The sequence below is a fragment of the Rhizobium sp. BE258 genome (assembly GCF_031457345.1).
Taxonomy (GTDB): domain Bacteria; phylum Pseudomonadota; class Alphaproteobacteria; order Rhizobiales; family Rhizobiaceae; genus Rhizobium.
In genome coordinates, this window is record NZ_JAVDWL010000005.1 from 339,152 (window position 1) to 454,494 (window position 115,343).

General features: G+C 59.9%; 105 protein-coding genes, 1 tRNA gene and 1 pseudogene (2 of these 107 running past the window's edge). 56 read left to right on the plus strand and 51 right to left on the minus strand.

All coding sequences use genetic code 11. From position 1 onward, the window contains the following. From J2X43_RS19920 to J2X43_RS19950, 7 genes are all read right to left on the minus strand, one after another. Positions 1–873, minus strand: partial view of an ABC transporter permease gene (locus J2X43_RS19920; protein ID WP_112517845.1) — the 5' portion only. Its footprint begins 63 nt before the window's first position; the window shows 873 of its 936 coding nt (coding positions 1–873); it begins with the start codon at positions 871–873; the stop codon falls past the left edge of the window. Then, positions 870–1,937 carry an ABC transporter permease gene (locus J2X43_RS19925; protein ID WP_112385927.1) on the minus strand — a complete coding sequence of 356 codons (1,068 nt, stop codon included), beginning with the start codon at positions 1,935–1,937 and terminating at the stop codon, positions 870–872. The genes J2X43_RS19920 and J2X43_RS19925 overlap by 4 nt, the downstream gene beginning before the upstream one ends. 18 nt (positions 1,938–1,955) lie before the next feature. Further along, complete coding sequence (locus tag J2X43_RS19930) at positions 1,956–3,599, minus strand: ABC transporter substrate-binding protein (RefSeq protein WP_310296511.1); 1,644 nt, start codon at positions 3,597–3,599, stop codon at positions 1,956–1,958. 47 nt (positions 3,600–3,646) lie between these two features. Beyond that, positions 3,647–4,705, minus strand: coding sequence for a dipeptidase (locus J2X43_RS19935; RefSeq protein ID WP_310296513.1), 1,059 nt, complete (start codon positions 4,703–4,705; stop codon positions 3,647–3,649). Between the two features lie 156 nt (positions 4,706–4,861). Beyond that, positions 4,862–5,887, minus strand: coding sequence for an ABC transporter permease (locus J2X43_RS19940; protein WP_112385930.1), 1,026 nt, complete (start codon positions 5,885–5,887; stop codon positions 4,862–4,864). A 34-nt stretch (positions 5,888–5,921) separates the two neighbouring features. Continuing rightward, entirely contained in the window at positions 5,922–7,463 is a 1,542-nt protein-coding gene (locus J2X43_RS19945; RefSeq protein WP_310296516.1) for a sugar ABC transporter ATP-binding protein, read from the minus strand. A gap of 66 nt (positions 7,464–7,529) precedes the next feature. After that, the gene (locus J2X43_RS19950; RefSeq protein ID WP_112540410.1) at positions 7,530–8,459 is read right to left on the minus strand and encodes a sugar ABC transporter substrate-binding protein; all 930 of its coding nucleotides are present in this window, start codon (positions 8,457–8,459) and stop codon (positions 7,530–7,532) included. Positions 8,460–8,783: 324 nt separating this feature from the next. On the opposite strand from J2X43_RS19950, the gene J2X43_RS19955 reads away from it, so the two are divergent. Next, positions 8,784–9,293, plus strand: coding sequence for a DUF1993 domain-containing protein (locus J2X43_RS19955; protein ID WP_310296518.1), 510 nt, complete (start codon positions 8,784–8,786; stop codon positions 9,291–9,293). A gap of 5 nt (positions 9,294–9,298) precedes the next feature. Here the strand turns inward: J2X43_RS19955 and J2X43_RS19960 are convergent, their stop codons facing one another. From J2X43_RS19960 to J2X43_RS19975, 4 genes are all read right to left on the minus strand, one after another. Further along, positions 9,299–10,819 (minus strand): alkaline phosphatase family protein, encoded by a 1,521-nt coding sequence (locus tag J2X43_RS19960; RefSeq protein ID WP_405049623.1) that lies wholly within the window; start codon positions 10,817–10,819, stop codon positions 9,299–9,301. Positions 10,820–10,827: 8 nt separating this feature from the next. Continuing rightward, the gene (gene galE / locus J2X43_RS19965; protein WP_112385935.1) at positions 10,828–11,811 is read right to left on the minus strand and encodes a UDP-glucose 4-epimerase GalE; all 984 of its coding nucleotides are present in this window, start codon (positions 11,809–11,811) and stop codon (positions 10,828–10,830) included. Between the two features lie 240 nt (positions 11,812–12,051). Continuing rightward, entirely contained in the window at positions 12,052–13,788 is a 1,737-nt protein-coding gene (locus tag J2X43_RS19970; protein WP_310296521.1) for an EAL domain-containing protein, read from the minus strand. Between the two features lie 263 nt (positions 13,789–14,051). After that, positions 14,052–14,141 (minus strand) — tRNA-Ser (locus tag J2X43_RS19975). Between the two features lie 301 nt (positions 14,142–14,442). Between J2X43_RS19975 and rplU the strand changes: the two genes are divergently transcribed. The 4 genes from rplU to J2X43_RS19995 all read left to right on the plus strand — a co-directional run bounded on the left by rplU (position 14,443) and on the right by J2X43_RS19995 (position 16,432). After that, complete coding sequence (rplU, locus tag J2X43_RS19980) at positions 14,443–14,760, plus strand: 50S ribosomal protein L21 (protein ID WP_112385937.1); 318 nt, start codon at positions 14,443–14,445, stop codon at positions 14,758–14,760. 37 nt (positions 14,761–14,797) lie between these two features. Continuing rightward, positions 14,798–15,067, plus strand: coding sequence for a 50S ribosomal protein L27 (rpmA, locus tag J2X43_RS19985; protein WP_112385938.1), 270 nt, complete (start codon positions 14,798–14,800; stop codon positions 15,065–15,067). Between the two features lie 124 nt (positions 15,068–15,191). Continuing rightward, the gene (locus J2X43_RS19990; protein WP_112385939.1) at positions 15,192–15,848 is read left to right on the plus strand and encodes a GNAT family N-acetyltransferase; all 657 of its coding nucleotides are present in this window, start codon (positions 15,192–15,194) and stop codon (positions 15,846–15,848) included. A gap of 35 nt (positions 15,849–15,883) precedes the next feature. Then, on the plus strand, positions 15,884–16,432 hold the full coding sequence (locus J2X43_RS19995) for a GNAT family N-acetyltransferase (RefSeq protein ID WP_405049626.1): 549 nt from the start codon (positions 15,884–15,886) through the stop codon (positions 16,430–16,432). Positions 16,433–16,473: 41 nt separating this feature from the next. Here J2X43_RS19995 and J2X43_RS20000 read toward each other — a convergent pair whose 3' ends face one another. Further along, on the minus strand, positions 16,474–17,337 hold the full coding sequence (locus tag J2X43_RS20000; RefSeq protein ID WP_310296524.1) for an endonuclease/exonuclease/phosphatase family protein: 864 nt from the start codon (positions 17,335–17,337) through the stop codon (positions 16,474–16,476). 83 nt (positions 17,338–17,420) lie between these two features. On the opposite strand from J2X43_RS20000, the gene obgE reads away from it, so the two are divergent. Genes obgE through J2X43_RS20020 form a run of 4 tightly spaced genes read left to right on the plus strand, consistent with a single transcriptional unit; the run spans position 17,421 to position 21,557 of the window. Then, entirely contained in the window at positions 17,421–18,503 is a 1,083-nt protein-coding gene (gene obgE, locus J2X43_RS20005; protein ID WP_112385941.1) for a GTPase ObgE, read from the plus strand. Beyond that, positions 18,490–19,659 carry a glutamate 5-kinase gene (proB, locus tag J2X43_RS20010; RefSeq protein ID WP_310296526.1) on the plus strand — a complete coding sequence of 390 codons (1,170 nt, stop codon included), beginning with the start codon at positions 18,490–18,492 and terminating at the stop codon, positions 19,657–19,659. The genes obgE and proB overlap by 14 nt, the downstream gene beginning before the upstream one ends. Further along, positions 19,652–20,935 carry a glutamate-5-semialdehyde dehydrogenase gene (locus J2X43_RS20015; RefSeq protein ID WP_310296528.1) on the plus strand — a complete coding sequence of 428 codons (1,284 nt, stop codon included), beginning with the start codon at positions 19,652–19,654 and terminating at the stop codon, positions 20,933–20,935. Before proB ends, J2X43_RS20015 begins: the two co-directional genes overlap by 8 nt. A gap of 37 nt (positions 20,936–20,972) precedes the next feature. After that, positions 20,973–21,557, plus strand: a complete 585-nt coding sequence (locus J2X43_RS20020; RefSeq protein WP_310296530.1) for a nicotinate-nucleotide adenylyltransferase — start codon at positions 20,973–20,975, stop codon at positions 21,555–21,557. 266 nt (positions 21,558–21,823) lie between these two features. Here the strand turns inward: J2X43_RS20020 and J2X43_RS20025 are convergent, their stop codons facing one another. Then, positions 21,824–22,609, minus strand: a complete 786-nt coding sequence (locus J2X43_RS20025; protein WP_310296532.1) for a class I SAM-dependent methyltransferase — start codon at positions 22,607–22,609, stop codon at positions 21,824–21,826. Between the two features lie 312 nt (positions 22,610–22,921). Here J2X43_RS20025 and modA point away from each other — a divergent pair, with 312 nt between their 5' ends. The 3 genes from modA to modC all read left to right on the plus strand — a co-directional run bounded on the left by modA (position 22,922) and on the right by modC (position 25,569). Then, positions 22,922–23,713, plus strand: coding sequence for a molybdate ABC transporter substrate-binding protein (gene modA, locus J2X43_RS20030; protein WP_112517857.1), 792 nt, complete (start codon positions 22,922–22,924; stop codon positions 23,711–23,713). A gap of 90 nt (positions 23,714–23,803) precedes the next feature. After that, the gene (modB, locus tag J2X43_RS20035) at positions 23,804–24,505 is read left to right on the plus strand and encodes a molybdate ABC transporter permease subunit (protein ID WP_310296535.1); all 702 of its coding nucleotides are present in this window, start codon (positions 23,804–23,806) and stop codon (positions 24,503–24,505) included. Further along, positions 24,502–25,569, plus strand: a complete 1,068-nt coding sequence (modC, locus tag J2X43_RS20040) for a molybdenum ABC transporter ATP-binding protein (protein ID WP_310296537.1) — start codon at positions 24,502–24,504, stop codon at positions 25,567–25,569. Before modB ends, modC begins: the two co-directional genes overlap by 4 nt. Here the strand turns inward: modC and J2X43_RS20045 are convergent, their stop codons facing one another. Beyond that, positions 25,570–25,947: a winged helix-turn-helix domain-containing protein gene (locus J2X43_RS20045; protein ID WP_310296539.1), complete on the minus strand. Its 378-nt coding sequence runs from the start codon at positions 25,945–25,947 to the stop codon at positions 25,570–25,572. It lies immediately after the preceding gene. 199 nt (positions 25,948–26,146) lie between these two features. Between J2X43_RS20045 and rsfS the strand changes: the two genes are divergently transcribed. The 6 genes from rsfS (at position 26,147) to J2X43_RS20075 (ending at position 31,869) form a co-directional block, all read left to right on the plus strand. After that, positions 26,147–26,593, plus strand: coding sequence for a ribosome silencing factor (rsfS, locus tag J2X43_RS20050; RefSeq protein ID WP_112385950.1), 447 nt, complete (start codon positions 26,147–26,149; stop codon positions 26,591–26,593). A 118-nt stretch (positions 26,594–26,711) separates the two neighbouring features. Further along, positions 26,712–27,194, plus strand: coding sequence for a 23S rRNA (pseudouridine(1915)-N(3))-methyltransferase RlmH (rlmH, locus tag J2X43_RS20055; RefSeq protein WP_310296541.1), 483 nt, complete (start codon positions 26,712–26,714; stop codon positions 27,192–27,194). A gap of 129 nt (positions 27,195–27,323) precedes the next feature. Next, positions 27,324–28,739: a murein hydrolase activator EnvC family protein gene (locus tag J2X43_RS20060; RefSeq protein WP_405049627.1), complete on the plus strand. Its 1,416-nt coding sequence runs from the start codon at positions 27,324–27,326 to the stop codon at positions 28,737–28,739. Continuing rightward, entirely contained in the window at positions 28,729–30,051 is a 1,323-nt protein-coding gene (locus J2X43_RS20065; RefSeq protein ID WP_112385952.1) for a S41 family peptidase, read from the plus strand. The genes J2X43_RS20060 and J2X43_RS20065 overlap by 11 nt, the downstream gene beginning before the upstream one ends. Before the next feature lie 79 nt (positions 30,052–30,130). After that, entirely contained in the window at positions 30,131–31,327 is a 1,197-nt protein-coding gene (locus tag J2X43_RS20070; RefSeq protein ID WP_310296546.1) for a divergent polysaccharide deacetylase family protein, read from the plus strand. 8 nt (positions 31,328–31,335) lie between these two features. Next, entirely contained in the window at positions 31,336–31,869 is a 534-nt protein-coding gene (locus J2X43_RS20075) for an RNA pyrophosphohydrolase (RefSeq protein ID WP_310296548.1), read from the plus strand. A gap of 605 nt (positions 31,870–32,474) precedes the next feature. Here J2X43_RS20075 and bfr read toward each other — a convergent pair. From bfr to J2X43_RS20105, 5 genes are all read right to left on the minus strand, one after another. Beyond that, a complete protein-coding gene (bfr, locus tag J2X43_RS20085) occupies positions 32,475–32,966 on the minus strand; it encodes a bacterioferritin (protein ID WP_148194370.1) in 492 nt (163 codons plus the stop codon). Then, a complete protein-coding gene (locus J2X43_RS20090; RefSeq protein WP_310296551.1) occupies positions 32,932–33,324 on the minus strand; it encodes a (2Fe-2S)-binding protein in 393 nt (130 codons plus the stop codon). Before J2X43_RS20090 ends, bfr begins: the two co-directional genes overlap by 35 nt. Positions 33,325–33,415: 91 nt before the next feature. Continuing rightward, the gene (locus J2X43_RS20095; protein WP_310296554.1) at positions 33,416–36,871 is read right to left on the minus strand and encodes an error-prone DNA polymerase; all 3,456 of its coding nucleotides are present in this window, start codon (positions 36,869–36,871) and stop codon (positions 33,416–33,418) included. Then, positions 36,868–38,406 carry a DNA polymerase Y family protein gene (locus J2X43_RS20100; protein WP_310296715.1) on the minus strand — a complete coding sequence of 513 codons (1,539 nt, stop codon included), beginning with the start codon at positions 38,404–38,406 and terminating at the stop codon, positions 36,868–36,870. Before J2X43_RS20100 ends, J2X43_RS20095 begins: the two co-directional genes overlap by 4 nt. Next, positions 38,318–39,253, minus strand: coding sequence for a hypothetical protein (locus J2X43_RS20105; protein ID WP_310296555.1), 936 nt, complete (start codon positions 39,251–39,253; stop codon positions 38,318–38,320). The genes J2X43_RS20100 and J2X43_RS20105 overlap by 89 nt, the downstream gene beginning before the upstream one ends. Positions 39,254–39,417: 164 nt before the next feature. Between J2X43_RS20105 and J2X43_RS20110 the strand changes: the two genes are divergently transcribed. After that, entirely contained in the window at positions 39,418–39,855 is a 438-nt protein-coding gene (locus J2X43_RS20110) for a metallopeptidase family protein (RefSeq protein ID WP_112385959.1), read from the plus strand. A 3-nt stretch (positions 39,856–39,858) separates the two neighbouring features. Here J2X43_RS20110 and J2X43_RS20115 read toward each other — a convergent pair whose 3' ends face one another. Together J2X43_RS20115 and J2X43_RS20120 are read right to left on the minus strand one after the other, a co-directional pair. Beyond that, positions 39,859–40,065, minus strand: coding sequence for a DUF1737 domain-containing protein (locus J2X43_RS20115; protein ID WP_112517868.1), 207 nt, complete (start codon positions 40,063–40,065; stop codon positions 39,859–39,861). A gap of 1 nt (position 40,066) precedes the next feature. Then, the gene (locus J2X43_RS20120) at positions 40,067–40,969 is read right to left on the minus strand and encodes a CoA ester lyase (RefSeq protein ID WP_310296557.1); all 903 of its coding nucleotides are present in this window, start codon (positions 40,967–40,969) and stop codon (positions 40,067–40,069) included. 111 nt (positions 40,970–41,080) lie between these two features. On the opposite strand from J2X43_RS20120, the gene J2X43_RS20125 reads away from it, so the two are divergent. From J2X43_RS20125 to leuD, 3 genes are all read left to right on the plus strand, one after another. Then, complete coding sequence (locus J2X43_RS20125; protein WP_112385962.1) at positions 41,081–41,314, plus strand: hypothetical protein; 234 nt, start codon at positions 41,081–41,083, stop codon at positions 41,312–41,314. Positions 41,315–41,440: 126 nt separating this feature from the next. Further along, positions 41,441–41,860: a glyoxalase/bleomycin resistance/extradiol dioxygenase family protein gene (locus J2X43_RS20130; RefSeq protein WP_310296560.1), complete on the plus strand. Its 420-nt coding sequence runs from the start codon at positions 41,441–41,443 to the stop codon at positions 41,858–41,860. A 135-nt stretch (positions 41,861–41,995) separates the two neighbouring features. Then, complete coding sequence (gene leuD, locus J2X43_RS20135; protein ID WP_310296562.1) at positions 41,996–42,604, plus strand: 3-isopropylmalate dehydratase small subunit; 609 nt, start codon at positions 41,996–41,998, stop codon at positions 42,602–42,604. 58 nt (positions 42,605–42,662) lie between these two features. Here the strand turns inward: leuD and J2X43_RS20140 are convergent, their stop codons facing one another. Then, complete coding sequence (locus J2X43_RS20140; RefSeq protein ID WP_310296565.1) at positions 42,663–43,595, minus strand: pyridoxal-phosphate dependent enzyme; 933 nt, start codon at positions 43,593–43,595, stop codon at positions 42,663–42,665. A 176-nt stretch (positions 43,596–43,771) separates the two neighbouring features. Between J2X43_RS20140 and leuB the strand changes: the two genes are divergently transcribed. The 3 genes from leuB to lpxE all read left to right on the plus strand — a co-directional run bounded on the left by leuB (position 43,772) and on the right by lpxE (position 46,566). After that, on the plus strand, positions 43,772–44,884 hold the full coding sequence (leuB, locus tag J2X43_RS20145; protein ID WP_112385966.1) for a 3-isopropylmalate dehydrogenase: 1,113 nt from the start codon (positions 43,772–43,774) through the stop codon (positions 44,882–44,884). Positions 44,885–44,997: 113 nt separating this feature from the next. After that, complete coding sequence (locus tag J2X43_RS20150) at positions 44,998–45,756, plus strand: phosphatase PAP2 family protein (RefSeq protein WP_310296568.1); 759 nt, start codon at positions 44,998–45,000, stop codon at positions 45,754–45,756. Between the two features lie 81 nt (positions 45,757–45,837). Continuing rightward, positions 45,838–46,566: a lipid A 1-phosphatase LpxE gene (gene lpxE / locus J2X43_RS20155; protein WP_112517874.1), complete on the plus strand. Its 729-nt coding sequence runs from the start codon at positions 45,838–45,840 to the stop codon at positions 46,564–46,566. Positions 46,567–46,618: 52 nt separating this feature from the next. On the opposite strand, the gene J2X43_RS20160 is transcribed toward lpxE, so the two are convergent. From J2X43_RS20160 to J2X43_RS20180, 5 genes are all read right to left on the minus strand, one after another. Further along, positions 46,619–48,502: an MFS transporter gene (locus tag J2X43_RS20160; RefSeq protein ID WP_310296571.1), complete on the minus strand. Its 1,884-nt coding sequence runs from the start codon at positions 48,500–48,502 to the stop codon at positions 46,619–46,621. A gap of 181 nt (positions 48,503–48,683) precedes the next feature. Further along, complete coding sequence (locus J2X43_RS20165; protein ID WP_310296573.1) at positions 48,684–49,895, minus strand: ABC transporter permease; 1,212 nt, start codon at positions 49,893–49,895, stop codon at positions 48,684–48,686. After that, positions 49,892–50,581 carry an ATP-binding cassette domain-containing protein gene (locus J2X43_RS20170; protein WP_310296575.1) on the minus strand — a complete coding sequence of 230 codons (690 nt, stop codon included), beginning with the start codon at positions 50,579–50,581 and terminating at the stop codon, positions 49,892–49,894. The genes J2X43_RS20165 and J2X43_RS20170 overlap by 4 nt, the downstream gene beginning before the upstream one ends. Continuing rightward, positions 50,581–51,033 (minus strand): hypothetical protein, encoded by a 453-nt coding sequence (locus tag J2X43_RS20175; protein WP_112540501.1) that lies wholly within the window; start codon positions 51,031–51,033, stop codon positions 50,581–50,583. Before J2X43_RS20175 ends, J2X43_RS20170 begins: the two co-directional genes overlap by 1 nt. Before the next feature lie 78 nt (positions 51,034–51,111). After that, the gene (locus J2X43_RS20180; RefSeq protein WP_310296577.1) at positions 51,112–52,866 is read right to left on the minus strand and encodes an alkaline phosphatase; all 1,755 of its coding nucleotides are present in this window, start codon (positions 52,864–52,866) and stop codon (positions 51,112–51,114) included. Between the two features lie 117 nt (positions 52,867–52,983). Between J2X43_RS20180 and J2X43_RS20185 the strand changes: the two are divergent. The 3 genes and pseudogenes from J2X43_RS20185 to J2X43_RS20195 form a co-directional block, all read left to right on the plus strand. Further along, positions 52,984–53,167 (plus strand): annotated as a pseudogene (locus J2X43_RS20185) (hypothetical protein); the annotation flags it as partial. Positions 53,168–53,277: 110 nt separating this feature from the next. Next, on the plus strand, positions 53,278–54,312 hold the full coding sequence (locus tag J2X43_RS20190) for an aspartate-semialdehyde dehydrogenase (RefSeq protein ID WP_112385973.1): 1,035 nt from the start codon (positions 53,278–53,280) through the stop codon (positions 54,310–54,312). A 190-nt stretch (positions 54,313–54,502) separates the two neighbouring features. Then, complete coding sequence (locus J2X43_RS20195; RefSeq protein ID WP_310296579.1) at positions 54,503–55,327, plus strand: lytic murein transglycosylase; 825 nt, start codon at positions 54,503–54,505, stop codon at positions 55,325–55,327. Positions 55,328–55,374: 47 nt separating this feature from the next. On the opposite strand, the gene J2X43_RS20200 is transcribed toward J2X43_RS20195, so the two are convergent. The 3 genes from J2X43_RS20200 to pdxY all read right to left on the minus strand — a co-directional run bounded on the left by J2X43_RS20200 (position 55,375) and on the right by pdxY (position 58,641). Beyond that, positions 55,375–56,967 carry a diguanylate cyclase gene (locus J2X43_RS20200; protein ID WP_310296581.1) on the minus strand — a complete coding sequence of 531 codons (1,593 nt, stop codon included), beginning with the start codon at positions 56,965–56,967 and terminating at the stop codon, positions 55,375–55,377. 91 nt (positions 56,968–57,058) lie between these two features. Continuing rightward, on the minus strand, positions 57,059–57,700 hold the full coding sequence (locus J2X43_RS20205) for a carbonic anhydrase (protein WP_310296584.1): 642 nt from the start codon (positions 57,698–57,700) through the stop codon (positions 57,059–57,061). A 62-nt stretch (positions 57,701–57,762) separates the two neighbouring features. Continuing rightward, a complete protein-coding gene (gene pdxY, locus J2X43_RS20210) occupies positions 57,763–58,641 on the minus strand; it encodes a pyridoxal kinase PdxY (protein ID WP_310296586.1) in 879 nt (292 codons plus the stop codon). Between the two features lie 275 nt (positions 58,642–58,916). Between pdxY and J2X43_RS20215 the strand changes: the two genes are divergently transcribed. Next, the gene (locus tag J2X43_RS20215; protein WP_310296588.1) at positions 58,917–63,695 is read left to right on the plus strand and encodes an NAD-glutamate dehydrogenase; all 4,779 of its coding nucleotides are present in this window, start codon (positions 58,917–58,919) and stop codon (positions 63,693–63,695) included. 31 nt (positions 63,696–63,726) lie between these two features. Continuing rightward, positions 63,727–65,127, plus strand: coding sequence for an MFS transporter (locus J2X43_RS20220; RefSeq protein ID WP_310296590.1), 1,401 nt, complete (start codon positions 63,727–63,729; stop codon positions 65,125–65,127). Positions 65,128–65,176: 49 nt separating this feature from the next. Here J2X43_RS20220 and purH read toward each other — a convergent pair whose 3' ends face one another. The 4 genes from purH to htpX all read right to left on the minus strand — a co-directional run bounded on the left by purH (position 65,177) and on the right by htpX (position 71,011). Beyond that, positions 65,177–66,793 (minus strand): bifunctional phosphoribosylaminoimidazolecarboxamide formyltransferase/IMP cyclohydrolase, encoded by a 1,617-nt coding sequence (gene purH / locus J2X43_RS20225; RefSeq protein WP_310296592.1) that lies wholly within the window; start codon positions 66,791–66,793, stop codon positions 65,177–65,179. A gap of 97 nt (positions 66,794–66,890) precedes the next feature. Next, complete coding sequence (locus tag J2X43_RS20230) at positions 66,891–68,564, minus strand: heparinase II/III family protein (protein ID WP_310296593.1); 1,674 nt, start codon at positions 68,562–68,564, stop codon at positions 66,891–66,893. 111 nt (positions 68,565–68,675) lie between these two features. Then, positions 68,676–70,058 carry a transcription antitermination factor NusB gene (locus tag J2X43_RS20235; RefSeq protein WP_310296595.1) on the minus strand — a complete coding sequence of 461 codons (1,383 nt, stop codon included), beginning with the start codon at positions 70,056–70,058 and terminating at the stop codon, positions 68,676–68,678. Next, positions 70,049–71,011, minus strand: a complete 963-nt coding sequence (htpX, locus tag J2X43_RS20240) for a zinc metalloprotease HtpX (RefSeq protein ID WP_310296597.1) — start codon at positions 71,009–71,011, stop codon at positions 70,049–70,051. Before htpX ends, J2X43_RS20235 begins: the two co-directional genes overlap by 10 nt. Before the next feature lie 110 nt (positions 71,012–71,121). On the opposite strand from htpX, the gene J2X43_RS20245 reads away from it, so the two are divergent. After that, the gene (locus tag J2X43_RS20245) at positions 71,122–71,343 is read left to right on the plus strand and encodes a DUF1674 domain-containing protein (RefSeq protein ID WP_112385984.1); all 222 of its coding nucleotides are present in this window, start codon (positions 71,122–71,124) and stop codon (positions 71,341–71,343) included. A 48-nt stretch (positions 71,344–71,391) separates the two neighbouring features. Continuing rightward, positions 71,392–71,838 (plus strand): thermonuclease family protein, encoded by a 447-nt coding sequence (locus J2X43_RS20250; protein WP_310296599.1) that lies wholly within the window; start codon positions 71,392–71,394, stop codon positions 71,836–71,838. A gap of 37 nt (positions 71,839–71,875) precedes the next feature. Here the strand turns inward: J2X43_RS20250 and acs are convergent, their stop codons facing one another. Continuing rightward, positions 71,876–73,831 (minus strand): acetate--CoA ligase, encoded by a 1,956-nt coding sequence (acs, locus tag J2X43_RS20255; protein WP_310296601.1) that lies wholly within the window; start codon positions 73,829–73,831, stop codon positions 71,876–71,878. 232 nt (positions 73,832–74,063) lie between these two features. Between acs and J2X43_RS20260 the strand changes: the two genes are divergently transcribed. Further along, positions 74,064–74,765: a DUF1013 domain-containing protein gene (locus J2X43_RS20260; protein WP_112385987.1), complete on the plus strand. Its 702-nt coding sequence runs from the start codon at positions 74,064–74,066 to the stop codon at positions 74,763–74,765. 72 nt (positions 74,766–74,837) lie between these two features. Here the strand turns inward: J2X43_RS20260 and J2X43_RS20265 are convergent, their stop codons facing one another. From J2X43_RS20265 to J2X43_RS20275, 3 genes are all read right to left on the minus strand, one after another. After that, positions 74,838–75,746: a flagellin gene (locus J2X43_RS20265; RefSeq protein ID WP_112385988.1), complete on the minus strand. Its 909-nt coding sequence runs from the start codon at positions 75,744–75,746 to the stop codon at positions 74,838–74,840. Between the two features lie 177 nt (positions 75,747–75,923). Beyond that, the gene (locus J2X43_RS20270) at positions 75,924–77,834 is read right to left on the minus strand and encodes a propionyl-CoA synthetase (protein ID WP_310296605.1); all 1,911 of its coding nucleotides are present in this window, start codon (positions 77,832–77,834) and stop codon (positions 75,924–75,926) included. A gap of 81 nt (positions 77,835–77,915) precedes the next feature. Next, the gene (locus J2X43_RS20275) at positions 77,916–78,575 is read right to left on the minus strand and encodes a YggS family pyridoxal phosphate-dependent enzyme (protein ID WP_310296607.1); all 660 of its coding nucleotides are present in this window, start codon (positions 78,573–78,575) and stop codon (positions 77,916–77,918) included. Positions 78,576–78,776: 201 nt separating this feature from the next. On the opposite strand from J2X43_RS20275, the gene leuS reads away from it, so the two are divergent. The 3 genes from leuS to holA are packed head-to-tail and all read left to right on the plus strand — an operon-like array spanning position 78,777 to position 82,966. Continuing rightward, positions 78,777–81,407, plus strand: a complete 2,631-nt coding sequence (gene leuS / locus J2X43_RS20280; protein WP_310296608.1) for a leucine--tRNA ligase — start codon at positions 78,777–78,779, stop codon at positions 81,405–81,407. Beyond that, positions 81,397–81,918, plus strand: a complete 522-nt coding sequence (lptE, locus tag J2X43_RS20285; RefSeq protein WP_112517894.1) for an LPS assembly lipoprotein LptE — start codon at positions 81,397–81,399, stop codon at positions 81,916–81,918. The genes leuS and lptE overlap by 11 nt, the downstream gene beginning before the upstream one ends. 10 nt (positions 81,919–81,928) lie before the next feature. Then, positions 81,929–82,966 (plus strand): DNA polymerase III subunit delta, encoded by a 1,038-nt coding sequence (holA, locus tag J2X43_RS20290; protein ID WP_310296610.1) that lies wholly within the window; start codon positions 81,929–81,931, stop codon positions 82,964–82,966. Here the strand turns inward: holA and J2X43_RS20295 are convergent, their stop codons facing one another. From J2X43_RS20295 to hemE, 8 genes are all read right to left on the minus strand, one after another. Continuing rightward, positions 82,967–83,851: a ParB/RepB/Spo0J family partition protein gene (locus J2X43_RS20295; RefSeq protein ID WP_112385994.1), complete on the minus strand. Its 885-nt coding sequence runs from the start codon at positions 83,849–83,851 to the stop codon at positions 82,967–82,969. 22 nt (positions 83,852–83,873) lie between these two features. Next, positions 83,874–84,668 (minus strand): ParA family protein, encoded by a 795-nt coding sequence (locus tag J2X43_RS20300; protein ID WP_112385995.1) that lies wholly within the window; start codon positions 84,666–84,668, stop codon positions 83,874–83,876. Positions 84,669–84,688: 20 nt separating this feature from the next. Continuing rightward, entirely contained in the window at positions 84,689–85,306 is a 618-nt protein-coding gene (gene rsmG, locus J2X43_RS20305) for a 16S rRNA (guanine(527)-N(7))-methyltransferase RsmG (protein ID WP_310296613.1), read from the minus strand. Positions 85,307–85,328: 22 nt separating this feature from the next. After that, entirely contained in the window at positions 85,329–87,188 is a 1,860-nt protein-coding gene (gene mnmG, locus J2X43_RS20310; RefSeq protein WP_310296616.1) for a tRNA uridine-5-carboxymethylaminomethyl(34) synthesis enzyme MnmG, read from the minus strand. 74 nt (positions 87,189–87,262) lie between these two features. Then, positions 87,263–88,573 carry a tRNA uridine-5-carboxymethylaminomethyl(34) synthesis GTPase MnmE gene (mnmE, locus tag J2X43_RS20315; protein ID WP_310296618.1) on the minus strand — a complete coding sequence of 437 codons (1,311 nt, stop codon included), beginning with the start codon at positions 88,571–88,573 and terminating at the stop codon, positions 87,263–87,265. 81 nt (positions 88,574–88,654) lie between these two features. Beyond that, positions 88,655–89,920, minus strand: a complete 1,266-nt coding sequence (rho, locus tag J2X43_RS20320; protein ID WP_112385999.1) for a transcription termination factor Rho — start codon at positions 89,918–89,920, stop codon at positions 88,655–88,657. A gap of 195 nt (positions 89,921–90,115) precedes the next feature. Further along, a complete protein-coding gene (hemJ, locus tag J2X43_RS20325) occupies positions 90,116–90,652 on the minus strand; it encodes a protoporphyrinogen oxidase HemJ (RefSeq protein ID WP_112386000.1) in 537 nt (178 codons plus the stop codon). Between the two features lie 2 nt (positions 90,653–90,654). Next, complete coding sequence (gene hemE / locus J2X43_RS20330; RefSeq protein ID WP_310296621.1) at positions 90,655–91,689, minus strand: uroporphyrinogen decarboxylase; 1,035 nt, start codon at positions 91,687–91,689, stop codon at positions 90,655–90,657. A gap of 402 nt (positions 91,690–92,091) precedes the next feature. On the opposite strand from hemE, the gene J2X43_RS20335 reads away from it, so the two are divergent. From J2X43_RS20335 to dnaQ, 5 genes are read left to right on the plus strand one after another with little or no spacing between them, the layout of a single operon-like run. Continuing rightward, positions 92,092–92,913, plus strand: coding sequence for a pyruvate, water dikinase regulatory protein (locus J2X43_RS20335; RefSeq protein WP_310296622.1), 822 nt, complete (start codon positions 92,092–92,094; stop codon positions 92,911–92,913). A 35-nt stretch (positions 92,914–92,948) separates the two neighbouring features. After that, positions 92,949–93,548 (plus strand): Maf-like protein, encoded by a 600-nt coding sequence (locus J2X43_RS20340; protein ID WP_310296624.1) that lies wholly within the window; start codon positions 92,949–92,951, stop codon positions 93,546–93,548. After that, positions 93,541–94,398 (plus strand): shikimate dehydrogenase, encoded by an 858-nt coding sequence (locus J2X43_RS20345; RefSeq protein WP_310296626.1) that lies wholly within the window; start codon positions 93,541–93,543, stop codon positions 94,396–94,398. Before J2X43_RS20340 ends, J2X43_RS20345 begins: the two co-directional genes overlap by 8 nt. Next, positions 94,398–95,009 carry a dephospho-CoA kinase gene (gene coaE / locus J2X43_RS20350; protein ID WP_310296719.1) on the plus strand — a complete coding sequence of 204 codons (612 nt, stop codon included), beginning with the start codon at positions 94,398–94,400 and terminating at the stop codon, positions 95,007–95,009. The genes J2X43_RS20345 and coaE overlap by 1 nt, the downstream gene beginning before the upstream one ends. Next, positions 95,002–95,715 (plus strand): DNA polymerase III subunit epsilon, encoded by a 714-nt coding sequence (gene dnaQ, locus J2X43_RS20355; protein WP_310296628.1) that lies wholly within the window; start codon positions 95,002–95,004, stop codon positions 95,713–95,715. Before coaE ends, dnaQ begins: the two co-directional genes overlap by 8 nt. Before the next feature lie 51 nt (positions 95,716–95,766). Here dnaQ and secB read toward each other — a convergent pair whose 3' ends face one another. Continuing rightward, positions 95,767–96,243 carry a protein-export chaperone SecB gene (secB, locus tag J2X43_RS20360; RefSeq protein WP_112386007.1) on the minus strand — a complete coding sequence of 159 codons (477 nt, stop codon included), beginning with the start codon at positions 96,241–96,243 and terminating at the stop codon, positions 95,767–95,769. A gap of 84 nt (positions 96,244–96,327) precedes the next feature. Then, positions 96,328–96,843 carry an FxsA family protein gene (locus J2X43_RS20365; protein ID WP_112540335.1) on the minus strand — a complete coding sequence of 172 codons (516 nt, stop codon included), beginning with the start codon at positions 96,841–96,843 and terminating at the stop codon, positions 96,328–96,330. A gap of 102 nt (positions 96,844–96,945) precedes the next feature. Between J2X43_RS20365 and J2X43_RS20370 the strand changes: the two genes are divergently transcribed. The 5 genes from J2X43_RS20370 (at position 96,946) to gyrB (ending at position 102,267) form a co-directional block, all read left to right on the plus strand. After that, complete coding sequence (locus J2X43_RS20370) at positions 96,946–97,650, plus strand: Tim44/TimA family putative adaptor protein (protein WP_310296631.1); 705 nt, start codon at positions 96,946–96,948, stop codon at positions 97,648–97,650. Next, positions 97,643–98,761 carry a murein transglycosylase A gene (locus J2X43_RS20375; protein ID WP_310296633.1) on the plus strand — a complete coding sequence of 373 codons (1,119 nt, stop codon included), beginning with the start codon at positions 97,643–97,645 and terminating at the stop codon, positions 98,759–98,761. The genes J2X43_RS20370 and J2X43_RS20375 overlap by 8 nt, the downstream gene beginning before the upstream one ends. Continuing rightward, positions 98,761–99,324, plus strand: a complete 564-nt coding sequence (locus J2X43_RS20380) for a Smr/MutS family protein (RefSeq protein WP_112517908.1) — start codon at positions 98,761–98,763, stop codon at positions 99,322–99,324. The genes J2X43_RS20375 and J2X43_RS20380 overlap by 1 nt, the downstream gene beginning before the upstream one ends. Next, positions 99,321–99,701: a helix-turn-helix domain-containing protein gene (locus J2X43_RS20385; RefSeq protein ID WP_310296636.1), complete on the plus strand. Its 381-nt coding sequence runs from the start codon at positions 99,321–99,323 to the stop codon at positions 99,699–99,701. The genes J2X43_RS20380 and J2X43_RS20385 overlap by 4 nt, the downstream gene beginning before the upstream one ends. A gap of 133 nt (positions 99,702–99,834) precedes the next feature. Then, the gene (gene gyrB, locus J2X43_RS20390) at positions 99,835–102,267 is read left to right on the plus strand and encodes a DNA topoisomerase (ATP-hydrolyzing) subunit B (protein WP_112386073.1); all 2,433 of its coding nucleotides are present in this window, start codon (positions 99,835–99,837) and stop codon (positions 102,265–102,267) included. Between the two features lie 56 nt (positions 102,268–102,323). Here gyrB and J2X43_RS20395 read toward each other — a convergent pair whose 3' ends face one another. Beyond that, positions 102,324–102,917 (minus strand): nitroreductase family protein, encoded by a 594-nt coding sequence (locus J2X43_RS20395; RefSeq protein WP_112517910.1) that lies wholly within the window; start codon positions 102,915–102,917, stop codon positions 102,324–102,326. A gap of 161 nt (positions 102,918–103,078) precedes the next feature. Here J2X43_RS20395 and J2X43_RS20400 point away from each other — a divergent pair, with 161 nt between their 5' ends. From J2X43_RS20400 to J2X43_RS20445, 10 genes are all read left to right on the plus strand, one after another. After that, positions 103,079–104,032, plus strand: coding sequence for a glutathione S-transferase family protein (locus J2X43_RS20400; protein ID WP_310296639.1), 954 nt, complete (start codon positions 103,079–103,081; stop codon positions 104,030–104,032). 94 nt (positions 104,033–104,126) lie between these two features. Beyond that, positions 104,127–104,969 carry a fumarylacetoacetate hydrolase family protein gene (locus J2X43_RS20405; RefSeq protein WP_310296641.1) on the plus strand — a complete coding sequence of 281 codons (843 nt, stop codon included), beginning with the start codon at positions 104,127–104,129 and terminating at the stop codon, positions 104,967–104,969. Between the two features lie 203 nt (positions 104,970–105,172). Further along, positions 105,173–106,444 (plus strand): polyhydroxyalkanoate depolymerase, encoded by a 1,272-nt coding sequence (locus J2X43_RS20410; protein ID WP_310296642.1) that lies wholly within the window; start codon positions 105,173–105,175, stop codon positions 106,442–106,444. Positions 106,445–106,587: 143 nt separating this feature from the next. After that, the gene (locus J2X43_RS20415) at positions 106,588–107,025 is read left to right on the plus strand and encodes a DUF2852 domain-containing protein (RefSeq protein ID WP_112540324.1); all 438 of its coding nucleotides are present in this window, start codon (positions 106,588–106,590) and stop codon (positions 107,023–107,025) included. A gap of 86 nt (positions 107,026–107,111) precedes the next feature. After that, a complete protein-coding gene (locus J2X43_RS20420; protein WP_310296645.1) occupies positions 107,112–107,876 on the plus strand; it encodes a SprT family zinc-dependent metalloprotease in 765 nt (254 codons plus the stop codon). 75 nt (positions 107,877–107,951) lie between these two features. After that, positions 107,952–108,620, plus strand: a complete 669-nt coding sequence (locus J2X43_RS20425) for a phosphoribosylanthranilate isomerase (RefSeq protein WP_310296647.1) — start codon at positions 107,952–107,954, stop codon at positions 108,618–108,620. A gap of 2 nt (positions 108,621–108,622) precedes the next feature. After that, positions 108,623–109,843, plus strand: coding sequence for a tryptophan synthase subunit beta (gene trpB / locus J2X43_RS20430; protein WP_310296649.1), 1,221 nt, complete (start codon positions 108,623–108,625; stop codon positions 109,841–109,843). 3 nt (positions 109,844–109,846) lie between these two features. Next, the gene (gene trpA, locus J2X43_RS20435; RefSeq protein ID WP_112386020.1) at positions 109,847–110,686 is read left to right on the plus strand and encodes a tryptophan synthase subunit alpha; all 840 of its coding nucleotides are present in this window, start codon (positions 109,847–109,849) and stop codon (positions 110,684–110,686) included. Positions 110,687–110,725: 39 nt separating this feature from the next. Next, complete coding sequence (accD, locus tag J2X43_RS20440) at positions 110,726–111,628, plus strand: acetyl-CoA carboxylase, carboxyltransferase subunit beta (RefSeq protein WP_112386021.1); 903 nt, start codon at positions 110,726–110,728, stop codon at positions 111,626–111,628. Positions 111,629–111,660: 32 nt separating this feature from the next. Then, complete coding sequence (locus J2X43_RS20445; RefSeq protein ID WP_310296652.1) at positions 111,661–113,013, plus strand: folylpolyglutamate synthase/dihydrofolate synthase family protein; 1,353 nt, start codon at positions 111,661–111,663, stop codon at positions 113,011–113,013. A gap of 47 nt (positions 113,014–113,060) precedes the next feature. Here J2X43_RS20445 and trxA read toward each other — a convergent pair whose 3' ends face one another. Both trxA and addA read right to left on the minus strand, forming a co-directional pair. Next, on the minus strand, positions 113,061–113,381 hold the full coding sequence (trxA, locus tag J2X43_RS20450; protein WP_112386023.1) for a thioredoxin: 321 nt from the start codon (positions 113,379–113,381) through the stop codon (positions 113,061–113,063). Positions 113,382–113,455: 74 nt separating this feature from the next. Next, positions 113,456–115,343: the 3' portion of a double-strand break repair helicase AddA gene (gene addA, locus J2X43_RS20455; RefSeq protein WP_310296653.1), read on the minus strand. Its footprint extends 1,661 nt past the window's final position; only the last 1,888 of its 3,549 coding nucleotides appear in the window; the start codon falls outside the window, past its right edge — the gene reads right to left on this strand; it ends in the stop codon at positions 113,456–113,458.

Below are 115,343 nucleotides of genomic sequence, written 5' to 3' on the forward strand. Positions count from 1 at the left end.
GAGGCTGACGATCAGGATGGCAATACCGGGCATGGCCGCTACCCACCATTGATCGAGAATGAAGCGGCGGCCCGAGGCGATCATCGCACCCCATTCCGGCAGCGGCGGCTGGGCGCCGAGGCCGAGAAAGCCGAGACCGGCAGCTGTCAGGATGATGCCCGCCATATCGAGGGTTACCCGCACGATCAGCGACGAGATGCAAAGCGGCATGACATGACGGATGATGATCCTGATCGGTGAGGCGCCCATCAGCTTCACGGCAGAAATATAATCCGAGCGCCGCACCGTCAGCGTTTCGGCGCGGGCGATACGGGCATAAGGCGGCCAGGAGGTGATGGCGATGGCGATGACCGCGTTCTGGATCCCCGGCCCCAAAGCCGCGACAAAGGCAAGTGCCAGCACCAGCTTCGGAAAGGCCAGAAAGATATCGGTGATCCGCATCAGGGTGGCATCGACCCAGCCGCCGGCATAGCCGGAGACGGTGCCGACGATCAGCCCGATCGGCGCGGAGATGATGGCGACGAGAACCACGACGAAGAGCGTGAGCCGCGAGCCATAGATCAGACGCGAATAGATATCGCGGCCCTGATCGTCGGTGCCGAGAAGATAGCCGGCAGTGCCCGGCGGCATCAGCCGCGCGTTCTTGAGATCACCGATGACAGGCGAATGCGTTGCCAGGAGATCGGCGAAGGCCGCGACGAACAGTAGCCCGATGATGATCACCAGGCCGACGACGGCGAGCTTGTTGGCGGTGAACTGCCGCCACGTGACATAGGCGCGCCCGAGACGCGCCTGCGTGCGTGATTGCGGCCGGTCGGAAAGCAGCCATTCGCGGCGGCTCATCGGAGGTGTCTGGTTGACCGGAACCGTCATCGGCTTCGCGTCCTTGGATCGAGGGTCCGGTAGAGAAGATCGGACAGGAGGTTGATGCCGATGAAGACGGTGCCGATGACGATCGTGCCGCCGAGCACGGCGTTCATGTCGGCGCTCTGCAGCGAGTTGGTGATGTAGAGGCCGATGCCTGGCCAGGAGAACACCGTCTCCGTCAGCACCGAACCTTCAAGCAGCCCCGCATAGGAAAGCGCGATAACGGTTATCAGCGGAACGCCGGCGTTGCGCAGTGCATGGCCCCAGATCACCCGCGTTTCGGAGAGACCCTTGGCGCGCGCCGCCACGATATATTCCTGGCTGAGCTCGTTCAGCATGAAGCTGCGGGTCATGCGGCTGATATAGGCGAGCGAGAAATAGCCGAGCAGTGAGGCAGGCAGGATGATGTGGCGGAAGACGTCGTAGAAGACGTCCCACTGCCCCTGCCAGGCACTGTCGAGCAGATAGAAGCCGGTTATCGGCGTGAAGGTATATTCGTAGACGATGTCGATACGGCCGGGGAACGCCACCCAGCGCAGCTTCGCATAGAAAACGACGAGTGAGATCAGCGCCAGCCAGAAGATCGGCACCGAATAGCCGATAAGCCCGATGACGCGCACCACCTGGTCGGCCAGGCTGCCGCGGCGCACCGCAGCCAGCACACCGAGCGGAATGCCGATCACCGCGCCGATGATCGTGCCACAGGTTGCCAGTTCGATGGTCGCGGGAAATGCGCGGCGAATATCGGTCATGACGGGGTTGGTCGTCAGCACCGAATTGCCGAAATCCCCTGAGAGAATGCCCTTCAGATAGATATAGAACTGCTCGTAGAGCGGCAGGTCGAAGCCCATTTCGCGGCGCACGCGCTCCACCACATGGGTCGGCGCCCGGTCGCCGAGAATGGCAAGAACCGGATCGATCGGCACCACGCGGCCGATGAAGAAGGTGACGGCCAAGAGGCCGAGATAGGTCGTGACCGCGGCAATCAGAAAACGCCCGAGTGCCTTGGCGAGCGGAAGTGCGCGGCCCTTCGCGGGCCGCGCCTCCACCTTTGTTTCAACGATGCTCAATGAACCAATCCCACCGGATTATTCCTTGGCGATCGGACCGACATAGTTGGTGTCGAAGCTCGGGCCGAGCTTGAAGTCTTTCAGGCTCTTGCGATAACCGGCCACTTCGATCTGCTGGAAGATGAAGACGAAGGGGCTGCTTTCCAGGTACTTTTTCTGGATGTCCTGGTACATGGCGGCGCGCTTGGCACCATCACGCTCCAGCAGCGCAGCCTTGGCTTCCTTGTCGAGATCCGGTGCCTCGAAGGTGTTGCGCCAGGCGAGCGTCTTGTTGGTACCCGCATCCGAATTGTCGGGGTTCGAGGTGAACGTGTCAGCATTCGAATTCGGATCGAAATAGTCTGAGCCCCACTGGCCGATATAGATATCGTGCGTGCGGGCGCGATATTTCGTTAGCGTCTGCTTGCCGTCACCCGGGACGATTTCGAGCTTGATACCGGCCTGTCCAAGCGTCTGCTGCATGGATTCGGCAATGCCGGTGACCGGCTGCGTGTTGCGCACGTCCATGGTGACGGAGAAGCCATCCGGCAGGCCTGCCTTTGCCAGCAGCTCCTTGGCCTTGGCGACGTCGAGCTTGAACGGATTTTCGTCAAGCGCGCCAAGCTGGCCCTTCGGCAGGAAGGTTTGGTGAACTTCGCCGATACCCTTGATGAGCGTCGAGCTGATCGCATCGTAATCGACCAGATATTTGAAGGCCTGCTGCACTTCAGGCTTTTTCAGGTTCTCGTTCTTCAGGTTGAGGCTGACGTAATAGATCGTGCTCTTCGGCGCGTCTGTCGTCGCCAGATCGGCATTTTTCGCCACGGCGTCGAGATCGCCCGGCTCGAGATTGCGTGCGATATCGATGTCACCCGCCTCGAGCGCCAGGCGCTGCGCCGAGCTTTCCTTCATGTAGCGGTAGATGACGCGGTTCAGCTTCGGCTTGTCGCCGTAATAATTGTCGTTGCGCTCGAGAACGACGACTTCGTTGGCGCGCCATTCGCGTAGCTTGAAGGCGCCCGAACCGGCATAGCCGGTCTTCAGCCAATCGTTGCCGAAGTCGTTGTCATACTTGTGGTCGGCATCGACGGTGACGGGCTTGACGTGATCGAGCACCAGCTTCTTGTCGACGACGGAAGCAACCGTTGCCGTGAGGCAGTTCAGCACGAAGCTCGGCGCATAGGCCTTGTCGACGGTGAAGACGAAGGTATTCGGATCGGCGGCCTTTGCCTTTTCCGTGACGTTGTCGCCGGTGAGGCCGAACTGGGTGAGAATGAAGGCCGGGCTCTTGTCGAGCTTGACGGCGCGCTCGAAGGACCAGGCAACGTCTTCTGCGGTGATCGGGTTGCCGGAGGCAAACTTCAGGCCCGGCTTCAGCTTGAACGTATAGGTCAGGCCATCATCGGAAACGGTCCAGCTTTCGGCAAGGTCACCCTTGACCTTCGAGGTGTCGGCCATATCGAGGCGCACCAGCAGGCTGTAGCTGTTGCTGGTCACTTCCGCGGTCGAGAGCTCGAAAGCTTCGCCTGGATCCATGGTGATGATGTCGTCGATGGCAAAGCCTTCGACCAGCGTATCCTTCGGCGTTTCAGCAAAGGCGGCAGGCGCTGCCATCATGAGAAGCGAAAGAGCAGCACCGGCAGAAAGGGCACGGAAGCTGCGGTTCAGTTTGGTAATCATCATTGGTTCTGTTCCCCTGTTTTTGATTGATTACAAAGCAGTTCTCAGGCTCAGACGTCCTTCTCCCTCCACGCCGAAGCCAGGATTCTCAGCCAGTTCTCGCTGGCAAGTTTCTTGAGATCGTCCTCACCATATCCACTGTCCCGGAGGGCGGCAATCAGCTTCTGGTTGCCTGCAGCGTCACCGATTTCGTCGGGAATCGTCGCCCCGTCGAAGTCCGATCCGAGCGCGACGCAATCGATGCCGACTCGCCCGACGAGATGGTCGATATGGCGGATCATGTCGGAAAGCGGCGTCTCGCCATCGGAGCGTCCATCCGGGCGCAGCATGGCCGTCGCATAATTCAGACCGACGAGCCCCTTGCACTCCCTGATGGCATCGAGCTGCTTGTCGGTCAGGTTGCGGGCTACGGGCGTCAACGCGTGCGCATTGGAATGGGTAGCCACCAGCGGCTGATCGCTGGTCTTGGCAACATCCCAGAAGCCCTTCTCGGTGATATGCGACAGATCGATCATGATGCCGAGGCGATTGCACTCGCGCACCAACTCGAAACCCGCATCCGTCAGACCGGGCGCCGTATCCGGGTTTTTCGGGAAAGCAAACGGTACGCCATGCCCGAAGACATTGTGGCGGCTCCAGACGGGGCCGAGCGAGCGCAATCCGGCGGCATAAAAGACTTCGAGCGCGGCAAGATCCGGCCCGATCGCCTCGCAGCCCTCTATGTGCATGACGGCGGCAAAGACCCCACTCGCCATGGCCGCGCGGATGTCCTTGACGCTGCGGCAAAGGCGCCAGGCACCGGCAGTATCGAGACGCAGCGCAATCGCCGCCATCTCCGTCGCGATCCCCAGCGAGGGCAGCCGATCGAGCGGTGCCGACAGTGGGGTTTCGTAGTGACCGTTTTCATCCGGATCGGCAAAGACGAGATCGCCGGACGGGATGTAGATGGCGCAGAGGCCGCCGGCCAGGCCACCCTCGCGGGCGCGGGGCGCATCGATATGGCCCTGGGTCGTTCCGTTCAGAAATTCGGCGACCGGATCGTTGCCGTCTCTTTCATGTGTCCAAAGCCTGAGGAGAACGTCGTTATGGCCATCGAATACGAGCTGCATCTGTCTTCCTGCTCTACCCTTCCGGGCAAATATCAAGTGACAACAATAGAAAGGCTGGAAAAATAGGCCAGCCCCTTTTTTAGAAATTTGCGGCACCGCTGAAATAGGCGCCAAACGTGAAAACGGGGCCAGATGGCCCCGTCATTTTTTCATGTCTCAGTGCTTTGCGCGTTTCTTTTGCCGGTAGACGTCGACGACGACGGCGGCAACGATGATCACGCCCTTGACGATTTCCTGGTAGTAGGCGTCCACCCTGAGGAAGGTGAAGCCTGAGGTCATGACGCCGAGAATGACCGTGCCGATCACGGTACCGGTGATGCGCCCGACACCGCCCGTCAGCGACGTGCCGCCGATGACGGCCGCAGCGATCGCATCGAGTTCGTACATCACGCCCATGCCGGCCTGCGCCGTCTGCGCACGGGCTGCAGTCACGACGCCGGCGAGACCGGCGAGCAGACCCGCGATAGCGTAGACCTTGATCAGATGCGCTTCGATATTGATGCCCGAAACGCGTGCCGCCTGCATGTTGGCGCCGATCGCATAGGTGAACTTGCCGTAGCGGGTATAGCGCAGCGCGATGTGGAAGATCAGCGCGACAACGAGGAAGACGATAACAGGCCAGATACCGGTGCCGATGAAGTTGAACTGATCGGTCAGGCCGGAGACCGGCTGGCCCTTCGTGTACCACTTCGAGATGCCGCGTGCCGACACCATCATGCCGAGCGTGGCGATGAAGGGCGGGATCTTGGTCTTGGCGATCAGCTGGCCATTGATATAGCCGGCCAGAAGGCCGATCAGCAGGCCGACGCCGATCGGCACGAAGAACGGCATGTCGGTCAGCGATGGATAGAGCGCACGTGGCCAGGTGGAGGCCTGGGCAAAGCTCGCCGCGATCATCGCCGTCATGCCGACGACCGAACCCGAGGAAAGATCGATACCGCCGGTTATGATGACCTGCGTCACCCCGACCGAAATGATGCCGATCACCGAGACCTGCAGGATCATGATCGTCAGGCGCTGCGGGTTCATCAGGAAGCTCTGGCCGATGAAGATCCAGCCGAGAATCTCGTAGACGAGGGCGATGCCGATCAGCACCAGGAAGATGCTGAGTTCCGGCGGTATCCGGCGGCGGCGGACCCGGGCTGCGAGCGGCGCATGGCCTTCTGCTGCATCTGTGTTCATGTTCAAACCTCCCTTTGGCAATCGAGCGGCGCGTTTACTGCGCGGCGAGCTCCATTACCTTCACCTGTGTTGCTTCGGCGCGATCGAGGAAACCGGTCACCCGCCCTTCATGCATGACCATGATGCGGTCGCTCATGCCGAGCACTTCCGGCATTTCCGACGAAATCATGATCACCGCGACGCCGTTTCTGGCCATCTCGGTCACCAGCCTGTGGATCTCGGCCTTAGCGCCGACGTCGATGCCACGCGTGGGTTCATCGAGGATCAGGATCTTCGGATTGGTGAGCAGCCAGCGGCCGATCAGCACCTTCTGCTGGTTTCCGCCCGAGAGATTTTCGACGCGCTCGTCGAGATTGGGTGTCTTGACCCTGAGCCTGCGCGCCATGTCTTCGCAGGTCTTCTCCAGCGCCCGCTCCTGCACGAAGCCGCCCTTGACGAACTTGTCTTGCAGCACGGCGATCTGCATGTTTTCGAGCACGTTGAGGATCAGAAGACAGCCCGTGTCCTTCCGGTCTTCGGTGAGGAAAGCCATGTGGTTCTGGATGGCAACGGTCGGCGAGTTGATGTCGACCTTCTTGCCGAACAGCTCGATCGTGCCGGCGCTGGCAGGCGTCACACCGAACAGCGTTTCGGCGACATTCGAACGTCCCGAGCCAACCAGACCGGCCACACCTAGAATTTCGCCTGCGCGCACATCGAAGGAGACATCGCGAAAGACGTTGTTGAGCGTCAGATCCTTGACCGACAGCACGACGTCGCCGATCGGAACCTCTTCCTTCGGAAACATCTGGGTGATCTCGCGGCCGACCATCATCTTGATGATGTCGTCGCGCGTCACATCCGTAGATGCATGCGTGCCGATATACTTGCCGTCGCGGAACACCGAAAACTCGTCGGCGATCGCAAACAGCTCGTTCATCTTGTGGGTAATGTAGACGATGCCGATGCCCTGGGCTCTCAGGGCGCGAATGATATCGAACAGGTGAGCGACTTCACGCTCGGTCAGTGCCGAGGTGGGCTCGTCCATGATCAGAACGTCTGAATTGTAGGAAACCGCCTTGGCGATCTCGACCATCTGACGGCTGGCAACCGAGAGATGCCGCACTTCGATATCCGGATCGATATCGATGTTGAGCCGCTGAAACAGCTCCTCGGTCATGCGATACATCTCGCCATGATCGACGAACCCGAAACGGCTCTTCGGCTCGCGGCGAATCCAGATATTTTCCGCAACCGTCATGAACGGCATCAGGTTCAGTTCCTGATGGATCATGGCGATGCCGTTTTCCAGCGCATCGAGCGGCGACTTCAGCTGGATGTGAACGCCCTTGAGACGCACCTCGCCTTTGTCAGGCGTGTAGATGCCGGCAAGGATCTTCATAAGCGTCGATTTTCCGGCGCCATTCTCGCCCATCAGCGCATGCACCGAGCCGCGCTTCAAGCGGAATTGAACGTCGTCGAGTGCGACGACACCTGGAAATTCCTTGCGAACGCCCTCGGCACTCAGCAGGAATTCCGCATTCGGAACGGCCCCGCTGGCGCGCACGGCAGCCATGGTGGACGGGCTGATAGCCATCTTCTTCTCTCCGGATACGGCAGGAACTGGATGCGGGCATAAAGCCCGCATCCGTGACACGGCGCCTTAGTTCTTGGCGACGAAGTCCTTGACGTTTTCAGGTGTGACGAGCTGGAAGGGAATGTAGACCTTCTTGTCGATCTTTTCACCCTTGGCGAGCTTCAGAGCCGCATCGAGCGAGCCCTTGCCCTGACCTGCGGCGTCCTGGAACACCGTCACGTCGAGGTCACCGGCCTGCATGGCGGCAAGCGCGTCCTGCGTGGCGTCAACACCGCCAACGACATAGTCCTTCATGTCCTTGCCGGCGGCCTTGAGGGCCTGGATCGCGCCGATCGCCATTTCGTCGTTGTTCGAGATGACAGCATTGAACTCAAGACCGCTGGAGAGCCAGTTGGTCACCAGGTCGGAGCCCTGGGTACGATCCCAGTTTGCCGTCTGTTCTTCGACGATCTCGATTCCCTTGCATTCGTCGGTCTTGATGACGTCATGAACGTCCTGGGTGCGCATGCGGGCAGCCTGGTTCGACAGTTCGCCCATGATGACCACGGCCTTGCCCTTGCCACCGAGGAGACGGCAGACTTCCTTGGTTTCCAGCGTACCGGATTCCAGTTCGTTGGACGCGACGAATGCCTGATTGTCAGGCAGCGTATCGACGTTGACGGGCTGGCGGTTGACGTAAACCAGCGGAATGCCGGCATCGGCGGCGAGCTTCGACATCGCAGCCGTTGCGTCAGTGTCGACGGGGTTGACGATGATCGCATCGACCTTGGAGGCGATGAAATTCTGGATCTGGCTCTGCTGCTTCGACACGTCGTTCTGCGCGTCTTCGACCTGCAGCGTCACGCCGCTCAGCGTCTTCGAGTAATCGATCATGCCGTTGCGCAGAACAGTCAGGAAGTTGTCGTCGAACTTGGCCATGGAAACGCCGACCGTTTCCGCATGCGCGGCCGTCGACATGACAAGCGCCATCGCAGTGCCCAGGATAAACTTTTTCATTTTATTTCCTCCACAAAGCGGTGTCCGGCAGCACCCTCCTCACGCCGGAACTTCGGGCCCAGCCCAAAAGCCTTAATTCCAGTTGACCGCCACTCCCGTGAGGCGGCTCCGTCAAAACGGAACAAACAAACCGTAAAATTTGCCTGACGGAATATTCATTCCATTTTCCTAGCGCGGCGTCAACTCTTTTTAAAGCAATGCCGAACGCAGCTGCTGGTCGGAAAAATCTGCGACGGCATGAGAAGTGCTGATGCAATCGCCATCAGCCGCGCCTAGATATGCGGCCTCAGCATCAAGCTGATCCCTTTGCCCCAGGAGATTTCCATGTCCGTTTCCATGTACACGCTTACCGTTCCGATCTTTCAGCGCGGCCTGAAGACGCTGAGCACCTATCTCGACAAGGCCGAAGCCTACGCGAAGGAAAAAGGGATCGATTCCAGTATCTTGGTGAATGCGCGGCTGGCGCCGGACATGCTGCCGCTGTCAGGCCAGTTTCAGCGCGCCACGGATAGCGCCAAATTCGGCATCACCCGCCTGACATCGACAGACGCACCGAAATTCGAGGACAACGAAGCGACGATTGCCGAGCTGCGCGAACGCCTGGAAAAAGCGGAAGCCTACCTCGCCACGGTCACGCCCGAGATGCTTGAAGGCACGGAGAAGAGCGAAGTGACGCGCTCCCTCGGCGGCAAAACGATAACGCTGAGCGGTCAAGAATATCTTGCTGCTTTCGCACTGCCGAACTTCTATTTCCACATTGCCATGGCGCACGCCATCCTGCGCAACCAGGGCGCCCCGGTCGGCAAGATGGATTATCTCGGCAGCTTCGGCTGAGGCACTCAGGGCCGGTAGGACACCGGCCCTTTTTCCGTGAGCTCGGTATAGGCAAGCGTCTGATCGAGGTGGCTCGCCCGCAGCGACAGCAGGCGCTCGGCATAGGCGAGCTGCACCTGCGCGTAAGCCGGATCGCCGGCAAGATTGCGAAGCTCCATCGGATCGGCCTTCAGATCGAAGAGCAGCGGCGGCAGGGCGGCAAAATGCACATACTTGAAATGATCGTCGCGGATGACGGCAAGATTGCACCGGTTGGGCGCCAAGCCGAAATGCGCCTGCGCATCGCCGCTGGCGATCTCCCGGAAATCGAACTCCCAGAAAGCCGCATCGCGCCAGTCCGAGACCGGCTTTTCTTCAAGAAATCGGCGAAGCGATCTGCCGTCGAGGCCGTTTTTCGCTGACGCGCCGAGTGTCTCGCACAGCGTTGGGAAAATATCGGCCGCACTGGTGAAATGATCGACCGACACGTCTTTTGCAGCCGCCCGCGGATCGCGGATGACGAGCGGGATATGATAGCTGCCGTCGAAGAAGCCACCCTTCCCCAGCGTCCAGTGATCGCCCATCATCTCGGCATGATCGGAGGTGAAGACGATGACGGTATTCTCCCACGTGCCGGCGTCCTTCAGAGATTGAAAGATACGGCCAAGCTGCGCGTCGACCTCTGAAATCATGCCGTAATAGATCGCCCGGATGGCATCGAAATCCTGAGCACCCCAGTCATTCACCGCGCCTTCGGCACCGGAAATAAAACTGCCTTTCGAGGCCCGCGGCATTGCGTATTCGAGGTAGGGATGCGCCTGCATCTCATCCTGCGCCGACGGTCCGCGCGAAAAGACCGGCCCGTCCCCGGGCTTGTACATCGCGCCATAAGGTTCCGGCACCGAAAAGGGCGGATGCGGCCTGAGGAAGGAAACATGCGCGAACCACGGATTATCCTGCTCACCCAGCCAGCGGATGAATTCGCCAGCTAAAAACGCTGTCTGGGTCTCATCCTTCGAATAGGACGTGCCCGCAGCCGAAATATCCCCTGCCCCCGCGCCAACTGGAATATGAATGTCGCGGCTGACGGCATCGGCATGGCCGCGCGACCGCAGCCAGGACAACCACTGCTTTTCATGCTCCGGCAGCAGCTGGCGCGCGGTAAATCCCGGCAGCAGCCCTTCGTAGCTGGTCAGATGCGGATCGCCGGCCTCGAGCGCTCGCGGGTCAGGAGCCGTATCGGTATAGCCGAACAGCGTCGGGTCGTAGCGCGCGCGCCGCGCCGCCAGCGCCAGATTGTCGAACCGCCGGTCGAGCGGCGAGCCGTTACGGCACACCCGGTGATTCATCTGGTAGAGACCGGTATAGAGTGTCGCCCGCGCCGGCGAGCATGGCGCGGCTCCCGCAAAGTGATTGCGGAACAAAACGCCCTCAGCGGCGAGCGCATCGACGTTCGGCGTCCTGACAACAGGATGGCCGACCGCCGAAAGGCAATCGCCACGCCATTGGTCAGCTGTGATCAGCAGGATATTCTGACGTTTCGGCAAGGCACGCCTCAGTGCTGATTGGTTCGGGAATGCCAGCGCCAGGCTGACTGGATGATCTCGGACAGATCATATTGCGGCACCCATCCGAGCACATCCCGCGCCTTGTCGTTATTGGCGACCAGCGTGTGCGAATCGCCCTCGCGGCGGCCGATATACTCGACCGGGAAAGGGCGTTTGGAGACATCCTCGATCGCCCCGAGCAGCTCCTTCACCGTCGTGCCGGTCCCGGTTCCGAGATTGAGCGCCACGGAATCGCCGCCACGCAGCAGATATTCGACCGCCCGCACATGGGCGTCTGCAAGGTCGAGTACATGGATGTAATCGCGTACACACGTGCCGTCGCGGGTCTCGTAGTCGCTGCCGAACACCTTGAACCCCTGGCGGCGGCCGAGTGCCGCATCGATCGCCAACGGGATCGCATGGGTTTCCGGATCGTGCCATTCGCCGATGCGGCCGTCGAAATCAGCACCCGCCGCATTGAAATAGCGCAGAATGACGGAGCGCAGGCTCTTGTACTGGTCATAATCCGCCAAGGCCTGCTCGACGATATATTTGGTGCGCCCGTAGGGATTGATTGGCACTTGCCGGTGCGTCTCATCCAGCGGCACGCTCTGTGGCAGGCCATAGGTCGCGCAGGTCGAGGAAAACACGAAGGCATTGATGCCTGCCGCCTGTGCGGCCGACAGCAGCGTCAGCGTACCGATTACATTATTCTCATAGAAGGCGACTGGATCTTTGACCGATTCACCCACCTCGATCAGTGCCGCAAAATGCAGGATCGCGGAAGGTTTGTGCTTGGCGAGCACCTCGTCCAGCCGGGCCCGGTCGCGAATATCGCCCTCCTCGGCCGGCCCCCATTTGACGAATTCCCGATGCCCGTTCGAGAAATTGTCGAAGACGACGGGCTTGTAGCCCTTGTTGGCCAAATCCAGGCACGTATGCGAGCCGATATAGCCGGCGCCGCCGACCACCAGAACAGTTTCACCAGCCATTCACCACCTCTATTGCCGTCTCGGATGACGGAACCCTAGAGGAGATAAACGGCGAGAAAAAGGGGAATTGCAAAACCGATGCTGCAGGGCAGCAAAACAGGCATAACAAAGCTCTGCGCAGGCGCGTCGTGCGGTAACGTTTTGGGATTTTCAGCGGAAGAGCGAGCTTGCTCTCAGCGATTCCAGAGCGAAAACTGCTGGCCCGCATGGCATTGGCAGACAATCCGAATACCGCCGAGATTATAGCGCTTTCCGGCGCGGCGTTATTGCAGCGTTTTGCAGCAGCGATGTGATGGCAGAAACCGGCTGCGGCCTGCCGAAGGCATAGCCTTGCAGAATGTCGGCACCGAGTTTCGCCAACACTTCTGCATGGGCGATCGTCTCGACACCCTCGGCAACGATCTCGACATCGAGCGACCGGGCGATATCGATCAGCGAGCCTATCAGCCGCCGCTGGGTCTCGTTTTCCAGAACCGGAAGCACCAGCTGGCGATCGATCTTCACCCGGTTGGGACGCAGTTCGACCAGACCGAGCAGCGAGGCGTGGCCGGAGCCGAGATCGTCGATCTCGATGTCGATGCCGCACTCCCGGATCTTGTCGATATTGCGCTTCACCTGGCCGCTCAGGCTATCGAAGAAGATCGTTTCGATCAGCTCGAAACTGATGCGTCCCGGCGGGATCTGCAGCTGCTTGACCTTGGCCGGCAGGTTCGGATCGGCGAGACGCTCGGCCGACAGATTGACGGAAACCCGCGGCACGTCGAGGTCCGCAAGCGACCAGCGGTTTACGTCGAACAGGGCGCGCTGCAGAATCGCGTCGTCGATTGCCTCCATCAGGCCATGAGCGGCCGCCAGTGGCAGAAACTCCGCCGGGCTTCTGACACCCTTGGCGCTTTCCCAGCGGGCGAGCGCTTCCAGGCCGCAGATCTCATAGCTGCGCGCATCGACCTGGACCTGATAGAAAGGAACGACCTCGCCGGCCCTGAGACCCGTCTTCAACTCCTGCAGCAGCTGCTTTTCAGCGTTTATCTTGTTGGCAAGGGACGGCGAGAACAGCTCATCGCGATTGCGGCCGCCCCGCTTGGCCTCATAGAGCGCGAGGTCCGAGGAGGCGAGCAGCGATGCCAGCTGATCCGAAGGCGCACTGGCCAGGCCGATCGAACATTCGATGACAAAGGGCTCGCCGTCTATGTCGAGCGGGCGCCGCAGAGCCTGGCGCAGATCCCGGACGATCCCGGTATCCCTGCCTGGCGAAAGATGATGCGAAACGATGACGAACTCGTCGCCGCCAAGCCGGGCGGCGATCTCGCCGTCTCCCACACAGGCCGTCAGCAGCGAGCCGACATGGCGAAGAACCTGGTCCCCGCCGGCATGACCGAAACGGTCGTTGATATCCTTGAAGCGATCGATATCGATATGACAGACGGACACGATCCGGCCCGCCTCACGCCCAAGAGCTGCAAAAGCCTCGTCGAATGCCCGCCGGTTCAAAAGCCCGGTCAGATAGTCGTGATCGGCGGCATAGCGTGCATCGGCGCGGCTGCTGTCGGCGGCCTCACGCTCGCGCGCAAGCTGCTCGTTGCGCAGAACATCGTCAGTGACGTCCCATTCCGCCCCTATGAAACACGGCTCTCCCTGGCCATCGACGAAATACTTTGCGCGCGACCGTATATGCCGTACGGCGCCATTCGGGCGGATGATGCGAAATTCGGAAGCATAGTCGCTCCTATTCCTGATCGCTTCCTCGAACAGTGCGCTGGCACGGCTACAATCGTCGGGATGAACGCTTTCGAGCCAGACGACGTCGAGCAAACCCTTGTTGATGCCGTAGATACTCTGCAGCTGCTCGTCCCAGCGCGTCTGGTTTTTCAACAGGTTATGCTGCCAGATACCGATGCCGGAGGCTTCGAGCGCAATATTGAGCTGCCGAACCAGATCTTCCAGTTCGTTGTTCGTCCAGGTTAGTTTCGTTTCCACTGCGTTCCGGCCTCTTTTGCAGCACTATGCCGGTTATTGCTTAGGAAATACTGAAGCCATTCTCCCGAGTTCCACCCTCGATTTTTTACAACCGTCTGCAATTCTTGAGCGAGTGATCGCCAGGATTTAGAAGATTACGAGATGGGATGGATTCGTCCGGACAGGCAATTGGAACGCTGCCTTGCAAGGCAAATGCCCGCGTCGCAGCGAACATTAAGTTCACGCGTGTGACCGCAAGGCCAAAACTGAATGTAGAGAAATGATGGCGGAGAGGGTGGGATTTGAACCCACGGTGCCCTTGCAGGCACGCCGCATTTCGAGTGCGGTACATTCAACCACTCTGCCACCTCTCCGCGGTCTGGTTGGCGCCGTTAAGCGCGGGCTGTCTCTTAACGATAGAATCACGGGCTGGCAAGACGAAATTGCGACGCTTTTTCATCCTTCTGCCTTGACAGATTTTTGACACTCGTCTATCCCGCCTCCGCAATAGGCGTGGAAAAGTCCGTGCCTTGCCCGCCTCGCGCTCGCGTGAGGTTTCACCGGCAGACAGAATTTGGGGTTCAGCCCCGAAATCCCTGCTTAACACAGACTGATAAGAAGACAGCCACCTGCGGTTTGCAGGGAGAGCTGGATCGAACATGAAAGGATTAAAAAATGTTCGCAGTCATCAAGACCGGCGGTAAGCAGTACCGTGTGGCAGCAAACGACGTGCTGACCATCGAGAAGCTTGAAGCATCCGCTGGCGACTCCATTGAATTCACCGAAGTACTCGTCATCGGCGAAGGCGCCGATGCAGCGATCGGCGCACCCTTCGTCAAGGGCGCATCCGTCAAGGCCGAAGTGGTCGAGCAGAACCGTGGCAAGAAGGTCATCGCCTTCAAGAAGCGCCGCCGTCAGAACTCGAAGCGCTCGCGCGGTCATCGCCAGCATCACACGGTTGTCCGCATCACGGACATCCTGGCAGCCAAGTAATCGGTTTCGGGCAACTAAGGTTTAAAGGAGAAATCCAATGGCACACAAAAAAGCTGGCGGTTCGTCGCGCAACGGTCGTGACTCTCAGTCCAAGCGCCTTGGCGTGAAGAAGTTCGGCGGCGAAGCCGTCATCGCAGGCAACATTATCGTGCGTCAGCGCGGTACGCAGTGGCATCCAGGCGCCAATGTCGGCCTCGGTAAGGACCACACCATTTTTGCGCTTACGAACGGCAATGTAGACTACCGAACGAAGGCCAATGGTCGCGTGTACGTGTCTGTAATGCCGAAAGCGGAAGCAGCGGAATAAGCCGGTAGCGCTCTAAAACAGCCGGCGTCTCATCGACCCGGCTGAGCGTATCAGGTTCAGTCCAGAAAACAGGGGAGATGGGGCGCCATCTCCCCTTTTTCTTTGTCCATAAGGAGGACTGAACATGCAAGGCGAACTGATCAGGGTCGACCAATCAAGGTCACCCCGGGAAGACCAGAGGTCTCCCAAGGAACGGCTGAGGCCGGAGCGGTTAAGGACCGATTGCCCTGTCTTGTTATCGGAAAGGCTCGTCATGCGCGCGCCTCACGTGGAAGACATTGACGCCCTTTCCCATCTCGCCAACAACGCCAAAGTCGCCACAATGGTATCGCGCATGCCGCACCCGTATACCGCCAATGATGCCGCCGACTTTGTACGTCGAACGGCGAATGGCGAGATCGGCAAGTGCGTCTATGCCATTACCAAAGCCGAAAACGGCGCGTTTATGGGCTGCTGCGGCGTCGAACCGCATGCCGATGGACGCACCGTCGAGATCGGTTACTGGCTCGGCGAACCCTTCTGGGGGCAGGGCTACACCACGGAGGCCTGCCACGCGCTGGTCGATATGGTGTTCCGCACCCGCGAAAGCGTTGACCAGATCGACGCCCGTTGCCGGGTGACCAACGTCGCGTCGCGGCGCGTCATCCAGAAGTGCGGCTTCCAGTTCCAGGGATCCGGCCTTGCCGCATCGCTGGCGCTCGGTTCCAACGTCCCGGTCGAATGGTACAGGCTCGATCGCAAGACCTGGATGTCGCTGAGAAGCTGGGGAGCACTGTCATGAGCGCAGCCCTTCTCGACCGCCAAAAGGTCCAGCCGATGACACCGGGCACTATTCCCGTCATCGGCACCGCCAGGCTTTCGCTTCGCCCGCACCGGCTGAGCGATGCCGATGCCATCGCCGGATCGCTCAGCGATTTCGCGGTAACGAGGATGCTGGCCCGCGTGCCGGCACCCTACCACCGGCAGGACGCCCTGGATTGGCTGGTTCCAGTCACCTCGGGGCGGCTGCAGGATTGGCATCTGGCGATCACCAGCGGAGACGATACCCATATCGGGATGGTCTCCGTCGAGCTTCGCCACGGGCGCTGGCACCTTGGCTACTGGCTGAACCGCTACTACTGGCGGCGCGGCTACATGAGCGAAGCGGTCGCCGCCGTGCTGGAGCGGTTTTCGCGCCGGATGCCGGAGATGCCCGTTCACTCCGGCGTCTTTGCCGATAACCCCGCCTCGCTGCGGCTGCAGGAAAAGCTCGGCTTCCGCATGAGCGGGTGCTCGGAAATCTACAGTTTCGCTCGCAACACCATGGTGTCGCATGTCGAAACCGTCCTCCAGCCCGGTGCGCTGCAAAGCGTCAAGGCCGCCTGACTGAGACTGAAACGCCGCGGCAGCAATGCCGCGGCGTTTTTCTAGACCTCGATCTCGACCCAGACCGGGAAGTGATCCGAACCAACCGAATCCGTATCGACACGGGCGGCCTTGAGGCTGCCTGTCAACCCGCCGCTGACGAAACAGTAATCGAGATGCATGCGCTTTCCGTGATCGCCAGGATCCATCCAGCTGTAGCTTCCGGGATGATAGCCATCGAGCGCCGCCAGCGCATCGACAGGCGTGCCGATGCGCGGAACACGGCCATAGTAGCCGTCCTTGCTGCCGGCAAGCGTGCAATATTCCGGCGATTCCGGCACCATGTTGAAATCGCCCATGACGACATAGTCCTCTGGGAGCGGCGGTTCCTCCATACCGAGCTCAGCCGCACCGGTGATCGCGCCTCCCTCGAAGGGGAAGGCGTTCAGCCGCTCGTTGAGATGGCGCATCTGGGCAATGCGCTCATCGAGCCAGACATGATCGAGATGCAGCGAATAGACACGCAGCGGCCGGCCGGGACTGTCGATCAGCGCCTCGGTCGCCCCCCGCTGCAGATTGAGCTTCGACACCGTGCGGCTGCGCGGCAAGAGGATCGTTCGGGTCGACAGGATCGGAAAGCGCGACAGGATCATGTTGCCGAACTGGAAGCGCGTGCCGCGCGGCGGAAAACCACCCTCGCCTACATCGACATGCAGATCGCAAGGCGCGCCATAAACCCAGAAATGGTCGGGAAACAACGCCGCCAGATCGGCCGGCATGTCGGCAAAATCGTTCTTTTCGTAGCCTCGTGTCACTTCCTGCAGCGCGATGACGTCAGCCCCTTCGAGACTATCGGCAATGCGGCCAAGGTCGTAAATCCCATCAAGACCGAAGCCGTACTGTATGTTATAGCTCGCAAACTTCACGATATTCTTTGACCTCCGCATGAACCGCCTATATCGAAAGCGGCGAATAAGGCGCGTTAATAGCCACCGGTACTGGAAGTAAAATGAAATTTCTCGACGAAGCAAAGGTCTATATTAAGTCCGGAGACGGCGGTGGCGGCAGCGTGTCGTTCCGTCGCGAGAAGTTCATCGAGTTCGGCGGACCGGATGGCGGCGACGGCGGACGCGGCGGCGATGTCTGGGCCGAAGCGGTCAACGGATTGAACACGCTGATCGACTTTCGCTTCCAGCAGCACTTCAAGGCGCAGATCGGCACCCACGGCATGGGCCGCAACCGCACCGGCGCCAACGGCAGCGACGTCACGCTTAAGGTACCCGTCGGAACGCAGATTTTCGAAGAAGACCGCGAGACGCTGATCTGCGACCTCACCGAAGAAGGCCAGCGCTTCCGCATCGCGGCAGGTGGCAACGGCGGATTCGGCAACGCGCATTTCAAGTCTTCGACCAACCAGGCGCCTGACTGGGCCAATCCTGGCCTCGAAGGCGAGGAAAAGACCATCTGGATGCGGCTGAAGCTGATTGCTGACGCCGGTCTGGTCGGCATGCCGAATGCCGGCAAATCCACCTTCCTGGCCTCCGTCACCCGCGCACGCCCGAAGATCGCCAATTATCCTTTCACCACGCTGCACCCGAATCTCGGCGTCGCGACGGTCGACGGACAGGAATTCATTCTCGCCGACATCCCGGGCCTGATCGAAGGCGCCCATGAGGGCGTCGGTATCGGCGATCGCTTCCTCGGCCATGTCGAGCGCACGCGCGTTCTCCTGCATCTTGTCTCCGCACAGGAAGAGAAGGTCGGCAAGGCTTACAAGACGGTGCGCCATGAGCTCGAAGCCTATGGCCAGGAACTCGGCGAGAAAGTCGAGATCGTCGCGCTGTCGCAGATCGACGTGCTCGACGACGAGACGCTGAAGAAAAAGACCAAGGAACTGGCCAAGGCCTGTGGCCGCACGCCGTTCCAGATTTCGGCGGCGACCGGCAAGGGCATGACCGAGGTGCTGCGCGCCCTGCGCGAAATCATTACCGAGGCCAATGCCGGATCGGCTGAAAAGATCGCAAAGGCACCGAAGCTTCGTCACCGCGATATGGCCTCCGACGAGGAAAGCGAAACGGATGACAACGCGTAAGTCTCTGGATCGCCATCGCCGCATCGTCATCAAGATCGGCTCGGCACTGCTCGTCGATCGCAAGACGGGTCTGAAAAAGGCTTGGCTGGACGCGATGTGCGCCGATATCGCGGCGCTGAAGAAAAAGGGCGCCGATGTTCTCGTCGTCTCATCGGGCGCTATCGCCCTTGGCCGGTCGGTTCTCGATCTTCCCTCCGGCGCCCTGAAGCTCGAAGAGAGCCAGGCGGCCGCAGCCGTCGGCCAGATTGCGCTGGCCCGCGCCTGGTCCGAAAGCCTCTCCCATGATGAGATCGTCGCCGGGCAGATCCTGTTGACGCTTGGCGATACCGAAGAGCGCCGCCGCTATCTGAATGCGCGCGCCACGATCAACCAGCTGTTGAAGATCGGCGCCGTGCCGATCATCAACGAAAACGACACGGTCGCCACCAGCGAAATCCGCTATGGCGACAACGACCGGCTCGCCGCGCGCGTCGCGACCATGACCGGGGCCGACCTGCTGATCCTGCTCTCCGATATCGATGGTCTCTATACGGCGCCGCCGCATCTCGATCCGGACGCGAAATTCCTGGAGACGATCGCCGAAATCAACCCTGAGATCGAAGCCATGGCGGGCGGAGCGGCTTCCGAGCTGTCGCGCGGCGGCATGCGCACCAAGATCGATGCCGGCAAGATCGCGACGACCTCGGGCTGCGCCATGATCATCGCATCGGGCAAGACCGATAGCCCGCTATCCGCCATTGAAAACGGCGCGCGCTCCTCGTGGTTCGCGCCTTCAGGGACACCCGTCACGGCCCGCAAGACATGGATCGCCGGCCAGCTACAGCCGGCCGGCGAACTGCACATCGATGAAGGCGCCATGACCGCGCTTGGCGCTGGCAAGAGCCTGTTGCCCGCCGGTGTCCGCAAGATCAACGGCATTTTCAGCCGTGGCGATACCGTGGCGATCATCGGCCCGTCCGGACGCGAGATTGCCCGTGGCCTTGTCAGCTACGATGCCGACGAAGCCCGCCAGATCGCCGGGCGCAAATCGGCCGAAATCGAGAAGATCCTCGGCTATCCCGGCCGCGCCGCCATGATCCACCGCGACGACATGGTGATGACGGGGCAGATAAGTTCGAAATCCGAAAGGCTGAAGAAGGACGCAAGCTATGCTTGATACGGTTGCGCAGAGCCCTGACATTGACGTGCTGATGAACGACATCGGCCGCAAGGCAAAGGCTGCAGCGCGACCGTTGGGCTTTGCCTCGACGGACAGCAAGAACAAGGCCTTGAACGCCATGGCCGACGCGATCCTCCGGAACAAGGCGCATATCCTGGCGGAAAATGCCAAGGACCTGAAGGATGTCGAAGGCGGCAGCCTGCTGGCTTCTTTCGTCGATCGCCTGACGCTCAATGACAAGCGCGTCACCGAGATGGCTGAAGGCATCCGCACCATTGCCGCGCTCAAGGATCCCGTCGGCGAAATCATCGCCGCCTGGGACCGGCCGAACGGCCTGAAGATCGAGCGCACCCGCACGCCGCTCGGCGTCATCGGCGTGATCTTCGAAAGCCGCCCGAACGTGACCGCCGATGCCGGCGCGCTATGCCTGAAGGCCGGAAACGCCGTCATCTTGCGTTGCGGTTCAGATTCGCGCCGCTCCTCGCAGGCAATCCACGCCTGCCTGGTCGAGGGATTGAAGGAAGCCGGGCTGCCCGAACACTCCATCCAGCTCGTACCGGTCACCGACCGGGCGGCCGTCGGCGCCATGCTGCGTGGCCTGGAAGGCGCGATCGACGTCATCGTCCCGCGCGGCGGCAAGAGCCTTGTCGCTCGCGTCCAGAACGAGGCCCGCGTGCCGGTTTTCGCCCATCTCGAAGGGCTCTGCCACGTCTATGTCGACAAATCCGCCGATCTCGCCATGGCAAGAGACATTATCGTCAACGCCAAGATGCGCCGCACCGGCGTCTGCGGCGCTGCGGAAACCCTGCTGGTCGATAAGGCGGTTGTGGGCACCCACCTGAAGCCGTTGCTGGAAGCGCTGGCTGCCGCCGGATGCGAGATTCGCGGCTCCGCGGCAGTGGTCGATGCTATTCCCGGCACCAAACCGGCAACGGAAGAAGACTGGTCGACGGAATATCTCGACGCGGTGATCTCCGTTGCCATCGTCGATGGCATATCGGGTGCGATCGGCCACATCCAGACCTACTCATCGAACCACACCGAGGCAGTGCTTGCCGAAGACCCTGATGTCGTCGATCGCTTCTTCACCGAGATCGATTCCGCTATTCTGCTGCACAATGCCTCGACCCAGTTTGCCGATGGCGGCGAGTTCGGCATGGGCGCGGAGATCGGCATCGCCACCGGCAAGATGCACGCCCGCGGCCCCGTTGGCGTCGAACAGCTGACCTCCTTCAAATACCGCGTTCGCGGCACCGGACAGACGCGGCCCTGACGTGATTCCAGAAGGACTAGACCGGCACTACCATCGCATGCCGCACACCGAGCGCGGCATGGTCGTCGGTCTTTTCGGAGGGTCCTTCAATCCGCCACACCAGGGCCATGCGCTGGTGGCCGAGATCGCAATCCGCCGTCTCGGGCTTGATCAGCTATGGTGGATGGTGACGCCCGGCAATCCACTGAAGAGCCGCAATCACCTGGCACCGCTGGCGGAACGCATAGCCCTCAGCGAGGCGATCGCGCCGGATCCGCATATCAAGGTCACGGCCTTCGAACAGGCGCTGGGGATCAGCTATACTGCGAACACCCTGGCGAAGGTGAAAGCCCGCAATCCGCATGTTCACTTCGTCTGGATCATGGGGGCCGACAGCCTGCAGACATTCCACAAGTGGCAGAAATGGCAAGACATCGCCAAAACCTTCCCGATCGCCGTCATCGACCGCCCGGGATCGACGCTGTCTTTCCTGTCATCGAAGATGGCGAAGACTTTCGATTACGCACGTGTTGATGAAGACGATGCAAGGGCGCTCTGGAAAAAGCCGGCGCCCGCCTGGACCTTCATTCATGGGCCACGTTCGGCGCTGAGCTCCACCGCGATCCGCAAGGCCGCCGAATAATCCAAATTGTGAGAAGAGCAGAAATGAAAAGCCCGACGGGGGAGGATCCGTCGGGCTTCATAAACTTGATCGACAACTGGGAGGAGGAGTGTTGTCGATCCATATCGAACGGCCTTGGGAGGAGGAGTGGCCGTTTCGATGCTTAAGTTCTATCATAATCGATTGAAAAATGAACATCGTATATCGCAATGCAGCAATGCATTTCATGCAAGGCTAAGCTAAGCATTCCGGATGATCCTGCTCGTTTTTCGGGCAATCCGAACGGGCTATCTGTAGACCCGCTCCGAAAAGGCGCTCATTCCGGACCTGATCATCAGTTCGTAGACCATTCGCCTGCTGATTGGATTATGGAGCCTTGCAACTTTGGATCCGAGAAACTCCGTCTCCGTGTGGTCGAAGGCGGTCAGATCCGCCGCATTGGCGATGGCGTCATAGTAGAACTGATGGTGATCCCGGCGGCAGACATAGGTCTTGTATTTGGTCATGCAGAAAGCCGAGAACTCCGCACCGTTTTCCCGCAGGAAATCGGCAACGCCGACAGTAACCTCCGGCCAGGCCGGATTGAACGTGTCGTCGAAGGCGATGATGCCGTGTGGCGCGAGGCTATCCTTCGCCAACCGGCTATCGGCGACGATATGCGGCAACATGTGGCCGCCATCGATGCTGAAGAAACGGACTTCGCCGATCTTGTCCTTTATCGCGCTTGCCGAAAGCCCGGTACTGTCGCCCGTGACGATCAACGCCTCGTCAACCGCAAGCCCAAGCCGCCGTCCGTTATCCAGGAAACGCCCGTATTGCGGCGAAGCGCCGTCGCCGGTCTGGCCGATGTCGAACAGATCGATCGCCAGCAGTTTCTGATCCGGCCCGCAGATCTTCCGGAACAGATAATAGGAGCGTCCGTAGAAGACGCCGATCTCGGCTATGCCACCGTCAAGGTTGTCGCTGTTTTGTCTTGGCAACAGAGAGAGGAACACAAGTGCGTCGGGCGGATCGATATATCCTTCGATCGTATGTAAATCATGGAAGATGAATTTCCGTGTCGCCGAGTTCATCAAACCTGCAGATCCTCTTCGCCTGTGATTTCATAGCGTTTTCCGCATCTATAGGCACGAAGTAAACAGCAGATCAGGCAGGATTATCAAGCTTAACGTAGCGAATTTCGTATTTTACTTGGAATTGCAGCACGATAGGCAAGAATATCTGCAATTTATACGCGATAAATGTCAAATTTATCGATTCATTTGTGGCAATACTTAGGCAGAAAATGCGGCCACGCATCAATATGTTTGTGAAAATATATCCCTAGCCAAGGCGAGGCAGATCGATATATTCGCTTCGATATTTCGAACTGGGGAGTGAATTTTATGCAGAACCGCCGTCATTGGATGAAACTGGCTATTGCCGCTATTTCCGCCGGCTTTATCGGCCTCGGCACCCTGCCGCAGCCGGCTGCGGCCGCCGAAAAGGTGACCGTCTTCGCCGCTGCGAGCCTGAAGGACGCCCTCGATGCCGCAAACGCCGCCTGGGCCAAGGAAAGCGGCAAGGAAGCCGTGGTCTCCTATGCTGCCAGCGGCGCGCTTGCCAAGCAGATTGAAAACGCCGCACCGGCAGACGTCTTCATTTCCGCCGATCTGAACTGGATGGATTATGTCGCAGGCAAGAAGCTGATCAAGGACGACACCCGCTCGAACCTTCTCGGCAACCGCCTCGTGCTGGTCGCCGCCAAGGACAAGGCAAAGCCCGTCGATATCAAGCAGGGCTTCGACCTTGCTGGCCTGATCGGCGACGGCAAGCTGGCAATGGGCGAGCCGAAATCCGTTCCGGCCGGCAAATACGGCCAGGCCGCCCTCGACAAGCTCGGCATCTGGAAGTCGGTTGAGCCGAAGGCTGCCTTCGCCGAGAGCGTTCGTGCCGCACTGGCACTCGTTTCGCGTGGCGAAGCCCCTTACGGCATCGTTTACCAGACCGACGCAGCCGCCGATAAGGGTGTTGCGATCGTCGGCACCTTCCCGGCCGATTCCCACCCGCCGATCATCTATCCGGTGGCGCTGCTCGCCGAAAGCAAGAACGCCGATGCAGCCGCCTATCTCGACTTCCTGAAATCCGACAAGGCCGCACCGTTCTTCACCGCACAGGGTTTCACGATCCTGAAGTGATCGAACTGAAATGATTGCAGAATTTCTTTCTGCAGCTTAGCGTGAAGGCTCGCATTTCTGCGAGCCTTCTATTTTTGGAGAAGACGGATCTTGGATGCCCTTGGCCTGAGCGCGGAAGAATGGACGGCGATCATGCTCAGCCTTCGCGTCTCCATCGTGGCGATGATCGCCAGCCTGCCTTTCGGCATCGGCGCAGCGCTGCTGCTCGCCCGCGGCCGCTTCTACGGCAAGTCGATTCTGAACGGCATCATCCATCTTCCGCTCATCCTGCCGCCTGTCGTCACAGGCTTCATCCTTCTCGTCCTGTTAGGCCGACGTGGGCCGATTGGCAGCCTGCTCGACCAATATCTCGGCATCGTCCTCTCCTTCCGCTGGACGGGCGCTGCGCTGGCCTGCGCCGTGATGGGCTTCCCGCTGATGGTGCGCAGCATTCGCCTCTCCATCGAAGCGGTCGACCGCAAGCTCGAAGAAGCGGCAGGCACTCTCGGCGCAAGTCCGCTCTGGGTATTCCTGACTGTCACCCTGCCGCTGACATTGCCTGGCGTCATCGCCGGCGTGATCCTGTCTTTCGCAAAGGCCATGGGCGAGTTCGGCGCCACGATCACCTTCGTCTCGAACATCCCCGGCGAAACCCAAACGCTGTCCGCCGCGATCTACACCTTCACGCAGGTGCCGGGCGGCGATGCCGGCGCCTTCAGGCTGACGCTGGTAGCCGTCGCCATCTCCATGGCGGCGCTACTGGCATCCGAATACATGGCCTATCTCGCCGGCCGGAAAGTGGATCCGGCATGACACTGACCGTTGACGCCCGCCACCGCCTCGGCGCCTTCAGGCTCGACGGCGCCTTCAGCTCCGAGAACGGCGTGACTGCGCTCTTCGGCCGTTCCGGATCCGGCAAGACCTCGATGATCCGTATCATCGCCGGCCTGACACGCCCGGAAGAGGGCAGGGTGCTTCTCGATGACGAACCGTTGACCGATACCGCCAAGGGCATCTTCGTTCCGCGCCACCGCCGCCGCTTCGGCTATGTCTTTCAGGAGGCGCGGCTTTTCCCGCATCTGAGCGTCCGCAGCAACCTCACCTATGGCCGCTGGTTCGCGCCGAAAGCCGGGCGCACTGATAACTTCGATCGCATCGTCGACATGTTGGGGATCGAGCCTCTGCTGACCCGCGCACCGGCAAAACTCTCCGGCGGCGAAAGGCAGCGTGTGGCAATCGGCCGGGCGCTGCTGTCTTCCCCGCGCCTGCTTCTGATGGACGAGCCGTTGGCAGCGCTCGATGAAGCACGCAAAGCCGAAATCTTGCCTTACCTCGAGCGTTTGCGCGACGAGACGCAGATCCCGATCGTCTATGTCAGCCACTCGATCGCCGAAGTCGCCCGCCTGGCGAACCAGGTCGTCGTCATGCGCGACGGCAGGGTGGAAGCGATCGGCAGCGCCGCCGACATTCTGAGCCGGCCATCGGGAAACGAGGGACGTCGGGAAGCCGGCGCGCTTCTGGAGGGGACGGTCGCAAGCGTCGACCCGAAACACCAGCTGGCGACGCTGACACTGAAGACAGGCGCGCTGCAGGTACCGGGTGCCGCGGGCGAGCCGGGCAAGCGGGTGCGCATCCTGATCCCCGCCCGCGACGTCATGCTGGCGACGGTGAAGCCCGAGGGCTTGAGCGCCCTCAACATCATTGGCGGAACCATCCGCGAACTGGCGCCTGCCGACGATGGCACGGTCGAGGTTCAGGTCGATTGCGGCGGCGATGTCATCCTGTCGCGCATCACGGCGCTATCGGTAGAAAAGCTCGCGCTGGCGCCCGGAAAGTCTGTTTTTGCCGTGATCAAGACGGTTGCGCTGCAGCCCTGATCATTCCGTTGCGCCGTCGGTGGGGCTGCGGTTTCCCTCAAGCCAGGCAAGGTCGCTCGCCAGCGTCGCGCGAACCGTCTCTTCCATTCGGCGGAAACGGGCGAGCAGCTCTTCTCCGAACGGCGTCAGTGCAGCACCGCCACCCTTCTGCCCGCCGCGCTGCGATTCGACCACCGGCTGCTTGAACATCCGGTTCATGTCGCTGACCAGCAGCCAGGCGCGCCGGTAGGACATATCCATCGCCCGGCCGGCGGCCGAGATCGAACCGGTCTCGCGAATATGCTCAAGAAGCTCCATCTTGCCGCGCCCGAGCCGGTCCTCGTGCGGAAAGCTGATGCGCAGCACTGGAATGAGATTGGGTCTCGCGGGATCAGGCATGAAGTCAGTATTTTCCGAATGAACCGCCGCACTTTACGCGTGGCCTTGGCCGCTGTACACAGCCGCCGGAAATACCGGCCTGTCATAATTGTTGATCACGCAGACAAGTCTTCGCGCCATGAAACCACGGCCGTGTCTTGAAAGATTAATTGTTTGATGCCTATCTTAACCATGATTTGGAACGACCAAATCAGTTGATGTGCATGTCTGTTATTCCAGGAAAGGGAAAGCACTGACAACAGTACACGCCAAGGGAAGAACGCTCGCCGTTATCCCGAAGAGCCCGGAACGTGGCGCCGATGCCGCTGCCCGCGCCCTGCAAGCCGTCCTCGTGAGCCTCGAGGACTCGAAAGCTGAAGATATCGTCACCATCGACATTGCTGGGAAATCTGCGCTGGGCGACCATATGGTCGTTGTCTCAGGGCGATCGACCCGTCATGTCATGGCGATCGCAGACCATCTCCTCTCCGACCTCAAGGACGACGGCTTCGGTGCCGCGCGTGTCGAAGGCCAGGACGCAGGCGATTGGATCCTGATCGACACCGGCGATATCATCGTGCACGTTTTCCGCCCCGAAATCCGCGAGTTCTACAACATCGAAAAGATGTGGGCTGCGCCGGACCTGGACGAGGAAACGCTGCACTAACAGGCGCCACGCCTTCACCGGCGCCTGAGACGCGGCATGCAAGCAAGGCCGGAAACATTGGACACCGGCCAGCAGGCCGGTTTTGCGTTCTTCGGAATGCTGAACAGGAGCGGGTGACATGCGTATTGGTCTTTTTGCCGTGGGGCGGCTCAAATCCGGCCCGGAGAAGGATCTTGCGGCCCGTTATTTCGACCGTTTTTCCAAGGCGGGCCCGGCGGTCGGCCTCGAATTCTCCCGTGTTGCCGAAGTGGCCGAAAGCCGCGCCTCAAATGCCGAAACGCGCAAGCGCGAGGAGGCGGCGATGCTTTTGAAGACCCTTCCCGAAGGCGGCATCCTCATTCTACTCGACGAGCGCGGCAAGGCGCTCGACAGCGAGGCTTTCGCCAACACCCTCGGCACCTATCGCGACAATGGCAAACGCGATCTGACGATCGCCATCGGCGGCGCCGACGGGCTGGATCCGGCGCTCTACGACAGGGCCGACATGACGCTCTGTCTCGGCAAGATGACATGGCCTCACCAGATCGTCCGCACCCTGATCGCCGAGCAGCTCTACCGCGCCGTTACCATTCTTTCCGGGCATCCCTATCACCGCGTCTGAGAGTCACGCAGCCGTGTTATCAGGCACGCCGATCTTTCTGGTCAAAGCCGCCAAATCAGCTTAGTCTCCGCGCGATTTTGAGAGTTGCCCCGAAAACGCATGACAAGAAGCGCCCGCAAGCGAATGAGCCTGATTTTGCCTCTGCTTGCGGCCGGCATTGTTGCGGCAAATCCACCTTCCGGCTCGTTGATCGAGGCGCAGGCGCAGGACGCCCCCGCCCAGAATGCGCAGGACGCCGCCCCCGATGCCGCAGCACCGTCTCCGCAGGCCGTCACGCCACCGCCGGACCCCGCCGCCGAGCTGGCGAGGAAGCGCGATGAGACGCGCGCAGAGCTCGATGCGCTATCGAAGACGATCAATCTTTCGTCAGATAAAGTGAACGAGCTTGAGAAGAGCATCGCCGATCTCGACAAGAGCAGTTCGAGCATCCGTCAGGCACTGATCGATTCCGCCGCCCGCCGCAAGATGCTGGAAAAGCAGATCCTCAACAGCGAGAAGAAGCTCGCCGATCTGGGCGTCAAGGAAGACGGCATCCGCCGCTCGCTGCACGACCGCCGCGGACTGCTTGCGGAAGTACTGGCAGCCCTCCAGCGCATGGGCCGCAATCCGCCACCGGCGCTGCTGGTCACTCCCGACGACGCCCTCGCTTCGGTTCGCAGCGCCATCCTGCTCGGTGCTGTCGTGCCGGGAATGCGCAAGGAAACCGATAGGTTGACGGCCGATCTCAACAATCTCGCAGCCCTGCAGACCGCAAGCGCCAAGGAGCGTGCCGGTCTGACGGCGACGATGACCAACAGCATCGAAGAGGAGCGCCGTATGGATCTCCTGCTCGCAGAAAACGACAAGCACAGCCGCAGCAGCGCTGCCGAACTCGACGCCGAAAAGAGGCGCTCGGAGGAGTTGGCAGGAAAGGCGACGACGCTGGAAGGCCTCGTCGCCTCGATGGAATCGGAAATCTCTTCCGTGCGCGAAGCTGCCCAAGCGGCACGGCGCGAAGAGGAAAATCGCAAGCTCCTGACCGACGAGCAGCGGGCCCAGGCGAAGGCCCTGGCAGACAGCGGAGTGCCCGATAAAAACCGCATTGCGCCCGCATATCCGTTCGGAGAATTGAAGGCGAAATTGGAGCTGCCCGTGGCGGGCGATATTCTGCGTCAGTTCGGCGATGCCGACGGCACCGGCCACGAGGCGATGGGCATGACGCTGGCGACCAATCCGGACTCGGTGGTCACCGCACCTGCCGACGGACTGGTGGTTTTTGCCGGCGCTTTCCGCAGTTACGGCCAGATGATCATTCTCGATACAGGCGACGGATACCACCTCGTTCTATCCGGCATGGACACGATCAGCACCCGCCAGGGCAAGTTCGTTTTTGCCGGTGAGCCGCTTGCGGCAATGGGCGCGAAAAGAGTGGCAAGCGCGACAGCATTGGCGCTGGAAACAAACCGGCCAACGCTTTACATTGAATTTCGAAAGGACGGTAAACCGGTCGATTCCCGGCCGTGGTGGACCGCCAAAGACACTGGAAAGGCACGCAATGATTCGTAGGGCTTCTCTTGTTCTGGTCGGCGCATTGATGGGTGCGACCGCGATGAGCGTCATTTATTCGGCCGGCGTGCCTGCCGAGGCGGCCGGTGCTTCCACCTACAAGGAGCTCTCGGTCTTCGGCGATGTCTTCGAACGTGTCCGCGCCCAGTACGTGACGCCGCCGGCTGAAGACAAGCTGATCGAAAATGCCATCAACGGCATGCTCTCCTCGCTCGACCCGCATTCCAGCTACATGAATGCCAAGGACGCCGAAGATATGAGCACCCAGACGAAGGGTGAGTTCGGCGGCCTCGGCATCGAAGTGACGATGGAAGACGAGCTCGTCAAGGTCATCACCCCGATCGACGATACGCCTGCGGCCAAGGCCGGCGTTCTCGCCGGTGACTATATTTCCGAGATCGATGGCCAGTCCGTTCGAGGCCTCAAGCTCGAGGACGCCGTCGAGAAGATGCGCGGCGCCATCAACACCCCGATCAAGCTGACGCTGATCCGAAAGGGCGCCGACAAGCCGATCGAACTGACGATCGTTCGCGATGTCGTTGCCGTCCAGGCCGTGAAGTCCCGCGTCGAGGATGATGTTGGCTATCTGCGCATCATTTCCTTCACCGAGAAGACCTATCCGGATCTCGAGAAGGCGATCACCAAGATCAAGGAAACCGTTCCTGCCGACAAGCTCAAGGGTTATGTCCTCGACCTGCGTCTTAACCCGGGCGGTCTGCTCGATCAGGCGATCAAGGTATCGGACGCCCTGCTGCAGCGCGGCGAGGTGGTGTCCACCCGCGGCCGCAATCCGGATGAAACCCGCCGCTTCAATGCCGGCCCGGGCGATCTGACGGATGGCAAGCCGGTTGTCGTGCTGATCAACGGCGGTTCGGCCTCGGCTTCGGAAATCGTAGCCGGCGCCCTGCAGGATCTGCGCCGCGCGACCATCCTTGGCACCCGCTCCTTCGGCAAGGGTTCCGTCCAGACGATCATCCCGCTGGGCGAAAACGGCGCGCTGCGTCTGACGACGGCGCTCTACTATACGCCGTCGGGCCGCTCGATTCAGGGCACCGGCATCACGCCTGATATCAAGGTCGAAGAGCCGCTGCCTGATGATCTGAAGGGCAAGATGGTTACCGAGGGCGAATCCAGCCTGCGCGGCCACATCAAGGGCCAGAGCGAGACGGATGAAGGCTCGGGCTCGGTCGCCTACGTGCCGCCGGATCCGAAGGACGACGTCCAGCTGAACTACGCACTTGATCTGCTGCGCGGCAAGAAGACCGATCCGGCCTTCCCGCCGAACCCGGACAAGGCGGTTTCCGCAAAGTAATTGAGAAAATGCATCAGGCCGGAGTAACATCCGGCCTGATGATTCTGACTGTTTCCCGGTTTTGGGGCGGGCGAGGAAATTGGGAACGGATTTGCATGCACCACTCGGCCAGAACCGTAAACCTGGCCCGAAGCGGCCGGGTATCCTGCGGATCGGCCGGATCGCCGCCAGCCTTTGCCTGATCGGCATCGGCGGCTTTTCTCTCTATACGGCAATGCGCGATGACGGCCTGCAACGGCCGAAACCTGCGCCCGAAACGGAAGCGGCTTCACCCGCCACAGATGCGGTCCCGACACCAGCGACACCGGATCAATCGACCGCCAACGGCATGACGCGTTCCGATCCTCAATCCGGCGCCAATGTCGAGAAGATGGTGACAGGTGACGGCTCTGTCGTCACCAAATACAGCCCACGCCCGCGTGACGGCGACGGCCCGGCTCTGATCGACGCGACCCAGGTCGGTCAGGATCCGCGTATGGCCGCCATGCCGAATGACAGCCTTCTGGAAGACTCGCCCTTCGGCCGTCTGCCCATCGTCGGCCCCGATGGCCGCAGGCCGATGGATCAGTATGCGCGGCCCTGGTCCGGCGCCCGCGGCACTCGGATTGCCATTGTGGTCAGCGGCCTCGGTCTCAGCCAGACGGGCACGCAGCGCGCCATCAAGGAACTCCCCGAGGAAATCACCTTCGCCTTCGCAGCCAGCGGCAACAGCCTGCAGCGCTGGATGCAGGACGCACGGCGAGGTGGGCACGAAATCCTCATGCAGGTGCCGCTAGAACCATTTGATTACCCGGCGAACGATCCCGGCCCGGAAACGCTGCTGACGTCGAAATCGCCAGCCAAGAATGTCGAGAACCTACATCGCGCCATGGGGGAGATCACCAATTACACCGGCATCATGAATTATCAGGGCGGTCGTTTCCTCTCCAATCCGGATGCGATGGAGCCCGTGATGCGTGATATCGGCAAGCGCGGCCTGCTGTTCCTCGATGACGGTTCCTCAGCGCAATCGAAGACCGAAGCCGTCGCCAGGGGAACCGAGCTCCCCTATGCATTTGCCGATCTGCAGCTTGACGGCCAGCTCGATGTCAACGCCATCATGCAGAAACTTGACGAGCTCGAACGCATCGCCAAGCGCAATGGCCAGGCGATCGGCGTTGCCTCTGCCTTCGACGAGAGCATTGACGCCATCTCCAAGTGGAGCGAAGAAGCCGCCATGCGCGGCATCGAGATCGTCGGTGTCGCCGCGCTGGCAAACGACCCGAAAAAGCCCTGAGGAAACCGATGACCAAGGCGCCGATCACCGCAGACGACCTGCCCTACCGCCCCTGCGTGGGCGTGATGATCCTCAATCGCGAGGGCTTGGTTTGGGCCGGGCGGCGCATTCCAATCGCCAATTCAGAATATGATGGCTCGGCGCAGCTCTGGCAGATGCCGCAGGGCGGCATCGACAAGGGCGAGGACCCGCTGGAGGCTGCCTATCGCGAGCTCTATGAAGAGACCGGTATGAAAACCGTCTCCCTGCTCGGCGAGGCGAAGGATTGGATTAATTACGACCTGCCGCCGCACCTGATCGGCATCGGCCTGAAGGGCAAGTTTCGCGGCCAGACCCAGCGCTGGTTCGCCTTCCGCTTCGGAGGCGACGACAGCGAAATCGCCATCAACCCGCCGCCGGGCGGCCATGAGCCGGAATTCGATGACTGGGAATGGAAGCCGATGGCCGACCTGCCGGATCTGATCGTGACCTTCAAGCGTAAGGTCTATGAACAGGTCGTTGCCGAATTCTCGCATCTCGCAGGATTGAAGGCCGCGGAATAGGCGGCGCATGCCGCGCAATGCCTTTCAGGTGAATTCGCTTGTTCTGGGCAGGGTGCAATCCACCGCGCTCATTGCGAGGATCGCACGGCGCCGAAGAAGGCTTGAAACGACCTGCCGCGGCAGCCTTATCGACACGGTCTGAAAAGGCAAGTTTCGCGGCCAGACGCAGCGCTGGCTTGCCTTCCGCGTCGAAGGTGAAGACAAAGAAATCCCCATCGAGCCGCCGGCGGGTGCCATGAGGCGGAATTCGATGCCGGGGAATGAAAGCCGATGACCGGCCTGCCGGATCTGATCGGGCCTTCAAGCGCAAGGCTGCGAACGGGTCGTAGCCGAATTCTCGCATCTGGCAGGATTGGTCGCGTAATAGGGAGCACAGGCCGCGCAATGCTTCTCAGGAGGATTCGCCTGTGCCGGCAGCGGTGCGACACACCGCGCTCATCGCCAAGATCGCAGCGGCGTGGAAGCGTGAAGGCGCCTGCAATCTCGGAAAGCCATTACGGCTCCCGCAAAGCCTATGAGTATCCTAGCCCAAAGGTAGGAAACCCCGCCAAAAACTGGCGAGGCTTGTCATTATCTGACAACCGCTTTCGCGGCCGTTTCGGGGCTCAGTGGCCTTCCGCGTCGTTGGCAGAATCGGCGTTCAGCTGGCCATACTTGGCTTCGCCGATCTTTCCGAGCAGTTCGAGCTGGGTTTCGAGGAAATCGATATGACCTTCCTCGTCCATCAGCAGCTCTTCGAACAGCTTCATGGAGACGTAGTCGCCGGCGTCATGACAGATGTCGCGGGATTTCTTGTAGGCCGTGCGGGCGTCATATTCGCCGGCAAGATCGGCTTCCAGCACTTCCTTGACATTCTGGCCGATGCGAAGCGGCGCCAGTGTCTGGAGGTTGGGATGGCCTTCGAGAAAGATGATACGTGCGACGAGACGGTCGGCGTGATGCATCTCTTCGATGGATTCGGCCCGTTCCTTCTTGGCAAGCTTGGTGTAGCCCCAATCTTCGAGAAGGCGGTAGTGAACCCAATACTGGTTGACTGCACCGAGTTCGAGGAACAGTGCCTCGTTAAGCCGCTCGATGACTTTTTTGTCGCCTTTCAATGTCCGCTCTCCTGTTTTCTTCATGGAAATTCTTCAGGCGGGACATGAAATCAAATATTTCGTCTTCCGTCGAGTGGCGACGGGCGTGATAGTCCTCGGTGGTCTGGATGATGATATCAACGACGTTGGGAAAACAGCCGCAGCAACGACCGCGCTTCTCCATGGCGTGATAGACTTTCGCAGGCACGATAAGCTGCCAACAGTCCTCATCGAGAAGGCTGTTGATAACGTCCCGGATTTCTTTGTCGGTTATGTAATTGCAGCTGCAGACGAGCACGTCATCATTCCAAACATGACATTCACTATCGTGTTTTCTGCTAAAGAAGATGGTGGCTGTCAAGAAAAAATCGAGACCCATAAACCTTCGTCGAAGACCCAAAATGTCGCATCGGCGTGAGCGAAAGGCGGCGCTCCGGCATATCGATTTGTTCTTGCAGGATTTTCCGGCTTCAATGGAAATTGCGGCCCCGCGGCATCACTTTTGCAGTTTCTCCGGTGGCTGGCTCCCGCGTCCGGTCGAGCATCCGTTTTTCCAAGGCCGCCCGTTCGAGATTTGTCATGATCTTCTTCTGCCGCTGATCGACAGTGGGCCGTAACGCTTCATCCGAGCGGTCGCTGGCGCCAAAACGCCGCGCTTCCTGCTGCAGAATACCGAGAGCCGGCGTCATGTCCTCGATATGCTCGACCACGGTATGGATGACACCGCTCTGGCTCTGCAGCTTCCCGCGGATTTTTACCAGCCGCGCACCCATGACGATGGCACGATACTTCTCGAAAACCGCTGGCCAGACGATGGCATTGGCCACCCCTGTCTCATCCTCCAGCGTCATGAAGACGACGCCCTTGGCAGAGCCCGGACGCTGACGGACAAGGACGAGGCCGGCAATCGTCACCCGCCTGCCATTCTCGACCTGCAGCAGGTCGACATTGCGCCAGATGCCTGCCTTGCGGAACTCCTCGCGCAGGAACGAGACCGGATGCGCCTTCAGCGACAGGGACAGATAGCGGTAATCCTCGATGACCTGCTCGCCAGGCAGCATTTCAGGCAGGTTTGTCTCCGGCTCGATCTGAAGATCATCTTCAGCAGCGCGCTCGAACAGCGGCAACCTCTCTGCTGCGCTCTGCGCATCCAGAGCCCGAACAGCCCAGAGCGCCTCACGCCGCGAAAGTCCGATGGATCCGAAGGCATCGGCATCGGCAAGCCGCTCGATATCGGTTTTCTTCAGGCCCGATCGCCGCCAGAGATCGTGGATCGAACGATAGCCCCCGCCACGCTGCGCCACCAGTCTCCGCATCGTATCTTCAGAAAGGCCTTTTATCTGCCGGAATCCGAGGCGGACGGCCCGCTTGGATCGAATGACGCTGCGCATCTCGGCATGACGAAAATCGATTCGCCGCCGGTCAAAAACCGCCTCCTCCAAGAGACAATCCCAATCCGAGCGATTGATATCGGCTTCGCGGATCTCGACACCATGCTCCCGCGCATCGCGCACCAGCTGTGCCGGTGCATAGAACCCCATCGGCTGAGAGTTCAGCATCGCCGCGCAGAAAACGTCAGGATAGTAAGCCTTCATCCACGAGGAGGCGTAAACGAGCAGGGCAAAGGACGCCGCATGGCTTTCGGGGAAGCCGTACTCCCCAAAACCCTTGATCTGGTTGAAGCACTGCTCTGCAAATTCCTTGGGATAAGTCTTGGCAACCATTCCATCGATGAACCGGCTCTCGAACCCTCCGATTGTGCCGGTCCTTTTGAACGTCGCCATGGCTCGCCGCAGCTTGTCTGCTTCAGCCGGTTTGAAGCCCGCCGCAGTGATGGCGATCTGCATCGCCTGTTCCTGAAACAGCGGAACGCCGAGCGTTCTCTCCAGCACCGGTTTCAGCTCTTCGCTTGGATACTCGATCTTGACGCCGCTTTTGAACTGCTCGCGCCGCTTGAGATAGGGATGCACCATATTGCCCTGGATCGGCCCCGGCCGGACGATCGCCACTTCGATGACGAGATCATAGAACCGGTCTGGCCTCAGCCGTGGCAGCATGCTCATCTGTGCCCGGCTCTCGATCTGGAAGACACCGATCGTATCGGCCCGGCACATCATCTCATAGACGGGCCTGCCCTCATCGCCATGTTCCCTGTTGCCGAGATCGGCAAGGGTCTTCCTGACCTCATAGTGATCCTCAAGAAGCGTGAAAGCCTTGCGCAGGCAGGTCAGCATGCCGAGCGCCAAGACATCCACTTTCAGTATCCGGACATTGTCGAGGTCATCCTTGTCCCACTCGATCATGTAGCGGCCGGGCATCGCCGTTTTCATGATCGGCACGATTTCGTCGAGCCGGTCACGCGTGATGACGAAGCCGCCGACATGCTGGGTCAGGTGCCGCGGAAAGGACAGAAGCTCGGAGGCATACTGTAGCACATTCCGGGTCATCGGATCGAACATGTCGAGACCGGCAGCCTTCGCCTCGCGCTCGGAGAGGCTATCGTCCGACCATCCCCAGACCAGGCTACCAATTGCAGACTGTACGTCTTCGGAAAGCCCGAAAGCCTTCGCCACTTCGCGCCCTGCCGAGCGCGTCCGGTAGGTGGTCACCCCCGCCGTCAACCCGGCATGGTTTCGTCCATAGGCCTCGTAGATGAACTGGATGACCTCTTCGCGCCTGTCATGCTCGAAGTCGACATCGATATCCGGTGGCTCGTCGCGATCCATGGAGATGAACCGGTCGAAGAGCAGGGTGCTTTTTTTAGGATCGACTTCGGTGATCTCCAGGCAATAGCAGATGACCGAATTGGCCGCCGAGCCTCGTCCCTGGCAGAGGATATTCCTCTGGTAGCGTGCGTAATGAACGATCCTGTGAACCGTCAGAAAGTAGGCCGCATAGTCTTTCTGTCTGACCAGATCGAGCTCGTAGTCGATCTGTTCCTGGATTTTTTCCGGCACCGCTTCTGGATGATACCGCTTGATCGCGCCCGCCCGCGTCAGCCGGTCCAGCGTCTCATATGCCGTTTCCCCAGGCGCATTTTCTGCCGGATAGTTATGGCTGATCTCGTCCAGGGAAAATTCCAGGTCCGCAAAAAACCTTCCGGTATTCTCGATCGCCTCGGGATAGTTTCTGAAGAGCCGCGACATCTCCCTGTTGTCTTTGAGATAACGCTCGGCGTTCGGAGCCAGAAGAAAGCCAGCCTTGGGGATCGCCACGTGCTCGCGAATGGCCGTCACGACATCGGACAGGGGCCTGCGGGTTCTGTCGTGATAGAGAGGCTGATTGGTTGCGATCAACGGGACACGGTTTTCCGCCGCGACATTCGAGAAGGTTGCAAATGTCAGCGCATCATGGCCGTTATAGGCAGGGGTCAGGGCCAGAAACAGATTTGCACCAAACCGTTCCTTCAGGCGTCCAAGGCAATCCGAAAACTGATCCCTGCGGGCAGAAGCATTGAGAATGGCCAGGGAAGGAACGGCAGCCAGCATCATGCAGTCACCCCATTCCATCATATCCGCCTCCTCCAGCAGACACGTCCCTTTGACCGCGCCGTCCTTCAGGTTTCCGGCGCTCAGAAGCCGGCAGAGATGCGCCCAGCCCTGCCGGTTCTTGGGATAGGCCAGGATGTCAGGCGTCTGATCACAAAAGACCAGACGAGCGCCTGGCTGGAACGGAACGGGCTGCAAAATGTCTTCCGCCTTCTCATCCTTTTCCAGCTTGCCGGTCAGCTTCCGCTCATACTTTCCGCGGAAAGCCTTCGTCTGGGCATAGGCGCGCACGACACCGGCGACTGAATTCCGGTCAGCGATCCCGATGCCGGAAAGGCCGAGAATGGCCGCCTGAGTGACGATCTCCTCGGGCCTGGAAGCCCCTTCCAGGAAGGAGAAGTTCGTTCTCGCGCCGATTTCGAAAAAGGCCGGTGTCATGCGAAAACTCCATGCATGAACCATTGCGGCATATCCGGCCCGTAGTGACCTTCGCGATAGATCCAGAAGCGATAGCCTTGCTCGTCCTCGACACTGAAATAGTCACGCTCCTTGGCATCCACACCATCGATCCACCATTCCATGGCGATCCGCTCCGGACCTTCGCTTTTCAGGATGCGGTGCCGGATACGCCGCCAGCGAAAATACGCCGGAGCTCCGTCAGGCACCTCGGCAGCAAAGGCCTCCATCGGTTCAGGCATGGCAAGCAGGCGAACGGGTCTTTCGCCCCTTGCCATCGGAGCGGCCGGCTCCCGGGGCGATTTGTTCAAGGTCTCGATCGCCGGAACGGCAAAGATCGCACGTTCCGGAACATGACTTTCACGCTGTTCGAAACGGGTCAGGCATTCCTCGCCAAGACGGGCCGAAACCTTGTCCACGAACCCGGCAAGCGAGATCGCCGTCTGCCGTTCTCCCTCGAAATCATCCTGTTCGTTTTGGAAGTTTTCATGCCTGAGAACATTGATCCGCAGGATCTCAAAACCATAGCCGGCATCGAGATCATCGTGAATTGCTGTCAGCCGCTCGCAGAACAGGCTGGCAATGCGCTGCGGATCACGCAACGGCCGGGAGGTACCGGCAGAAATTCGAAAGACGCAGCCATCCACCCGGAACAGCACCAGTTCGAAGACCCTTCCGCCGATGCCTTGCGTCTCAAGCGAAGGCTGCAACGCATGCGCAACCTGACCTGCAAGAAGAAGAATGTCCTCTTCGGCCGTAATCGCCTCGGCAAGCCGCCGCTCCGCCGAAAGGCTGGCAATAGGCAGGCGGGGAGAAACGGGCTCCTCATCCAGGCCCAGCGCCTGATCAAGCCGCAAAAGAACAAGTGCGCCGAAGCGGCGGGTGAGCGGCGCGCGTGGCGCCTGCATGAGATCGCCGATATAGCGGAGACCGAGTTTCTGAAGGGCTGCAACGACAGGCGCATCGAGGCGGAGCGCGGTGACCGGCAGAGGTTCGAGAACAGCACCCGCCTCATCCTCGGCAATCACCCCGCCTTCGCCAAAACGGCTGACGGCCCAGGATAGCCCGGGCGACGAGGAAATCGCACCACCCACGTCCAGGCCCATTTGATGGAGCCGCAAGAGGATATCTTTTAGCATCGCTCTTTCGCCGCCGAAAAGATGAGAGCAGCCGGTAATATCGAGAAACAGCCCGTCCTTGCCGTCGAGGGCGACCAGCGGCGTGTAGCGGTCGCACCAGTCGGCGATCGCATCCAGCAAGCGCCGGTCGGCAGCAGCGTCCTCCTCGATGACGTCGATGACCGGGTGAATGGCGCGGGCTTCGGCAACGCCAAGCCCTTTCCTGAGGCCGAGTTTCTCCGCCTTTTCGTCGAGTGCCGTCAGCCGCATCGTATTGTCGGACCGGCCCGAGCAGACGATCGGTGCCGCGTCAGGACGCCCTTTCGAACGCCACGAGAGACCCCATCTCTTGCGGGCGATCCTGTCCGTGGAGAGATGCGGAAAATGCAGCGCCAGAATGCGCTGCGAGCTCGCTTGGAAAGCGAGTGACGGCTGATTGTTCGACGGTGAGAAACTGGCGGTCATGGGGGTTCCACTCCAGGAAGAGGGAGAGGGGGGCCGGATTGCGGCTCTTCTCCAGGGTGAGATGAAAAACCGGATTGCCGATGCTGCCGCCCAGCATCGAACCATCCGGCAGAGGCCGTTCCCGCGCGGGCGCAGGCTCGGCAAGAAAGCGGACATGGGCGCTGCTTGCCTCTTCTTCCCCTGATTGCCGCAGCAGCAGCAGAGAGCGGCCAGCCGATTTTGCCCTGAGATGAAAGCGCCGGCTCTCGGCAAGGCCGAAGGATTTCGGATTGCCGCGAATTTCCAGGATCGTCGTGATGAAAGCACCGCTTTCCAGCGCCGTCTCCGCAAGCCAGAGCGCATCCTCCAGCTTGCGCGGACTTGCATGCAGAAAGAGCTCCGGCCGCAATCCGAAATCCTTGAGCCCTACCGCATAGGGCACACCGGCCTCGATCGATCCGACCTTGTCGGCGATCCAGAGAACGGGATTTTTTTCCTCGGCCTTGTGCTGCAGCGCTGCCGCAAGCGCCAGAGCAAAGCCGCTGCTAACGCCCGCATCACGAAACATCCGGGTACGGATTTCAATCAAGGCATCGAGCGGCAAGCCGCCTTCGAGGGCTTCGTCCAGCTGCGGAACGCCGAAGGAGAATTGTGGTGCCTTCCCCCTCTTTCGTGCCGCATTTCCGGCGCCCAACGCTTCCTGCTCTGCTGCCGCCAGCGCCGGAACCGGTTTGCCCTCAAGCTTCGCAATGGTTTCGCGGAGCGCAAAAAGCCGCTCGCGCGTCACGGCCGTCTGTGCCATGACGTTCACTCCAAGTCAGAATTGTTCCTGTTATGTTCTTGTGGATTCCAGAGCTGCCAGGAAGAGTCAACAGCCATTTGATGTGAATTTATTCCTGCCATTGATTCCACACTCGAAAATCCTTCGCAAAGGTTCTATATGGGCGGCAAAGAAAGGGGTTTTTGATGGCCCGCATAGACCAGAGCGAGGATTGGCGTGATCGCCATGCCCCAACGCTCAGCTCATTTGAATCACTGGCAATGGAGGCCTACAGCCACCTGCCGGACGAATTTCGTTCTCTGACCGCCAATCTGACGATCGAGATCGAAGATTTTCCCGATGACGACGTTTTCGAGGATATGGCGCTCGAAACGCCTTTCGATCTGCTCGGCCTTTTCGAGGGCCGGGGCATTTCGGAACGGTTCACGATGGAAACCGGCGAACTGCCGAACCGCATCCGCCTCTACCGCCGTCCGATCCTCGATTACTGGGCCGAGAACGACGAAACGCTCGGCGATATCATCACCCACGTCCTCATTCATGAAATCGGCCACCACTTCGGCCTTAGCGATGACGACATGGAGCGGATCGAAGAAAGCGCCGAAGAGGCAGCCGACCGATAGATATTACTGCTCGGAGAGCTTCATATCCGGGTGGTAGTCCTTGCCTTCGACGTCCTTGACGATCGCCTGGGCGGCGATGACCTGCTTGGTCTCGGCGTTGAAGGTGACCGAGGGAGAGCCCTGCAGCGACCAGCCCTTGTTGAGAGCATCGGTGACGCGGTGGCAGAAGGCGGCATCGTCCTGGCCGGTCAAAAGGCGGTAAAGCTTCATGTCATGATTTCCGTTCAGCAATGAGGCGGGATTTATGAACCAGACTTTCCGCCTGGACAAGATGCAGACGCTCGATCATCCGGCCGTTTGAATTGATGACGTTGAGGCCATCCGTCGCAGGATCGGCAAAGGCGGCAATGATCTCCCGGGCTTCTCGGATCGACGCCTCGCCGGGCGCAAAATGCCGGTTGGTGGCATCGATCTGCGCCGGATGGATCAGCATCTTGCCGTCGAAGCCCATGGCGCGTGCTTGCGCGCATTCGGCCTCGAAGGCATCCGCATCCTTGAAATCGTTGAAAACGCTGTCGATCGCATCGAGGCCGTAAGCCCGCACAGCGAGGATCACCTGCATCAGCCACGGCACCAGATAGGTCCGACCCGGCTGCGGCAACACGCCGGTTTCCTTGCGCAGGTCGTTGAGACCGACGACGAAGCAATCGAGCCTCGAGCCAGCGGTGCGCCCGAATTCGGCGATCGCCGCGCTGTTCAGAATACCCCGCGGCGTCTCGATCATCGCCCAGATCCGGAGCGTATCAGGCGCGTCGGCATCGCCAAGCATGTCACTGATCGCCATGACATCCTGCGGCTCGCTGACCTTCGGCAGAAGCACCGCATCCGGCTCCAGGGCGCGCACCAGCTCCATATCGGCAGGGCTGAAGCCGGAAGAGAGAGCATTGATGCGGATGATCCTCTCTTTGCCTTCGAGCGCTGGGCCAGCAAAGAAAGCCTTCAGGTTTTGCCGCGCCTCATCCTTCTTTTCCGGTGCAACCGAATCCTCCAGATCGAAGATCACGGCATCGCAATCCAGCACATGGGTCTTCTCCAGCGCGCGGGCATTGATCGCGGGAACGCTCAGCACAGAACGGCGGAGAGTAAAGGAACGGGCAGGGGAGTTTCGGCTCATCACGAATGTGTGCCAAGCTTTGTGAAGGCTGACAAGACAACAAAAAGCCATGCTTGCCTTGCAAGGAGGGAAATCAAGGACCACATTCCTTTCGAAGAGAGGTCTAGAATTATGCAGAATATCCGTTCCATCTTCCTCATGCTGGCAGGCGTCACCGTATTCGTGGCGCTGGCGCTGTTCACCTTCTCGGTCACGCTCGCCGTCGGCGGCATCCTGACCGTGCTGATGGTTGGCCGCGCAATGTCGCTGAAGATGAAACCGGCTCCGGTGCGCGCCAAGGCCCAAACCCAGCAGCGCGAAATGCGCATCTGGAACGATGGCCGCGGTACGATCATCGATCTCTGATTTCAGAGCCAGCCAAGCCCTTCACGAAAAATTCTTTAGGGCGCTGTCGGCGCGCATTTGATCTCTACGTCCTTGAGACGGACGGCTACGATGCCGGACCTTCAAAATCAGGAGACGGAGGAAAGAATGAGCACGACGGAAAACGCACCCGCCAAGATGCCGCCGGTCAAGAATGGCCTGCTGCCCTATCTGACTGTGGATGGCGCTCTCAAGGCTGCGGAATTTTACAAGAAGGCATTCGGCGCCGAAGAAGCCTATGTCGTTCCGGCCGACGAGAAGGGCCGGACGATGCATGTGCATCTCTACATCAACGGCAGCTCGCTGATGCTGTCGGATGCCTATCCCGAATATGGCCATCCCTTCAAAGGTCATGAAGGCTTCGCCATCCAGCTTGTTATAGACGATATCGATGCCTGGTGGAACCGCGCGGTTGCTGCCGGCGCCGAAGTCATCATGCCCATCGAGCTGATGTTCTGGGGCGACCGCTACGGCCAGTTGCGCGATCCTTTCGGCGTCATCTGGGGTCTGAACGAGGCATCGAAATAGCCGCCCAAGCGACCCGGCAGGCTGCGCGAAACGCCGCGCAGCCGCCACTTTGGAAAGATTCTCCTTCATTTCGGCAAAAAACTGGACTAGATGCTGATCAACGAAAGTACATCCGCTGAATTTGGAGCCTAGGTCATGGATAAATTCGTGAAGCTCACCGGCGTTGCCGCGCCCCTGCCCGTCGTCAACATCGACACGGACATGATCATCCCGAAGGACTATCTGAAGACCATCAAGCGCACCGGCCTTGGCAAGGGCCTCTTCGCCGAAGCCCGCTACAACGAAGACGGCTCGGAAAATGCCGATTTCGTGCTCAACAAGGCCGCTTACCGCGATGCCAAGATCCTGGTTGCCGGCGATAATTTCGGCTGCGGCTCTTCGCGCGAACACGCCCCGTGGGCGCTGCTCGACTTCGGCATCCGCTGCGTCATCTCCACCAGCTTCGCCGACATTTTCTACAACAACTGCTTCAAGAACGGCATCCTGCCGATCAAGGTCAGCCAGGCAGACCTCGACAAGCTGATGGACGACGCGTCGCGCGGCTCCAACGCCATTCTGACCGTCGATCTGGAAAATCTCGAGATCACCGGCCCGGATGGCGGCTCGATCAAGTTCGATCTCGACGCGTTCAAGCGCCACTGCCTGCTGAACGGCCTCGACGATATCGGCCTGACGATGGAAAAGAGCAAGGCAATAGACAGCTTCGAAAAGCAGAACAGCGCTTCGCGCCCCTGGGCTGCCTGAGGCATCGGAAACGACAGACAAAAAAGCCGGGCTCTCGCCCGGCTTTTTTCATTGTGATTTAGAGAAACCGCTCTTTCCAGACCTTGAGCTTGTCGAGCGAAACGCCGATACCGCCGCAGACTTCGATCAGCGGGTTTTCGAAGCGCGACAGCAGACCGGCATGGACATCAGCGACCGCAAGTGCGGCCCCGCAGGCGGGCTCGACGAGAATGCGGTGAGCATCCGCAAATTTCAGGCAGGCGGCCACCGCTTGCGCATCGGTCACCGTCACGCTTTCGATCGGATGATGACTGGGCAGATCGAAGACATGCTGCGCCACCTGCCGCGCACCGAGCGAATTGGCGATCGAGGTGATGGCAGACAGGGTGATGCGCTCCTTCGCCTTCAGCGCCTCATGGAAGGAGGCAGCTCCTTCGGTCTCGACGGCAATCACAGGCACATTATCAAGACCATTGCGCTTCAACCCGGCAACGATACCGGCAAGCAGGCCGCCGCCGCCGACGCTGACGACGACGCAGTCGAATTTTGCGCCTGAAGCCACAACCTCATCGATCAGCGTTCCATGCCCTTCCCAGAGCAACGGATGGTCGAAGGGATGAACATAGGCGGCATTCCGGGCTTCGGAGAGTTTGATCGCATAGGCGTTCGCCTCATCGAAGACGGAGCCGTGAACCAGAACGGAAGCCCCGGCCGCTTCGATCAACTGCCGAACCTCCGCCGATGTCGTCTCCGGCACGACGATGGTCACGGGCACGCCAAGCGCACGCCCGGCAAAGGCCGCCGCGATCCCGGCATTGCCGCCCGATGCGCAGAAGATTTCCTTTGCCCCATTCTCCACCTCATGCTGGCAGAGCCTGCTGACGCCGCGCATCTTGAAGCTTCCGGATGGCTGCAAGGCATCGAGCTTCAGCCATAGCGGCTTGCCGCTGGCGCTGTAATCGGCGGCGCTACGCAGGAGAGGGGTGTTGAGATGCAATGGGGACGGGGACATTCTGAATTCCATTTCTTGAAACCTGACGGTCTTCTTGGCGCGGAGACAAGCAGGGGTCAACACTTCGCTGCCGGCCGATAGCGCGGCAAAGCGTACCGATTCGGCCTCTCTCTTGCTTGAAATGCCGATTTCCGGGGTCTAAGAAGCCGCAGCTTGTTTTTCCTTCGGAGGGTTTCATGACAGCGCGCAATCTCTTCCTGCTGCCGGGCGACGGCATTGGTCCTGAAGCCATGGGCGAAGTCCGCAAGATCATCGCCTACATGAACGAGGAGATGAAATCAGGTTTCGTGACCGACGAAGGCCTCGTCGGCGGCTCGGCCTATGACGCACATGGCCAGGCAATCTCGGAAGCCGACATGCAGAAGGCGCTCGCCGCCGATGCCGTTCTGTTCGGTGCCGTCGGCGGCCCGAAATGGGATGCTGTTCCCTACGAAGTTCGCCCGGAAGCTGGCCTGTTGCGCCTGCGCAAGGATCTGGAACTCTTCGCAAACCTTCGCCCGGCGATCTGCTATCCGGCACTCGCTTCCGCCTCCTCGCTGAAGCCGGAACTGGTCGAAGGCCTCGATATCCTCATCATTCGCGAACTGACAGGCGGCGTCTATTTCGGTGAGCCGAAGGAGATCATCGATCTCGGTAACGGCCAGAAGCGCGGCATCGATACGCAGGTCTACGACACCTACGAAATCGAACGCATTGCCGGCGTCGCCTTCGAAATGGCCCGTACCCGCCAGAACCGCGTCTGCTCCATGGAAAAGCGCAACGTAATGAAGTCTGGCGTGCTCTGGAACCAGGTCGTGACGGCGACACACAAGGAAAAATATTCCGACGTCCAGCTCGACCATATGCTGGCCGATGCCGGCGGCATGCAGCTCGTCCGCGCGCCGAAGCAGTTCGACGTCATCGTCACCGACAACCTGTTCGGCGACATGCTCTCCGACGTTGCCGCCATGCTGACCGGTTCGCTCGGCATGCTGCCGTCGGCTTCGCTCGGCGCGCCTGATGGCAAGACCGGCAAGCGCAAGGCGCTTTACGAGCCGGTTCATGGCTCGGCCCCTGACATTGCCGGCAAGGGCATCGCCAACCCGATCGCCATGATCGCCTCCTTTGCCATGTGCCTGCGTTACTCCTTCAACATGGTCACTGAAGCCGACAACCTCGAAAAAGCGATCGCCAACGTTCTCGACAAGGGCATCCGCACCGGCGACATCATGGCCGACGGCTGCAAGCAGGTCGGCACCATCGAGATGGGCGCGGCAATCCTTGCGGAATTCAAGGCGCTCTCGGCCTGATATTTCACGTGAAACGCTTTTCAAGGCCCTTCGCGCAGCCGCGCGGAGGGTTCTTTCATTGAAGCCGGCGCCTCGTCTCCCTATCTCCCCCGTGCCAACGACGAAGGGACAGAATGAGCGACACCGCCGGACCGAAGCCAGGCTGCAGGGCCTATCTGAAGAAGCGCTACGAAGCGCGGCGCACGATCCACCGGCGGGTTCCCTGGAAGGCCTTCGCGCTCTTCGCCATCAATGCCGTCGCCATCGCCTTCTTCGTTTTCGACCGGCCGCTGGGCCAAGCGGTAAAGAGCCTTTCGCCGCCACTCGTCTCGTTTGCCGGCGACGTCACCGATATCGGCAGGCTCGCCTGGATCCTTGCCGGTCTGCTGACGATCCTGGTTACCAGCTACGTAGTCCGCCGCCGCCTCTGGAAGGTGCGAAGGCGATTCCGCATGGCCTATTTCGGCCAAATGGCCGCCTATGTCGGCCTTTCCGTCATCCTGGCCAGCGCCATCGCCAACCCGCTGAAATTCCTGATCGGCCGCGCCCGGCCGCTGCTTTACGAGCAGGAAGGCATCTTCAGCTTCACGCCCTTCAGCTGGGATTTTCTGCACCAGAGCTTTCCGTCCGGGCATTCGGCCAATATTGGCGCGCTGTTCATGTCTCTGGCGCTGCTCTTTCCGCGCTTCCGGCTGGTGTTCATCGGTATCGGCCTCTGGCTCGGCGCTACACGCGTCATCATCGGTGTCCACTATCCAAGCGACGTCGCCGCCGGATTGGCGCTCGGCGCATGGCTTGCCTTCGCGCTGTCCATTGCTTTCGCGCGTTTCGGCTTCGTCTTCTCATTCGGCCGTGAAGGCTGGCCGATACCGCGGCTCAGCCGTCTGATCTGACCGTCTTCGTAAAAAAACTGTCGCCACCCGATGTTACCGTCGCGCCGTTCTCGATATTGATTTTTGAACGGATCGAATTGGATGCAGGCGATACTTTCTTCGCTCGACAGGCGCTGGCGGCGCAGCACCTGCCGGATGCCGCAACTGCGCTGGCAGACCTGCCTGTTCATCACTTTCAATGCCGTTCTGCTCTCCATGCTGCTGCTGGATGGTCCTGTCGGCGCCGGGCACGTGCCGCCCGCCATGCGCCGCCTCGGCCGTATCCTCACAGATTTCGGCACCTCCGGCTGGATCATCATCACCAGCACCTTCCTGCTCTTCGAAGGCCTCGCAGCACTGCGGGTCGTTAGATCGCTGCGCACCCGCATTCAAGCGCTACAGATGTGCTGGATCGGCGCCTATCTGCTGATCTCCATCGCGCTCTCCGGCATCCTCGCCAACATCCTCAAGCGGGTGATCGGCCGCGCCCGTCCGCAGCATTTCGACGACTACGGGATATTTTCCTTTTCGCCTTTCTCCGGACATGCAGCCTTCGAAAGCTTCCCTTCGGGACATGCGACGACGATCGGTGCCTTCTTCGCCGCGCTATCGCTTCTCTTTCCCCGGTACCGCGTCGTTTTCCTCGCCTGTGCGCTCTGGCTCGGCATGACTCGCGTCATGGTCAGCGCTCACTATCCGAGCGACGTGATTGCCGGACTGGCGCTGGGCGGCTGGTTCTCGTTGATGATCGCCATCGTCTTTTCGCGCTACGGCGTCCTCTTCAAGCTCGCTGACGGCTGGCCCGCTCCGAAACGGCTGCTGCGCGCATAAAAAACCCGGCGCCTTGTGAGCGCCGGGTTCTGTCGTCTCAATCTATCCAATCTTAGTCGGCGTGGATATCGCGGTTCTTGGTTTCCGGCAGGAACAGCAGGCCGATGACCAGCGTGATGCCTGCGAAGACGATCGGATACCAGAGACCGTAGTAGATGTCGCCGGCAGCCGCGCTCATCGCGAAGGCCGTTGCCGGAAGCAGACCGCCGAACCAGCCGTTGCCGATATGGTAGGGCAGCGACATGCCGGTGTAGCGGATACGGGTCGGGAAGAGCTCGACCAGAAGCGCTGCGATCGGGCCGTAGACCATCGTTACGTAGAGCACGAGAACGAAGAGTACGGCGATCGTACCGATCCAGTTGACGCGCGCCGGATCAGCCACCATGGCGAAGGTGCCACCACCAGCGACCGTATAGACCGCCATGTCGGTGACGCCGTTCGCTTCGTCAGCCGTCAGCAGCTTGCCAGCGACCAGCTTGTCGGCAGGCATGGTTTCCTTCTCGCCGGCGCGGATCGTCTCGGCGTTCAGGTTGAGCTCCGGGTTAGCCGCGATAAAAGCATCGAGCTTGGAATCCGGAACCTTGGCGGCACCGCGGTTCAGCGGGTAACCGGCATCGTGAAGCGCAATGTTGGTGCTCTTCTCGAAGGCTGCGGTCATGCCCTTGGCCTTGTCGCCAGCGGCGATGACGTCGAAGCTGGTGATGGTGGCATCGCTGATCTTGACCGTTGCCGGCTGTCCGGCAGGGCCAGGCACCACGTCGTAAGGCACGGAGTTCTTGGTCAGGAACGCCGTTGCCACGTCGCAGGAGCTGGTGAACTTCGACGTACCGGTCGGGTTGAACTGGAACTTGCAATCTGCCGGATCGGCGGTCACCGTTGCGCGGATCGAAGCCTGTGCCTCATAGAGGGCCGGATTGGCCATATAGGTCATCGCCTTGAACAGCGGCTGGTAGGTGATGGCCGCGATCAAGAGACCCGCCATGATGATCGGCTTGCGGCCGATCTTGTCGGACAGCGAGCCGAAGATCACGAAGAACGGCGTTGCCAGAATGAGGGCGATCGCCACCATGATATTGGCCGATTGCAGATCCACCTTCAGAACGTTCTGCAGGAAGAACAGCGAATAGAACTGGCCGCCGTACCAGACGACAGCCTGCCCCATCGTTGCGCCGAGCAGCGCGATGATAGCGATCTTGGCATTCTTCCAGGTGCCGAAGGCTTCCGTCAGCGGCGCCTTCGAACCCTTGCCCTCCGCCTTCATCTTCTGAAAGGCCGGAGATTCGTTCATCTTCAGACGAATCCAGACCGAAACGCCGAGCAGCAGAATGGAAACCAGGAACGGAATGCGCCAGCCCCAGGCCGCGAACGCCGTCGTACCGAGTATCTGCTGCACACCGATAATGACGATCAGCGACAGGAAAAGGCCGAGCGTTGCCGTCGTCTGAATCCAGGATGTGAAGTAGCCGCGTCGGCCATTCGGCGCGTGTTCCGCGACATAGGTCGCAGCACCGCCATATTCACCGCCGAGTGCCAGACCCTGCAGCAGGCGAAGCACGATCAGGATGATCGGAGCCGCGATGCCGATGGTCGCCGCACCCGGAAGGATACCGACGAGGAAGGTCGAGAAACCCATGATCAGGATCGTGACGAGGAAGGTGTATTTGCGTCCGACGAGATCGCCGAGGCGGCCGAAGACCAGAGCGCCGAACGGACGGACCAGGAAGCCTGCCGCGAAGGCAAGAAGCGTGAAGATGTTGCGCGTGGCTTCGGGATACTGGGTGAAGTAGGTGGCGCCGATATAGGTTGCGAGCGCACCATAGAGATAGAAATCATACCATTCGAAGACCGTACCGAGCGACGAGGCGAAGATGACCTTCCTTTCCTCGCCAGTCATCGGACGGGCTTTTGCGCTCTCGGCGCTTGCGATATTTGCCATTGTCTGTCCTCCACAGAATGATGAGCAGCAAGGCGCGTCCCAAACTCTCCTCAAAGTATGCCCCTGGACGCGGCTCACCTGCGAAGAGTGTGGCAGAAAAGAATTCGGATAAAGAGAGCGGCTTTGGGATTATGACTTTAGTCTAACGTGTTTGCACAGCTTCGCGTAGCAGCCTGCATTATCACGCCCTCAGGGCTTCAGCCGGAGATTGCCGGTAGGCCAGAATCGCAGGCAGCGCAGCAAGAATGGCGCCAAATGCAATCAGCAGTCCGGCGAGTATCAGGTCGGCACGCACAAAGCCCACCGGCATGACGATACCGCTGCTGGCGCTGAAGAAACCGGAGAGCAGAGATGCTGCGCAATAGCCCAGCGCAAAACCGCCGGCGATGCCAAGGGCGATCAACGCAAAGAACTCGCCCCAGACAATACCGAAAATGGCCGGGCGCGGCGCGCCGAACGCCCTGAGCGCTCCGATCTGGCGGCGGCGCTGACCGATATGGATGACGGTCACCAGGATCAGCGATGCGGCGACCAGCCCCTGTGCGCCGGATGCCACCGCGACCAGAATACGCTTCGCATCGCCAAGCGTTGCGTAGAGGTTGGTCAGCACTTCGCCCGGAAAGACCGCGACCGTATTGCCGCTGCGATAGTCCTGCCGCAGCTTGTAGGCATCTGCGATCGACTTCGGCTTGACGAGAACGGCGGGCAGGCCGGGCAAGTCGCCGGACCAGCGATCATCAAGCGCGTGGTCATCCGCGTGATCGTGATCTTCATCGGCGGAATCACCGGATTCAAGGCCATGGATATGCCAGACAGCCTGGATCGGCACCAGGATCGCCCGATCCCAGGCGGTCCCCGTCGGCTTCATGCGGCCGGTCACGCGATAGGCGATTTCGGTATGGGTATGACCGCCGGTTTCGACTGAGCCATGCATCGGCTTGATCTCGAATCCGAGCGGCAAGCTGACCGCTGCGCCGACAACGGCTTCGTTCTCCGCGGCAAAGCCACGACCCTCGCTGAACCCGCCGGAGAGATTGTCGGGCAGGGCCAGGCTGGTGCCGGCGATCGGATAGCCGGAAAAGGAATCGCCGAAGCCGATCGGCGAAACCCAGGCGACCCGCGGATCGGCAGTCAGCTTGGAAAGTATTCGACCCGGCATCAGCGGCAAGGGCGAGGGCTGCAGGAAGACGGATGACAGCACAAGCTGAGTCTCGCTGCCGCCAGCGCCGATCACGAGATCGAACCTGTCGGCCGCCCGCGCACTGCCGAGCCGCAACGCCCGCTCCTGCAGGACGACCGCAACGCCGAGCGCTATTGCCAGGGCAACGAGCAGGACCACGACGAGGGAACCCGCCCAGAGGCGACGAAGATCGGCGGCGATGAACCGGATCATGCCGCCACCTCGTTGCTGAAGGCGTCTTCAACGATGCGTCCCGAGGACAGCAACAGGCGGCGGTCCATGCGGCCTGACAGATGCGGATCATGCGACACGACGATTAGCGTGCTGCCTTCCGCAATCGCCAGATCAAGCAGCAGGTCGCCGATGATGCGGCCGGTTTCGGCATCAAGGCTGGCGGTCGGCTCGTCTGCGACGATGACGCCCGGCTTGCGCAAAAGCGCACGCGCGATCGCCACCCGCTGCATCTCGCCGCGCGACATCGTCTCGATGTTCTGATTGGGCCGTGAAAGGCCGGTCCGCATCAGCAGTTCATGCGCACGCAGCACCATCTGAGCATCGGCAACACGCGACAGACGGGCGGGCAATAGAATATTCTCGATGGCCGAAAGCCCTGGAAACAGATGAAAATCCTGCATCACGAGTCCGATGTTACCCGCTCTGAAGCGGTCGCGGTGGCTCTCGGACAAAGCGCAGATATCGTCGCCGTTCCAGCGGACGGATCCGAGCGCCGCACGTTCCAACCCGGTAATGATGTTGACGAAGGTGCTCTTGCCTGAGCCGGAAGCCCCGGTCACCGCAACCCGGCTGCCGGCAGACAGCGCCAGCGCGCCGATCTCAAGCGCCGGTGCGTTGAGTCCGCTGAACGTGACCGACAGATTGCTGATCTCGAGCGCCAGCATCAGACCGCCGAATATTCGGCCTGGCGCAGGCGCAGCAGGCTGACGAAGCCGGTTTCGGGATCGGTCCACGAGCCGTATTCCAGAATGCCGCGCACTTCGATCGTCTGGCTAGGCTGCACGAAGGTCTGCTTCTCGTCGAGATAGACGACGGCGATATTGTCGGGCCAGTCGGCATCGGACGAGCAGAATGGGCAGAGCGACATCGGAATTTCCGTCAGCACGAAAAACTGCGCTTCCGCTTTCAACGGCGGCGCCATGAAGCCGCGCATGCTGATTTGCCTGCCGGCGAGCGCCTTCACCTTCTCGGAAAATTCGAGGCCGAGAACGCCGAATTTCCCATAGAGCTCATCGAAGCTCAGCGTTGCGTCGGCAGCTTCGACACATCTTGCAGACGTCAGCACCGGCAATGCCATCATCATACCGAAAAGGCTCCGGCGTGTGATCCTATGCATATCAAACTCCTTGCAAGTTCCCGGCCGCAGATCGGCGGCCGGGAAGATTACGCGGAAGAGGCGGTTCACCGCGCTCCGTCAGTTGGTCTGTTTGACACCGAGCGCAAAAGCGTCGGCGAGTACCTTGTAGACATCGCTCTGCTCCATATAGCCGCGGAAACCTTCCGAGCCCGGACCATCCGACTGCAGGACGACGTCATCGACGGCGTGAACGCCGCTGTCGCCGCTCTTCGGAATGTTGCCCTGAACGAAGACGGCACCGGGAACATCCTTGTATTGTTCGTTGGCGACATATTCCTTCTTTTCGTTCTGCACGGCAGGAACGAACGGACCGTCGAGCTTCGGGCGGAACGTCTCGTAATGGTCGGGGCCGTTATTGGCACTGAGGAAGAGGCGGCGCGTGACGTCGATCTTGTCGGGATAGCCGTCGCCGTTGTCGTCGGTATAATTCGGGAAGCCCGCTTCGGCATAGGTGCCTACCTTTTCGCGCATCTCCGTGCCCGGCTTTTCGTCATCGACAGTACCGATGATCGAAACGCCATGGGTGTGGTCGCCGGTGACGACGATCAGCGTATCGGGATGGGCCTTCTGGAATTCGCGGGCAAGGCCGACGACCTTGTCGAATTCGATTGTGTCAACGACGGCGCGGTCCCAATCGAGCGGATGGGACATCTTGTCGATCGACGAACCCTCGACCATCAGGAAGAAACCGTCGGGGTTCTTGGACAGGCGATCGAGCGCGACCGTTGCCATCTCGACGAGACCCGGCTGGTTCGGGAATTTCTCGACAGTGCCCTTTTTCAGAAATTCGCGATCGAGCGTGACGTCCATGTTGCCGGTATGGAAGAGGCCGAGAAGGTTGCCTTCAGCCGATGCGTTGGCTGCAAGCTCGTTCTTGTCGATGGCAAGCTTGTAGCCGGCGTCCTGGAAGAGCTTGATGTAGTCCTTGTCATCCTTGCGCTTGGAGCCCGGAACGTCCTTTCCGAGGAAGTAGGCAGAACCGCCGCCGAGGACGACTTCCGGCTTCACGTCGAGAAGCATCCCGACGATATCGGCCTTGTCGTTGCGATTGCGCGTGTGGGAGACAACGGCAGCCGGTGTGGCGTCCTCGATTTCGGCGGTCGCGACAATGCCGATCGACTTCTTGGTCTGGCGGCGGATCGCTTCCGCAATCGTCTCGACGCGCGGGTCGTCGAGCGAGTCGGGCGTGCGGTCTGCATAGACGCCGATCGCGTTGACGGCTGTCTTGTGGCCCGTCATGTAGGCCGACATGGTATTGGCGGAGTCGGTGGCGACAGCGTTGGTTGCCGATGTGCCGATGAAAGCTGCCGGCGGCACATCGTCCATGTTGAGGCGGCCATTTGCTTTGCCTTCGGTCATACCCTTAGACATGATGCGGGCAGCGGTGCGATGCGCAACGGACAGGCCGTCGCCGATCAGGAAGATGACGTTCTTGGCCTTCGGTACATCACCGGTGCCATAGACGTTCCAGGTAACCGACTTCTTCTCGTCGCCGGCCGACACTTCGACCTTGTAGTCGCCTGCCGCAGCGATCGTCAGCCCGCGCAGGATCACGGCCGAGCCGAGCGCCTTGTCTTCCTTGCCCTTTTCCAGTTCCACAAACTTGGCCTCGCCCCCGAGAACCGTCTTGTAGTCCTGACCGTTGACCGTGATCTTCACGTCCTCGGGCTTTACCTGCTTGCTGAGCTCAACCTTGAAGTCAAATGGCGAACCGGCAAGAATCGTTGCGCGATCAAGCGGATAAACCGTGGTCGCCTGCGCGGCACCGGCAAGAATCGTCGTGGCCGCCAGAGCGGCAAAAATCATACGCATGGAAAACCCCCGTTTTCGTTGCAGTAAATGAACAACGGGCCGGAGATAGCCTTGGGGGATGACATGTCGATGACACCGGTATGACAATCTGCCGCACCGGCACCAGGCGCCGCCCGCAGGCGCAAAAACCTTGACTCCTGTGGAAAACGTTTTATGAGCAACGGCGGAAAAGGAATTATCCATGGTTCGCTTCGAACACGCCATTGCTGCATGCAATGACCGGGCACTGAGTGCCGGGGTGGATATTGCCGTTCCGGTTTCTTCCAAAACCAAGGCCAAAACGACGACGAAAACCGTCTGACGTCTCTGGCCTGCCGCTCTCTCCCCGGCTCGGCTGGGGACAGGAAGCCGCGATGATTTCGCGCTTTCCCCCTCACCGGACAAGAGGAGAGAAGAGAAAGAGAGCTGAAAATGGGTTTCAAAGTAGCAGTCGCGGGAGCAACCGGAAATGTCGGCCGGGAAATGCTCAACATCCTCTCCGAGCGTGGCTTTCCGGCTGACGAAGTCGTAGCACTTGCCTCCTCGCGTTCGCAGGGCACGGAAGTGTCCTACGGCGACAAGACGCTGAAGGTCTTCAATCTCGAGAACTACGATTTCTCCGACACCGACATCTGCCTGATGTCTGCCGGCGGCGAAGTCTCCAAGAAGTGGTCGCCGAAGATCGGCCAGCAGGGCTGCGTCGTCATCGATAACTCGTCGGCCTGGCGCTACGATCAGGACGTGCCGCTGATCGTGCCGGAAGTGAACCCGGACGCCATCACCCAGTTCACCAAGCGCAACATCATTGCCAATCCGAATTGCTCGACCGCCCAGCTCGTGGTCGCGCTGAAGCCGCTACATGATTTCGCCAAGATCAAGCGCGTCGTCGTTTCGACCTACCAGTCGGTCTCCGGCGCCGGCAAGGACGGCATGGACGAGCTCTTTAACCAGACGCGCGCAGTCTTTGTTGCCGATCCGATCGAGAACAAGAAGTTCACCAAGCGCATCGCCTTCAACGTCATTCCACATATCGATAGCTTCATGGAAGACGGCTATACGAAGGAAGAGTGGAAGGTTCTGGCCGAAACCAAGAAGATGCTCGACCCGAAGATCAAGGTCACCTGCACCGCAGTTCGCGTGCCTGTCTTCATCGGCCATTCGGAATCGGTCAACATCGAATTCGAAAACGAAATCACCGCCGATCAGGCCCGCGACATCCTGCGCGATGCACCGGGCTGCCTCGTCATCGACAAGCATGAGAACGGCGGCTACATCACGCCTTACGAATCTGCCGGTGAAGACGCCACCTTCATCTCGCGTATCCGCGAAGATGCGACGGTCGAAAACGGTCTCAACATGTGGGTCGTTTCCGACAACCTGCGCAAGGGTGCCGCGCTGAACGCCATTCAGATTGCCGAGCTTCTCGTCAATCGTGGCCTCATCAAGCCGCGCAAGCAGGCCGCCTGATACCGAATATTAACCATAGCTTGCTATCAGCCTCGCATGTCGCCAGACTTGCGGGGCTTTCTTTGAACCAGCCAGGCGGCAATCGTGCGGCAGAGAGCCAATCTCGCCAAAAGGTGATCGTGACAAAATCACCCTTGGCTGGCATTCTGCCCGGCATTCCAGCGACTGCAGATCGAGATCGGGGTTTCTCATGCGCATGACAAAATTCTTGGTGGCGGCCATCGCGGCGGTGGGCGCTTTCCATGCAGTTCCGGCGGCGGCCAACGCCGCGCAATGCGGCAATAATGGCGCCGGCTTCGATGCCTGGGTGCAGCAATTCAAGCAGGAAGCTGCAGCACAGGGCGTCAGCCAGTCGGTTCTGAGCCGTGCATTCGCCAACGTCGCCTACAATCGTCCGACGATTGCCGCCGACCGCGGCCAAAAGAGCTTCAAGCTGTCCTTCGACGCCTTCATGCAGAAGCGTGGCGGCGCGGCGATCATTTCCCGCGGTAAGGGCATGAAGCGCTCCAACCAGGCTCTCTTCACCTCGATCGAGCGCCGCTACGGCGTGCCGGCCGGCCCGCTGATCGCGATCTGGGGCATGGAAACCGGCTTCGGCAGCTATATGGGCACGCAGCACACGCTGTCAGCCGTTTCGACGCTGGCCTACGACTGCCGCCGTTCGGACTATTTCACCGACCAGCTCTATGCTGCCCTACAGCTCGTCTCTGAAGGCTATCTCAGCCCGCAGGCGCGCGGCGCCGCACATGGCGAGATCGGTCAGACGCAGTTCCTGCCGCGCAATGTCGTCCGCTTCGGTGCCGATGGCGATGGCGATGGCCGTGTCGACATGGTCGGTTCACGCGCCGACGCGCTGGCCTCGACCGCAAACTTCCTGAAGGGTCACGGCTGGCGCGCAGGTGCCGGTTACCAGCCGGGCGAACCGAATTTCGTCGCTATCCAGGGCTGGAACGCGGCAACCGTCTACCAGCAGGCGATCGCCTATATCGGCCAGCAGATCGACGGCGGCCAGTAAGCCACCCATTTGCAATTGAATTGAAGGCGCCGCTTGCGGCGCCTTTTTCATTTGGCCTCGGCTTTGACCGCGGTGGCCTGCGGCACCAGCGGACCCGAGACGACACGGTTACGTCCGGACGCCTTGGCTGCATAGAGCGCCATATCGGCGCGCTTGACGAGATCTTCGAAATTGTGCGTGCCGCCGCCAAGCGTCCGGCCGGCGCAGCCGAAGCTCGCGGTCACCGAAAGACATTCGCCGCCAGGAAGATCGACCATCGCAGCCTCGATGGCGGCGCGAACGCCCTCGGCAATATCTGCTGCCTCATCCGGCGACGCATCGGGCAGCAAGGCCAGAAACTCCTCACCGCCATGCCGGACCAGCAGGTCGAAGCTGCGAAAATGCTGCTTGGCCGTTGCCGCGACATGGCGAAGCACGATGTCACCGGCATCATGCCCATGGATATCGTTGATCTTCTTGAAGTGATCGAGATCGAAAAGCACGACGGAGATCCAGCGCGAACCGCTTTCCGCCTGGGCAAAGAGCGCTGCGGCAGCCGCCTCGAAGCCACGGCGATTGTAGAGACCTGTCAGGAGATCCGTCTGCGCAGCGCTTCTGAGTTCGCCAACCAGCGCCTCGCGCTCGCGTGACAGGCGCGAGATCATCCTCAGGCCCTTGGTCGCCAACGTGGCAACAATGCCAGCAAGAACCAGCAGACCGCCGCAGAGAACAAGAACCAGCGTCATGTGAAGATGCGAACGCTTGGCGAGCGCCTCTCCGGTGCGGTGGATATCCGCAGCGGCTTCGCCGATCTTTCCCTTGAGAAAATCGATGCGTTCCGCCTGCGCGCGCGACCACTCGTCGCGAACGGCAGCATGCGGACGAGCTTCCCGCGTCAATATCGCGTCGGTCACGGCATCGGCACGAACCTGCGCTGGGCTCTTCAGATATTCCATGATCGCCGCAACCAGCGGCGACGAGCTGTGAAACACCATATGGTCCATGCCCGCCGCCTGCATGGTTCTGCCCTGCATGAAGAGGTCGCTGGAGCGAAGGCTGTAATTGTGTTCGTTGAGGTAGCGCGTGCCGAGTGAGGTGATCAACCGCTCGGCATAATAGGTAAGCAGCACGCCCATCAACTCGTTCGACTTTCCGAGCAGCACTGGATCCTGGATGAGTGGTGAAAGCGCATCGACGACGTCGAGCTGTTTCATCGCTGCCTGCCAATAGACATAGACAGGATCGCTCCCGGCATAGAACCCGCGATCGACCGCCGCGCGGATAGAGACGATGCGGCTATAAGCCAGCGCGAGATCGGAAAGCTCAGCCCCCAGGTTTCCGTCAAGCTGGTCGACCGGCGGCAGGCTACCTTTGAACTTCTGACGTTCGCTGTCGAGCTGCTGGCGGCTCTGCTGCATCGCTGCAGCGGTTTCGCTGCCTGGATGAGCGAGATACTGTCGCGTCGCGACGATCTCACCCAAAATTTCTGTCGCCGCAATCGTGCCGCCGCGCGCCAGCACGTCGGCGAAGCGGTAGTCCTTCTCAAGTGACAGATATTGATGAAATGACGAACGGACAACCAGAACGCCTTCGGCGATCATGAACATGAACGGCAGCAGGATTGCCGCCAGAATGATCTTGCTGGTTGTCTCAAATTTCATCGAAGGCCGCCGTAAGCCGGTGGTTGAGGGTGCCTGTCGATGAAATCTTAACGGGATTCCTTAAAGAACCCATAAACCTATAGGCTAAGGCCTATGCTTCCGGACGGATAAAATCCCGGCTTTCCGCATCCATGACCCACAGTTCGCCGGTCGAGATATCGAACCAGGCGCCGTGCAAGGCAATCTTGCCTTCCTTCTCGAGGGCTTTGACCTCGGGGAAAGTCCGCAGATTGTTGATCGAGTTGCGGATCGATACACGCTCCAGCGCCGTCTGCCGCTCGGTCTGGGTCATGATATCATTGCTGCCGATCTGTTCGGCAGCGTCCTTCACCAGCGACATCCAGCGGCCGATGAAGTCACCCTGAGACAGCGGCTCAGCGCTGGGATCGAGGGCAGCTCGAATGCCCCCGCAACGGCCATGCCCCATCACCACGATGTCGGTCACCTTCAGCGCCTGCACGGCGAATTCCAGCGCCGCGGATGTGGCGTGAAAATGCCCGTCGGGCTCATAAGGCGGAACGAGATTGGCGACGTTGCGGATGACGAAGAGCTCGCCCGGACCGGCATCGAAGATCAACTCCGGTGCCGCGCGGGAGTCGCAACAGGCAATGACGAGTGTCGTCGGGTTCTGGCCGTTTTCCGCAAGTGTCTTGTAACGGTCGCGCGCATCGGCGTAGCGCCCGCTCATGAAGTTGCGATAACCGTCCAGAAGTGTTCCAGGAAAACGCTGCATAGGATTTCGATTAACGCTTGGTGCGCAGAAGATCAACTGCTGCAGTGCAAAATGAGTCGTTGCTATTTCTTGCGCCGCTGTGCCGGATGCAGCAAATGGCGCATCTGCACCATTGCCATCGGCGTTGCGAGGCTCGATGCGTCGCTCGCCAGCGTCAACTCGTCGCTGCCGCGCTTGACCGCCCGCGCCAGAACTTCATAGACGCTGGCCGTTGCCAGCTGCAGCGCCTTTTCATCGTCCATGCCGGAAAGCAGCCGCGACAGGAAAAGAGCCGCAAGAAGATCGCCGAGCCCGTTCGGTGGATTATCGATGAGCCTGTGCTCGGCCAGCAGCGCATGCCGGCCCGAGAGATAGAGGTTGCCGGTCCCACCCGTCATCATCGGCACCGCCGACGTGACCAGCATTCGCGACGGACCGAGCGATAGCGCTGCCTCCATCACCGCCGTGTTGTCATCGAGCGGCGCGCCGGCCATCCAGGCAAGCTCGTAACGGTTCGGCGTTGCCAAAGACGCCAGCGGGATCAGGTGATCGCGGATTGCTTCGGCTGTCGCCTGTGGAACGTAGAGACCGCCGAGATCGCCCATCACCGGATCGCAGACATAGAGCAGATCGGGATTGTCCTGGCGCAGTGCGCCGATCAGCCGGGCGACGGATTTGGCCTGTGCGGCATTGCCGAAATAGCCTGTCAGCACCGCCTTCACTTCGCCAATCCAGGGCGCCCTGATCAGGTCGTCGATCGCCGCATCGAAATCGGCCTCGGCAAATGTCAGCCGCGTCGAGCGCCCGTGACCGGGATGCCATGGAAGCACGACCGTCGGCAGGGCCCAGACCTGGTGTCCCAGCGTCTCCAGCGCAAAGACGGCGGCACGGTTGCCGACCGAACCACGCACGACATGGCTTGAAATGACGATGACCGTTCCGGCGGTGGTATTTTCTGGCATGGTGATAGCCCTGAACCTGATGCGCAGTTGATCCACTTTTTACGCCATGCCTGTCAACCATTGTTCATCTCTGCGTGGAAAGGTCGCGAAGCAGCAGTCCAAAGTCGGCCGCAAACAATATTAGTCGAACCGAATAGGCGGAGATTCTTCCGAATTCTGACAAAAACAGGGGCCAGAACGAACGAAAGCTGCCATCAAGCGGCCTCTTTTAGAGATTTTTTCGGCAAATCTTCTGATATTTTGCACCAAATCGAACAGATCGGGGAACATCTGAAATGGCCGCCAGACACAATCCGAAACGCGAGAAACAGATCGAGAGCGCAAAAAAGATTGCTGCCGCAACCGGCGACAAGCATCTGCAGCCCGAAATTCTGTTCGGCCGCGCCAGCGGGGATGATCTCGATCTCTATACGCCCGAAATGCTCGCTCTCTCCGCCATCCACTCGGCACGCGAGTTGAAGGCGTGGAACGGCAAGACACCCCGCGTCAGCATCGAGACAGTAGCCGACGTCGAGCCGTCAGGCGTTCCGGTCTCCATTCTGACGGTCACCGACCACAACATGCCATTTCTCTACGAATCGGTCATGGGCGAGGTCACCAGCACCTATCGCGACCTCTACATGGCGGTGCATCCAATTCTGGTGCTGGAAGACGGCAAGGAGCCGGGGCTTTATTCCGCCGACGAGCCAAGTGATCCGGCCTCGCGCGTCAGCCACATCCAGATTCACCTTTCACCGCTGACATCGGCGCAGTCCTCCGATCTGCAGAAGCGCATCAAGACCGTTCTCGAACAGGTGCAGCAGGCGGTTTCCGACTGGAAACCGATGCTCTCGAAGCTCGATACTGCCATCGACGAACTCCGGGAATATAGCGCCAGCCGCAAGAAAGCCGATCGCGACGAAGCGCTCGCCTTTCTGACATGGCTGCGCGACGAGAACTTCACCTTCCTCGGCATGCGCGAATACGTCTATTCGGGCAAGGGCGCCGGCGCCAAGGTGGAGCGCGACAAGGGTACCGGCCTCGGCATTCTCTCCAATCCAGACGTTCTGGTTCTGCGCACCGGCAAGGACGCGGTGACGACCACGCCCGAGATCCTAGCCTTCCTTGATGGCCCGGAATTTCTGATCGTCACCAAGGCCAACGTCAAATCGGTCGTCCACCGCCGCGCCTATATGGATTACGTCGGCGTCAAGCGCTTCGACAAGAATGGCAATGTCACCGGCGAGCTGCGTATCGTCGGCCTGTTCACCTCGACAGCCTACACATCCTGGGCGTCGGAAATCCCGCTGCTGCGATCGAAGATCGCCAAGGTGAAAGAGCATTTCGGCTTCGATCCGATGAGCCATTCCGGCCGCATGCTTGACAACACACTGGAATCCTACCCGCGCGACGATCTCTTCCAGATCGATACGACGCTGCTGTCGAGCTTTGCCGAGCAGATCAACGACCTCGCTGACCGGCCGCGTGTCCGCGTTCTGCCGCGCATCGACCATTTCGACCGTTTCGTCTCCGTCATCGTCTACGTCCCGCGCGAGGAATATGACTCGATCGTCCGCGAGAAGATCGGCACCTATCTGAAGACCATCTATGACGGCCGGGTCTCTGCTTATTATCCGGCTTTCCCGGAAGGCGGCGTGGCACGCGTCCATTTCATCATCGGCCGCTCCGGCGGCAAGACGCCACGCATTCCGCAGGCAAAGCTGGAAGAGGCCATCCGGGCGATCACCGCCCGCTGGGACAACCGCTTCGAAATGCTGGCGGGACCGAAGGCACCGAAAATCGGCGTCAGCAATGCCTTCCAGGAAGCTTTCACGCCTGACGAAGCGGCTGGTGACCTTGCCGATATCACCGCTTGCGCGGGCGGCGAGCCGATCCGCATAGAATTCTACCACCGCAACGACGAAGAACGCGGCCGTATCCTGTCGCTGAAGATCTTCCACTGCGGCGAGCAGCTGCCGTTGTCCCGCCGTGTGCCGCTTCTTGAAAATCTCGGCTTCAACGTCCTCAGCGAACGCACCTTCGACATCGAAGTACCGGCTGCCGACGGCGCGATCAACATCGTCGTCCTGCACGACATGGAGCTCGAGGCCCGCAGCGGCAACGCGATCGACCTGTCGCGCTTTGGCGCGGCGCTGGAAGAAGCTTTCGTCGCCGCCTTCAACGGCACCATCGACAATGACAGCTTCAACCGGCTGATCCTCTCCGCCGGGCTTTCGGCACGGGAAACCAATGTGCTGCGCGCCTATTCGCGCTACCTGCGCCAGGCGGGTATCGCCTATTCGCAGGATTACATCGCAGCGACGCTCGACAAATATCCCGACATCGCCGCCGCCACGTTCCGTCTCTTCCATGAAGCAATGGACCCGGCGCTGGGCGAGAAGCCGCGTCTCAAGAAGCTGGGCGATCTGCATCAGTCGATCGAAGCATCGCTGGCCGATGTCCCAAGCCTTGACGACGACCGTATCCTGCGCCGCTATATCAACGTCGTCGATGCGACGCTGCGCACCAACTATTTCCAGCGCAACGACGATGGATCGCCGAAAGCGATGCTCGCGTTCAAGCTCGATCCGCATCTCGTCGACGGCTTGCCGCAGCCGTTGCCCTTCCGCGAAGTCTTCGCCTATGGCGTCGAGGTCGAAGGCGTCCATCTGCGCTTCGGCAAGGTCGCCCGTGGCGGTCTCCGCTGGTCGGACCGCGCCGAAGACTACCGCACCGAAGTGCTCGGCCTGGTGAAGGCCCAGCAGGTCAAGAACGCCGTCATCGTTCCCGTCGGCGCCAAGGGCGGCTTCTATCCGAAGAAACTGCCTGCAGGTGGCACGCGCGACGAGATCTTCAACGCGGGGCGCGAAGCCTACAAGACCTATATCCGCACGCTGCTGTCGATCACCGACAACATCTCGGGCGCCGACATCGTGCCGCCGGCCAAGACCGTGCGCATCGACGGCGATGATCCCTATTTCGTCGTCGCCGCCGACAAGGGCACAGCCACCTTCTCCGATACCGCCAACGCGCTGGCGCAGGAGGCCGGCTTCTGGCTCGACGACGCCTTTGCGTCGGGCGGTTCGGCCGGCTACGACCACAAGAAGATGGGCATTACCGCTCGCGGCGCCTGGGAAACCGTCAAGCGCCACTTCCGCGAGATGGATATCGACATCCAGACGACGCCCTTTACCGTTGCCGGCGTCGGCGACATGTCCGGCGACGTCTTCGGCAACGGCATGCTGCTCTCGCCGAAAATTCGCCTGCTCGCCGCCTTCGACCATCGCGATATCTTCATCGATCCGGATCCGGATATGGACAAGACGTTGGCCGAACGCCAGCGGCTCTTCAATCTCGCGCGCTCCAGCTGGCAGGACTTCGACAAGTCGGTGCTCTCCAAGGGTGCAATGATCATTTCGCGCGCCGCGAAGTCCGTGACGCTGACCGCAGAGGCGGCTACCGCAATCGGCATCGACAAGACCGTCGCGACACCGTTCGAGATCATGACGGCCATCCTGAAGAGCCCGGTCGATCTGCTGTGGTTCGGCGGCATTGGCACCTATGTGAAGGCCGCGGCTGAAACCGATACGGAAGTCGGCGACCGCGCCAACGACCCGATCCGCATCATTGCCGACGATGTCCGCGCTAAGGTCATCGGCGAGGGCGCCAATCTCGGCGTCACCCAGAAGGGCCGCATCGCCTACGGCATGAAGGGTGGCCGCAGCAATTCCGACGCGATCGACAACTCCGCCGGCGTCAACACCTCGGACGTCGAGGTCAACATCAAGATCGCGCTGGCAAATGCCATGCATGACGGCCGCCTGACGCGCCCGAAGCGCGACCAGCTGCTGTCATCGATGACCGATGAAGTCGCAAGCCTCGTTCTGCGCAACAACTATCTCCAGTCGCTGGCGATCTCGTTGACGGAACGCAAGGGAACCGGCAACGGCTTGGAGCTCGCCCGCTTCATGACCGTGCTCGAATCCGCAAAGCAGCTGAACCGCAAGGTGGAGACGCTGCCTGACGACGCGACGCTTGCCGAGCGTTATGCGGCCAACAAGCCGCTAACCCGTCCGGAAATCGGCGTTCTGCTGTCCTACGCCAAAATCGTTCTCTTCGACGCCCTGATCATCAGCGATCTGCCCGATGATCCCTACTTTGCCTCGACGCTGTCGAACTACTTCCCGGCGAAGATGCAGAAGACCAACGGCTCCGACATCACCAGCCACCGGCTGAAGCGTGAAATCGTCGCCACCGTGCTCGCCAACGAGGCAATCAATCGCGGCGGCCCGGCCTTTGCCGTCAGCATGGTCGATGCGACAGCCGCTTCTGCGGCCGAAGTCGTCCGCGCTGCAATCATCGCCCGCGACGGTTTCGACCTCAACCGCCTCTGGAGCGAAACGGACGCGCTTGATGGCAAGATTTCCGGCCAGACGCAGAACCGCGTCTACGACGAAATCAGCCAGAGCTTCACGGTCCTGACGCGGTTGATGCTGAAAACGGGCATGGCCAAGGGCGATATCGCCGAAACCGTTAGCCGGCTGCAGGCCGCCCTCAAGAAACTGAAGCCGTCTTTCCCGGCACAGGCTCCTGTCGAATTCGAAGCACGCCAGACGGAGTATCAGGAAGCAGGTCTTCCGGAGAAACTGGCAGCCGACATTACCGGCCTGCCGGGTTTTGCGCTCGTGCCTGAGATCATGCAGATTGCCGAGCGCACCGGCGAGCCTCTAGCACGTGCTGCGGAAAGCTACTTTGCCGTCTCGCAGACCTTCCGGATCGGCAGGCTCCTTGCTGCGGGCGGGCGCATCGTCACCTCGGACCACTATGAAAATCTGGCACTTGCGCGCAGCATCGACCAGATCGCCAGCGCCCGTCGCGACATCGTCATCTCCGCACTCTCGGATCACGGCAAGGAAAAGCTGCCGGTTCAGGCATGGCATGCGGTCGATCGCATCAGGATCAATCGCATCACCGAGGAACTCTCCAGTCTCAGCGATAGCGGCGAGCCGAATCTCGCCCGCATCACCGTCGCCGCGGGCCTTCTGACCGATCTTGCGCGCGACCGGACGAGGTGACACAGTCCGCCGCGACAATGGGAGCGGATGCGTGAGCAGAATTGACTGGACGGGAGACGGAACTCCGGCGCCGCATAAGGCGCCGGGGAGGGGCATCTGGGGCTGGATGTTTTTCGATTGGGCGGCCCAGCCGTTCTTCACGGTCGTCACCACCTTCATCTTAGGTCCTTACTTTGTCTCCCGGCTGACCTCTGATCCGGTCCATGCACAAGCCATTTGGAGCAACACCGCGACGATCTCCTCGGTGATCATCGCGGTCCTGTCGCCAATCCTGGGCTCGATCGCCGACCAATCCGGCGCCCGCAAACCCTGGATCGCATTCTTCGCGGTCATCAAGATCACCGCGCTCTTCGGCCTCTGGTTTGCGGCTCCCGGCTCGCCCGTCATCTATCCAATCATCTTCATGATTCTGGCGTCGATCGCCGCCGAATTCTCGATCGTCTTCAACGATTCGATGATGCCGCGGCTGGTGAGCAAGGATGAGGTCGGCCGCTTGTCCAACACTGCCTGGGGCCTTGGCTATCTCGGCGGGATGATCGTGCTGATCGCAGTCGTCGCTCTACTGGCTGGCAGCCTGGAGACCGGCAAGACGTTGCTGGGGATGGATCCGCTGTTTGGCCTCGACGCCCACACTGGCGAAGACGCCCGCATCACCGGGCCGATCTCGGCCGTCTGGTATCTGATCTTCATCATTCCGATGTTTCTTTTCACGCCCGATGCGCCCAAGGGCGTTCCGCTCGGACGTGCGGTGAAAACAGGCTTTGCCGAGCTCCGCAACACGATCGGCGAGCTCAAGCATCGGAAGGGCATCCTGAAGTTCCTGATCGCACGGATGATCTACCAGGACGGCGTCAATGGTCTGCTGATCCTCGGCGGCACCTTCGCCGCCGGCATGTTCGGTTGGGCCACCATCGAGATCGGCCTTTACGGCATCATCCTCAACGTCGTCGCGATCTTCGGCTGTATCATAGCCGGGCGCGTCGATCAGCGGATCGGCTCGAAAGTGACGATCGTCATCAGCCTGACGATGCTGCTGCTTGCCACGATCGGCATCATTTCCACCGGGCCGGGCTATACGCTCTTCGGCGTGATCGAGCTGCCGGTCGCCGACTCAGGCGGATTTTTCGGCACCGCCGCCGAGAAGGCCTATATTCTCTACGGCCTTCTGATCGGTCTTGCCTTCGGCCCGGTTCAGGCCTCGTCGCGATCCTATCTCGCCCGCAGCGTCAGTCTGGAAGAGGCCGGTCGCTATTTCGGGATCTACGCGCTCTCAGGGCGCGCGACGAGCTTCATGGCGACGCTGCTTTTCTCGATCGTCACCTATTCCAGCGGTTCTGCCAGGCTCGGCATGGCAACGCTGATAATTTTCCTGCTGGGTGGCCTGATCCTTCTGTTTGCCACGCCATATCCGGCCGACAAACAGAAAGCCTGAACGAAAAAACCCCGGCACAAGGCCGGGGTTTTCAATTCAGTTATCCGTCTCAGTGGCGGAAGTGCCGCATCCCGGTAAACACCATCGCAACATTGTGCTCGTTTGCGGCGTCGATGACGTCCTGGTCACGCATCGAGCCACCAGGCTGGATCACTGCGGTAGCGCCAGCCGCAATCATCGACAGCAGGCCGTCGGCAAACGGCAGGAAAGCCTCCGAGGCAACTGCAGAGCCATGCGTCATCGGAACGGCAAGACCGAGCGCCTTGGCGGCCTCTTCGGCCTTCAGCGCCGCGATTCGGGCAGAATCGACGCGGCTCATCTGGCCGGCGCCGATACCCGCGGTCTGGCCGTTCTTGGCATAGACGACGGCATTCGATTTCACATGCTTGCCGACCTTGAAGGCAAACTTCATATCCTCAAGCTCCTGAGCCGTCGGCGCGCGCTTGGTGACCACCTTCAGCTCGAGATCCTCGACCATGCCATTGTCGCGGCTCTGGACGAGAAGACCGCCGGAAACGGTCTTTGCCGTGAGCCCGGCAACACGCGGATCGGGCAGTCCGCCGGCCGAAAGCAGGCGCAGGTTCGGCTTGCGGGCGACGATCGCCTTGGCTTCCTCGGTCACATCAGGCGCGATGATGACTTCGGTGAAGAGCTTGATGATCTCTTCCGCCGTCGCGGCATCCAGCGTCTGGTTCAGCGCGATGATGCCGCCGAAGGCCGAGACAGAATCGCAGGCAAGCGCCCGGCTGTAGGCCTCGACGAGGCTTGACCCCGTGGCGACGCCGCAGGGATTGGCATGCTTGATGATGGCGCAGGCGGGAGACTTCTCCGGCAGGAACTCGGAAACGAGTTCATAAGCGGCATCGGTATCGTTGATGTTGTTGTAGGAGAGCTGCTTGCCCTGGATCAGCGCCGCCGTCGAAACGCCCGGGCGCTGTTCGCCGGTAACGTAGAAGGCGGCCTTCTGATGCGGGTTTTCACCGTAGCGCATCTCTTCCTTCAGCACGCCGCCGATCACGCGATGGCGCGGCGTATCGATCGAGAGAGCTTCGGTGAACCAGTTCGAGATCATCGCATCATAGGCGGCCGTGCGGGCATAGGCCTTTGCGGCCATGCGCTGGCGGAAAGCATAGCTCGTCTGCCCGGCATCCTCGGCAAGCTGCTGCAGCAGCTCGGCATAGTCGGATGGATCGGTGAGGATGGTCACATAGGCATGGTTCTTTGCCGAAGCGCGGATCATCGCCGGGCCACCAATGTCGATATTCTCGACCGTCGTCGGATAATCGCCGCCGGCAGCGCGGACTTCCTCGAACGGATAAAGGTTGATGACGGCGATATCGATGCCTTCGATGCCGTGCTTTTTCATCGCGTCCTGATGCTCGGCATCGTCGCGAATGGCGAGCAGGCCGCCATGAACCGTCGGATGGAGCGTCTTGACGCGGCCGTCCATGATTTCCGGAAAACCGGTAACTTCGGAAACGTCGGTGACGGCAAGGCCGGCCGCAGCAATTGCCTTGTGCGTGCCGCCGGTCGAGAGCAGGCGGACGCCATTGTCCGACAGCGCCTTGGCGAGTTCGACGATCCCTGTCTTGTCGGAGACAGACAGAAGCGCGGTCTTTGCTTTGACCTTGTCGGGGGCGGGGATTTTCTTGGAAATGACGGCCATGAACCTTCTCCGTTCGGGGTTCGGGAGACATCCGGCGAGGGACGTATAGGATTATGGCGCCGCGTTAGCACGAGCGCTGCCGCCGCGTAAATGCCGACTAGCTCTTACGGGAAAGAAACCAGCGAATTTCGGGCTTTTCGGCAAAATCGAAATCGATTTCGATCTGGTCGGAGCCGCAGATGCCCGAGGCGTCGGCAAAGAAGATATCTTCCGAAATCAGCACTTCATTGCCCGGCGACGAGAAGAGCCAGCTTTCGCCATCCGGCGCGGTCATCAGAACGGACTCGCGATCATTCTGCCTCAGATTGATTGCCGGATGGACATGAAACCTGACTGCGGCCTTCAACGGATCGTCGCTGACGCGCCCGTCAGGCAGCACAAGGCGGTCGCGGCCGGTAACGATCGCGCCTGTGGCGTTCATCGAGATTTCGCGCTCATGCAGAACCCCGAAGCCACGAAGATAGCCATCGTGGCTCATCTTCAGCCCGTCACGTCCGTCCTCCGTTTCCGCCCGCTCGACGGTTACGTTCTTTACGGTTTCCGTCATCCGGTGGCCGAGAAACTCCGACGGCGAGAAGCGGCTGGAAGACGTATCGTTGAGCGTCACCGTCGAATGCGTGGCGGTGGTACGCGCCATCTGCACGTAACGGCGGCCTGCGAATTTCGGGGAGCCGGAATTTACGATGAAACGATATCGTCCCGACGACATTTCGAACGAAAGGCATCCGGCATGCGCCGTGCGCGACAGCTCGCCGGTTGGCGGCGATCCGGTATCGGCAATGACGACGGTTTTTCCCGCAGAGAGACGCTGGTACCGGGAATGCGGCATTGCCTTGAACGGTTGGCCCGCCGTCTCATCGTAGCGCAGTACGGACATCAGCTCGTTGGCGAGCGTTGACGTTGCACCATTGAAGAGCGCAAGATCTCCATCCTGATGCCGGAAGAAGCGAAGCGCCGGATACATCCGATCGATGCCTGAAATCAGCTTCTGCGGCAGATCGTGACCAAGATTGACATAGGTCTGACGCAGCGGCAGCAGGTCCAGCAGCAGCTCAAGACCGGCGCGCGGATTGCGCGATATGTGGCCACCGTCAGGAAGAATCTGCAGATCGAACTCGTTATCGAGCGCCTGTGCGGCCTTCCGCAGCGGGCCTGCCCGCGTCGGCATGGCGATAGACGCCATCGCGAGGGCGATCCGCAGCCGGAACAGAACCTCGCCTGCCGGCGCATATGGCGCCATCCGTCGCAGGAAGCGCACCTGAAAAGCCAGAGAACGCATGAACCGGCGATAAAAACCACGGTCGGCATTTTGCAGGACGACAGGCGAATGCGAGAGCCAGGCGATGACGCGCTGTGCCGTCACGTCGATTTCCCAGGCAACGCCTTCGATCCGGCCAGAATGCAGCGAGAGCCAGCTGTCGACGATCGAGCGGGCAATCAGCGACGCGCGCTCACTTTTGTAGGCCCGCATGTGGCGCAGCCATCCGAAACCATGCAGCCGGTTGGCAAAGGCCCGTGACGGCAGCGTAAAAGTAAAGGGCGACTTGCCGTTGGTCTCGAGAAGGCGGCTCGCGAGCGGAAAGCGCCCGTTCATGATCTCGTCGGCAACGTGGGAATCGATTGCCCGCAAATCCGTCGGCGCGACAATCAGGCGTTCGGGCGCCTGGATCGTATGGCGGAAGAGGCGCAGGCGCACCAAGGCGGCACGGCGCGACAAGCGCCGCCAAGCCTCCCGAACATACAAAGTCGAAAAACGCCCGCCGGATTGCATATTTATTTTCTATTGACCCTCGTTATTAAGAATAGGTGAACGAGAGCAGCTTTCACCGGTAAGGCTGCATTAATTTGTGACAAGGATGAAATATAAGAGACCGTCTTGCAATCAGGCAACACGTCGCAACATCGCGGCGTAGAAGCCATCGAGGCCGGACGCGATACCATCGGACATCGGCAGCATCACCGGCGTGGTTCTGAAATCGCCAACCGGACTGATCGCCTGTTCGAGACCCGGCCACGCCGCCGGATCGATCGGCACCCTTGCAACAGTGGGCACATCGGCAAGAACGCGTGCTATGACATCTTCGCCTTCCGCAGGATCGAGCGAGCAATTCGAAAACACGATGACGCCATTGGGCTTCAACAGCGTCAGCGCGTGGCGCAGCAACCGCTCCTGAACACCGGCAAGCTTGCTGATCTCTTCGGGCCCCTTGGTCCAAAGCACATCGGGGTGACGACGCGTCGTACCGGTCGAGGAGCAGGGCGCATCAAGCAGGATAGCGTCGAAACCCTCATCCGGCTGGAATTTGGTCAAGTCGGTCGCAAGGGTCTCAGCCTGCAGCCCTAGACGCGCGAGATTGGAGCGCAGACGCTTCAGCCGGCTCTCTGATTGGTCGATCGCGGTGACATAGCCACCCGCGAGAATAAGCTGGGCCGTCTTGCCGCCGGGAGCAGCGCAGAGATCGGCAACGCGCTTGCCTGTCAGATCACCGAACAGCTTTGCCGGGATGCTGGCGGCGGCGTCCTGCACCCACCACGCACCATCCTCGAAGCCTTCCAGAGACGGAATGCTGCCATCGAAGGCCGCGAGACGAACGCCGCCCGTCGGCAGCACCGCGCCGTTCAGCCGCGCCGCCCAGCCCGCAGCATCCGATTTGACGGTCAGATCGATTGCTGCAGGTTCCAGCTGCGATTCCGAGATCGCCAGCGCCGCATCCTTGCCATAGGCCTTCTTGAGCCGCGCCAGGAACCAGTCGGGCATTGCCGGGACATCGGCGACGGAAGCGAGAATCTCCTCCTTCTCGCGGCCGATACGGCGCAGAATGGCGTTGACCAGCTTGGCGAAGCGGCGGTTGCGGGGATCGCCGTTCGCCTGCTCGACGGCAAGATCGACCGCCGAATGGTCGGGCACGTCGAGATAGAGGATCTGCGCAGCGCCGACGGCAAGAACGTGATGCAGCGCCCGGGCGCCTTCCGGAAGCGGCGTATCGAGAAGCGAAGCTATGGCCGCATCGATCCGCGGCATATGCCTCAGCGCGCTGTTCAGAATGGCACGAACCAGCGCGCGATCGTTTTCACCGAGCGCCTTGTAGGCAGGATTGCCGTTCTCATGGTCGAGCGCGCCATCGAGCGGCAGCTTCTTGTCGACGACGGCCGCCAGAATCTTGACCGCGGCCGACCGCGCCTGCAGGCCGGGCTTGGCAGGGGCACGTTCCGAATGGCTGCTGCTGTTTTTGAAGGGCTTCTTGCCGTTTGAATTCAAGACCACGGACCTTTTGGCGGTTGCGAACCACCGCGGCCAACACCGGTATCCGGAACCGAACGCGATTTCCGCGACGGATTAGCAGTCCGCACGGGTGGCGTCGAGATATTCATGCCGCCAGCCGCCATTTCCCGTAGCGCCGCAATCCGGTTCTCCGTGTTCGGATGGGTCGAGAATAGATTGTCCATACGCTCGCCGGAGAGCGGATTGATGATGAACATATGCGCGGTTGCCGGATTGCGCTCGGCATCGTAGTTCGGAACCTGCGCCGCACCGCGGGCAATCTTGCCGAGAGCGGAAGCAAGCCAAAGCGGATTGCCGCAGATCTCCGCACCGCGCCGGTCGGCCGAATATTCGCGCGTCCGGCTGATCGCCATCTGCACCAGCATCGCCGCCAGCGGCGCGACGATCATGGCGGCGAGAACACCGACGAAGCCGAGCGGATTGTTGTTGTTCTCGCGGTTGCCGCCGAAGAAGAAGACAAAGTTGCCAAGCATCGAGATCGCACCGGCGAGCGTCGCGGTGATCGTCATCGTCAGCGTGTCGCGGTTCTGGACGTGGGCGAGCTCATGCGCCATGACACCGGCGACCTCTTCCGGCGACAGGGCCTGCAGCAGTCCTGTAGAGGCGGCGACCGCCGCATTTTCCGGATTACGGCCGGTCGCAAAGGCGTTCGGTTGCGGGCTGTCATAGAGATAGACCTTCGGCATCGGCAGACCGGCCCTTTGCGACAGATCGCGAACAATGCCGTAGAATTCGGGTGCATTCCGCTCATCGACCTCCTGGGCACGATAGGCCGACAGCACCATGTTTCCCGAATTCCAATAGGAGAAGAAGTTCATTCCGGCAGCAAGCAGGAAGGCGATCATCATGCCGCCGCGGCCGCCGATGAGAAATCCGACGAACATGAACAGGGCTGTCATGAAGGCAAGCAACATGGCAGTGCGAACGAGGTTCATCGAGGTCTCCGTCTCCTATGACCGGTATTGAGGGTTCCAATCAGCGCTCCGGCGCACTATGATTTGGTTATTCGCCCGCCATTTTCAATGTTTTCCGGCAGGAGAGCGCCATGCAGTCAGCCGACAACGACAACACCGAAAGCCAAGCCGCGGACAGCACCGCGCCACGCAAGGTATTGTCGCCTGCCGCCAAGCGGGCGCTGGCCGAAGCCGAGGAACGCCGACGCAACGCCGCCCCGCTGGAATTGCCCCCGGAGATCGGCGGCCGCGGCGGGGCCGAGCCTGCACGTTTCGGCGATTACGAGATCAACGGCCGCGCCATCGATTTCTAAGTAAATATTCCTATTGACTGCGTCGGAAAATCGGAATTTATTCCTTTCATGAGGAAGCTGATCCCGATTATTTTTGGCATATGCCTGGTCCCGGCTTCAGTCGCGGGCGGCGAGAAGGTTGCCGGTCCTGTCGCGGCCGAGATCATCAGGGTCATTGACGGCGATACGATACTGGTGGAAGCAACGCCATGGCCGCAACAGCGGGTCGAGGTTTATGTCCGCATCCGCGGCATCGACACTCCCGAAATCAAGTCGAAATGTCCAGCCGTCCGGCGCGCGGCGGAAGAAGCGCGTCTTGCACTGGATGCGATGACAGCCGCTTCACGGCATGTGCTTCTGACCAATATCAGCGGCGATAAATATTTCGGCCGGATCGTCGCCGATATTTTGTTCGAAGATGGGCGGAATCCAGCTCACGAATTGATGGAAGGCGGTTTGGCCACTGGCTACGATGGCGGGCATAGGCCGCGTATCGCCTGTACCAGCAACGATTGAAAAAGCCGCCCCGTATGATCGGGGCGGCTTTGAAACATCAGGCGCTTGCCTTGTTCTGCCTGTTGGCGATGAGATCATCGACGACAGCCGGATCGGCCAGCGTCGAGGTGTCGCCCAATGCGCCGAAATCGTCTTCGGCGATCTTGCGCAGAATGCGGCGCATGATCTTGCCGGAACGGGTCTTCGGCAGGCCGGGTGCAAACTGGATCTTGTCTGGCGAAGCGATCGGGCCGATTTCGGTGCGGACATGCTTGACCAGCTGCTGACGCAGCTCGTCGGTACCCTCATGGCCGGCCATCAGCGTCACGTAGCAATAGATGCCCTGGCCCTTGATCGGATGCGGATAGCCGACAACGGCTGCTTCCGAGACAAGATTGTGCGAGACGAGGGCCGATTCCACTTCAGCGGTGCCGAGGCGGTGACCGGAGACGTTCAGCACGTCATCGACGCGTCCGGTGATCCAGTAGTATCCGTCCTCATCACGGCGGCAGCCGTCACCGGTGAAATACTTGCCCTTGTAGGTCGAGAAGTAGGTCTGGATGAAGCGCTCGTGGTCGCCATAGACGGTGCGCATCTGGCCCGGCCAGCTATCGGTGATGCAGAGATTACCATCAGCCGCACCTTCGAGAACCTTGCCTTCATTGTCCACCAGCTGTGGCTTGACGCCGAAGAACGGCACCGTTGCCGAACCCGGCTTCAGGTCGATCGCACCCGGCAGCGGCGTGATCATGTGACCGCCGGTTTCCGTCTGCCACCAGGTATCGATGACGGGGCAACGCTTGTCGCCGACCACATTGTAATACCATTCCCAGGCTTCGGGATTGATCGGTTCGCCGACAGTTCCAAGCAGGCGCAGCGAGGAGCGCGAGGAGCGCGTGACAAACTCGTCGCCGGCGCCCATCAGCGAACGGATCGCCGTCGGCGCCGTGTAGAAGATGTTGACCTTGTGCTTGTCGATGACTTCCCAGAAACGTCCCTGATCCGGGAAATTCGGCACGCCCTCGAACATCAGCGTCGTCGCGCAGTTCGCAAGCGGGCCGTAGACGATATAGGAGTGGCCGGTGACCCAGCCGACATCGGCCGTGCACCAGTAGATATCGCCGGGGTGATAATCGAAGACATATTCATGCGTCATCGACGCATAGACGAGATAGCCGCCAGTCGTGTGCAGCACGCCCTTCGGCTTGCCCGTCGAACCCGACGTATAGAGGATGAACAGCGGGTCTTCCGCCTTCATCTTCACCGGCGGGCATTCCGCCTTCACGGTCGCGACTTCCTGGTGATACCAAAGGTCACGACCCGGCGCCCAGCCGGTCTTGCCACCGGTGCGGCGAACGACGAGAACCTTGTCGACGATGACGTGCTGCTTGGCGGCGATATGGATCGCCGTGTCGGTATTTTCCTTGAGTGGCACCGGCTTTCCACCACGCACGCCCTCGTCACAGGTGATGACGAAGGTCGATTCGCAGTCGACGATGCGGCCGGCCAGCGCTTCCGGCGAGAAGCCGCCGAAGACGACCGAATGCACGGCACCGATGCGCGAACAGGCGAGCATCGCGTAAGCCGCTTCCGGGATCATCGGCATGTAGATGGTGACGCGATCGCCCTTCTTAACGCCGTGCTTCTTCAGCACATTCGCCAGACGGCAGACATGCTCGTAGAGCTCGTTATAGGTGATCTTTTTGTCGACATAGGGATTGTCGCCTTCGAAGATGATGGCGGTCTGGTTGCCATGTGTCTTCAGGTGGCGGTCGATACAGTTATAGGAGACGTTGGTCTGGCCGTCTTCGAACCACTTGATCGAAACCTTGCCGGTGAATGAGGTGTTCTTGACCTTGGTATAAGGCTTGAACCAGTCGATCCGCTTGCCATGCTTGCCCCAGAACTTGTCGGGATTCTCGACACTCTCTTCGTACCACTTTTCGTATTTCGCCTTGTCGATCAGGGCATGGCTCTTCACCGGTTTGCTAACCGGATAGATCTTTTCCGACATGGAAACTCCTCCTCACACGGGCACCGGTTTCGCCGCTTCAAGCGGCACCCGGGACTCAATTCAGGGCATTCATAGCAGGTCAAAACGGCCCGGCAATTAGACAAAGGTCATTTCAATCCACATCAATTGCAATTCTGTGTCACTCCGGTTATATACCGCCCATATTTCCCGGAAATTGTGGTGACAATCCACGGACCGCGACACCGGCGCGGACGACAGAAGGACTATATCCATGGCTCAACAACTGCTTATGCCGAAAGCGACCGCCATCTGGCTGGTTGACAACACGGCGCTGTCTTTCGACCAGATCGCACAGTTCTGCAAGCTTCACCCGCTGGAAGTGAAGGCGATTGCCGACGGTGAAGCCGCACAAGGCATCAAGGGCCTGGATCCGATCTCGACCGGCCAGCTTTCCCGCGACGAAATAGCGCGCGCCGAAGCCAACCCGAACCACAAGCTGAAGCTTTCCGAGCCGAAGGTCCGCGTGCCGGAATCCAAGCGCCGCGGCCCGCGTTATACGCCGGTTTCCAAGCGCCAGGATCGCCCGAACGCCATTCTCTGGCTGGTTCGCAACCATCCGGAACTGAAGGACGCGCAGATTTCGCGCCTCGTCGGCACCACCAAGTCGACGATCGAGCAGATCCGCGAACGCACCCACTGGAATGCAGCGAACTTGACGCCGATGGATCCGGTCACGCTCGGCCTCTGCAGCCAGATCGACCTCGACATGGAAGTCGAAAAGGCATCGAAGGGCCGTCCGCTGCCGACCGCCGCTGAACTTGGCGCGACCCTACAGTCTGCCCAGGAAACTGAGCGTCTGACGCCGAGCTTCGAGCGCGAAGAAGAGCCTGAAATCGACGCCGATGCCGTATTTGCCAAGCTGAAGTCGCTGAAGTCCACTACAAACGATGAGGACGAAGACGATCGTTTCTGATCGCCGCTTCTCGTAAATGCAAAAACCCGCCGGATCGCTCCGGCGGGTTTTTTGTTGGCCGCTTTTCCGGGCTTAGCTGCGGAAGAGCGAGAGGATGTTCTGCGAAGCGGAGTTGGCGATCGACAGCGACTGGATGGCGAGCTGCTGCTGCGTTTGCAGCGCCGTCAATTTCGACGATTCCTCTTCCATGTTCGCATCGACAAGTCGGCCGACACCCGATTCGATCGAGTCGCTGAGCGTTGAGACGAAATTCTCCTGCAGCTGAATACGCGTCGAAATCGAACCCAACTGCGAGCCGGCGCTGGTCATCGCCTTGAGTGCGTTCTCGACATTATTCAGTGCGAGCGCAATATCGTCGGAAGACAGTTTGCTGATGTCCATCGCGTATACCGAACCGACCGAGCCATTGGACGTGCCGAGGATGCCCGTCGAAGTGTCGATGATGCCGCCGGTGGAGGTGCCGAACAGCACGTTGCCCATCGAACCGCTATCGAGAACGTAATCGGTCATCTTGACCGAAATGCCATTCGAGCCGTCGCGAACGAAGGTGGAGACGACGCTCTTTGTGCCGTCGCCGGCAACCCAGTTCTCGCCCGAGAAGGAAGCAGATTCGGAGATGCTCTTCAGCTGCGCCTGCAACTGGGTGATTTCTTCCTGGATCTTCGACTTGTCGACGCCCTTTTCAGTAGCGGCGACGATCTTCGCCTTGATTTCGCTGACGACGTCGATCGCGCTGTCCATGGCGGAATAGGCCGTGTCGACCTTTGCCGCGCCAAGACCCAGCGCGTCGGAAACGGCCGAGAGAGCCTTGTTATCGGATTTCATGGTCGTGGCAATCGACCAATATGCCGCGTTGTCAGCGGCCTTGGCGACACGCAGACCGGAGGAGACATGCGCCTGAGTGGTCTGGAGACTCTGGTTTACGTTACGCAGCGTCTGAAGGGCTGACATTGCAGCCGTGTTTGTCAGGATGCTTGACATCGCTTTTTCCACTTCTCTTGAAAATGAAGGAGCATTCCGGCAATGGCCGGCTGGGGCGGTGCTTCATGCTTCACCTGCAATCAGGTGTCCGTTGAGTGGAAGCTAATGAGAACATGGTTAACAACTCGTCAACGACGGTCATAACTCGTCAATGATTGTTACCGAATAGGAAATTTTCTATATAACCGGGGAACCTAACCCCTTGCGCCGCAGGGCTTCTGCGACCTCGTCCAGAATGGCCGGATCGTCAATTGTTGCAGGCATTTTCCACGGTATGCCGTCCGCGATCTTCTGCATCGTACCGCGTAGAATCTTTCCGGAGCGCGTTTTCGGTAATCTTTCGACAGTAATCGCTGTCTTGAAGGCAGCAACCGGGCCGATTTCGTCGCGAATCATCTTAACGATTTCCGATTCGATCTCCGGTGATTCGCGCAACACACCTTTCTTCAGCACAAGAAACCCGCAGGGCACCTGACCCTTCAGCGAATCAGCAATGCCGACGACGGCGCATTCCGCGACATCCGGATGCTTGGCACAGATCTCTTCCATCGCCCCGGTCGACAGACGATGCCCGGCGCAATTGATGATGTCATCGGTCCGGGCCATGATGAACAGATAGCCGTCTTCATCGATATAGCCGGCGTCGGCCGTCTTGTAGTGACCCGGAAACTCATCGAGATAGGCAACTCGAAATCTCGAGTCCGCCTGCCATAGCGTTGGAAGGCAACCCGGCGGCAGTGGCAGCTTGATGGCAATGTTGCCGAGTGTCCCCGCCGCAACCGGATGCCCTGCGTCATTAAGCACGCGGACATCATATCCAGGCATCGGCACAGATGGTGACCCGTGCTTCACCGGCAGTTTGCCGAGCCCCAGGGGATTGGCCGCAATCGGCCATCCGGTCTCGGTTTGCCACCAGTGATCGATGACCGGCACACCGAGTGTTAGCTCTGCCCATTTCAGAGTTTCCGGATCGGCCCGCTCCCCGGCAAGGAAAAGCGCCCGGAACTTCGATCTCGGATAGCGGCCGGCAAGCTCGCCATCTGGGTCTTCCCGGCGAATCGCCCGGAAAGCGGTCGGGGCAGTGAAGAGGACGCGGACATCGTAATCCGAGACGACCCGCCAGAAAGCGCCCGCATCCGGCGTGCCGACGGGTTTACCCTCGTAGATCACAGTCGTGACACCTGAGAGCAGCGGTGCATAAACGATATAGGAGTGCCCGACGACCCAGCCGATATCCGATGCCGTCCAGAACACCTCACCGGGATTCAGCCCGTAGATGTTCACCATCGACCAGTGCAAGGCAACCATGTGCCCGCCATTATCGCGAACGACGCCCTTCGGCTGTCCTGTCGTTCCCGATGTATAGAGAATGTACAGCGGATCAGTTGCCAGCACCGGCGTGCATTCAACTGCAGTCCCGCGTCGTTGACCGACCGCCACATCGAAATCAAGGTCGCGCCCGGAGAGCAGGTCTGCCCTGAGCTCCGGCCGCTGCAGCACCAGGCAATGCTTCGGTTTGATCCTGGATAGCGCGAGAGCCTGATCGACGAGCGGTTTATAGGCGACGACTCGGCCCGGCTCGAGGCCGCAGCTCGCGGTAATCACCAGCTTGGCACCGCAATCGTCGATTCGGGATGCGAGTTCGTTTGCAGCAAAACCGCCGAAGACCACCGAATGCACGGCGCCGAGACGGGCGCAGGCAAGCATCGAGAAGATCGCCTCCGGCACCATCGGCATATAGAGGATCACCCGATCACCCTTGGCGATGCCGAGATCGCGCAGCGTCGCGGCAATCGCCTGTACCTCTTCCAGCACCTGAGCATATGTGTAGCGCGCCCTGGCGCCGTTCATCGCGCTGTCGAAAATGACGGCCGTCTCGTTGCCCCGGCCTGCCTCTACGTGCCTGTCGAGGCAATTGAAGCAGGTATTGGTCTCACCGCCCACAAACCAGCGGCCATAGACCCCGTCTTCTGGAGCGAAAATCGGATTCGGCTCAACGAACCAGTCGATCGCCTGGGCAGCATCCCGCCAGAAGCGTTCAGGACTGTCTTTCCAGCCGCTATAGACGTGGTGATACAGGCTCTGCATCTGCTCCTCCCCAGGATATGCAAGCGATGACGCCAATCTAGGGGAGGGAGAGAGGAACAGGAAGCCCGACGAAAGGCGGTTCTATCGCGTACCGAAGATCGCCGAACCGACCCGAACGCTTGTTGCTCCGAAAGCAACGGCCGTCTCGTAATCGCCGGACATGCCCATCGACAACTTCTCAAGGCCACAGGTCTTTGCAAGCTTGGCGAGGAGGGCAAAATGCGGACCCGGATTTTCTTCCGCCGGCGGAATGCACATCAACCCCTCAATGGCGAGCCCAAGTTCGCCACGGCAGAGATCGACAAAAGCCGCGGTGTCATCAGGCGCGATCCCGGCTTTCTGCGGCTCAAGCCCGGTATTGACCTGGACATAGAGGCGAACCGCCTTGCCCTGCCGCTTCATAACATCGGCCAGTGCGCGGGCGATCTTTTCCCGATCGACAGTCTCGATGACATCGAACAGTGCAACGGCATCGTCAGCCTTGTTGGATTGCAACGGACCGATCAGGTGGAGCTCGATTCCCGCCGTTTCGCTCTTCAGCTCCGGCCATTTGCCTTGGCTTTCCTGCACGCGGTTTTCACCGAAGACCCGTTGACCGGCAGCAATCGCCGGCCGGATCGCCTCCGCGTCGAAGGTTTTCGAGACGGCAACGAGCTGCACCGCACCATCAGGACGCTTCGACTGCTTCGCTGCTTCCGCAATGCGCGAACGCACCTCGTTCAGGCGCTCTTGAAGTTCCATCGCCGATCTCCGACATGATGCTGCGAGAATACTGGCAATGCACTAACTGCGGCATGCGTGATTGCCAAGACCCACCCGGCCGAAAACACCTTTTCCGGCGCTTTGCCGGACACTTGCTGTGCCCTCAAAACTTGACGCTACGGTGGTTTCGTGGTGAAGGTCACCACCAACTTCCCCTGATTTTCCGGAAATTTGAATACCATGGCTACCGAACGTTATAATCCGCGCGACGCCGAGCCTCGCTGGCAGCAAAAATGGAACGAGGCAAAGGTCTTCGAGACCGATAATGCCGATCCGCGCGAGAAATACTACGTCCTCGAAATGTTTCCCTATCCATCGGGCCGCATCCACATGGGCCACGTTCGCAATTATGCCATGGGCGACGTGGTTGCCCGCTACAAGCGCGCCCGTGGATACAACGTTCTGCACCCAATGGGCTGGGACGCCTTCGGCATGCCTGCCGAAAATGCCGCCATGGAACGTGGCGTTCATCCTGCATCCTGGACCTATCAGAACATCGGTTCGATGAAGGCGCAGCTGAAGGCCATGGGCCTGTCGCTGGATTGGAGCCGCGAATTCGCGACCTGTGACGTCGAATACTATCAGCATCAGCAGCATCTCTTCGTGGACTTCCTCGAAAAGGGTCTGGTTTACCGCAAGCAGTCCAAGGTCAATTGGGATCCGGTCGATAATACCGTTCTGGCAAACGAACAGGTCATCGACGGCCGCGGCTGGCGCTCCGGTGCGCTCGTCGAGCAGCGCGAACTGACACAATGGTTCTTCAAGATTACCAACTTCAGCCAGGACCTGCTGGATGCGCTCGATACGCTGGATCAGTGGCCGGAGAAGGTCCGTCTGATGCAGAAAAACTGGATCGGCCGGTCGGAAGGCCTGACGATCCGTTGGGAAATCGTACCCGAGACCGCACCGGCCGGTGAATCCGAGGTCACTGTTTATACTACGCGCCCGGATACCCTCTTCGGCGCATCCTTTCTGGCGATTGCCGCTGACCATCCGCTGGCGAAGGAAGCGGCAGCAAAGAATGCCGATATTGACGCTTTCTGCGAGGAATGCCGCCGCGCCGGCACGTCTCTCGCTGCACTTGAGACTGCTGAGAAGAAGGGCATCGACACCGGAATACGCGTCCGGCATCCGCTGGATGCGTCCTGGGAATTGCCTGTGTACGTCGCAAACTTCGTGCTGATGGACTACGGCACCGGCGCCATCTTCGGCTGCCCTTCCGGCGACCAGCGCGACCTCGATTTTGCGCGCAAGTACAGCCTCTCGGTCGTGCCCGTCGTCATGCCCAGGGACGGTGACGCTTCCAGCTTCACGGTTGGCGATGTCGCATATGACGGCGACGGCGTGATGATTAACTCCCGCTTCCTCGACGGCAAGTCTACGACCGAAGCCTTCGATATCGTAGCGGAGAAGCTGTCTTCGACGCAGATCGGTGGCGCAGCGCAAGGAGAGCGAAAGGTCAATTTCCGCCTTCGCGACTGGGGGATCTCCCGCCAGCGCTACTGGGGCTGCCCGATCCCGGTCATCCATTGTGAAGACTGCGGCGTCGTGCCGGTGCCGAAGAAGGATCTGCCGGTTCAGCTGCCGTCCGATGTCACCTTCGACCAGCCCGGCAACCCGCTGGACCGTCATCCGACCTGGCGTCACGTCGCCTGCCCGCATTGCGGCAAGGATGCCCGGCGAGAGACGGACACGATGGACACCTTCGTCGATTCCAGCTGGTATTTCACACGCTTCACCGCGCCGTGGGAAAAGCAGCCGACCGATCCCGCAGCAGCCAATCGCTGGCTGCCAGTCGATCAGTATATCGGCGGCATCGAACACGCGATTCTGCATCTGCTCTATTCGCGTTTCTTCACCCGCGCCATGCGCGAGACGGGCCACGTTGATGTGAAGGAGCCTTTCAAGGGCCTCTTCACGCAAGGCATGGTCGTGCATGAAACCTATCGCCGCGGGACCGGCTCTCATGGCGAATGGGTAGCACCCGCGGATATCCGGATCGAAGAGGTTGATGGCGCCCGCCGCGCCTTCCTTCTTGAGGGCGGCGAAGAGGTATCGATCGGCTCTATCGAGAAGATGTCCAAGTCGAAGAAGAACGTCGTCGATCCTGATGACATCATCGCCTCCTACGGCGCTGACACTGCACGCTTCTTCGTGTTGTCGGATTCGCCGCCGGAGCGCGACGTGATCTGGTCGGAGGCCGGCGTCGAAGGTGCGCATCGCTTCACCCAGCGCCTGTGGCGGCTGATTTCGGAGGCAGCTGGTATTCTTGCTGCCGTACCGGCGACTCCGGCTAAGGAAGGCGAAGCGCTGGCGATCTCGCAGGCTGCTCACAAGACGCTGAAAGCTGTCCAGAACGACTATGACAAGCTGTGGTTCAACAAGGCAGTCGCCCGCATTTATGAGCTGGTGAATGCCATTGCCTCGCCACTGACCAAGGTTGCCGCTGGTGAAGGCGACGCCGCCTATCGATCGGCGGTGCGCGAGGCCGCACAGATCGTCGTACAACTGGTTGCGCCGATGACCCCGCATCTTGCAGAAGAATGCTGGGCGGCACTCGGCAATACTGGCCTGTTGGCGCAGGCAGCGTGGCCGGCCTATGACGAAGCGCTGACGACCGAGAACGACGTTATTTTGCCGGTGCAGATCAACGGCAAGAAGCGCGCCGAATTGACAATTTCTCGCGACGCGGATCAGAATGCCGTAACCGAAGCCGTTCTGGCTCTCGATGCGGTTATCAGTGCCTTGAATGGCCAGGCGCCGAAGAAAATTATCGTGGTTCCACAAAGGATTGTGAACATTGTCGTCTGATTTCGCTTCGAAACTCGGCCGCCGTGCCGCACTCGGCCTCATCATTGCATCGGCAGCCTTGCTCGGCTCCTGCCAGGTCCGTCCGCTCTACTCGGAATCATCGGGCGTGGCAGGCAAACTCTCGTCGGTCGGCTTTTCCGAGGCGACATCGCGGGTAGAACAGGAAGTGCGCAACCGACTGATCTTCATCGCCGGTCGCGGCGCCGGCGAGGCCGAGAATCCGGAGTATGAAGTCGAAATCCACGTTCGTTCGAGCGTCACCGACACCCTGCTCGTGAAGTCTTCGGATACGTCACAGGCAGGACGCGTCACAGTCAGCGTCGACTACACGCTCCGTTCAAACAAGGACACGCAGGTCATCAAAGCCGGCAACCGTTACGCCACGGCCCTGCTTGACTATCCCGGACAGGAATTCGCCAAACAGCGTGCTGTCCGCGACGCAGAAAACCGTGCGGCGCGTGAGGCCGCAGAATTCGTAAGTCTCGATATCGCCGCCGCACTCGGCCGCTGAGGAGAGAGCAGTGGCGGAGATCAAGTCCCACGAGTTTGAAGGTTTCCTTCAACGCTCCGCCACGATCTACCGGCTTTTCGTCATTTACGGCCCCGATCGCGGCTTGGTGTCTGAACGCGCGTCGCAAATCGCCGCCAAAACGGGTGTCGCTCTAGACGATCCCTTTTCGCTCATCAAACTGGATATTGGCGACCTGCAGAAGGATCCGGGCCGTCTGATCGACGAGGCCGGATCTATCGGTCTTTTCGGCGGTCAGAAACTGATCTGGATCCGCGGCGCAGCGAACGAGAAGTATCTTGTCGATTCGCTCCAACAGCTTTCCGAAAAACCGCTGGAGGGAACCTCTGTCATCATCGAAGCCGGCGACCTGAAGAAAGGTGCCTTGCTTCGCAAAATCGCCGAAACAGCGCGCAGTGTTGCGACGATACCGTGTTACGCTGACGACGCGCGCGCCCTTAACGCCCTGATCGACAACGAGCTCGCAGCAGAAGGCCTGCGCGTAACCACGGCGGCCCGGCAGGCACTCGTTGAGCTCATTGGCGGAGATCGTATCGCTTCGCGCAACGAAGTCCGCAAGCTGGCGCTCTATTGCCGCGGCATGGAGACGGTGGAAGAACATCACGTCAACGAGATCATCGGAGACGCCAGTGCCGTCTCCGTCGATGACGCAGTCGATGCGATCCTGAGCGGAAACACATCGACTTTCCTGCATGCGATGCAGAAGATCACCGCATCAAAAACCGCGATCTTTCTCGTCATTCAGGCATGTCTGAAGCAGTTTCAGCTGCTCGACACCATGCGTGCGGAAATGGATGAGAAACGGCTTCCAGCCGGCCAGGTGATGCAAACGCTAGGACGTCACCTGCATTTCCGCCGCAAACCGATTATCGAGCAAGCATTGCGGACCTGGTCGGCAGACGCCATTGCGCGCGAGACGGGCCGCTTGCAGGCCGCCATTCTGCAGACCCGCAAACGGCAAAGCTTGGAAGACAGTATTGCCCTTCAAACCTTGCTGTCTACAACACTGCAATCAGGCCGAAGGGCCTGATCAACGGCGCTCCAGCAACCTGCATATTTCTTCCAGTTGCTCGAGGGATTTGTAGGCAATCTTGATCTGGCCGCCGGACGCCTTGTGATTGATCGTCACATCAAGCCCCAGCGTGTCGGAGAGGGTTCGCTCCAGAGCGATCGTATCCGAATCCTTCTGATCAAGCCGCGGACCGGTGTTCTTCGGCTCCGACTGCGCCTTGATATCGTTTTGCGCCAGGCGTTCGGCATCGCGCACCGACATGCCCTTGGCAACGATCGTCTTCGCCAGCAGAGCCGGATCCGATGTCGAGACAAGTGCACGGGCGTGACCGGCGGACAGGCTGCCTGCGGCAAGAAGGTCACGAACGGGATCCGGCAGCTTCAACAGCCGCAACGAATTTGCCACATGGCTGCGGCTCTTGCCGATGATTTCGCCAAGATCATTCTGTGTATATCCGTATTCCGCAATCAGCTGCTCATAGCCGAGCGCTTCTTCAAGCGCATTGAGATCGGAACGTTGAACGTTTTCAACGATCGCAATTTCCAGCGCGGTCTTATCGTCAACATCGCGCACCAACACCGGGATTTCTACCAGCCCGGCAAGCTGCGCGGCGCGCCAGCGTCTTTCGCCGGCTATAATCTCAAACCGGCCTTCGGTGGATGTGCGAACGACGATCGGTTGAACGATACCGTGCTGGCGAATCGAGCTCGCAAGGTCATGAAGCTCGCTATCATCGAAAAACCGACGCGGGTTGCGCGGGTTGCGGCTAACAAATTCGATTGGAATCAACCGGTCAGCGCTCACATTCGGCTTTTCACCCTCGACGGGCAACGGCTGATCCATTTCGCCGATAAGGGCTGCAAGACCGCGCCCCAGACGGCGCTTTGAGACATCGTCGTTCATCGTCTGATACTCGCTTTACAATTCACGCCGCGAGGCGTTGGCGTTCGCGCTGGATAACCTCCGACGCGAGCTGCAGATAAGCCTGACTGCCGGCACATTTCAGATCATAGAGGATCGCCGGCTTTCCGTAAGATGGCGCCTCAGAAACGCGAACATTCCTCGGAATCAAGGTGTGGTATACCTTATCACCCAGATGCGTCCGGACGTCGTTGACAACCTGCTGCGCCAGATTGTTTCGGGCATCAAACATTGTCAGGACGATACCCTGAATGTCGAGCCGTGGATTGACCGTGCGGCGAACCTGATCGACAGTTTCCAATAGCTGGCTGAGACCTTCAAGCGCAAAGAATTCGCATTGAAGCGGCACAAGCACCGAATGTGCCGCAGCCATCGCATTCATCGTCAACAGGTTGAACGACGGCGGGCAATCAAGAATTATATATGAGAAATCAAAAGCTTCCTCGGATGCGAGAGCCTTCTTCAGCTTAAAGACCCGATCCGATTGCTGTGCAATCTCCATCTCGATACCAAGAAGATCCATGGTCGATGGCACAATGAACAGGTTCGGAACTGCCGTCTGTTGTGCGGTCTCGCGAACACCGGCCTCACCCACAAGCAGATCGTAGGACGAGACCAACCGGCTCTTTCGGTCAATACCTAGCCCGGTGCTGGCATTTCCTTGAGGATCCAGATCAACGATCAGGACGCGCTCACCGATCGCGGCGAGGGCGGTAGCGAGGTTGATCGCCGTCGTCGTCTTGCCGACGCCGCCCTTCTGATTTGCAATGGTAATAATCCGGTTGCGTTCGCCAGCCATCGTTTGATGATCCAAAATCGTTAAACCAAGCGCCGGAGTTTGGAGATTTCAAGAATAATGGAATCCCGCTCGACGACACTGGTATGTTCTACCAGATCGAACTGCCATCGGCCATGCGCTTTCGCAATCTCGCTCTGGTAATCCCGGCCTTTATGGAAGAAAGCCCGGCATTTCTCATTCTTCTGCATCCAGGGCAGCGAGAACTCCATCAACTTGTCGAGATCCGCAAGCGCACGGCCAGAAATGGCATCGCAATCTCCGACCTCGCTGTAGACATCTTCGATCCGCACGGCATGGACAGAACCTCGTGCACCTGTTTCCCGCAACGCAAGCCGCAAGAATGACGCCTTCTTGTTATTACTCTCCACGAGATGCACCCAGCCGTCCTTCTGCTCCGCGAGGAGGATGGCCGTGATGATACCAGGAAAGCCGCCACCACTTCCGAGATCCACCCAGACTTTCGCATCGGAACTCAACTGAAATATCTGAGCGCTATCGACGATATGCCGATCCCAGGCACCGGCCAAAGTCGATGGTGCGACGAGATTGATGGTCTTTGCCCACTTCTGGAAGAGCTGAAGAAAATGCTCAAGGCGAGACTGTGTTTCACGTGAAACACTTTGGCCGTTCAGGTTCATTCGAGGACTCTTTCCGCGTGTATCAGATAGCGCGCGCCATGTCGGCTCGCCGGAGGTGGACAAGCAAGAGCGATATCGCCGCCGGCGTCATACCATCGACTTTCGCCGCGTGAGCGATATTAAACGGCTGCGCGCGCTTCAGTTTCTGCTTCAGCTCGTTGGACAGGCCTGAGAGCACCGAATAGTCGAAGTCCGCCGGTATCACCCGGTCTTCATCACGCTTTATGTCCGCGATATCAACGGCTTGGCGTTTCATATACACCGCGTATGACGCCTCGATATCCATCGCCTCGGCCACCTTGGCAGGCAATGACCGAAGTTCCGGCCAGATCGAAGCGAGCTTCTCAGTGTCATGATCCGGATAGGACAGCAGCTCATAGGCCGTGCGGCGCTGGCCATCCTGATTCAGCATCAACCCGGCCTTACGAGCCTCGTTCGGTGTTGTCTCCAACGACTGAAGCAGCCTACGGGCTTCGTCGAGCTCGCTCTTATAGGCGTCAAAGCGAACTGATCGCGCCGTCGCTACGCAGCCAATTTCCTGTCCCAGAGGCGTCAAGCGGACGTCGGCATTGTCCGCTCTCAGCGACAGCCGGTACTCCGCTCGCGATGTAAACATGCGATAAGGCTCTGCAACACCGCGCGATGTCAGATCATCAATCATCACGCCAATGTAGGAATTGGTCCGGCTGAGGTAGATCGGATCGCTGCCGCCAGCCAGGCGCGCAGCATTCAGCCCCGCCACCAACCCTTGGGCAGCGGCCTCCTCGTAACCCGTCGTACCGTTGATCTGTCCCGCCAGGAAAAGCCCCGATAGTTTCTTGACTTCCAGAGACGGTGTCAGCTCGCGAGGATCGACGTGGTCATACTCGATGGCATAACCCGGCTGCAGGATCGTCACGGCCTCTAGACCTGGGATCGTGCGGATAAACTGATCCTGTATATCGGCGGGCAGAGAAGTCGAAATCCCATTCGGATAAACCGTATGATTATCGAGGCCTTCAGGCTCGAGAAAAATCTGATGCCCGTCGCGTTCACCAAACTTGACGATCTTATCTTCAATTGACGGGCAGTAGCGCGGGCCGACACCCTCGATCTGCCCGGAATACATCGCAGACTTGCCAATGTTCTCACTGATGATCCGATGCGTCGCCTCGGTCGTACGGGTTACGCCGCAATCGACTTGTGTATTGGTAATTTTGTCGGTCATAAACGAGAACGGCGTCAACTCGTCATCGGCGCCCTGGCGGCCGACACTCGCCCAATCGATGGTGCGGCTATCGAGACGAGCTGGCGTTCCGGTCTTCAAACGCCCGAGCGAAATGCCAAGACGCTGAAGCGTGCCTGACAGGCCTAACGATGGATCTTCGCCGACGCGGCCGGCGGCAATCTTCGTATCGCCAATATGGATCAATCCCCGAAGAAAAGTTCCGGTCGTCAGAACAACCGCACTGCATGAAAGAATCCGGCTATCTTTCATGATGACACCGGTAACGGATCCGTCCGCGGTCGCCAGATCGAACGCGTCGCCTTCGATGATATCGAGATTGTCGATCGCTTCGATTTCCCGCAGCATCGCTTCGCGGTAAAGCTTGCGATCAGCCTGCGTACGAGGCCCGCGGACGGCTGGACCCTTCTTGCGATTGAGCATGCGGAACTGGATACCCGCTGCATCGGCGACCCGGCCCATGAGCCCGTCAAGCGCGTCAACCTCTCGAACAAGGTGTCCCTTGCCAAGGCCACCGATCGCGGGGTTGCAGGACATCACCCCGATCGTATCACGCCGGTGGGTAACGAGCGCCGTCTTAGCGCCCAGATGCGCAGCGGCGCTTGCAGCCTCTGTTCCGGCATGACCGCCGCCTATAATAATGACATCGTATTTCATGAGCCAAACCAAGTTTGTTTCAGACGTTTCACGTGAAACTCACGCAAGTAACTTCGTCCGGTGTTTCACGTGAATCATTTCCCAATGCAGAATTCGGAGAAGATCACGTCAAGCAGGTTTTCCACATCCACGCGGCCGGTGATGCGGCCAAGGGCATTTGCCGCGATCCGCAACTCTTCAGCCCTCAAATCGAGATCAACAGCGCCATCCATACGAAGAGATCGCTCAATCGCCGACAAACATTCCGCCAGCGAATCCTTATGGCGGAGCCTGCTCGGCAATGAGAAACTATCTGGCCGGACCATCTTTTCAATCCGGCGGCCAATCATCGACCGAAGCTCGTGAAGCCCGGCACCGGTCTGAGCGGAGATTGAAGGATCAAGCTCGTTCCTAGCCGGCGCCAGGTCTGCCTTCGTCCCCACGGTCAAGACGCGCGGATCAGCAGGTGTCGAAACCGCGGCACCAACAGATAGGTCATGCAGATACAGCACCAGATCGGCCTCGGCAACCATGTTCTCGGCGCGGCGAATGCCCTCACGCTCGACGAGCTCGTCTGTCTCTCTTAATCCCGCCGTATCATAGAGCTTCACAAGATAGCCGCCGATATCGAGATCGACTTGCAGCACGTCCCGCGTCGTGCCCGCGACATCCGTGACGATTGCCAGATCGCGCTGTGCCAGCGCATTCATCAAAGACGATTTTCCGGCGTTCGGCGCGCCGGCGATGACGACCTTGAAACCATCCCGGATGATTTCACCGGCTGCTGCATCCGAGAGATGCGTTTCAACAGCAGCTTTGAGAACGGCAACTTCTGCCCAGACCTGGTCGGAGACCGATCCTGGTACATCATCCTCATCAGCGAAATCCAACTCCGCTTCGATCAGTGCACGGCACCGCGTCAATCGTTCCGCCCACGAATCGTATAGACTGGACAGGTGACCGGAGCTGTGCTCAACGGCCAGACGGCGCTGCATCTCGGTCTCCGCCCCGATAAGATCGGCTAGTCCCTCGACCTCGACGAGATCCAGCTTTCCATTCTCAAAAGCCCGGCGCGAAAACTCTCCCTCAACCGCCATGCGTGTTGCCGGGAATTCGCCAAGTCTTGATAGGAGACGCTGCACAACGGCCCGGCCGCCGTGAACCTGAAGCTCGGCGCAGTCTTCGCCGGTGAAAGAGGCCGGGGAGGGGAAAAATAGTATCAGACCCGAATCGATCGGTAGACCGTTCCGGTCACGAATCGTTCGAAGAGTTGCCGATCTGGGGCCGGGGAGACTGCCGATCAGATTCTCGAGAATGACGGATGTGGCAGGGCCGCTGATGCGGATAACCGCAACACCGGACGGCAATCCGCCACTCGACAGCGCGTAGATCGTCTCTCCTGGCATTTCCCAGATCGCCTCTTTCTCTACAAATGACAAAGCCGGCCGCTATTCGCGACCGGCTTGCTAGCTGAATCCGGCTAAAGACTACGTGTTCATCGAGTCGAAGAAATCCGGATTGTTCTTCGTCTGCTTCAACTTGTCGATCAGGAATTCGATCGCATCGGTGGTTCCCATCGGTGCAAGGATACGGCGCAGAACGAAGATCTTCTGCAGATCCTGGCGCGGCACCAGAAGGTCTTCCTTACGCGTGCCGGACTTGAGGATATCCATCGCCGGGAAGATGCGCTTGTCGGCGACCTTGCGGTCAAGCACGATTTCCGAGTTGCCGGTACCCTTGAATTCTTCGAAGATGACTTCGTCCATACGGCTGCCGGTGTCGATCAGCGCGGTCGCAATGATCGTCAGCGATCCGCCTTCTTCGATGTTACGCGCAGCACCGAAGAAACGCTTCGGACGTTGCAGGGCGTTTGCGTCGACACCACCGGTCAAGACCTTGCCCGAGGACGGTACGACGGTGTTGTAGGCGCGGCCGAGGCGGGTGATCGAATCGAGCAGGATGACGACGTCACGGCCATGCTCGACAAGGCGCTTGGCCTTCTCGATGACCATTTCGGCAACTTGGACGTGGCGGACCGCCGGCTCGTCGAAAGTCGAGGAAACGACTTCGCCCTTCACCGAGCGCTGCATATCCGTCACTTCTTCCGGACGTTCATCAATGAGGAGAACGATCAGATAGCATTCCGGATGATTGGCAGTGATCGAATGCGCGATGTTCTGCAGCAGAACGGTCTTACCGGTGCGCGGCGGAGCGACGATCAGACCACGCTGGCCCTTGCCGAGCGGAGCCACAAGATCGATGACGCGCGAAGAGAGATCCTTCGACGTCGGGATGTCGAGCTCCATACGGAAGCGCTCGTTCGGATAAAGCGGCGTCAGGTTGTCGAAATGAACTTTGTGACGGATCTTTTCCGGGTCGTCGAAATTGATCGTGTTGACCTTCAGCAGAGCGAAATAGCGCTCGCCTTCCTTCGGTCCACGGATCGGGCCCTCGACGGTATCGCCGGTCTTCAGCGAGAAGCGGCGGATCTGCGAGGGGGAAATGTAGATATCGTCAGGACCCGGCAAATAGTTGGCGTTTGCAGAACGCAAGAAACCAAAACCGTCCTGTAGAACTTCGACGACGCCCTCGCCGATGATTTCAACGTCCTGGCTGGCAAGAACCTTCAGGATCGCAAACATCAATTCCTGTTTGCGCATTGTACTTGCATTTTCGACCTCGAGCGATTCGGCAAAGGCCAGAAGATCGGTCGGGGATTTACTCTTAAGTTCCTGAAGCTTCATTTCAGCCATGAAGTGACCATTACTCTATATTTCAAAGGGGGAAGGCTATGTCGGGACGTATTCGGTCTCGCGAAAGGCTCGCAGACGACTGAACTCAAAACACATGCCACGAAGATGAGATGCGCGGAAAATAGCGACTAAGATAAGGCGCCGCAAGGGGGCTGCTTAAAATGAAGCAAATTTAACCTGAGACCGCCACAGCCCCTAAAAAGGCTTCACCACGACGAGGATAACGATCAGGATCATCAGCGCCGTCGGCGCCTCGTTCATGAACCGCCAGTAGCGCGCCGAACGTCTGTTCCGGTCGGCCGCGAAGTCTCGAACGGCTCGGCTGAAGAACATGTGCACGCCCGTCAAGAGAACGACGAGACCGATCTTCGCATGCAGCCAGCCGCCCTGGAAACCATAGACCGACCACGCGAGATAGAGCCCGAAAATCCAGGTCAGCATCATTGCCGGGTTCATGATGATCTTCAGCAGCCGGCGCTCCATCACCTTGAAGGTCTCGGACTGAGCAGAGCCCGGCTCCGCGTCCGTGTGATAGATGAAAAGCCGGGGCATGTAGAACAGTCCCGCCATCCAGGAAATCACAGCGATGATGTGAAGCGCCTTGATCCAGAGATAAAGGTTCTCCGGGTTCCAGGCGAAAAGCCCAACTGCCAGAAGCGCAAAGAAGATCAACGCGAAATGAGCGCGGCGCCGCGCATAGGCGCCTGGCCGGGCGTCGGTCTGCTTTTCCATCATCAGCCTCGCGATCCGCGCACGCGCTCGACAAGCAGCCGCACGTTCTCGGGGTCAGCTTGCGGCGTGATGCCATGACCTAGATTGAAAATCAGCGGCCCGTTCCCGAGCTTGTCGAGAATTTCATCGATCCCTTCCTCCAGAGCTTTGCCGCCGGCAACGACGCGCATCGGATCGAGATTACCTTGAACAGGGCCATCCTTCTGCAGCTCCTGAGCAAAGGCAAGCGGCACCGACCAGTCGAGCCCGATCGCATCGGCGCCGGTCTTTTGCCGGTAATCCTTCAGCTGATAACCGGCGCCCTTCGCAAATGCGATGATCTTGGCTTTTGGCCGCTGGGATCGGATCGAGGCAATCATCCGCGCCACCGGGCGGATCGCGTAGGCCGCGAATTCCTTCTCTCCGAGAACACCAGCCCAGGAGTCGAAGATCTGAACGGCATCGGCACCAGCATCGATCTGCGCCACCAGATAATCCGCCGAGACGTCGGCCAACAGCATCAGCAGACGCTCGAAGGCTTTCGGATGCTTGTACGCGAACAGCCGGGCAGGGGCCTGATCTGGTGTGCCCTTCCCGGCAATCATATAGGTCGCAACCGTCCAGGGAGCTCCACAGAAGCCGAGCAGCGTCGTTTCGGTAGGAAGCTCGGCGCGCAGGCGCCTGACAGTCTCCATGACCGGCTGTAGATAGGAAACGATATCCTCATCGCTGAGATTGGCGATACCCGCTTCGTCGATCGGATCCATCTCCGGTCCATGCCCTTCGGTAAAGCGAACGTTGCGCTTCATAGCATCGGGAATGACGAGAATATCCGAGAACAGGATTGCGGCATCGAAGGCGTAGCGCCGGATCGGCTGCAAGGTCACTTCGACGGCATGCTCGGGAGAATAACAGAGGTCGAGGAAACTTCCGGCGGTCTGGCGCGTTCGTCTGTATTCCGGCAGGTACCGTCCTGCCTGTCTCATAAGCCAGACTGGCGGAGGCGTGAGAGTTTCACCGTCGAGAACTCTCAGAATTTTCCGGCGCGTTTCGCTCAAGCGCTTCTTCCCTATAAAAAAACAAAGATATTTTAAAAGGTTTCTATTTCTTAGAGTCGGTGACTATCAAGGATTAAAATCCATCCACTGACGATACGATTTGTCGCGCGTCGCTCGTCGGCTCAGGACAAATTTGCCCGGCCTGGCCAGTTTCTGTTGAAGGTTTTGAATCACGAAGGGATTCCAATCGCTTCTAAGGGCCTGCTGATTGGCTCAATCTGTGGATAAGCTGTGAGCTTCAGATGGGCAGAGAAGAGCTGTCCACAAAGTCCACAAGCCGGCCTGAGCCGTCTCCTGAAAATCCGTATTGTGGAAAACTGGGCATGTTTTCCCTTGCCTCGGACCCTCCGGCTCCCGTAGCTCTTGGTCATCCAGTCTTTTCAACAGGTGGCGGAAAATAACGTGGAGAACCGGACGAACTTCTTCCATCTGCATCTGATATCTGACTCAACGGGAGAGACTCTGATCTCGGCGGGCAGAGCGGCATCGGCGCAGTTCAAGTCGTCGCAGGCGATCGAGCACGTTTATCCGCTGATCAGAAACCGCCGGCAGCTGCTGCCCGTGCTTGACGCAATCGACGGCGAGCCTGGGATCGTCCTTTATACAATCGTCGACCGCGAGCTTGCGACCCTGATCGACGAGCGATGCGCGGAGATGGGTGTTGCCTCCGTGAACGTGCTGGAGCCGGTCATGGCGGCATTCCAGATCTATCTCGGTGCCCCGTCACGCCGCCGGGTTGGCGCACAGCATGTGATGAACGCCGGCTATTTCGCGCGTATCGAAGCTTTGAACTTCACCATGGACCATGACGATGGTCAGATGCCGGATGATTATAATGACGCTGATGTTGTCATTGTCGGCATCAGCCGGACATCGAAAACGCCAACCAGCATCTATCTCGCCAATCGCGGGATCAAGACTGCCAACATCCCCATCGTCTACGGCGTGCCGCTGCCCGAGGCGATCTTCTCGGCGATTAAGCCGCTCATCGTCTGTCTGATCGCGACGACCGATCGCATTTCCCAGGTCCGGGAAAACCGCGTGCTCGGAGCGACTGCTGGTTTCGACCGCGGCGAATATATCGACCGAGCGGCGATTTCGGAGGAGCTGAAATATGCCCGCTCACTCTGCGCCAAACATAATTGGCCGATCATCGACGTGACGCGCCGCTCGATCGAGGAGACGGCAGCGGCGATCGTTGCCCTGCGGCCAAAGCTGCGCTAAGCGCATCATCACCAGTGAACCGATCGCAGGACCCAATGACATCGACGCTGATCCTTGCTTCTTCCAGCCCCTTTCGCCGAACGTTGATGTTGAACGCCGGTCTGGCATTTGACGCCCACGGCGCCAGCATTGACGAGCGGGCGATCGAGGCGCCGCTTGAGAAGACCGGTGCCTCTCCGGATGAGGTGGCCCTCGTGCTCGCGCGGGCCAAGGCCGAGGACGTCAGCCAGCGATTTCCGGATGCCCTGGTGATCGGCTCCGATCAGACCATGTCGCTTGGCGACCGGGTGTTTCACAAGCCAGCAGATATGAAACAGGCCGCGGCCCATCTTGCGGCGCTCAGCGGCAAGACCCATCGCCTCAACAGCGCGATTGCTCTCTACCGCGGCGGCACTGCACTTTGGGATCATGTCGCGCACGCGTCTTTGACCGTCCGCCAGCTGTCGCCGCAATTTATCGAACGGCATCTTCAGCGCGTCGGAACCAAGGCTCTGTCGAGCGTTGGCGCCTATCAGCTGGAAGGCGAGGGCATCCAGCTGTTCGAGAAAATCGACGGCGATTATTTCACGATCATCGGCCTGCCCATGGTGCCGCTGCTCGCCAAACTGAGGGAACTGGGTGCTATCGATGGATGATTCACGTGAAACATTTGGCCCCAAGGCTTTCGTCACCGGCTTCCCCGTCAAGCATTCGCGCTCGCCCCTCATCCATGGCTACTGGCTGAAGACGCTTGGTCTACCAGGCAGCTACCGCGCCCATGAAGTAGCACCGGCGGAATTCGCCGGCTTCATTGCCAGCCTGAAAGATGGAAGCTCCGGTTTCACCGGCGGCAATGTCACGATCCCGCATAAGGAACTGGCCTATCAACTTGCCAACTGTCCGGATGCGCTTTCCGAAGAGTTGGGAGCGTCGAACACGCTCTGGATCGAAGGTGGCAAGCTGCACGCCACCAACACAGACGGCCGCGGCTTCACCGCCAATCTCGATGAACGCCATCCGGGCTGGGACCAAACCGGCACGGCCGTCATCTTCGGTGCCGGGGGCGCAAGCCGCGCTGTCATCCAGGCGGTGCGCGATCGCGGGTTGAAGAACATTCACGTCGTCAATCGCACGGTCAGCCGCGCGCAGGAATTGGCCGATCGCTTCGGTGCCCGGGTTCGAGCCCATGCGCCGGAGGCGTTAAACGAAGTGATGTCAGGCGCCGGACTTTTCATCAACACGACGTCGCTCGGCATGGACGGTGAGGGAGCACCTCAAATGGACTTCTCGCCGCTGGCTTCAGGCGCAGTCGTGACCGATATCGTCTATGTGCCGCTGCGGACACCGATGCTCATCCAGGCAGAACAGCAGGGCTTCGCAACGGTCGATGGGCTCGGCATGCTCTTGCATCAGGCCGTACCGGGTTTCGCAAAGTGGTTTGGCAGAACGCCCGATGTCGACGCCGACCTTCGTGCGCTCATCGTCGCCGACATGGAAAAGCATTGATGTTGCGGATCGGCCTGACGGGCTCCATCGGAATGGGAAAATCGACGACGGCAAAGCTCTTTGCCGCCGCCGGTATTCCCGTCAACGATGCTGATGCCGTCGTGCACGACTTGTATGCCGGAGAGGCAGTAGCCGCGGTCGAAGCCGAATTTCCCGGAACATCGAAGGAAGGCGCGGTCGATCGCGCCGAACTGGCCCGGCAACTCGCTCTGCGCCCTGATGGCTTCAAGGCACTGGAAGCGATCGTTCATCCGCTCGTGCGCCAGCACGAAGCCGCATTTCTAGCCAATCAGCAAGCTGCGGGTCAGAGCATCGTATTGCTGGATATTCCCCTGCTGTTCGAAACCGGCGCGGAAAATCGCGTCGATGTGATTGCTGTCGTCAGCTGCGATCCACAGATTCAGAAGGCGAGGGTGCTTGCGCGCCCGGGCATGACGGAAGACAAATTCAAGATGATTCTCTCGCGGCAGATGCCCGATGCCGAAAAGCGCCGGCGCGCCGATTATTTGATCGACACCGGTCACGGCATCGAAATGGCGCAGCAGCGGGTCAGCGAGATCATTGCCGATCTTCAAAGCAGGATCGCCAAAGGAGAGTTCCGGAATGCGTGAGATCATCTTCGATACGGAAACCACCGGCCTCGACAATCGCCTGGACCGGATCATCGAAATCGGCGGTATCGAGCTCTTCAATCATTTCCCGACGGGCCGGACGATCCATATCTACATGAATCCCGGCGACCAGAAGGTCCACCCGGATGCGCTCGCCGTTCACGGCATCACCGACGAATTCCTCAAGGACAAGAAGGGCTTTGCCGACGTCGTCGAGGAGATCATCGAATTTTTCGGCGATGCGAAGTGGATCGCTCACAATGCCACCTTCGATATGGGTTTCGTGAACGCCGAGCTCGCCCGCATCGGCAGGCCGCCGATCCTGCCGGAACGGGTGATCGATACGCTCTCGCTTGCGCGGCGAAAGCATCCGATGGGACCGAATTCGCTCGACGCCCTTTGCCGGCGGTATGGCATCGACAACTCGCATCGCACCAAGCACGGCGCCTTGCTCGACTCTGAACTGCTGGCCGAAGTTTATATCGAGATGATAGGCGGCCGGCAGACGGCCTTGGGACTTGGCGTTGCTGCCGCGGCTGGATCTGAAAACACCATTGACGAAGCAGATGACGTTATACTGGCTGTTCTGGAAAGGCCGCGGCCGCTGGCAAGCCGGCTGAGCGAGACCGAGGCCGCGGCGCACGACGCGCTGATCGCCAAGCTCGGGACCAAGGGCATCTGGTCGAAATACGATCGCCCAAACTAAAAATGCCCGGCTTCTGACCGGGCATTTCAGATTTCATCAGCACAAATCAGATCAGTTCGTCTGAACCTTGGCGCGGGTCTGCTCTTCGGCAACGCGCTGGGCGAACATCTGCGCAAAATCGATCGGGTCGATCATCAGCGGCGGGAAGCCGCCGTTGCGTGTCACGTCGGCAATGATCTGGCGGGCAAACGGGAAGAGCATGCGCGGGCACTCAATGAAGAGAACCGGCAGCATGTGTTCCTGCGGGAAGCCCGCGATGCGGAAGACGCCGCCATAGACCAGTTCGGTGTGGAATACCGTCTTGTCACCATCCTTGGCTTCCGCGTTCAGCGACAGAACGACGTCGAAATCAGTGTCGGACAGCGGGTTGGCGTTGACGTTGACGCTGATATTGATGGCCGGCGCGGTGTCGCGGGCCTGCAGCGAACGCGGTGCGCCCGGGTTTTCGAAGGAGAGATCCTTCGTGTACTGAGCGAGAATGGTGAGGCTCGGGCTTACTGCACCGGCGCCGTTGTTTTCATCAGCCATTGGATTTTCCTCGAAGGGGCATTTTGATGGTGCCGCCATCTACCATTTCGTGGAAAGGCTTACAACCCTGAGCAAATTCAGCGCTCAGTCGCCAAGCCGCTTGCCCGACCAGGGAGAATTCGGGTCGGGTTGCCGCTTGAAATCGTCCTCGTCGAGATCGACCACCTTGCCTCCGGCAGGGCCGCGGGGACGAAAATCGCCACCCGATCCTGCCGACGCGGTAAAGCCACTGGTTCTGCCGACGACAACGAAACGGCGGCTGACATATTTCCAGGCAAGATCGCGCACAGCCGGAATGCAGATCAGAAGAGCGATGATATCAGAGATGAAGCCCGGGATGACGAACAGCAGCCCGGCAATGACAAGCATCGCAGGCTTCAAAAGTTCGCGGCCCGGAGCAACGCCGTTCCGGCCTTCGGCGGACATGCGCTGCAGGATGCCGAGGCCGTGGCGGCGCAGCATCGACATGCCGACGACCACGCCAAGAACCACCAGTCCAAGCGTTGCCAGAACACCGATCGCCTTGCCGACAATCACGAAGCTCGCGATTTCCGCCAGGGGCAAAAGCAGCATGAAACCGGGAAGCATCGTCAATCGCATCGTTTTCAACCCGCAAGCTTGCGGGCTCCTATTTGAATCATCTGTCTATGCGGACTATATGGGAGTAGAAATTTGGGATGTTAACTGCAATCGCGGGACAATATGAGTTCAAACGACTTCATCACGTTATTTTTCCTGGTAGCGGCAGTGCTGATTTTTTTCCAGCTCCGCAGTGTTCTTGGCCGCCGCACCGGAAATGAAAAGCCGCCGCGTGATCTCTACACGCCCCGTGATGCAGCCGGCCAGGAGCCAGCCGATGCCGGAAAGGTCGTGACCCTTCCGCGCCGCGACGGCAATGGCGAGGAAGAAGATCGCTTTGCCGCCATCGATGCCTTCGCTCCGGCAGGCACGCCGCTCAACGAAGCGCTGCGCGCCATGAACAAGGCCGATCCGTCGTTCACGCCGAAGGAATTCCTGAATGGCGCCAAGATGGCCTACGAGATGATCGTCATGGCTTTTGCCGACGGTGATCGCAAAACCCTCAAGAACCTGCTGTCCCCTGAAGTCTACGATGGCTTCGGTGCGGCGATCGCCGATCGCGAAGCAAAGGGCGAAAAGGTGAAATCAACCTTTGTCGGCATCGACAAGGCGGAAATCACCAATGCCGAAGTCAAGGGCAGCGAAGCGCAAATGACCTTGCGGATCTCCAGCCAGCTGATTTCGGCAACCTATGACAAGGACGAAAAGCTGATCGATGGCAACGCCGAGGATGTTGCCGAAGTCAACGACATCTGGACCTTCGCCCGCGACACCCGTTCGCGCGATCCCAATTGGAAACTCGTGGCAACCGAATCGGAACATGAGTGACGGTCTGGCAGATTTCACGCTGCACCCCATCAGCTTCGATGAATTGAAGGGCTGGAAGGATGATGATCCTTCCAGCCTTTTTGAAGTCATGGACGCCTGCCGCCGGCAGATCTCCGGCGTAAAGCCTTACCGCACCGGTTCGCTAGGCCTGACCGCCGAGGACCTTCTGTCGCTTCTTGAGAAGGCGCGGGATGCCGGCATTTCAGACGCGATGCAGGCGCGCCGCTTCTTCGAACAGAACTGCCGGCCGTTTCTGATCAGGAAGAGTGACGGGATGCCGGGCTTCGTGACGGCGTTCTACGAGCCGGAAATCGCCGTTTCGGCCAAGCCGGATGACGTCTATCGTTTTCCATTCTATCGGCGCCCCGATGATTTGATCGATCTCGACGATACGAACAGGCCAGCCGGGCTTGATCCCTATTACGCGTTCGGCCTGTCGTCGAAGGGCTCGATCAGCGCTTATCCGGATCGGCGGGCAATCGATCAGGGCATTCTCTCCGGGCGCGGTCTGGAGATCGCCTGGGCGAAATCGAAGGTCGATGTCTTCTTCGTCCAGGTCCAGGGTGCGGCGCGCTTGCGGTATCCCGATGGTACGATGGGCCGCATCACCTATGCGGCAAAGGCCGGACACCCCTTCTCGGCGATCGGCAAGCTTCTCATCGACCGGGGGGAGATCGATCGCAGCCAGATCTCCATGCAGGCGATCCGCGCATGGCTTGGCGCTCATCCGGACCAGGTCGACGAGGTTCTCTGGCACAACAGATCCTACATCTTTTTCCGCGAGGCAGAGACAGCCGCGGCAACGAGCGGCCCGATTGCCGCCGCCAAGGTTCCGCTCCTTGCCGGCCGTTCGCTCGCAGTCGATCGCCTGATCCACACATTCGGCTTCCCGTTCTTCATCCGCTCGGAAAGCCTTACCCATCTGGATGGCGGACGCGGCTTCGCGCGATTGATGCTGGCGCTCGACACCGGCTCGGCGATCGTCGGACCCGCACGCGGCGATATCTTCACTGGCTCTGGAGACGATGCCGGTGAACAGGCCGGAACGGTCAGAAATGATGCCGATTTCGCTATCCTGATACCCAATGAAGCCGTGGGGCGTTTCCTCTGATGGCCAGGGATCGGAAGCTGAGCACCGACGAGCGCATTCTTTGGGGCAGGGTGGCTCGCAGCACCCGCCCGATGGCCGGCAAAACCGGCGAACTGACCGAACTCGACGCCTTCCTGGCTGCCGCCGAGGCGGAAATCGAAGCGACCGAAAAGCAGCGCATGGCGACGGCGCCTGTAACGCCTCCGGTCCAGCAACCCGCCGCCAAGCCGTCCTCCGGTCAGCACCATCCACTCGAGCGCCCGGTCAAGCGTAAGATCGCCAAGGGACGCCTGGCGCTGGAAGCCCGCATCGACCTGCATGGACTGGTGCAAAGCGAAGCCCATGTCATCCTTCTCGACTTTCTGATCCGTGCCCATGAGCGCGGCATGCGGCATGTGCTGGTCATCACCGGCAAGGGAAGCTCGCTCGGCAGCGAAGGCGCACTGAAGCGCGCCGTGCCGTTGTGGTTCTCGAAGCCTGAGTTCCGCTATCTGATCTCGTCCTACGAATCTGCGGCGCAGCATCATGGCGGCGAGGGCGCTCTCTACATCCGTCTCGCCCGCCGGGCGGGAGATCGCTCATGACGACGCCCTTCGGCGAGGCTGTCCGCAAGCTGCGATCCCGCAAGGGCGTTTCGCAGAAGCAGATGGCGGCAGCGCTGAATGTGTCGCCTGCCTATCTATCGGCGCTGGAGCACGGAAAACGCGGCCTGCCGACCTTCGACCTGCTGCAGCGGATCGCCGGCTATTTCAACATCATCTGGGATGAAGCGGAAGAACTCTTCCTCCTGGCGCGCTCTTCCGACCCGCGTATTGTCATCGATACGTCAGGTTTGCCGCCCGAATATACGGCCTTTGCAAACCGTTTGGCGGGTCAGATCCGCAGCCTTGACGCGCCCGTCCTGGCGGAGCTCAACGCGGTGTTGGAAAAAGGCGGAAAAGCGGACGGAAAACCGTCATAATCCCCTGCTTAATGCCGGATTTCAAGGCTCCGGCATTGGGATTGGCGCGCAAAAACCCTATATTCCGGAATGAGAAACGCCGGTGATTCGCAAGGTCATCCAGGCCGTTACAACAGGGAAATTCAAAGACAGTATGACCGATACACCCGCGACGGAAAACGGCGTTAGCACCGAGTATGGCGCAGATTCCATCAAGGTCCTGAAGGGCCTCGATGCGGTGCGCAAGCGCCCGGGCATGTATATCGGCGACACTGACGATGGCTCCGGCCTTCATCACATGGTCTACGAAGTCGTTGACAATGCGATCGACGAGGCGCTGGCCGGGCATGCCGACATCGTCACCGTGACGCTCAATGCCGATGGCTCCGTCACCGTCACCGACAATGGACGCGGCATCCCGACGGACATTCACACCGGCGAGGGTATCTCTGCAGCCGAAGTGATCATGACCCAGTTGCATGCCGGCGGTAAATTCGATCAGAATTCCTACAAGGTCTCGGGCGGTCTGCATGGCGTGGGCGTTTCGGTCGTCAACGCGCTCTCCGTCTGGCTCAAGCTGCGCATCCGCCGGCAGGGCAAGCTGCATGAAATGAGCTTCACCCATGGCGTTGCCGATGCGCCGCTGAAGGTGATCGGTGATGCCAGCGAAACCGGCACAGAAGTCAGCTTCATGCCGAGTGGTGAGACCTTCACCATGACGGAATTCGATTATGGCACGCTGGAACACCGTCTGCGGGAGCTCGCCTTCCTGAATTCCGGCGTTCGCATCCTGCTCACCGACAAGCGCCATTCCGATATCCGCCAGGAAGAGCTTCTCTATGATGGCGGCCTCGAAGCATTCGTCGCCTATCTCGATCGCGCCAAGAAGCCGCTGGTCGATAAGCCCGTTGCCATTCGCAGCGAGAAGGACGGAATTACCGTCGAAGTCGCCATGTGGTGGAACGATAGCTATCACGAGAACGTGCTGTGCTTTACCAACAACATTCCGCAGCGTGATGGCGGCACCCACATGGCCGGCTTCCGCGCTGCCCTGACCCGCCAGATAACCTCCTATGCCGATAGCTCGGGTATCACGAAGAAGGAAAAGGTCTCGCTGACTGGTGACGACTGCCGCGAAGGCCTGACGGCGGTTCTGTCGGTGAAGGTTCCCGATCCGAAATTCTCATCGCAGACGAAGGACAAGCTGGTTTCCTCGGAAGTCCGTCCTGTCGTTGAAAACCTTGTCAGCGAAGCGCTCAGCACTTGGCTCGAAGAGCATCCCGCGGACGCCAAGATCCTGGTCGGCAAGGTGGTGGAAGCCGCCGCCGCCCGCGAAGCGGCCCGCAAGGCACGCGAACTGACGCGCCGCAAGGGCGCGCTCGATATCGCATCGCTGCCCGGCAAACTCGCTGACTGCTCCGAGCGTGATCCGTCGAAATCCGAAGTCTTCCTCGTCGAGGGTGATTCGGCAGGCGGTTCGGCAAAACAGGGACGTTCGCGCGAAAATCAGGCTATCCTGCCGCTGCGCGGCAAGATCCTGAACGTCGAGCGCGCCCGTTTCGACAAGATGCTATCCTCGGCGGAAATCGGTACGCTGATCACCGCACTCGGCACCGGCATCGGCAAGGATGAATTCAACGTCGAGAAGCTGCGCTACCACAAGATCATCATCATGACGGACGCTGACGTCGACGGCGCCCATATCCGTACATTGCTGCTCACCTTCTTCTTCCGTCAGATGCCTGAGCTGATCGAGCGCGGCCATCTCTATATCGCCCAGCCGCCGCTCTACAAGGTCGCGCGCGGCAAGTCGGTCCAGTACGTCAAGAACGAGAGTGCACTGGAAGACTACCTGATCGGCCAGGGTCTCGAAGACGCTGCGCTGAAGCTTGCAAGCGGTGAGGTCCGCGTCGGCCAGGACGTGCGCGAAGTCATTCAGGACGCTCTGCGCCTGCGCACGCTGCTCGACAATCTGCATTCGCGCTATAATCGCGCCGTTGTCGAACAGGCAGCGATTGCCGGTGCGTTGAATGCCGAGGCCGTCAGCGATCGCAGCCGTGCCGAAGGGCTGGCTGCCGAAGTCGCCAGGCGTCTCGACATTATTGCCGAGGAAACCGAACGCGGCTGGGAAGGTGGACTGACGAGCGAAGGCGGTCTCCGTCTCGAGCGTATGGTCCGCGGCGTCAAGGAAGTTGTCGTGCTCGACATGGCGCTGATCGGCTCGCAGGATGCCCGCCTTATCGACCAGCTGTCGGCGCGCCTCAAGGAAATCTACGACGTCCCGCCAAAGCTTTCACGCCGCGACGGCGAAGTCGAACTTGCCGGGCCTCGCGCTCTTCTCGAAACGATCTTTGCCAGCGGCCGCAAGGGGCTGACGATGCAGCGCTACAAGGGTCTCGGGGAAATGAATGCCGAGCAGCTCTGGGAAACGACGCTCGATCCGAACGTCCGCTCGCTGCTGCAGGTCAAGGTCAACGATGCGACCGATGCCGATGGATTGTTTGCCCGTCTGATGGGCGATGAAGTCGAGCCGCGCCGCGAGTTCATCCAGGAAAATGCGCTCAGCGTCGCAAACCTCGATATCTAATTGATATCAAAGAAAAAGGCCGCGCAGTGAGAGCTGCGCGGCCTTTTTTGTTTGGCTCAGTTGGCGACAAATTTGCCGTTGAAGGCAACTTCGGCCAGCGGCTTGCGCTGGCTTGGAAACTCGCGCGCCTGGTTTCGCTCCGACAGCACGCTTTTGTCTGCTAGGCGGCCAAGTGCGATGCCGGCCTCGACGCGGTAGCCTTCGGGGATCGCAAACGTCGTCATGATTTCATCATGCTTGATGCCGCCCATGCCGTGGGCATAGAAGCCGGAAAAACGGGCCTGCATCGCAAAATGGCCCCATGCGGCACCGGCGTCGAAGGAATGCGTGTAGCTCTTCTTGCCCTCTGAAAAATCACCGCTGAAGCCGCGCGAAACCACGAAAAGCAGAGCTGAGGCGTTCTTGGCCCATTCCTGGTTGGCTTCGGCAAGCAATCCAAGCGCGGTTTCGAAATGCTCGGAACCCTTCAGCGCATAGATGAAGCGCCAAGGCTGCTGGTTGGCAGAGGAGGGCGCCCAATGCGCGGCGTCGAGGATCGTCAGGATCTGCTCTTCGCTGATCATTTCGCCGGTAAAGGCGCGCGGCGACCAGCGGTCGAGAAACATGGCTTCGATGGGAAATTGGGATTCGCGGCTATTGCTTGTGGTCATGGGGGGCTCCGGTCCATTCTGCCTATGGTCATATTTCCCGGCCCCATCACTTGGCAAGCGCCGGTTTCGCGATCGCATGACAGTCTGTTTCTAAAAACAGGTCCTCCCAGCCATGCGAACACGCGGTATCTATTCGCATCACGATGACGAAGGAGCTGGTGATGCTGGTAAATGGAAAATGGACCGAGGATTGGCAACCGGTACAGGCAACGGACGCAAAGGGCGGCTTTGTGCGCCAGACATCCAGCTTCCGCAACTGGGTCACACCGGATGGATCGGCAGGTCCGACAGGCGAAGCGGGTTTCAACGCCGAGGCCGGCCGCTACCATCTCTATGTCGCCTATATCTGCCCTTGGGCTTCCCGCACGCTGATTGGACGGACGCTGAAGGGCTTGGACGGCGTCATCAGCGTTTCCATCGTCGAGCCGGCGCTATCGAAGCAGGGCTGGCGTTTTGGTGACTATCCGGGAGCGAGCAGAGATACCGTCAACAGCGCGACCTATATGCATGAGATCTATACGAAAGTTGACCCGGATTTCACCGGCCGGGCAACCGTCCCTGTACTTTGGGACAAGCAGCAGCAGACGATCGTCAACAACGAATCGGCTGATATTCTGCGCATGCTGAATAGCGGATTCGGCGATCTCGCGAACAATGCGATGGACCTTTATCCGGATAACAAGCGTTCGGAGATTGATGCCTTCAACGAGTATATCTATTCGCGGCTGAACAACGGTGTCTATCGCGCCGGGTTTGCAGCGACGCAAATCGCCTATGAAGAAGCTTTCGCCGATGTCTTTGCCTGCCTCGATTGGGTCGAGCCGCAATTGCAGGGACGGGCATTCCTCTTTGCCGATCATCCGACCGAAGCCGATATCCGGCTCTTCGTGACCCTGGTGCGCTTCGATCCGGCCTATCACGGCCTCTTCAAGTGCAACCTGCGCCGCATCGCAGACTATCCCAATCTCAAGGCATTCTGCCGCCACATGCTGGAGTGCCCGGGCATCGCTGCAACCGTCAATATCGATCACATCAAGCGCGGCTATTATTCGATCGAGAAACTCAACCCGACCGGAATTGTGCCGGTGGGACCGGATTTGTCGGAGATTTTTTAAAGTCGCGTACCGCTTCCGGGAAAACCCGTAATGACATGGTCGGACATCTGGTCCATAGCTCTTTGCGAATTCTTTTCGATGAGGAGGACAGCCCATGAAACTGATGCGTGTAGGCCAAGCGGGTAGCGAGAAGCCGGCGATTCTTGATACAGACGGCAAAATCCGTGATCTTTCCGCCCATGTTTCCGATATTGGTGGTGCGGCGATTTCTCCCGAAGGGCTGAAGAAGATCGCGGCGCTCGACCCGAAAAGTCTGCCGGAAATTGCGCCGGGCCGTATCGGCGCCTGTGTCGCCGGCACCGGCAAGTTCATCTGCATCGGCCTGAATTTCTCCGATCATGCCGCCGAAACCGGCGCCACAGTGCCTCCCGAGCCGATCATCTTCATGAAGGCGACCTCCGCCATTATCGGTCCCAATGACAATGTCGTCATTCCGCGCGGCTCGGAAAAGACCGATTGGGAAGTCGAGCTCGGCGTCGTCATCGGCAAGACGGCGAAATACGTCTCGGAAGCCGAAGCACTTGATTACGTTGCCGGTTATTGCGTTTCCGACGACGTCTCCGAACGCGCTTTCCAGACCGAGCGCTCCGGCCAGTGGACCAAGGGCAAGTCCTGCGACACCTTCGGCCCGATCGGACCCTGGCTGGTGACCAAGGATGAGATCCCCGATCCGCAGAACCTCGGCATGTGGCTGACCGTCAATGGCGAGAAGATGCAGGACGGATCGTCGAAGACCATGGTCTACGGCGTCGCTTTCCTCGTTTCCTATCTCAGCCAGTTCATGTCGCTGCATCCGGGCGATGTTATTTCGACGGGCACGCCGCCCGGCGTCGGCATGGGCCAGAAGCCGCCGCGTTATCTCAAGCCCGGCGATGTCGTGGAGCTCGGCATCGAAGGTCTCGGCACGCAGAGGCAGACCTTCGTCGCCGATATCTGACCGAGCCGGTCTCTTAACGATTGAAGAGCATGATGATGCCGGGGATGTAATGCCCCGGCATTTCTTTTGCGGTGCGCATACCTATGTTGCTATGCAACAAAAGCCTGTTAATCTGCGTTGAAGTGCCAGCAGAGATAATGGAAAGAAATGTGTGCCAGCCCCCAAGGCGCCGTCTTTTCCGGTAAAGAAAGGTGGCGCATCTCATGTTTTATCAGCTCTACGAACTGAATCACGCTGCAATGGCGCCGTTTCGCGCTGCCGCCGATGTGATGCGGATGGCCTATGCCAATCCGCTCAATCCCTGGTCCCAGACACCTTTCGGCCGCACGATCGCTGCGAGTCTCGAAATGTTCGAGCGCACCACGCGCCGCTATGGCAAGCCGGAATTCGGCCTGCCCGAAACCGTTGTCGATAGCAAGAGGGTCAAGGTCCGCGAAGAGATCGTCTGGTCGAGGCCGTTCTGCAATCTGCTGCACTTCTCGCGCAATCTGCCCGCCAATCATCGCGACCCGCGAATCCTGATCGTCGCGCCGATGTCCGGCCACTATGCGACGCTGCTGCGCGGCACAGTCGAAGCTCTTCTGCCAAGCGCTGATGTTTACATCACTGATTGGATCGATGCCCGGATGGTGCCGATGACGAACGGCACGTTCGATTTTGACGACTATGTCGACTATGTCATCGAGATGCTGCATTTTCTCGGGCCCGACACGCATGTCGTCGCTGTCTGTCAGCCCTCGGTGCCGGTGCTTGTGGCCGCTGCCGTCATGGAAGAAGCAAATGATCCGCTCTCTCCGGCGTCGATGACGCTGATGGGCGGCCCGATCGATACGCGCATCAATCCGACGGCCGTCAACAAGCTTGCGAAAGACAAGCCGCTGGAATGGTTTGCCGACAACGTGATCATGAACGTTCCCTGGCCGCAGCCGGGTTTCATGCGTCCCGTCTACCCGGGCTTCCTGCAGCTCTCCGGCTTCATGTCGATGAACCTCGACCGCCACCTCGTGGCGCACAAGGAGTTCTTCATGCACTTGGTGAAGAACGACGGCGAGCCTGAAAAGCACCGTGATTTCTATGACGAATATCTGGCGGTCATGGATTTGACGGCGGAATTCTACCTGCAGACCGTCGATCAGGTGTTTATCAAGCACGCGCTGCCGAAGGGCGAACTGGTCCATCGTGGCAAGCTTGTCGATCCCAAGGCGATCCGCAACGTTGCCTTGCTCACCGTCGAAGGCGAAAATGACGACATATCGGGCGTCGGGCAGACACATGCCGCGCAGACGATCTGTACGAACATTCCAGACAACATGCGCATGCATTATCTGCAGCCGGATGTCGGCCATTACGGTGTGTTCAACGGCTCGCGTTTCCGCAAGGAGATCGCCCCGCGGATCGTCAATTTCGTCCGGGAGCACGCACGATCCTCGAAACCTGCCGTCAAACGCGTCATCAAGGGCGGCAAATCCGGCTAGTTAGCTATTGCTGATTTAATCCTTGTCATTCAAGGCATTGTCCGATTTCGCGGGCAATCGTCTTGAAGGGGCGGGGAGCGGTAACCACATCGATTTCCAGCATTCGGTATTCTGCCGGGTGCAGAAAGCGAGGATACCGCACGATGAACCAGTCAGCATTGCTTCGCCCGGATTGGACTCCGGCTACCATTGCCCTGATGGTGCTGGGCTTCGTGGTCTTCTGGCCTCTCGGCCTGGCCATGCTTGCCTATATCATCTTCGGCGAACGCCTTCGCGGCTTCAAGCGCGATGCCAACAACGCTGCCGATGGCTTCTTTGCCAGCTGCCGCCGTTCGACGCATGGCCGCCACCGCCCGCATTTCTCGACAGGCAACGTCGCCTTCGATGACTGGCGGAAAGCCGAGATCGACCGCATCGAGGAAGAGCGCCGTAAGCTCGACGAGATGCGCGAAGAGTTCGACAACTACATGCGCGAGCTTCGCCGCGCCAAGGACCAGGACGAATTCGACCGCTTCATGCGCGATCGCAAGAACGCCAAGCGCGACGACAACGGCCCGGTCGCCGAATACCAGACGCCTTGAAGGCTCTGGTGAAGAACGAGCGAACCGGCATCACCGATGCCGGTTTTTCTTTGTCTGGAATTGCCCGAATCGTATAGAAAAGCACCATGTTTCCGCTTCTTTCCAAGCCGCGGCGCCCGTCCGTCAGAAAGCCTGCTCCGCCGGAGACGAGGACGCTTGATGTCGCCGGCCGATTGATGCCGCTGACGATCAAGCAGCATGATCGCGCCACGCGGATCACGCTGCGGATCGAACCCGGTGGCCGGGCGCTGAAAATGACGGTGCCGTGCGGGCTCGCCCAGCGCGAGGTCAACGCCTTCCTCGACCGCCACCAGGGATGGCTGCTGACGAAACTCGCCAAGTTTTCACAGGATACCGGGCTTCAGGATGGCGGCGAGATCCTCCTTCGCGGCATCCGTCACCGCATCAGGCTTACCGGCAGCCTGCGCGGCCTTACGGAAGCGGTCATCGTCGATGGCGATCATATCCTCAGGGTCAGCGGAATGCCGGAGCATCTCGGCCGGCGGGTCGCCACCTTCCTGAAGAAGGAAGCCCGCGCCGATCTCGAACGCCTGGCGCATTTCCACGCCCGGTCTATCAAGGCGCCGATCAAGTCGATCTCGATGAAGGATACGCGCAGCCGCTGGGGATCCTGCTCTTCCGAGGGAAATCTGAGCTTTTCCTGGCGCATCGTCATGGCGCCGCCTTCGGTGATCGACTACCTCGCCGCCCATGAAGTGGCCCATCTCAAGGAGATGAATCACGGCCCGCGCTTCTGGGCTTTGTGCGAGAAGCTCTGCCCCGATATGGATGAGGCCAAGGGCTGGCTGAAGCGCCACGGTAGCCTGCTTCACGCCATCAGTTTTGACTGAGCGGAAACCGCGCGAAATTAAGCCTCCATCGCAAATTGGCTCGACTCTTTTGCCTTTTCGTGTCACTTCGCTGCCATGAAACCGGACATCAAAATCTGTGGTCTGAAGACGGCCGAGACGATCGATCGCGCGCTGAAGCGCGGCGCGACCCATATCGGCTTCATCTTCTTCGAAAAAAGCCCGCGCTATATCGAGCCTGACGTCGCCGGAAGGCTGGCGGACGCGGTGCGCGGCAAGGCCAAGATCGTGGCCGTCACGGTCAACCCAACGAACGACGATCTCGATGAAATCGTTGCACTTTTGCGCCCCGATATCATCCAGCTTCATGGCGATGAAAGCCCGGAACGCGTTTTGACCATAAAGGCCGTTTACGGTCTTCCTGTCATGAAGGCTTTCTCGGTGCGCACCTCCGACGATTTGAAGCGGGTCGAGGCCTATATCGGTATCGCTGATCGCTTCCTCTTTGATGCGAAGCCGCCGAAAAGCTCCGAATTGCCCGGTGGAAACGGGGTTTCCTTCGATTGGAGCCTGCTCGACTGGCTTGACGGAAGCGTCGATTACATGCTTTCCGGTGGACTGAACAAGGACAACATTGCCGACGCGCTGATCATCACCAAAGCGCCAGGCATCGACGTTTCCTCCGGTGTCGAGAGTGCACCGGGCGCGAAAAGCGTCGCGATGATCGATGAATTTTTCGATGCGGTCGAGAAGGCGTATCAGCCTGAAACCGCTTCAGGGAGTTAAGAGTGAACGAGACGCCTAAACCGAATTCCTTCCGTTCCGGCCCTGATGAAGATGGCCGTTTTGGCATCTATGGCGGCCGTTTTGTCGCCGAGACGCTGATGCCCCTCATTCTCGACCTGCAGGCCGAATGGGACAAGGCGAAGTACGATCCGGAGTTCCAGGCTGAACTGAAAAATCTCGGTGCCCACTATATCGGCCGCCCGAGCCCGCTGTATTTTGCGGAACGGCTGACGGCCGAGCTCGGCGGCGCGAAGATCTACTTCAAGCGCGAAGAGCTGAACCACACAGGTTCCCACAAGATCAACAACTGCATCGGCCAGATCCTGCTCGCCAAGCGCATGGGCAAGACCCGCATCATCGCTGAAACCGGCGCCGGCCAGCATGGCGTTGCTTCGGCGACCGTTGCCGCCCGTTTCGGTCTTCCCTGCGTCGTCTATATGGGCGCCACCGATGTCGAGCGTCAGGCGCCGAACGTTTTCCGCATGAAGCTCCTCGGTGCCGAAGTGAAGCCGGTGACGGCTGGACACGGCACGCTGAAGGACGCCATGAACGAGGCGCTGCGCGACTGGGTCACCAATGTCGACGACACCTATTACCTGATCGGCACCGCCGCCGGCCCACATCCCTATCCGGAGATGGTTCGGGATTTCCAGGCGGTGATCGGCACTGAAGCCAAGCAGCAGATGCTGGAAGCCGAGGGACGTCTGCCAGATCTCGTCGTTGCCGCCGTCGGCGGTGGCTCGAACGCCATCGGCATCTTCCATCCGTTCCTCGATGATGAAGGCGTCAAGATCGTCGGCGTCGAAGCGGGCGGCAAGGGTTTGCAGGGTGACGAGCATTGCGCCTCGATCACCGCCGGGTCGCCGGGCGTTCTTCACGGCAACCGCACCTACCTGCTGCAGGATGGCGACGGCCAGATCAAGGAAGGCCATTCGATTTCGGCCGGCCTCGATTATCCCGGCATCGGCCCGGAGCATTCCTACCTGAACGATATCGGCCGCGTCGAATATGTGCCGATCATGGACCACGAAGCGCTCGATGCCTTCCAGACGCTGACGCGCCTTGAGGGCATCATTCCGGCGCTGGAACCGTCGCATGCGTTGGCCGAAGTCATCAAGCGCGCGCCGAAGATGGGCAAGGACGAGATCATCCTGATGAACCTCTCCGGCCGCGGCGATAAGGACATCTTCACCGTCGCCAAGATTCTCGGAATGGATGCTTAAGTCATGACCGCACGTATGGACAAACGCTTTGCCGATCTGAAGGCCGAGGGCCGCCCGGCGCTGGTCACCTATTTCATGGGCGGCGACCCGGATTACGACACGTCGCTCGGCATCATGAAGGCGCTGCCGGAAGCTGGTTCCGATATTATCGAGCTCGGCATGCCGTTTTCGGATCCTATGGCCGACGGTCCGGCAATCCAGCTGGCCGGTCAGCGCGCCCTGAAGGGCGGCCAGACGCTCAAGAAGACGCTGCAGCTGGCTGCGGACTTCCGCAAGTCCGATGATGCGACGCCGATCGTCATGATGGGTTACTACAACCCGATCTACATTTACGGCGTCGAAAAGTTTCTCGACGATGCGCTGGCATCCGGCATCGACGGCCTGATCGTCGTCGATCTGCCGCCGGAGATGGATGACGAGCTCTGCATTCCAGCGATCCGCAAGGGCATCAATTTCATCCGCCTGGCAACGCCGACCACCGACGAAAAGCGCCTACCGGCCGTTCTGAAGAACACGTCCGGCTTCGTCTACTACGTTTCGATGAACGGCATCACCGGTTCGGCTCTGCCGGATACGTCGCTGGTCTCGGGTGCCGTCAAGCGCATCAAGGAGCACACCGATCTGCCTGTTTGCGTTGGCTTCGGCGTTAAGACCGCCGACCATGCAAAGGTCATCGGCGCTTCGGCTGACGGCGTTGTCGTCGGCACTGCCATCGTCAATCAGGTGGCCACGAGCTTGACCAAGGACGGAAAAGCGACAGCTGATACGGTTCAGGCCGTTGCCACGCTGGTCCGCGGTCTTTCATCGGGAACGCGTTCGGCGCGCCTTGTTGCTGCCGAATAGTTTCCCCACATTGGCTGTCGTCAATCAGGAGTTTTCGACTTGAACTGGATCACCAACTACGTACGCCCGCGGATCAATTCCATGCTGGGCCGCCGCGAAGTTCCTGAAAATCTCTGGATCAAGTGCCCGGAAACGGGCGAGATGGTCTTCCATAAGGATCTGGAAGACAACAAGTGGGTCATCCCGGCGTCTGGCTATCACATGAAGATGCCGGCCAAGGCCCGTCTTCTCGATCTGTTCGATAATGGCGAATATGAAGCGCTGGTGCAGCCGAAGGTGGCTCAGGACCCGCTGAAGTTCCGTGATTCCAAGAAGTACACAGACCGCCTGCGCGACAGCCGCCTGAAGACCGAGCAGGAAGACACGATCGTTGCCGGTGTAGGCAAGGTGCGTGGCCTGAAGCTCGTCGCCGTCGTGCACGAATTCAACTTCATGGGTGGTTCGCTCGGCATCGCTGCCGGTGAGGCAATCGTCAAGGCATTCGAGCGCGCGATCGCGGAAAAGTGCCCGCTGGTGATGTTCCCGGCTTCCGGCGGCGCGCGCATGCAGGAAGGCATTCTGTCGCTGATGCAGCTGCCGCGCACCACCGTTGCCGTCGATATGCTCAAGGAAGCTGGCCAGCCCTATATCGTCGTCCTGACGAACCCGACGACCGGCGGCGTGACGGCTTCCTATGCCATGCTCGGCGATCTTCATTTGGCTGAGCCGGGCGCTGAAATCTGCTTTGCCGGTAAGCGCGTCATCGAACAGACCATCCGCGAGAAGCTGCCGGAAGGCTTCCAGACGTCGGAATATCTGCTGGAACACGGTATGGTCGATATGGTGATCAAGCGTCATGATATCCCCGATACGCTGGCGCGGGTCCTAAAGATCCTGACGAAAAAGCCGGCAAATACCGTCGTAACCAATGGCAGTGCGGTCGCGCTGGCAGCGAGCGCCTGATCGATCCAGAACCTGCCTGAGCGGAGGGCCGAATGATACCCAGGGGTCAGACCGTCGTGAGCGAGGCAGCACAGGAAATAGACAAGCTCCTGGGATTGCATCCCAAGGGCTTCGATCTGTCGCTGGAGCGCATCACCCGGCTGCTCGAAGTTCTCGGAAATCCGCAGGATAAGCTGCCGCCGGTAATTCATGTCGCCGGAACCAACGGCAAGGGTTCTGTTACTGCCTTCTGCCGGGCGCTCCTCGAAGCTGGTGGCTACAGCGTTCATGTCCACACTTCGCCTCATCTGGTGAATTGGCACGAGCGCTACCGCATCGGCGTCAAGGGCGGACGCGGAGAGCTGGTTGAAGACGCGGCTTTCGCCGATGCCGTACGCCGCGTTGCCGAAGCCAATGGTGGCCAGAAGATCACCGTTTTCGAAATCCTGACGGCCGTGACCTTCCTGCTGTTTTCCGAGCAGCCTGCCGACGCGGCTGTTATCGAAGTCGGCCTTGGCGGCCGCTTCGACGCGACGAATGTCATCTCCGATCCGGCCGTCTCGGTCATCATGCCGATTTCCCTGGATCATCAGCCCGATCTCGGTGACCGGGTCGAGCTGATCGCCGCCGAAAAGGCGGGCATCATGAAGTCGAAGCATCCTGTCGTCATTGGCCAGCAGCCTTATGACGCAGCGCTTGAGGTGCTGATGTCGACGGCCGAGCGGCTGCATTGCCCGACCGCCGTCTATGGCCAGGATTTCATGGCCCACGAGGAATATGGCCGTCTCGTCTATCAGGATGAGTTCGGCCTTGCAGATCTGCCGCTACCGCGGCTTCCCGGCCGCCACCAATACGCCAATGCCGCTGCTGCCATCCGCGCTGTCAAGGCCGCCGGTTTCGTCGTCACCGAAGCGATGATGGAGAAGGCGCTTCAGGGTGTGGAATGGCCCGGGCGTCTGCAGCGGCTGACCGAGGGGCGGCTGATGTCGCACGCACCTGCCGGTGCGGAGATCTGGGTCGATGGCGGACACAATCCCGGCGCCGGCGAGGTGATCGCCGAGGCGATGGCGAACTTCGAGGAAAAGCTGCCAAGACCGCTCTATCTGATCACCGGCATGATCAACACGAAGGATCCCGTCGGTTATTTCAAGGCATTTGCGGGACTGGCGGAGAAAGTCTTCTGCGTTCCGATCCGTGGAAGTGATGCGATGATCGACCCGGTCATTCTGGCCAATGCAGCCTATGACGCCGGTCTGGTGGCCGAGCCGATGTCGAACGTCGGAGACGCGCTCGATGCGATCAAGGAAATCCTCGATCCGGCCAAGCCGCCGCCACGCATCCTGATGGGTGGCTCGCTCTATCTGGTCGGCGACGTTCTCTCGGATAACGGCACACCACCAAAATGAAAAAAGCCCGGTCGAAGCCGGGCTTTTTCCTTGAATGTGAAAGCGCTTTAAGCGGCGCTGGAAATCCAGCTCGAAAGAGCTGTCTTCGGCGCGGCGCCAACCTTGATGTCCGCAACTTCGCCGGCCTTGAAGATCGCCAGCGTCGGGATCGAGCGAACGCCGAACTGAGCAGCCAGTTCCGGGTTTTCATCGATGTTGAGCTTGGCAACCTTGACCTTGCCTGCCAGTTCGGTCGCGATCTCTTCGAGGCTCGGGGCAATCATCTTGCACGGGCCGCACCATTCAGCCCAAAAATCCACAACAACAGGTTCTGCAGATTCCAGAACTTCTGACTGGAAGTTATTGATATCGACTTTCACGGTAGCCATAGGCTGCTCCTTCACGGGAATTATCGTTGAACCACATGTGATGGTGCGGTGTCATAATTTCAATGTCCGGTATTTCACTTTGTCTTGAGTGCCGCAAGCGCCAATTCGAGGGTCCGCTCGGTGAGGCGGTGAACCGTCGCGTTTTCGGTGTAGACGAGCACGCACTCTATTTCCTTGCCGGGATAAAGCGGTTTCAGGATTTCCCGGTAGATCGAAAGCTGCGCCTTGTGTGCAAAGGGAACCCTGTCCTCCGTCTCAGGCGGAACGCGATTGGTCTTGTAATCGAGGACAACCACCCGGTCCGTCAGCACCGCGAGACGGTCGACCCGGCCCGATACGGCATAGTGCTTTCCGTCGAGGTCGAGCGTGCCCATGATCGAAACTTCAGGCTGGGCATGGGCTGCAAAGACCGGCTGCAGCCTGTCTTCGCCCAATAGTTTCAGAACCGAATCGACAAGCCGGCGCCGCTCCGCGTCCGACCAGAAGCGCGCCGCGCGCCCGGCATAGCGCTCGGCGGCAAGCTGGCGCTCCTGAGGCGGGATGTCAGGCAGCATCTGCAGCATGCGGTGGATCAACCGGCCTTTTTCCAGCGACCTGTCGGACCGCTCCGGGGTGCTGAACAAAGGCGAGGTCACCAGAAGCTCATCGGCTTCTTCGTCGATGACGGTACCCGCGCCCGATGGGCTGAGGGGTCGCGGCAGCGCTCTCTGCGGTGGCAGAGGCTTGAGTATACCAGCTGGCAGGACGTCTTTTTCGCGCTTTTCCGCCAGCTGTTCTGCCCGCTCGAAGCTGCGCTCCACCTGCGGAACCCGCCAGGTCACGCCTGGCCAGCTGCCGTCCGGCCCTTCGAATTCGACAGCGTTCACCTGCGGATGGCTTTCGCTCATCGCGGTGGAAATCATCGCATGCCACGTATCGGTATTGGCGCGCACGCCGCGATAGCCGCAAACGATCAGCCGGTCGGCCGCGCGCGTCATCGCCACATAGAGCAGTCGGCGGTATTCCTCTTCCGCCAGCGTCTGGATGCGGGCGGCGTCGGCTTGCGTACGCGAATTGGCGAGATCGCCGACCGGCACCCAGACCGGCATCGGATACTCGTTCGCTGTCTCGAGCAACCTCAGTTTCGGCATATGCGTATGAGTAAACGCCTTGCCGCCGCTATCGACCAGAAAGACGATCGGCGCCTCCAGGCCCTTCGAGGCATGCACCGTCATGATGCGCACTTCGTTTCGCCCTTTGTCCTGCTCGCGCTTCACCTCGGGCGCCTCGAGTTCGAGCGTCGAGATGAAGGATTGCAGCCCGGGCAGGCCGGAATTCTCGTGATCGAGCGTGAAGGTCAGGAATTCGTCAAGAATATCGCTGACTTCGGTGCCGAGCCGCGCCAGAAACTGGCTACGGCCACCGTGAACGCCAAGCACACGGGCGTAGAAGTCATGCACAGACAGGCTTCGTGATTGCTCCAGGAAAAGCTCAAGCCGTTTCGCCGCCGCCACGAAGCGCTCGTGGCCGTCGGCGGCGAAGCGCTGCAGATGGCTCCAGACGCTCAGATGTTCGCTTCGGAGCGCCGCCAGCGCAAAGATATCGTCTTCCGTGAGATCGAAGAGCGGGCTTTTCAGCACCGCTGCAAGCGAAAGATCGTCCTGCGGCAGAAGCAGGAAGCGCCCAAGCGCCAGCAGATCCTGCACCGCAATGTGGCTCGTCAGCTTCAGACGGTCGGCACCGGCGACCGGAATGTTGTTCCGCCGTTTCAGCGCCCGCGTCAGCGCGTTGACGAAACTGTCACGCTTTCGAACCAGCACCAGAATATCGCCGGCCTCGATCAGCCGTTCCTTGCCCTTCTCGACGATCGTTTCGTGTCCGACCAGCGTCTCGATCGTATGCGCCATGCGCCGCGCCAGGATCGCCGGCGGCGCGCTCTCGGGCGTGGCATCGAAAGGGGCCGTCCAGTCCTCGTCCTTGATG

What these genes read in the sequence shown, in the direction of transcription:
- J2X43_RS19935 (WP_310296513.1), bottom strand. Translation starts at nt 4,705, where the DNA reads ATGCAGCTCGTATTCGATGGCCATAACGACGTTCTCCTCAGGCTTTGG.
- J2X43_RS20370 (WP_310296631.1), top strand. Translation starts at nt 96,946, where the DNA reads ATGAGTTCAAACGACTTCATCACGTTATTTTTCCTGGTAGCGGCAGTG.
- J2X43_RS20045 (WP_310296539.1), bottom strand. Translation starts at nt 25,947, where the DNA reads ATGCCTGATCCCGCGAGACCCAATCTCATTCCAGTGCTGCGCATCAGC.
- J2X43_RS20095 (WP_310296554.1), bottom strand. Translation starts at nt 36,871, where the DNA reads ATGACACCGGCCTTTTTCGAAATCGGCGCGAGAACGAACTTCTCCTTC.
- proB (WP_310296526.1), top strand. Translation starts at nt 18,490, where the DNA reads ATGACAACGCGTAAGTCTCTGGATCGCCATCGCCGCATCGTCATCAAG.
- J2X43_RS20125 (WP_112385962.1), top strand. Translation starts at nt 41,081, where the DNA reads ATGCAGAATATCCGTTCCATCTTCCTCATGCTGGCAGGCGTCACCGTA.
- purH (WP_310296592.1), bottom strand. Translation starts at nt 66,793, where the DNA reads ATGGCCGTCATTTCCAAGAAAATCCCCGCCCCCGACAAGGTCAAAGCA.
- J2X43_RS20410 (WP_310296642.1), top strand. Translation starts at nt 105,173, where the DNA reads ATGTTTTATCAGCTCTACGAACTGAATCACGCTGCAATGGCGCCGTTT.
- trpA (WP_112386020.1), top strand. Translation starts at nt 109,847, where the DNA reads ATGACCGCACGTATGGACAAACGCTTTGCCGATCTGAAGGCCGAGGGC.
- J2X43_RS20400 (WP_310296639.1), top strand. Translation starts at nt 103,079, where the DNA reads ATGCTGGTAAATGGAAAATGGACCGAGGATTGGCAACCGGTACAGGCA.
- rlmH (WP_310296541.1), top strand. Translation starts at nt 26,712, where the DNA reads ATGCGTATTGGTCTTTTTGCCGTGGGGCGGCTCAAATCCGGCCCGGAG.
- J2X43_RS20395 (WP_112517910.1), bottom strand. Translation starts at nt 102,917, where the DNA reads ATGACCACAAGCAATAGCCGCGAATCCCAATTTCCCATCGAAGCCATG.
- acs (WP_310296601.1), bottom strand. Translation starts at nt 73,831, where the DNA reads ATGTCGGAAAAGATCTATCCGGTTAGCAAACCGGTGAAGAGCCATGCC.
- J2X43_RS20380 (WP_112517908.1), top strand. Translation starts at nt 98,761, where the DNA reads ATGGCCAGGGATCGGAAGCTGAGCACCGACGAGCGCATTCTTTGGGGC.
- gyrB (WP_112386073.1), top strand. Translation starts at nt 99,835, where the DNA reads ATGACCGATACACCCGCGACGGAAAACGGCGTTAGCACCGAGTATGGC.
- leuB (WP_112385966.1), top strand. Translation starts at nt 43,772, where the DNA reads ATGACAGCGCGCAATCTCTTCCTGCTGCCGGGCGACGGCATTGGTCCT.
- J2X43_RS19990 (WP_112385939.1), top strand. Translation starts at nt 15,192, where the DNA reads ATGCAAGGCGAACTGATCAGGGTCGACCAATCAAGGTCACCCCGGGAA.
- J2X43_RS20425 (WP_310296647.1), top strand. Translation starts at nt 107,952, where the DNA reads ATGAAACCGGACATCAAAATCTGTGGTCTGAAGACGGCCGAGACGATC.
- J2X43_RS20265 (WP_112385988.1), bottom strand. Translation starts at nt 75,746, where the DNA reads ATGTCAAGCATCCTGACAAACACGGCTGCAATGTCAGCCCTTCAGACG.
- J2X43_RS20160 (WP_310296571.1), bottom strand. Translation starts at nt 48,502, where the DNA reads ATGGCAAATATCGCAAGCGCCGAGAGCGCAAAAGCCCGTCCGATGACT.
- dnaQ (WP_310296628.1), top strand. Translation starts at nt 95,002, where the DNA reads ATGCGTGAGATCATCTTCGATACGGAAACCACCGGCCTCGACAATCGC.
- J2X43_RS20415 (WP_112540324.1), top strand. Translation starts at nt 106,588, where the DNA reads ATGAACCAGTCAGCATTGCTTCGCCCGGATTGGACTCCGGCTACCATT.
- J2X43_RS20025 (WP_310296532.1), bottom strand. Translation starts at nt 22,609, where the DNA reads ATGAACTCGGCGACACGGAAATTCATCTTCCATGATTTACATACGATC.
- J2X43_RS20420 (WP_310296645.1), top strand. Translation starts at nt 107,112, where the DNA reads ATGTTTCCGCTTCTTTCCAAGCCGCGGCGCCCGTCCGTCAGAAAGCCT.
- modC (WP_310296537.1), top strand. Translation starts at nt 24,502, where the DNA reads ATGACACTGACCGTTGACGCCCGCCACCGCCTCGGCGCCTTCAGGCTC.
- J2X43_RS20300 (WP_112385995.1), bottom strand. Translation starts at nt 84,668, where the DNA reads ATGGCTGGCGAACGCAACCGGATTATTACCATTGCAAATCAGAAGGGC.
- J2X43_RS20065 (WP_112385952.1), top strand. Translation starts at nt 28,729, where the DNA reads ATGATTCGTAGGGCTTCTCTTGTTCTGGTCGGCGCATTGATGGGTGCG.
- modA (WP_112517857.1), top strand. Translation starts at nt 22,922, where the DNA reads ATGCAGAACCGCCGTCATTGGATGAAACTGGCTATTGCCGCTATTTCC.
- J2X43_RS20075 (WP_310296548.1), top strand. Translation starts at nt 31,336, where the DNA reads ATGACCAAGGCGCCGATCACCGCAGACGACCTGCCCTACCGCCCCTGC.
- J2X43_RS20195 (WP_310296579.1), top strand. Translation starts at nt 54,503, where the DNA reads ATGCGCATGACAAAATTCTTGGTGGCGGCCATCGCGGCGGTGGGCGCT.
- J2X43_RS20090 (WP_310296551.1), bottom strand. Translation starts at nt 33,324, where the DNA reads ATGGGTCTCGATTTTTTCTTGACAGCCACCATCTTCTTTAGCAGAAAA.
- J2X43_RS20215 (WP_310296588.1), top strand. Translation starts at nt 58,917, where the DNA reads ATGGCCGCCAGACACAATCCGAAACGCGAGAAACAGATCGAGAGCGCA.
- rho (WP_112385999.1), bottom strand. Translation starts at nt 89,920, where the DNA reads ATGGCTGAAATGAAGCTTCAGGAACTTAAGAGTAAATCCCCGACCGAT.
- J2X43_RS20230 (WP_310296593.1), bottom strand. Translation starts at nt 68,564, where the DNA reads ATGCAATCCGGCGGGCGTTTTTCGACTTTGTATGTTCGGGAGGCTTGG.
- leuD (WP_310296562.1), top strand. Translation starts at nt 41,996, where the DNA reads ATGGATAAATTCGTGAAGCTCACCGGCGTTGCCGCGCCCCTGCCCGTC.
- J2X43_RS19955 (WP_310296518.1), top strand. Translation starts at nt 8,784, where the DNA reads ATGTCCGTTTCCATGTACACGCTTACCGTTCCGATCTTTCAGCGCGGC.
- J2X43_RS20165 (WP_310296573.1), bottom strand. Translation starts at nt 49,895, where the DNA reads ATGATCCGGTTCATCGCCGCCGATCTTCGTCGCCTCTGGGCGGGTTCC.
- J2X43_RS20385 (WP_310296636.1), top strand. Translation starts at nt 99,321, where the DNA reads ATGACGACGCCCTTCGGCGAGGCTGTCCGCAAGCTGCGATCCCGCAAG.
- J2X43_RS20150 (WP_310296568.1), top strand. Translation starts at nt 44,998, where the DNA reads ATGAGCGACACCGCCGGACCGAAGCCAGGCTGCAGGGCCTATCTGAAG.
- J2X43_RS20130 (WP_310296560.1), top strand. Translation starts at nt 41,441, where the DNA reads ATGAGCACGACGGAAAACGCACCCGCCAAGATGCCGCCGGTCAAGAAT.
- galE (WP_112385935.1), bottom strand. Translation starts at nt 11,811, where the DNA reads ATGGCTGGTGAAACTGTTCTGGTGGTCGGCGGCGCCGGCTATATCGGC.
- mnmE (WP_310296618.1), bottom strand. Translation starts at nt 88,573, where the DNA reads ATGCCAGGAGAGACGATCTACGCGCTGTCGAGTGGCGGATTGCCGTCC.
- J2X43_RS20445 (WP_310296652.1), top strand. Translation starts at nt 111,661, where the DNA reads ATGATACCCAGGGGTCAGACCGTCGTGAGCGAGGCAGCACAGGAAATA.
- hemJ (WP_112386000.1), bottom strand. Translation starts at nt 90,652, where the DNA reads ATGGAAAAGCAGACCGACGCCCGGCCAGGCGCCTATGCGCGGCGCCGC.
- J2X43_RS20270 (WP_310296605.1), bottom strand. Translation starts at nt 77,834, where the DNA reads ATGCAGAGCCTGTATCACCACGTCTATAGCGGCTGGAAAGACAGTCCT.
- J2X43_RS20170 (WP_310296575.1), bottom strand. Translation starts at nt 50,581, where the DNA reads ATGCTGGCGCTCGAGATCAGCAATCTGTCGGTCACGTTCAGCGGACTC.
- obgE (WP_112385941.1), top strand. Translation starts at nt 17,421, where the DNA reads ATGAAATTTCTCGACGAAGCAAAGGTCTATATTAAGTCCGGAGACGGC.
- J2X43_RS20115 (WP_112517868.1), bottom strand. Translation starts at nt 40,065, where the DNA reads ATGAAGCTTTACCGCCTTTTGACCGGCCAGGACGATGCCGCCTTCTGC.
- leuS (WP_310296608.1), top strand. Translation starts at nt 78,777, where the DNA reads ATGGCTACCGAACGTTATAATCCGCGCGACGCCGAGCCTCGCTGGCAG.
- secB (WP_112386007.1), bottom strand. Translation starts at nt 96,243, where the DNA reads ATGGCTGATGAAAACAACGGCGCCGGTGCAGTAAGCCCGAGCCTCACC.
- J2X43_RS20105 (WP_310296555.1), bottom strand. Translation starts at nt 39,253, where the DNA reads ATGGCACAGACGGCCGTGACGCGCGAGCGGCTTTTTGCGCTCCGCGAA.
- J2X43_RS20200 (WP_310296581.1), bottom strand. Translation starts at nt 56,967, where the DNA reads ATGAAATTTGAGACAACCAGCAAGATCATTCTGGCGGCAATCCTGCTG.
- rpmA (WP_112385938.1), top strand. Translation starts at nt 14,798, where the DNA reads ATGGCACACAAAAAAGCTGGCGGTTCGTCGCGCAACGGTCGTGACTCT.
- rsmG (WP_310296613.1), bottom strand. Translation starts at nt 85,306, where the DNA reads ATGAACCTGAACGGCCAAAGTGTTTCACGTGAAACACAGTCTCGCCTT.
- J2X43_RS19995 (WP_405049626.1), top strand. Translation starts at nt 15,884, where the DNA reads ATGACACCGGGCACTATTCCCGTCATCGGCACCGCCAGGCTTTCGCTT.
- J2X43_RS19940 (WP_112385930.1), bottom strand. Translation starts at nt 5,887, where the DNA reads ATGAACACAGATGCAGCAGAAGGCCATGCGCCGCTCGCAGCCCGGGTC.
- J2X43_RS19930 (WP_310296511.1), bottom strand. Translation starts at nt 3,599, where the DNA reads ATGATGATTACCAAACTGAACCGCAGCTTCCGTGCCCTTTCTGCCGGT.
- J2X43_RS20205 (WP_310296584.1), bottom strand. Translation starts at nt 57,700, where the DNA reads ATGCAGCGTTTTCCTGGAACACTTCTGGACGGTTATCGCAACTTCATG.
- J2X43_RS19945 (WP_310296516.1), bottom strand. Translation starts at nt 7,463, where the DNA reads ATGGCTATCAGCCCGTCCACCATGGCTGCCGTGCGCGCCAGCGGGGCC.
- J2X43_RS20260 (WP_112385987.1), top strand. Translation starts at nt 74,064, where the DNA reads ATGGCTCAACAACTGCTTATGCCGAAAGCGACCGCCATCTGGCTGGTT.
- rplU (WP_112385937.1), top strand. Translation starts at nt 14,443, where the DNA reads ATGTTCGCAGTCATCAAGACCGGCGGTAAGCAGTACCGTGTGGCAGCA.
- J2X43_RS20020 (WP_310296530.1), top strand. Translation starts at nt 20,973, where the DNA reads ATGCCGCACACCGAGCGCGGCATGGTCGTCGGTCTTTTCGGAGGGTCC.
- J2X43_RS20250 (WP_310296599.1), top strand. Translation starts at nt 71,392, where the DNA reads ATGAGGAAGCTGATCCCGATTATTTTTGGCATATGCCTGGTCCCGGCT.
- J2X43_RS20175 (WP_112540501.1), bottom strand. Translation starts at nt 51,033, where the DNA reads ATGCATAGGATCACACGCCGGAGCCTTTTCGGTATGATGATGGCATTG.
- pdxY (WP_310296586.1), bottom strand. Translation starts at nt 58,641, where the DNA reads ATGCCAGAAAATACCACCGCCGGAACGGTCATCGTCATTTCAAGCCAT.
- J2X43_RS20340 (WP_310296624.1), top strand. Translation starts at nt 92,949, where the DNA reads ATGACATCGACGCTGATCCTTGCTTCTTCCAGCCCCTTTCGCCGAACG.
- J2X43_RS20245 (WP_112385984.1), top strand. Translation starts at nt 71,122, where the DNA reads ATGCAGTCAGCCGACAACGACAACACCGAAAGCCAAGCCGCGGACAGC.
- htpX (WP_310296597.1), bottom strand. Translation starts at nt 71,011, where the DNA reads ATGAACCTCGTTCGCACTGCCATGTTGCTTGCCTTCATGACAGCCCTG.
- trxA (WP_112386023.1), bottom strand. Translation starts at nt 113,381, where the DNA reads ATGGCTACCGTGAAAGTCGATATCAATAACTTCCAGTCAGAAGTTCTG.
- mnmG (WP_310296616.1), bottom strand. Translation starts at nt 87,188, where the DNA reads ATGAAATACGATGTCATTATTATAGGCGGCGGTCATGCCGGAACAGAG.
- J2X43_RS20120 (WP_310296557.1), bottom strand. Translation starts at nt 40,969, where the DNA reads ATGAGCCGAAACTCCCCTGCCCGTTCCTTTACTCTCCGCCGTTCTGTG.
- J2X43_RS20275 (WP_310296607.1), bottom strand. Translation starts at nt 78,575, where the DNA reads ATGGAACTTCAAGAGCGCCTGAACGAGGTGCGTTCGCGCATTGCGGAA.
- J2X43_RS20015 (WP_310296528.1), top strand. Translation starts at nt 19,652, where the DNA reads ATGCTTGATACGGTTGCGCAGAGCCCTGACATTGACGTGCTGATGAAC.
- lpxE (WP_112517874.1), top strand. Translation starts at nt 45,838, where the DNA reads ATGCAGGCGATACTTTCTTCGCTCGACAGGCGCTGGCGGCGCAGCACC.
- J2X43_RS20140 (WP_310296565.1), bottom strand. Translation starts at nt 43,595, where the DNA reads ATGTCCCCGTCCCCATTGCATCTCAACACCCCTCTCCTGCGTAGCGCC.
- J2X43_RS20190 (WP_112385973.1), top strand. Translation starts at nt 53,278, where the DNA reads ATGGGTTTCAAAGTAGCAGTCGCGGGAGCAACCGGAAATGTCGGCCGG.
- J2X43_RS20110 (WP_112385959.1), top strand. Translation starts at nt 39,418, where the DNA reads ATGGCCCGCATAGACCAGAGCGAGGATTGGCGTGATCGCCATGCCCCA.
- J2X43_RS20365 (WP_112540335.1), bottom strand. Translation starts at nt 96,843, where the DNA reads ATGCGATTGACGATGCTTCCCGGTTTCATGCTGCTTTTGCCCCTGGCG.
- J2X43_RS20375 (WP_310296633.1), top strand. Translation starts at nt 97,643, where the DNA reads ATGAGTGACGGTCTGGCAGATTTCACGCTGCACCCCATCAGCTTCGAT.
- coaE (WP_310296719.1), top strand. Translation starts at nt 94,398, where the DNA reads ATGTTGCGGATCGGCCTGACGGGCTCCATCGGAATGGGAAAATCGACG.
- J2X43_RS20180 (WP_310296577.1), bottom strand. Translation starts at nt 52,866, where the DNA reads ATGCGTATGATTTTTGCCGCTCTGGCGGCCACGACGATTCTTGCCGGT.
- J2X43_RS20345 (WP_310296626.1), top strand. Translation starts at nt 93,541, where the DNA reads ATGGATGATTCACGTGAAACATTTGGCCCCAAGGCTTTCGTCACCGGC.
- J2X43_RS20405 (WP_310296641.1), top strand. Translation starts at nt 104,127, where the DNA reads ATGAAACTGATGCGTGTAGGCCAAGCGGGTAGCGAGAAGCCGGCGATT.
- J2X43_RS20295 (WP_112385994.1), bottom strand. Translation starts at nt 83,851, where the DNA reads ATGAACGACGATGTCTCAAAGCGCCGTCTGGGGCGCGGTCTTGCAGCC.
- J2X43_RS19950 (WP_112540410.1), bottom strand. Translation starts at nt 8,459, where the DNA reads ATGAAAAAGTTTATCCTGGGCACTGCGATGGCGCTTGTCATGTCGACG.